Raw genomic sequence first — 115343 nt, forward strand, 5'->3', positions numbered from 1 at the left:
GCCCCTCAAACGCGCCCAACACCGCAACTGGCCACCACCCCAACCAGCCACCGTCACGATCACCAAGCGAGACACGAATTAAGTCACCGGCATTGCGGCTAGGGCTTGTCCGGGCGATCATGTGCGGAGCCAGATGGCGAGGGCTGCTGCGGTGACGGTGCCGAGGTAGGCGTAGCCGCGTTTGTCGGGTTGTGACCGCTCTGGCGTGCTTGAACCGGATGCCGCGTCTGCGCAGGTAGGCGCGACACGGCCCGTTGCTGTAGGCCTTGTCGGCGGCCAGGCTGTCGGGCTTCTTGCGGGGCCGGCCCGGACCGGTCCGCGGGATCCGGACCGCGCACCGCGCAGAACGGTGTACTCGGACCGGCGTCGCCGCCGCAAGGCTGCGTGACCACCATTGGTCTACTCCAATCTGTCCTGAATACGTCGTCACAGCGGGCGCCGGTCTGCCGTTCACTGTTTCTTCCGAGCCGCCGGGTCACTGCCCCGCGACCGGTCGATGTGGGAGTCGTGATGCGAAGATCCGTGCGCTTTCTGATCGTTGGGGTTACTGCCGTGCTCGCTGCCGGTGTGGTGGTGGCCGTGCACATCGATGGCCGGGTGCCGCTCGTGCCCGCCCTGTGTGTGGACGGGTTCGTCGGGGTCGGCTGGCTGTCGCTCGCCGCCCTGGCCTTCCCGCGGCGACGGCCTCCGGTCGCCCCGGTGGACGACGGCGTGGGGCCACTGTTCCTCGCCGACCTCCCCTACCGGCCGGAGGGCGAGCCTCGCGCCACCGCGCCCTGGAGAGGCCGCCGCTGGCCCTGACCCCGACGTTCGGAACCGGCCGAGATCACTCCGCACCCTTTCCGCGGCGGGGGGCTCCTGTCACGATGACACGGGACCCCAGAAACGAGGGAGAGTTACGGTGTCGACGGTGCGCGTGAGTTCGGCGGTCATGACCCACCCGGTACGCCTGGTCCAGGCCCGCGAGCTGGCCGAGCGGCTCGGGCTGGACGGCCTGGCGCTCGATCCGGAGCCGGACGGTCCGCCCTCGGCCCTCCGGACGGCCCAGGTCGCCTGGGCGGCGGCGGACTCCGGGGGGAGCCACCACCTCGTCGTCCAGGACGACGTGTCCGCCCCGGAGAACCTGGTGGCGCTCGTCGGCCGCGCGGCCGCCCGGTTCCCCGACGAGGCCCTGGTGTTCTACACGAACTGGCACGCGCGCAACGGCGGCGCCTCCCGGCTCGCCGCGCTCGCCGGCGCCGCCTGGGTGCGGGCCGTGCCCGACGAGTTCACGCCGTCCCTCGCCGTCTGTCTGCCGCTCGACACGGCGGACGGCTTCCGCCGGTTCAGCACCGGCAGCGCCGAGCGCCACGACGACGAGCTCTTCTCCGTCTTCTTCCGCGCCCGCGGCCGGATGAGTCTGATCGCCGTGCCCAACGTGGTGGAGCACATCGGCACCAGCAGCATCAACGGCCATGCCACCCAGGGGATCCGGCTCGCCGTCTGCCCCATGGACGCCGCCGACGCCGAGCCGCTCCTGGAGCACGGCCGCGTCCTGGAGGAGCCGGGGTGGATCCCGTACATGCGGTACGGCGAGGGCTACATCCGGCTCGTGGGCCAGGAGAACGGCCCGGACGGCGGGCGCGGCCATCACCGTTGGCTCGACGCCCTGCCGATGACCGGCCTCACCGAGCGCGCGGTGCGCGACGCGGTGGCCGACGGCATGCCGGCGGACCTGGCGTCGGAGGTGGCCGGGCGGTTCGGCCGGAGCTTCGCCGAGGAGCTGTGGATCCACTGCCTGCTGCTCGGCCGGCAGGCGGCCGAGGCCGCCCGTCGGCTGGGCGGCGACCCCGGCGGCGTCCCGCCGGCCGCCCTCGCCCGGCTGCGGGACGCGGCGGTGTCCACCGCCGGTCCCGCCGGCCTGCCGCCCGAGCGTCGCCCGGAGGCCGGGCCGGACGAGGTGCGGCTCATGTCCGCCTTCGCGTGGACCGCCGTCAGGGCCGGGCAGCAGTGGCCTCCGGCGTGACCTCCCCGGTGACCGGGTGGGTGATCCACACCGCGGGCTCCCAGTACCCGCCGAGATCCCGTGCGTGCTCGATCCGCAGGGTGGCGAGGCCGCCGGGGAACACGTAGTCGCCGTCCTCCGGGAAGGCGAGACCGGTCCAGCGCTCCCATTCGGCCACCGTGCCGGTGATCCGTGACGAGCGCTCCGAGGCGCCGGCGATCGCACCGCCGGCGCCCACCTGGGTGCGGATCCACGGGTCGAGCGGAGCCCCGTCCGCGCGCCGCCAGGTCGCGTACCGCTCGATCGGCACCAGCGGGTACCGGTCCTTCCAGGTGGGCCGCACGGGCACCAGCACCGTCTCCAGGCCGGCCCGCCGCGCCACCTGGCGCATGCCGTCGAGAAGCACGCTGGAGAAGCCCTTGCGCTGGTAGTCCTCAGCGACCTCGATGCCCAGCGCGCACAGGGCGCCGGCGGTCCGGCCCGCGGTGCGGTCCGCGAACGCCCGGGCGATGGAGTCGTCCAGTCCGGGGCCCAGGTCGGCGGCCGTGCCGTCCCAGGTCCGCGGCAGCGAGCGTCCGGCGCCCGCCACCACCTCGCGCTCGTCGTCGTACAGGACGAACTGGTAGTCGGGGAAATCCGCGAACAGCCGGTCCCAGTAGCCATCGTTGACATCGCCGTGCAGGTTGTACTCGGGCACGATGCCGGCGAACCGTTCCGGCATGCGGTCCCACAGTTCGGGTTTCTCCGCGTGGGTCACCACGATCAGGGCCATCGGGCCGTCCTCCTCTTCTTGTGGGTCTAAGCGGGGACTTCGACGTCCCAGACGATGACGATCGGCAGCCCGTCCCAGGCCGCGCGGGCGGCGTCCGCGATGAACTCCTCGTAACCCCCGGGCGCGAGACTGCCGTTGAAGAGCGGCTCGTGACAGGCCCGCACCCGCAGCCCGGCTCCCGTGAACGCCTCCAGGTACCGCCCGGGCAGATGGACGTGGTTGCGGACGAACGCGAGCTGCTCGGAGTCGTGCACGAAGACGCACTGCCCCTGGAGGGCGATGACGAACGGGTGCAGGTCCGAGACGATGATCCGCCCACCCGGACGGACCACCCGGGCCAGCTCCGCCACGCCCGCCGCCAGGTCCGGAAGATGGGTCATGGCCAGCGAACAGACGGCGAGATCGACCGAGTCGTCCTCCAGCGGCAGGCTCTCCAGGCGCCCGACCCGGAACTCGGCCTGCGGAGCGCGCTCACGGGCCTTGGCCAGCATCTCGGGCGACTGGTCCACGCCGATGGTCCGGTGCCCGCGGGAGACCAGGGCGCCGGTCTGCCGCCCGGTACCGCAGGCGGCGTCCAGGGCGGTGCCCGCGGGAAGGGTGTCGAGGATCCCGTGCAGCACGGGCTCCTCGACCTCGATGTACGAGCTGGGCAGCGAGTCGTACACCGCCGACCAGGAGGCGTAGCCCTCGGCCAGGTCGAGTTCGCTGACGTCGGTGCCCCCGTCCGGCAGCTCCCCGTCGCCCGACACGAAGCGCCGGATGTCCTCGACGCGTGCCTTGAGGAACTCCTCCTCGCCGTCCAGGGCGTGGCGCAGCAGCGCCAGGCCCTGGATTCCCAGGACGAGTTCCCTCACTCGAAATTCATTGCTCATGCGAATGCCTCGTTCTTGACCGGAGGTGACGGATGTGCGGTAGCCGGTCGGCTTCGGCTGAATTCCAGCTACCCGGCCCGGCGGTAGAGGACTCTCCCCATCCGGTTCGCTGTCCGAAAGGCGGCCTTGAATGACCGGTTTCGCGGCATCGTTGCCCGGAATTCCCGGAACCCCCTACGATGGCGGGCCGAAGCGGCCGAACACCTATTCGCCGGCCGTTCGCTCTGCTGGGAGGCGGAATGATAGAGGGATATCTCGGCCGGGAAAGCGTCACCGCCGGGGAGGAGCTGACCGTGCACGTCTCCACCGACGCCGCCCGGTTCCGGCTGAGGTTCTACCGGTTGGGAGCGGAGCTGGACCTGGTGGCGGAGACCGGCCGGCGCCCCGGTTCGCTCCACCTGCCGCCCGCGCACCCCGACGGCGTCCCCGGCCGGGCCTCGCCCGCCGACGGCTGGGACTGGCCGCCGCTCACCGTGCCCGTGCCGGAGGACTGGACGCCCGGCATGCACCTCGTCCAGTTCGTCGAGGACGGCGACGACCCGCCGCTCCTGGACGCCGCGAGCATCGAGGGCCCCGCTCGCGAGTTCTTCGTCGTGCGGCCCCGGCGGGCCGGCAGCCGGTCCGGCATCCTCTACAAGAAGTCGACCTTCACCCGGCATGCCTACAACCGCTCCGACCGGCCGGACGCGGAGCGCGCCGTCAGCCTCTACGACCACCCCGTGTACCTGCCGAACGACAATCCCCGCGGGCACAAGGTGAGCCTGCACCGGCCCGGCGGAATCATCGACCTCGCCTACTGGGACGCCCCTTTCATCGCCTGGCTGGAGCGCAACGACTATCCGGTCGAATTCTGCACGGATCTCGATCTGCACGAGGATCCGGATCTACTGTCCTCGTATGATCTGCTGCTCAGCGTCGGCCATGACGAGTACTGGAGCGAGGCGATGCGCAGCCATGCCGAGCGATTCGTCCGGGACGGCGGGAACATTGCTTTCCTCAGTGCCAACACGTGTTGGTGGCGCATTCATCCGACCGACCGGAACACCGCCTTCGTCTCGGACACCGACCACCACGTCGGGGACGAGTACCCGCACCTTCCCGCGACCGACCAGTGGTGGCCGGCGGCGCCCGACGGCGTGGGCCGCCCCGAGAACTCCCTCACCGGGGTGAGTTTCCGCAACGGCGGCATGTGGGCGGGCACCGAATGGCCAGGGGACCGTCCGCGCGAGGGGTACACCGTGCAGCACGCCGACCACTGGGTCTTCGCCGGCACCGGGCTGCGCGACGGCTCCGACGGCGGTGAGCCCGACCGGCTCGGCGCGGGCACCCCGCTCATCGGGTACGAGTGCGACGGCGCCGCCTACGTCCGGGACGACCACGGCGTCGCCCGCGCCAGCGGCGAGGACGGCACTCCCACCTCCTTCCTCATCCTCGGCATCCACGTCCTCGAACCCGTCCACGAGGACTTCCACCACTTCAAGTGGGGCCACTGGAACGGCCCGGCCCGGGAGCCGGGCATCACCAGCCCCCGGGCCGCGACCATGGGTGTCTTCACCGCCGGCGGCACCGTGTTCTCCGCCGGTACCACCGACTGGCCGGTGGTCTGCGGGAAGGATCAGGACGCCGGTGTCGTCCAGGTCACCCGCAATCTCCTGGACCGGCTGCGGCACCGCTCGTCACGAGCCTGAGCAGTTCCCCCAGCCCGCGGATCCGGGCCGCCCCGTCCGGCAGGGGCGGCTCGGATCCGAGCACCGCCGGGTCCGGCCGGCACAGGTGGACGGACCGCATCCCGGCCGAGAGCGGGCCGAGCACGTCCGGCGCCCACATGTCCCCGACGAACAGCACGTGTTCGGGCGGCAGTCGGCACCGCTCCAGCAGCGTCCGGTAGATCAGCGGGTGCGGCTTGCGCGCGCCCGCCCGGGCGGAGCCCACCACGACGTCGACCGACCCACCGAGGCCGACGTCCTCCACGCAATCCTCCAGGTTCCAGAACCAGTTGGAACAGACGCCGACCAGCAGCCCCTGCGCGCGGAGCTCTTCGAGGACGGGGCGGGCGTCCTCGAAGAGCTCCAGCCGGAGGGCCTTCATGGCGCGGTCGATCTCCTCGACCAGGCCGTCCAGCTCGTGTTCCGGCACCCCGCAGTCGAGAGCCCTGCGCCGAAGCCGGTCCAACTCCCAGCGGTGGTAGTCGTTCTCCGCGGCGGAGTGGACCGCATGCTCCTCGCCCTCGCCGGGGCCCACCGCCCACTGGTCGCCCCAGCGGGCGCCCTGGGCGGCCAGGCCCCGGCGGTCGAAGATCGCGCGGTGGTCGGGCGGCAGCGGCTCGACCATCCGCACCAGCGTCCCGTAGAAGTCGAAGACGACGGCACGGACCTCCGGTGGCAGCACGTACGGCACGGGCCCGGCCTCAGTACCGGCCGTGCCGGCGCGGGAAGTAGTCCTGCAGGTCGCCGTCCCGTTCGATGTCGACGGTCGCGCAGTGCAGCCCGCCGCCGAACGGCCCGACCGCCCGGAACGGCACCGGGACGATCTCGAATCCGTACGAGGACAGCTGCTCCGAGAGCCGGACCTCCTTCTCCTCGATGCACAGGGTGTTCTCGTCGAGGTTCAGCATGTTGCCTGCGAGCCACGGGCTGCAGAACGACAGCTTCGGCGGGTGGTCCCAGCTCGCGGGCTGCACCGCCTCGATGATCTCCCAGTCGTTGAGCCGGAAGAACTCCATCAGCTCGGCGTCCGCGAGCCGCTCGCCGCAGTGCAGCACGAGCCCGGGGCGCAGCGGCACCCAGGTCGCGTCGATGTGCAGCGGGTGGGTGTTGGTGGAGGTGACCGCGTGCACCCGGTGGTCGGGGAAGTGGCGCTTGAGCCACTGGTAGCCGCTGCGGTTGGTGACGAAGGACAGCTGGACGAAGAGGTCCTTGCCGAAGCGGGCGACGTCGGCCGCGTCGAACAGCGGCTCGGCCTCGGTCAGCACCAGGTCGTAGTCGCGGACCCGGGCCAGCTGCTCCTCGGTCGGCAGGTCGTTGTAGGTGTCCCAGAACTTGGTGTTGAAGGAAGCGTCGGTGAGCCGCGGCTTCGGTGCGGCCTCCCAGCGCATGTTCTCGTCGGCGTCGAACAGGCCCTGCAGAACGGGCCGGTAGCACAGGTACTCGTGCCAGCGGCTGCGGTAGGACATGGTCGCTTCCAGGACCTCGTTGCCGACGGTCAGCAGCAGGTCCCGGGGCGGCATGCAGCCGAACATGGAGTCCTGCGTCCAGTCGGGCGTGCTGACCTGCTGGGTGAAGTCGACGGGGGTGGGGCGGTCCACCCTGATGCCGCGGCGGCGCAGCATCTCGGCGAAGTCGTCGAGTTGCTCCTCGGCCTCGGCGACCATGTCCTCGGGCATCGGGCCGTAGGTGCCCAGGGGGAAGCCGTCCTCGGGGTAGTCCCGGCGCACCGCGTGCTCGGGAGCCTGGACCACGGTGCCCTCGGCCCGCCCGACGATCACGTGGCGCAGCGGGTCCCAGCCGTTCCAGGCGTTGACCCGGAGCGGCCTGGCGGAGGCGTCGGGAGTCTCGTCGGACGAAGTCGTCATCTGCTCGGTCACGTAACAAGCCCTTCGTATCGGGATCACGTGGTGCAGAGGCCTAACCTGCGGGTACCGCCCCGGAGGAGTCAAGCGTTGGGCCCTCTGCGGGACACTGAACGTCATCTTCCGGCCGAATGTTCGCGCCTCTGCGACGCGGAGTGATCAGACGGGTAGTCAGGAGGTTGCCCCCATAGTGAACTTGGAGACCTCATGGCCATTCGCATGTCCTACCGCCCCCTTGTCCTCACGTTTCTCCTGTCTCTCGCGGCCACCGGATGCAGTTCCGGGTCGGGGAGCGGGTCCGAGGCGAGCGGCAAACTGACGGTGTGGCTGGCCGTGGACGCGCAGGAGAGTTGGCCGCAATTGGTCCAGTCCACCAACGACCGGTTCACCAAGGCCCACCCCGGAATCCAGGTCGACGTCCAGTACCAGCAGTGGACGACGAAGAACCAGAAGCTGGACGCCGTCCTCGCCGGGAAGAACGTTCCCGACGTGGTCGAGATGGGCAACAGCGAGACCACCAACTACATCGTCAACGGCGCCTTCGCCGCCGTCGACCCGGCGCGCTTCGACCAGTCGGACGCCTGGCTGCCGGCGCTCGCCGACGCCTGTCGTGCCGACGGCAAGACGTACTGCGTGCCGTACTACGTCGGAGCCCGGGTCGCGATCTACCGCACCGACCAGTTCTCCGGCGCGGGTGTCGCCGGCGCCCCGAAGACCTACCCCGAACTGCTCTCCGCGCTGGACAAGCTGAAGGGCACCTACAGCGCCGGGGACCCCAACTACTCGGCGCTCTACATGCCCGGCCGCTACTGGTACGCGGCCATGGCCTTCGTGAAGGACGCGGGCGGCGAGATCGCCGTGAAGGACGGCGGCAAGTGGAAGAGCTCGCTGTCCTCGCCGCAGTCGGTGGCCGGGCTCACCGAGTGGAAGCGGCTGATCGACACGTACTACGTCGGTGACCGGGCCAAGGACAACAGCGACCAGCCGGCCGTCATCGGGCAGGGCCGCGTGGGCGTCTTCTACGGCAACACCTGGGAGGCCGACGCCGCCGCCGACGAACGCTCCGGCGGGGACCCGAAGCTGAAGGACAAGTTCGGCACCTTCCCCTTCCCCGGCCCGTCCGGCAAGCTCCTGCCGCCGTTCCTCGGCGGATCCACCCTGGCGGTGCCGGCCAAGTCGACCCGCAAGGACCTGGCCGCCGACTGGATCAAGATGTTCACCGACCGGGAGTCGCAGAAGACCCTGATCGAGGTGAACACCCTGCCCAACAACACCACTCAGCTGGCCGAGGTCGCCGGCGGCGGCATCAACGGCCCGGCGGCCCAGGCCGCCGCGACCGGAGGCTGGATGACCCCGTTCGCGCCCGGCTGGACGTCGGTGGAGAAGTCCAACATCCTGCCCGAGATGCTGGAGCGCATCGCCAACGGCAAGCAGTCCGTGCAGGACGCCACCCGTGAGGCGGACCAGCGGATCAACGAAGTGATCAATGAGCGCTGACCGGGGCCGGCGGCGGCGTCCGAAGCTGCTGCCGTACCTGCTGATCGGTCCCACCGTCCTCGCGATGGTCCTCGTGCTCGGCTACCCGCTCGTGGACATGGTCGTGCTCGCCTTCCAGGACATGACCCGCGAACAGCTCTTCAGCGGCGCCGCACCGCCGTGGGCCGGACTGGACCAGTTCAGGAAGATCCTCGGTGACGGCTTCTTCTGGACCGTGGTGGGCCGCACGGTGCTCTTCACCGCGGTGACCGTCGTGCTCACCGTGCTCTGCGGGCTGTTCACGGCGCAGCTGATGCACCGGGTCTCGCCCTGGGTGCGCGCCGTCATCTCCGGTGTGCTGGTCACCGTGTGGGCGATGCCCGCGATGGTCGCGGCGTCGATCTTCCGCTGGCTCTTCGACACCGACTACGGCGTCACGAACTGGGTGCTCTCCGAACTGCCGGGGGTCGACATGATCCACCACAACTGGTTCATCGACCCCTGGCAGGGGTTCACCATCATCGTCGCCGTCGTGGTGTGGGGCTCACTGCCGTTCGCCGCCATCACCCTGCGGGCCGCGCTGGCGCAGGTCCCGCACGAACTGGAGGAGTCCGCGGTGCTGGACGGTGCCCGGCCGTTCCAGGTCTTCCGGCACGTCACCCTCCCGGTGATAAGACCGGTCCTCCTCATGGTCACCACGCTGAACGCGATCTGGAACTTCGGTGTCTTCAACCAGATCTGGCTCATGCGCGGCGGCCAGCCCGAGCGGGAGTACTACCTGCTGGGCGTCTACTCCTTCATCGAGTCCTTCGCGGTGAACCGGTACAGCACCGGGGCCGCGATCGCGCTCGTGACCGTCGTGCTGCTGCTCGCCGGATCGGTCGTCTACCTGCGTCAGATGCTCAGGACGGGAGAGCTCGAATGAGACGACGACGGTCGCTGGGCCACGACCTCCTCGGGCTGCTCGTCGCCGCGGTGATCGGCTTCCCCGTCTACTGGATGGTGCTCACCGCGTTCCGGCCGGCCAACGAGATCCTGAGCCTTCCGCCGAAGTTCTGGCCGGGCCGGCTCTCGTTGGACAACTTCGCCCGGGCCCTGGGCTCGGAGACCTTCTGGGCCAACGTCCGCTCCAGCGTCATCATCGGCCTCGGCACCGTCGTGGTGTCGCTGGTCGTCGGCACGCTCGCCGCGTTCGCCCTCGCCCGCTTCCGCTTCACGGGCCGCAAGACCTTCGTCGTGGTGATCCTCATCGTCCAGATGGTGCCGCTGACGGCCCTGATCATCCCGCTGTACCTGCTGCTGAACGACGCCGGGCTGACCGACAGCCTCACCGGGGTGATCCTCACCTATCTGGTGTTCACCCTGCCGTTCACGGTGTGGATGCTGCGCGGATTCATCAACGGGGTACCCGTGGAGCTGGAGGAGGCGGCCATGGTCGACGGCTGCGGCCGCCTCGGCGCGTTCCGCCGGGTGGTGCTGCCACTGCTCGCACCCGGCATCGTCGCCACCTCGGTCTTCGCGCTCGTCCAGGCCTGGAACGAATACGTCCTCGTCTACATCCTGTTGTCCACTCCCGAGAAGCAGACCGTCAGCATCTGGCTGGTCTCCTTCACGACCAGCCGAGGCACCGACTACGGCGGCCTCATGGCGGGTGCCACACTCACCGCCCTGCCCGTCGTGGTCTTCTTCCTCATCATCCAGCGCCGGATCGCCTCCGGCCTGGCCGCCGGCGCCGTCAAGGGCTGACCCCGCACACCGAAAACCCGGCTCCCCCGGTCGCACCCCGTTCACGTCCACAGGAGGACTCCGTGACGCACGACCGTCTCGATCTCGTCTCCAAGCTGTACCAGCCATCAGGCTGGCCCCGCGTCCTGCAAGCGGCCGAAGGAGCCGCGTCGGACGCCCCGCTCGTCGTGGATCTCGATCCGACGACCTTCTGCGATCTGGCCTGCCCCGAGTGCATCAGCGGAAAGCTGCTCAACCAGGGCCGCTTCACCCCCGAGCGGCTGGCCGCGCTCGCGGAGGAACTGGTCTCCATGTCCGTCCGGGCCGTGGTGCTCATCGGGGGCGGCGAACCGCTCGCCCACCGGGGCACCCGTAAGGTCCTGCGCATCCTCGGCGAGGCCGGCCTGGCCGTCGGGGTCGTCACCAACGGCACCATGATCGACAAGAACCTCGACGAACTCGCCCGCTACGCCTCCTGGGTCCGCGTCTCCATGGACGCCGGCACCGCCGGAACGTACGGCCTCTTCCGCCCCGACCGAAAGGGCCGCAGCGTCTTCGACAAGGTCGTCGCGAACATGCGGCTGCTCGCCGAGGCGAAGACCGGCGCCCTCGGCTACTCCTTCCTCGTCATGACCCGCCAGGAGCCGGACGGCCGGGTCGTCAGCAACCACACGGAGGTCCTGCAAGCAGCCGAGCTCGCCCACGACATCGGCTGCGACTACTTCGAGACCAAGGCGATGTTCGACGATGAGCACCACGTCATCCAGGTCTCCCAGGACCTCCTCGCATCGGTCGACAGTCAGCTCGCCGAGGCCGCCCGGCTGGAGAGCGACACCTTCCAGCTCATCAACTCCTCCACGCTCACCTCGCTGCGCCGGCACACCGGGCCGGTCCAGCCCAAGGAGTACCACCACTGCCGGGTCGCCGAGCTGCGCACCCTGATCACCCCGTCCGGGGTGTACATCTGCTCCTACCACCGGGGCAACCCGCTGGCCCGGATCGGCGACGCCGTCACCGACAGCCTGCCCGACATCTGGAAGACGTCGGACCGCGGCATCGTCGACCCGAGCCGGGACTGCCGCTTCCACTGCGCGCGGCACCGGTCCAACCTGGAACTGGAGCGAATAGCGGAAGGAACGGGCGCAGTCCCCCCGGGAGAGGACTACGACCCGTTCCTGTGACCGTCACCCGGCGCTGACGCCGACCCTGGTCCCCGCCCGGGCACTCCGGCTCCCCGGAGCCGCCCGGGTGGGGATCACCCGTGCCCCGGGGAACGGGCCGCGCAGCGCGTCGGCCAGCCGCGCCACCACCCCGGGCGTGTCGGCCGCGGGGCACACACCCACCAGCGAACCGCCGCCGCCGGCCCCGCTGAGCTTCAACGGCAGGCCGGCGGCGCGCAGCGCCAGCGTCCGCAGCTCCTCCAGGACCGGGGTCGACATGCCCTGGAAGTCGCGCATCGCCTCGTGCGCCCGGGTCATCGCCTCCCCCAGCGCCTGGTGGTCGCGCCGGCGCAGCGCCGCCCATGCGGCGCCCGACGCCCGGTCGGCCTCGGCCCGGTACGCCGCCAGGGCCGGATCGCCGGCCGCCAGCTGCGCCCGCACCGTGCGGATGTGGTCGGCGGTGTTCTTCCGGGTGCCCGAATCCACCACGACCACCCGCCAGTCCTCCGGGAACTCCAGCCGTTCCCGGACCACCGGCAGGCCGCGCTCCCGGCCGTCGATCAGCAGCGCACCGCCCTCGGCGACGGCGAGGTGGTCCATGCCCCCGCCGTTGAACCGGGCGAACTCGAACTCGTACGCCCACTGGACGATCGAGGCGTCCGGCACCGGCACGCCGTCCGGTGCCCCGGCCGCCTCGGCGTACGCCCGGAACAGCGCCACGATCAGCGCCGTGGACGAGGACAGCCCGCTCGCGGAGGGCGCCTCGCTGCTCACCCGCACGGCCGGCGCCGGGCCGGCCGCGCCGGGGAGCCGCTCGCCCAGGAACGTCCACACCTGCGCCGACCAGTCGGCCTCCACCGGCTGCTCCGCCCCGGACGGTCCGCCGGGCACGACCTCGACCGTGGTCCGCAGGTCGAGGGCGAGGCTGACCGAGCGGCCGTCGCCCAGCCAGTCCAGGTCCTCCCCCGACAAACACGCCCGGCACGGCACCGCGACGCGGATCGATTGCTCCTCGCTCACCTTGCCCGGAACCTCCCGTCCGTGAGAAACGCGCGGTACATCTCCAGCACGACCCGCGTGGGCGGGTGCAGCGGCGCCGGCGGGTCGTCGAGGGGCCGGAACTCCGCCCGGCGCACCTCGTCCGCCCCCGGGGAGAGCTCCCCCGACCAGTTCCGGGCCACGAAGCACAGCGCGAAGCAGTGGTTGACGTCCCCGTTCGGGTAGGTCACGGTGTGCACGGCCGGATCGGACAGCGAGCCGAAGGCGACCAGGTCGTCCTTCCCGACCCGCAGCCCGGTCTCCTCCGCCACCTCCCGGACGGCGGCGTCGGCGAAGCCCCCGTCCTCCTCGCAGGCTCCCGCGGGAAGCTCCCACACACCGTTGTCCACCCGCTGCTGGAACAGCCCCCGGCCCGCCTCGTCGATCAGCAGGACCTGGGCACCCGGAACCAACAGCCGCCGGTCGCCCACCTTCTGACGCAGCGACCAGACGTACGATCCGACATAGCCCATGCTCGTACCACCCCCTCCGACGTGCGCCCGACGCCGGGCGGTCACGGGGGCACAGACTGTCACGCGCCGTCCTCGCTGAGCCAGCGCGGCACCGCTTCGGGCGTCTTCTCCAGCCAGCGCACATAGCGGTCGACGCCCTCCGCGACGTCGATCCGGGCCTGCCAGCGCAGCAGTTCCCGGGCCCGCTCCGTGGAGGCGTACCCCCCGAGCGGATCGCCCTCGGGGCGCGGGGTGACGATCCGCCGCGCCTCGGGGAAGTAGGGCATCAGCAGGTCCGCGACGTCCCGGATCGCCGTCGGACGCCCGGTCCCCACGTTCACCGTCCGGCCCGCCATCCCCTCCTCGACGAGCGCGAGCGCCGTCGCCTCGGCCACGTCCTGGACGTGGACCATGTCGCGCACCTGGACGCCACCCCCGTTCAGGCGCATCGGGCGGCCGAGCTTGGCCTGCAGGGACAGCCAGGGAACCATCCAGGAGTGGCTGCCCGGCTTCGGGATCTGCGGATCGCCGTAGACGGAGAAGTAGCGCACGATCGCGTACTCGGCCCCCGACGACGCCCCGAGCATCAGCCGGGTCTGGTGCTCCGCCCACAACTTGCCGTTCGCGTACACCGACAGCGGGAACAGCGCCTGATCCTCGTGGAACATGTGCGGGCCGGGCGAGTCGGTGGGGCCGTCGCCGTACACGGACGCGGAGGAGACCAGCACCAGACGGCGCACCCCCGTCCGGGCCAGCTCCTCCAGGACGACCTGGGTGCCCTGCACATTGGCCCGGAAGGCGATGTCGGGGTTCCGGGTGCAGGCGGCCACGTCCGCGTAGGCGGCGGCGTGGACCACGAAGTCGGCATCCCGGAGCAGGCCGGCGACCACCTCGCGGTCACAGATGTCGCCGACGACGAGCCTGGCCCCGGACTTCTCGGTCCCGAATATGGTGTGGCCGTTCTCGGGGTAGGCGTCCATCCGGTCCAGGACGACCACGTCGGCACCGGCCCGGCGCAGCAAGGCGGTGAGCCGGCTGCCGACCAGGCCCCCGCCTCCCGTCACGACGACGCGGGCATCGCGGAGCTTCTCCAACCGGGACTCGACGCTCTCACCGTCGTCGCTCCCGGCCTCGTTCAACGGCGTGTGCGATTCAGCGGACATAGGGGGTTCCCTCCGTGAAGACGGCGAACTCTCGAATACGCGCTCAAACACAGCCACATGCTTCACACGGAAGGTGGCGTGCCCATCCAGCATCCTTGGGACACCAACCGTGACACCAGTGCGAATTCGGCACTCTTGCCAGCCTCCGGCTCTATCCGTACTGTCCGGAATCGATGGCACCCGCAGTAGCCGATTACGACACGAGTGCCACCAAGTCCCCCACACCCCATCAGAAAGAGGGAAACCACGTGACACGCCATCAGCTCAGCGGTGTGGTCATGACCCACCCCAAGCGCCGGCGGGCCGCCGAGCAGATGGCCCTGACCGCGCCTCCGGGCGCGCTGCGCGTCGTCATGGACCCGGACCCGACCGGCACTCCGTCGGTCCTGCGCACGGCCCTCGCCGCCTGGGAGGCCATCGAGGACGGCGCCACCCACCAACTGGTGGTCCAGGACGACATGCTGTTGTCCGAATCGTTCTTCGAACGGGTCAACCTCGCCATCGACGCGATGCCGGACGCGGCGCTGGCGCTGTTCGCCCTGTGGGACTCCCGCAACGGGGCCGCGGTCCGCTTCGGCGCCATGGCAGGCGCCCGCTGGGTCGGCGCGGTCAACGAGTACTTCCCGTGCGTCGCGATCGTACTGCCCCGGTCCGTCGCCGAAGGATTCGTCCGCTACGGCCGCGAGCGCCTCGGCGGCTGGCCCGACGACATTCTGATGCACCGTTATCTGAACGACAGCGGTGTCCCCCGCTACGTCTCCGTCCCCAACCTCGCCGAACACCAGGACCGCGGCTCGATCTCGGGCAACGCCTTCCGGGGGCCGCGCCGCTCGGTCGGCTTCCTGCCCGGCGACCGGCCCGGCGACGAGGAGCGCCGGCTGACCGGCCTGACGGTCCTGCCGTTCTTCAAGTACGGCGTCGCGCGCTGCGCGGTGCGGGTCACCGGACCGGGCCCCGAGCGCTGGCTGCACATGGACTGCGAACAGTACCTTCGCGGCCTTGAGCTGCCCCGCTCGCTGTTCACGCCGCCCGGGCCGGAGTCGGACGCACCGGACGTCCGGGGGACCTGGCTCACGGCCCTCGCCATGGGTCACGAGGCCGCCCGCCTCGGCCTGGACGTCGACGCCACCGGACCGGCCGAACGAACCGCGGTGCACGCGGAGGCGATCGCGACGATCGGGCCGGGCGGCATCAGCAACGCCAGCACCGAGGAACGGATCGCCGAACGCCGCGAGGCCCTGGCAGCCGTGGCCCGCCGGGCGCTGGCCGCCGGGCACGAGGCCGCCGACCGGCCGGCCCCCCGCCGGCCCCGGCGGCCCGCCGGCCTCGCCGTACGCGGCGGCGCCACACCGCTCGGCGAGCACCTCGTGGGGAGGCTGACCGACCTGACCGGCGACGGGGCACCCGACGCCGTCCTCGACCTGACCGGCCTGCGCGAGGGAGCCCCGGCCCGGGAGCTGAGGATCCAACTGCCCGACGACCCACGGCCGTACACCCTGGCCGTCGGCGAGGTGTACGGCCCCGGCTGCTCCCGGGACACCCTCATCGGGCGCATGGTGTGGGACGCCCTGCGCAGCCGGCCGGTGACCGTCCAGGGGAGCCCCGACGCCGAGACGCACCCCGTGTACACGGACGACCTGGCCGATGCCATCCTGGCGGTGCTCCGCACCCGCCCTACGGCCCACACCCTGACCGTCGCGGCCGAAAAACCCACCACGATCGGCGAGTTGGCGCACGCCGTGCACGCGGCCGTCCGGCCCGTACCGGTGCGGGCCGAGCCATCTCCACCCGGACCGCCCTCCCCCCGAACCGAGTTCGCGACCAACCCCCGCCCGCCCGCGTGGACACCGGCCACGGGATACGCGAAGGGACTGCACGCGTTCGCGCAGTGGCTGGCGTACGAGGGAACGCTGCTCACCGTCGTCTGACACCGCCCGGCGAGCCGCCCGCCACGGGAATACCGTCGTCGAGCGGGAACACGACGCCCCCGCGCGCCCCCGCGCGCCGGGGCGTGGCCGGGGTGTGTCCACTCGTCCGGTGGCGGAGATTTTGCATCGGCGCACGTCGTGTGATCGGCTGATGGCCCGATCTGCCCACATGGGCATTGCCGACGAGGAGAGTGACCCATGGCGGGCTTCGGCTGGAAGCTGCACGGCGACGGAAGGAGCCCCGCGCCCGGTGCGGTCGTCAAGCCGGACGAGCGGCTGAGCTGGGGGCGCACCGTCGGGCTCGGCGCCCAGCACGTGGTGGCGATGTTCGGTGCGACCTTCGTGGCACCGGTCCTGATGGGGCTCGATCCCAACCTGGCCGTGATGGTCTCCGGGGTCGCGACCATCTTCTTCCTGCTGGTCACCGGCGGGCGCATCCCCAGCTACCTCGGCAGCAGCCTCTCCTTCGTCGGCGTGGCCGCGGTGATCAAGACCCAGGGCGGTGACGCCGCGACACTGACGGGCGCCATGCTGGTGGTCGGGGCGGTGCTCGTGGCCTGTGGCGCGGCGGTCCGGGCGGCGGGCGCGCGGGTGATCCACGCCGTGCTGCCGCCGGTCGTGACCGGTGCCGTGGTGATGCTGATCGGCTTCAACCTGGCACCGGTCACCGCCGGGACGTACTGGCCGCAGGACCAGTGGACCGCACTGCTCACCATGGTGTTCACCGGCCTCGCCCTGGTGGTGCTGCGCGGCTTCTGGTCACGGATCGCGATCTTCCTCGGCCTGGTCTTCGGGTACGCGATCTCCTGGGTCCTCGACCGGGTCTTCGGGCAGATCCACGCCGCCAACGGGGCCGGAGTGGTGACGGACCACTGGCGGCTCGACCTCTCCGGCGTGGGCAAGGCCGAGTGGCTCGGCCTGCCCAGCCTGCACGCCCCGAGCTTCTCCGCCTCCGCCGTGCTGGTCGCGCTGCCCGTCGTGGTCGCGCTGATCGCCGAGAACGCCGGACACGTCAAGGCCGTGGGCGAGATGACGGGTGACCCGCTGGACGACCGGATGGGCGCGGCGATCATGGCGGACGGCGCCGCCACCATGATCTCCACCAGCGTCGGCGGCCCGGCCACCACCACCTACGCCGAGAACATCGGTGTGATGGCCGCGACCCGGGTCTACTCCACCGCCGCGTACTGGTGCGCCGCCGGGTTCGCGATCCTCTTCGGTCTCTGCCCGAAGTTCGGCGCGGTGATCGCCGCGATCCCGGGCGGCGTGCTCGGCGGGATCACCGTCGTCCTGTACGGCATGATCGGCCTCCTCGGCGCCCAGATCTGGGTGCACAACCGGGTGGACCTGACCAACCCGCTGCACCTCGTCCCGGTGGCGGCCGGTGTCATCATCGGCATCGGCAACGTGTCCCTGAAGTTCACCGACAACTTCTCGCTCAGCGGCATCGCCCTGGGCACCCTGGTCGTGCTGATCGGCTACCACCTGCTGCGCCTGATGGCCCCCGCCCACATGAAACAGCAGCAGCAGTCCCCGCTGCTGGACGCGGGAACCAGCGAGTACGACAGCGGCGCCCCGGAGCGCTGACCCCAACTCCACGCACGGACGGCGGCCCGGTGTTCAACACCGGGCCGCCGTCCGGTTCCAGGGCCCTGAAACCATCGTGAAACCGCGCTGAATGCGCCCTGCCGCAAGCTCTGCGGCATGACGACAGCGACATCGCACTCACTCGCCATCGCGGCCAAGGGGCTGCGCAAGGCCTACGGGGACAAGACGGTCCTCGACGGCATCGACCTGGCGGTGCCGACCGGCACGGTCTTCTCCCTGCTCGGCCCGAACGGCGCCGGCAAGACCACCGCCGTCAAGATCCTCTCCACCCTCGTCACCGCCGACGCCGGCGACCTGCACGTCGGCGGCCACGACCTGGCCGCCGACCCGCAGGCCGTGCGGGCCGCGATCGGCGTCACCGGGCAGTTCTCCGCCGTCGACGGCCTGATCACCGGCGAGGAGAACATGCTCCTCATGGCGGACCTGCACCACCTCTCGCGCCGCGAGGGCCGCCGCACCGCCGCCGAGCTCCTCGGGCGCCTCGACCTGGTGGAGGCGGCCGGGAAGCCCGTCTCCACCTACTCCGGCGGCATGAAGCGCCGCCTCGACATCGCCATGACGCTGGTCGGCGACCCGCGGATCATCTTCCTCGACGAACCGACCACCGGCCTCGACCCGCGCAGCCGCCACAACATGTGGGGGATCATCCGCGAGCTGGTCTCCGGCGGCGTCACCGTCTTCCTCACCACCCAGTACCTGGACGAGGCCGACGAACTCGCCGACCGCATCGCGGTGCTGAGCGACGGCAGGATCGCCGCCGAGGGGAGCGCCGACGAGCTGAAGCGGCTCGTCCCGGGCGGGCACGTGCGGCTGCGGTTCTCCGACCCGTCCGCGTACCGGTCCGCCGCCGTCGCCCTGCGCGAGGTCACCAGGGACGACGAGGCGCTGTCACTGCAGATCCCCGGCGACGGCAGCCAGCGCGAACTGCGCTCCATCCTCGACCGGCTGGACTCGGCCGGCGTCGAGGCGGACGAGCTGACCGTGCACACCCCTGACCTCGACGACGTGTTCTTCGCCCTGACCAGCGGCACCGACGCCCCCGACCAGCCCCAGGAGACCGTCCGATGAGCGCCCTCTCCCTCGCCGTCCGCGACTCGACCACGATGCTGCGCCGCAACCTGCTGCACGCGCGGCGCTACCCGTCCCTCACCCTGAACCTGCTGCTCACGCCGGTCATGCTGCTGCTGCTCTTCGTCTACATCTTCGGAGACGTGATGAGCGCGGGTATCGGTGGCGGCGGCGCCGACCGCTCCGAGTACATCGCCTACATCGTCCCGGGCATCCTGATGATGACCATCGGCAGCACCGTGATCGGGGCCGCGGTGTCCGTCTCCACCGACATGGCCGAGGGCCTCATCGCCCGCTTCCGCACGATGGCGATCCACCGCGGCTCCGTGATCATCGGGCACGTCGTCGGCAGCGTGCTGCAGGTGCTCGCCAGCCTGGTCCTCGTCGGTGCCGTCGCCGTGGCCATCGGTTTCAGGTCCACGCACGCCACGGCCCTGGACTGGCTGGCGGCGTTCGGGCTGCTCGCGCTGTTCGCCCTGGCGCTCACCTGGATCGCGGTCGGGATCGGCATGGCCAGCCCGAACGCCGAGGCGGCCGGCAACAGTGCGATGCCGCTGATCCTCCTCCCGCTCATCTCGAGTGCCTTCATCCCGGCCGACACGATGCCCGGCTGGTTCCAGCCGATCGCCGAGTACCAGCCGTTCACGCCGGCCATCGAGACCCTGCGCGGCCTGCTGCTCGGCACCGGGATCGGCGACAACTGGTGGATCGCGGTCCTCTGGTGCGTCGGCCTGTCCGCGCTCGGCTACCGCTGGTCGACGGCGTTGTTCAACCGCGACCCGAAATGAGCGCGCGGGCTGCCTCCCGCAGCTCGTCCCGCCCCAGGGCGGCGTACTCCGACACCGCGTCGGCGTACGCCGCCCGGTCGGCGTCCTCGGCCGCCCTCCGGGCGCGGTCCGCCGACATCGTCGGCTGGAAGTCGCGCAGCACCAGCAGCCGTTCGGCCAGCGCGATCATCCGTACGGTACCGGCGTCGCCGGACGCGAGCCCCGCCAGGCCGAGCGCGTGCAGCACCGTCCCGAACACCGGGAGCTCCATGGGCAGGCGGGACGGGCCGGAGAGCAGCGTCCGCAGCCGCTGCCGCAGCCGGTCGACCGGCTCCGCGACCAGTGCGATACGGCCGGCGTGCGCGTGCGCCGTCACCGACGCCGACTGGATCTGAAGCGCCCACGGGTCGAGCCGGGCGTCGTCGCCGTGCATCGAACCGGCCGCGAGCATGCGCTCCACGGCGCCGCGCCACAGGCCGAGCCCGGTCTCCGTCAGTCCGCGGGCGAGCGCGATCTCGGCGCGCCCGCCGAGGTCGGGCCGGTAGAAGGCGTCCCGCTGCGGGGTGTCGTCGCTCTCCGTCTGCCGCAGCCAGTGCTCGGCCTCGTCGGGGTCGTCGCGCTGCAGGCAGGCGAGGACGAGGAGCGAGCGGATGCCGATGTGGTCGTGGCCGTCGCCGAGCCGCGGCAGCACCCGGAGCGACGCCTTGAGGTGCTCGTACGCTTCCTCCCCCTGCCCCGTCCGCAAGCACAGCTCGCTCAGCCGGGAATGCACCATGAGCCGCACGGAAGGATTGTCGACCGGTGCCAGTGCGACGACCGTCCGGCGGGCCGAGGCGAGCGCGCGGTCGATCTCGTGCTCGTGCTCCCAGACGTAGGAGGCGATGCACTCGGCGACGCCGGCGACCAGCGGTTGCTCGCTGTCGCAGAGCTCGCGCAGCACGTCGTAGTCGGGAGGCAGCATTCCGGGGACCGCGCTCAGCACGAACGCGGTGGCGCGCAGCAGCGTGTCCGGCGGGGCCGGGGGCAGCCTCCGGAGGGTGACGAGCTGGCGTACGGCGCGCGGGCCGTGGCCCATGAACAGGCTCGCCGCGCACAACACCGCGGCGGTTCGGGCGACTTCGACGTGTTCGGGCCCGGGGTGGTAGTGCGACAGCGGCGGGCCGGTCTCCGCGGCGAGGGCGGCGAGGCGGGGAAAGCTGGAGTCGGTGGACCACAGAGCGGCGAGCACGGCGGTGAGGGCGGCGATGCTGGGGCCGTCGGTACGGGCCAGGGCGTGCCGCAGGGCCGGCACGAGGTTGTCCTGCTCGGCCTTGATCCGCTCCCAGGCGGCCGTCGACTCCGAGGCGAAGAGCGCGTCGTGGTACGCGACCCCGAAGTCCCGTGCCCAGGCGAGGAGCCGGCCGACGGCCTCGTCCTCCTCGCCCGCCGCCGTGCGCCGGGCGGCGCTGAACTCCCGTACGGTCTCCAGCATCCCGAACCGCACGCCGGCCGGGGTGTCGGCGACGGTGAGCAGCGACTGATCGGCCAACTGCTCCAGAAGAGCCGGCGCGTCCTCGCCGAGCACCTGCTCCGCCGCTTCGCCCAGGAAGCCGCCGGGGAAGACGGAAAGCGTGCGCAGCGCCGCCCGGGCGTCCTCGGCGAGCAGGTTCCAGCTCCACTCCACGACCGCGTGCAGCGTGCGGTGGCGCTCCGGCATGTCCCGCGCCCCGCCCCGCAGCAGCGCGAACCGGTCGCCGAGACGGCGGGCGATCTCCGGCACCGACAGCACCCGCACCCGCGCCGCGGCCAGCTCCACGGCGAGCGGCAGCCCGTCGAGGTGGCGGCACAGCTCGGCCACCGCGTCCGGCGGCAGCCCCACGCCGGGCCGGGCGGCCCGGGCCCGCTGGGTGAACAGCTCGACCGAGGTGTCGAGACCGAGCTCCGGCAGTGCGTACACCGCCTCCGATGTGAGGCCCAGCGGGGCCCGGCTGGTGGCGAGCACCCGCAGGTCCTTCGAGGACGAGACCAGGGCCTGTACGAGGTCGGCGGCGCCCCGGACGACCTGCTCGCAGTTGTCCAGCACCAGCAGCGCGGACCCGGAGCCGAGCACGCCGAGGATGCCGGACACCGGGTCGGCCGAGGCGTGGCCGCTCACCGCGCCGGGCCGCCCCTCGCCCGCGCCGAGCGCGGAGGCCACCTCCGCGGCCACGTCCTCGTCCGCGGTGACGCCGGCGAGCGGCACGAAATACACCACGCGCTGCTCGGCCCGGCGGCTGACGGCGTGCGCGAGCCGGGTCTTGCCGAGGCCGCCGGGGCCGACGACGGTGACGGCGCGGGAGGCGCGCAGCAGCCGTTCCACCGCCGCGATGTCCTCGTCCCGCCCGAGCAGCGGGTTCGGCTCGTGCGGCACGCCGTGCCTGACCACGGGCGCCTCGCCGCGCAGCAGCTCCCGCTGTACGGCCTTGAGCCCGGCGCCCGGATCCGTGCCGAGTCCGTCGCGCAGCTCACGGCGGTACGCCTCGTACCGCGTCAGCGCGGCGGACGGGCCCGCCGTCGCCGCCTCGCCGCGCAGCAGCTCGGCGAGCACCTCCTCGTCGCGCGGATGCGCCGAGGCGGCGACGGCCAGTGGCCCGGCCGCCTCCGCGTGCCGACCCAGCCGGGCGAGCGCGAGCGCCCGCGCGCGTACGAGCGTGCCGCGGACGGGGGCGCGCTCGGTGCGCAACGCGGCTATGGGGTCGCCGGTGTCGCCGGCCGCGTCGGGGGTGCCCTTCCACAGCGCGAGCCCGGCCTCGGCCGCGGCCAGCGACCCCGCGTGGTCCCCGGCCCTGGCCCGGTCCGCGCTCGCGGCGGCGTGCAGCAGCAGGGCGGAGCTGTCGATCTGGTCCTCGCCGAGGGTGAGCCGGTATCCGGTCGGCGTGCTGACGATGACGCCGGCGCCCAGCTGCGCCCGGGCCCTGGACACGAGGACCTGCAGCGCCTTTCCCGGCCGCTCCGGCAACGCGTCCGGCCACAGCCCCGCCACCAGCCGCTCGGTGCCGCAGCCCGTGCGCAAGTCGCCCGCGAGCAGCGCGAGGAGGGCACGGAGCCGGGGCGCGGTGACCTCCTGTCCGCGATAGGCGACACGCGGCAGCAGGGTCAGGTCGGTGGTCACCTGGGTAGATTAGCCAAGGCGTCGGCCACCGGAACTCCCGCTGCGCGGGCCCCGCACTCCCACCGGCCGAACTCCCGCTGCGCGGGCGGCCCTTGCCCAACGCGCTTCCGCCCACACGAAACCCTGATCGGCAGGACGATTCCCGTGCGGGGGGCCGGAGTCGGCCGACGAGGTCAGCAACGGCCGCCCCGGGTCAGTCGCGTCCTCGGTGTGATGCCCACCAGGTGAGCGGGGCCGGCGGGAGGCAGACCGTCAGGTAGATCGCCACCGCCGGCAGCACCGGCTCGCCCAGGCGGTGCTGGTCGGCCGCGAGCAGTCCCAGGAAGAGCACCAGCACGCCGTAGACCGGCCGCGGGGCGCGCTTGGTGATCCTCATGCCGCACTCCTTGGTCGGGCGGGCTGGGCGTTCTCCAGGTCTCCGCTGCGGCTGATCGTGGATGTCCGGTTCGCCGGCGGGCCGGCGGGTGGGCGGGTCAGCGCCGGATCGCGGGGGCGGCGGACGCGCCGTAGGCCCGCAGCCGTCTCTCCCGGCCCTGGGGCCGGACCCACCCCAGGTCCGTTCCACAGACGCCGAGGACCGTGCCGAGGGCGTGGCTCATCGCCGCGTGGACGGCGGACCGGGCAGCCGTCGCCGACCCGGCGGCGGGGGAACGGCTGTCGGCGAGATCGGAGAGCCGGCGGGCCGGGTTCCAGCCGAGGTCCACGACACCGGCGGTGTCGTCCTCGTCGCCGGAGGGAGGGCACGGTCCGAGCGTGACACCGGGAGCGCCGAGGTGGCCGGCGACGGGCAGCCCGGCGAGAGCGGCGCTGCGCCGGACGGCCCCGACGGCCTCGGGGCCCAGCCCGAGTTCGGCCGGGGTCCGCCCGGGCGGACGCCGCACCAGGACATCCGGCGGAACGTGCACCCCGCTGCCGCGCGTACCGCCGACCCGCAGTTCCCAGCCGAGACGGTCCCGGCGGGCGTCGAGGCCGAAGGCCGGGAGGAACTCGGCGAGCGCGGTCTCCATGCTCGCGGTGACGGTCTGCCGGGCCGCGAAGGCCGGCTGCTGGGGCCGTTCCATGGCGGCCGCGTCGGACAGCCGGCGGGAGGACCGCCAGTGGAGGGCTATCAGCCCGTCGCACCGGTCGTCATCGTCGAGCGGATCCGCGGGGCACAGGTGCACCCCGGGGCCCTGGCCGCCGAAGGCGACCGGCAGGCCGGAGAGCAGGACGGCCTCGGTGATGCGGTCGGCCAGCAGCGGATCGACCTGCCTCGGCAGGTGCGCGAACCGCCCGCGGATCCCGTCCAAGAACACCCCCCGTTCGACCGGTCGGGCCGCCGGCGAGCACCCGCCGCGAGGTTACCGGCGCACCCGGGCGGGCCGCCCGCGAATCCGGAATCTGACCGGATTCCGCCGGTCGGCGGCGCCGAGTACCGCTGCCGGCCGCAGGGTTCGCGGCTCTGCCCTTACGGGCAGTACCGACCGGCGGACGGGCCAGGTTCGCGGAACCACCTTGACATGGCGTCGGCGGGGCGATGAGGTCCGTCGGCGTGCTCGCCGAGGCCCTCGTCTCCGGTCGGCGCCAGATCGCCACCGAGCTGCGGGCGGGCGACCGTCAGTGACGGCTGCCGGCCGCTCCCCGGGTGGGGAGCGGCCGGCAGGCGGTGCCGCGGCCGGGCCGCCGGGCCGCCGGGCTCAGGAGGCCGGGTTGCCGACCAGCTGGAGCGGGCCGTTCAGGGTGTTCGGAGTGCAGCCCGGACCGGCCAGGGTCAGCTGGTCACGGGTGTTCACCACGCTCAGCGGGCCGGTCAGGGTGGTGCCGCAGAACCGCACCGTGCCGGCGCCCACCGCCTGGACCGGGCCGGTGAGGTCCGATCCCGTGACGACCAGGCTCGCCCCGGCGCGGACCACGACCGGGCCGGTCTGCTGGGCGTCGGTCAGGCAGGTGGTGCCGGTGCCGACCACGAGCGGGCCGGTGTGGCGGCCGGTGACGGTGCTGGTGCAGGCCGGGCCGGTCGCGACCTTGGCGCGGAAGTCCAGGGCGTAGGCGAGCTTGCCGGGCTTGGCATCGGTGATCGGCGCGCTCAGCTTGCCGAACTCGCCGCCGGTGGGCTTCTTTCCGGCGTTCCACGGGGTCAGCCGGCCCAGCTGGTCGGCGGTGCGGCCCTCGGCTATCACGATGTCCCCGGGCGCGGCCGACATGGCCTGGGAGGCCGTTCGGACCGCCGCCAGGTAGGAGGCGGAGTCGGCCGGGTCGTAGGAACCGGGCAGGCCGATGCCCTGGCCCCGCAGCCAGTCGCCCCAGAGGAACTCCAGGTACTCGGCCGCGTCGTCCGGGACCGAGTAGCCGATGTCGCGGGTGAAGTAGACGAGGCTGCGGTACGGGTCGTCGTGGAAGTACGCCAGACCCAGGTGCTGCGGCAACTGCTCGACGGTGAGCGGCTGGTTCCTCTCGTCGACCAGGCGGACCCAGTCGCGGGCCCGCATGGCCTGCCAGAAGGCGGCCGGCGACAGGTCGCTGAAGTCGGCCCGGACGATCAGGCGGATGTGCAGCTGCGGACCGCCGTCCGGGGCCTCCAGGAAGGAGGTCAGGGTGTGGTGACCGTCGGTCAGGTAGAGCGCGCCGCCCGGTCCCACCACGACGGTCTTCATCCCGGCGCGGCTGGCGGCGGTCTCCTGGCCCGGCGCGAGGGCGCAGGTGAAGGTCGACGGGTCGGCGAGCCGGGCGCCCGGCCGCACCGTCACGGCCTCGCCCTGACCGTTGGTCTCGCACCAGTCGTTGAAGCGCTTGTTGACGGACCCGTTCAGCTCGTCCTTGGGCGAGGTGTAGCGGCCGAGCTTGTAGTAGACCTCGTCGTAGCCGATCGAGGACTGGGTGGGGCGCAGCTGGTCCAGGCTCACGTCCAGCAGGTCGCCGGGCTGGGCCCGCAGGGCCGCACCCGCGGCGGGCGCGGTGGCCGCACCGGCCGGGGCGGCGAGTCCCGCCAGGCCACCCAGTGCGAGCGCGCCGGCCGCCGCGGCGGCGAGCAGCCCGCGGCCCGGGCGACGACGCCGCGACAACGGTGCGGGGGTGGGGCCGGTGTTCATGGTTCTCCTGCGGGTCGACGGCTGACGGCAATGCGGTGCTGGCGCATATCCATCCATCACCTGCGGCTCGACCGATAGCCGCAGGGCGGCATCGGGGTGACGGGAGCGTGAACTCTGTTCGTCACGGCGGCCGGCGGGCCCGCACCGGCCACCGCAGGACCGCCGGATCCCCGCCCCTGTCATGCACGCACGACCGGCGGTCCGCCCGGGTGGAGCAACCCGTTCACCTGACCGCAGCAGCACGGGTATTCGTCGCACGACCGGTCAGTTCGTCCACTGCTAGCGTCGCGTTCGGCGAATGCGCCATGCTCGCCGTCCCCCGCTCCTTCCGAAAAGGAAGAAGAAATGGCCACTACGGCTCCTGACATCATCACTCTCAAGATCGAGAAGATTTTCAATGCCCTCGACACCGACCACAACGGGTACGTCGAGTGGAGCGACTTCCAGCAGCTCGTCGACCGGCTCCTGACCGAGTACCGGCTGGACCGCGGTGACCGCCGGGCCACGGCCCTCCACGCCGGGTACGCCATGTTCTGGCAGGAGCTCGCCCGCCACGCGGACGCCAACGGCGACCAGCGGATCTCCAAGGACGAGTACATCGCGGCGGCCCGCGCCTCGATCCTCGACAACAGCCGCTTCGACTCGGTCGACGGCCTGAGCAATGTGCTGTTCGACGTCATCGACGTCAATGGCGACAACGAGATCGACAAGAGCGAGTTCGCCCGGTTCCTGGGGAACGTCTGGGGTGTTCCGGCGCCCGACACCGCAAAGGCGTTCGCGGCCCTGGACACGGACGGCGACGGACGGATCTCCCGTTCCGAGTTCGTCCGGGCCGCGCGTGAGTTCTTCATGTCCAACGACCCGGCGGCGCCCGGCGGTCGGCTGTTCGGAGCCGTCTGACGCCTTCTCGATCAGTCGGTTCGCGGCCGGGCCCGGTCGCACGGCGCGCAGCCGTGCGGCCGGGCCCGGCCATGTGTCACCCGGCCGACGGCCGGATCCGTGGCCGGTGGTTGGGCCGGTGGAGTGAACCGCTTCGAGGTGGCCCGGTATCTGTCCGCGGTTCACCGTCCACGGCAGTAGGTTCCGGCAGCGGGCAGGCAGGCGTGGTGCGGAAGAGGTGCGCGTGATGACAGGGGTGCTCGACTGCCGGGGTGTCACGGCCGACGGCCTGATGCGGGTCGATGACGCGGACTGCGGGCCCGAGTGGCTCAGGGCGGCTCTCCAACTCGCGGTCCTGCTGGAGCTCGCCACGATTCCCGTCTACTCGTGCGGCCTCTGGTCGATCAAGGACCCGCACGCCGACGACGCCGTTCACACGGCGCTTCGCGACATCGTCTTCGACGAGATGACCCACCTCGCCCTGGCGGCCAACATCCTCCGCGCCACGGGCTCCGCGCCGGTCCTGACCGACCCGCGCACCGTGCCGGCGTATCCGGGGCCGCTGCCCGGGGGCCTTCGGCCCGGTCTGACGGTCCACCTCACCGGGCTCGACCGGCAGGCCGCCGACATGTACGCGCGCATCGAGCTGCCCGACCGCCCGCTCGCCGCCGACGCCGGTGCCAGTACCGGTGCCGGCGGCACCATGGGCGCGTTCTACGCCAAGGTGAGGACGGCCGTCGCGCACAACCGGCACCTGTTCGACGCGGACCCGGGCCCGCAACTGGACGTCGACCTCTCCAAGCGGTACGCCGGCGGCAGCGCCATCACCCCCATCCGCGGCTGGCAGGCCGCGGACACCGCCATCGGCGTCATCATGGAGCAGAGCGAAGGCACCGGAGACCGCCCGGACAACCCCTACCCCGCCGGCCCGGGCGAGCCGGCCCACTACTACGTCTTCCGTGAGATCGCCCGCGGCCGCAAGCTCGCCAGAACCGGCGAGGACGGCGAACCCGGCGTCCCGGCCTGGGACTTCACCGGCCCTCCGGTCCCGATGCCGGCGACCCACCCCATGGGGCGCGTGCCCGGCGGGGGCTGGGCGAACGACCCGGTCAACAGGCCCACCGGCGGCGTCGAGGTCGTCCTCGACGACTTCAACGCCCACTACAGCTCCATGCTGCGGGCCCTGGAGTCCGTGTGGCGGGCGACGTCGAAGGCCGCCCAGTACGCCGAGCTCAGCAACGCGATCAGGTCCATGGGGCACATGCGGGCCCTCGCGCGCGTCCTGGTCCGCATCCCCCTGCCGGACGGCCAGGGGGCCACCTACGGACCGGAGTTCCGCTACGTCGACCGGGAACCCTGACCGCGCCTCCGCCGCCCCGCCGGGCGGGATCCGTACCGCCGAACCCCCAAACGAGAGGAGAACCGGTGACGCCCCCCGCGTACACCCTGGCCAGTGCCCCCGGTGCGCTGCCCCTGCTCGGCCACACGCTCGCGCTGGTACGCAGGCCGCTGGAGCTCGTGGCGTCCCTGCCCGCCCATGGCGACCTGGTGCGTATCCGCATGGGCCCGCACCGGGCGTACGTGGTCTGCCATCCCGACCTCGTCCACCGCGTCCTGACCGAGGACCGCACCTTCGACAAGGGCGGCCCGTTCTACGACAAGTTCCGTGAGGCCGCCGGCGACGGGATCTCCAGCTGTCCGGCCTCCGCCCACCGCCGGCAGCGCAGGCTCGTCCAGCCCGCGTTCCACCACACACGGCTGCCGGGCTACGCGGCGACGATGACGCGGGAGATCGCCGCCCTCACCCGGCACTGGCACCACGGCCAGGTCCTGGACGTGCCCACCGAGATGAGCCGGCTCTCCGCCGCCGTCACCGCCGGATGCCTGTTCACGCTCGACAGCACCGCCCTGCCCGGGGTGTTCGACAGCGTCACCGCGATCAGCACCTCCGTCGCCCGGCGCGTGATGCTCGCGCTGCCGATGGCCGACCGGATCCCCACCCCCGCCAACCGGCGCTTCGCCCGGGCCCGCGCACACCTGCGCGAGCTCACCGAGGTGCTGATCGCCGACCGCCGCGCCACCGGCGTCCACCAGGACGACCTGCTGTCCACCCTGCTGACCGCCCGGGACCAGGACGGCCGGGGCCTGACCGACACCGAGATCCACGACCAGCTGGTCACGTTCGTCATCGCGGGGGTGGAGACCACCGCCTGTACGCTGTCGTGGGCCTGGCACCTGCTCGGCACGCGCCCGGACATCCGGGCCCGGGTCCAGGCCGAGGCCGATGCCGCCCTCGGCGGCCGCACCGCCCGCTACGAGGACCTGCCCGCGCTCGGCCTCACCCGCCGGGTCGTCGCCGAGACCCTGCGCCTGTACCCGCCGGGCTGGCTCATCACCCGGAGGACCACCGCCGACACCGAACTCGGCGGCCACCACCTGCCCACCGGCACCACCGTCGTCTACAGCTCCTACCAGCTCCACCACCGCGCCGACCTCCACCCCGACCCGGAGTCCTTCGAGCCCGACCGCCCGCACCGGGGCCCGAAGCCCGCGCACGGCAGCCTGGTGCCGTTCGGCGGCGGCGCCCGCAAGTGCCTCGGCGAGACCTTCGCCCTCACCGAGACGGTCCTCGCCCTCGCCTCCATCGCCGCCCACTGGCAGCTGCGGCCCGTTCCCGGACCGCGCGTCCGCCCCTCTCGCCGCGCCACCCTCGGCCCCCACCGGCTCACCATGCGCCTGCACCGCCGCCACGCGACCGGCGCCCTGGCCGGCTGAACCCGGGCACGGCAACGAGCCACCACCAAGGAGACACCCAGTGCCCAGGACCAGCGTCGCGGTGATCGGCTCGGGAGTGGGCGGGCTGACCGCCGCCCACCTCCTCCAGCGCTCGTACGACGTCACCCTGTACGAGGCCGCGCCCAGGATCGGCGGCCACGCCGAGACCCACACCGTGCCCGACGGGGCGGGCGGGAGCGTCGCGGTCGACACCGCCGTGATGATGGTCCACGCCCGGGGCAATCCGCACCTGATGCGCCTGTTCGACGAACTCGGCGTCACCACCAGGCCGTTGGGAGAAATCACGCTGAGTGTCGTCTGCGAGGAATGCGGATTCGCGAACCCGGACGCCCACGACCTGCGCAGGCCCCCGCCCCAGCCGCAGGCGGTGCCCGCGGCCGCGTGGCAGCGCGTCACCGAGCAGACGAAGCGGTTCTCCGACGACCTGACGGCCGCACTGGGCGCCACCGCGGCCGACCGCACCCTCCACGAGCTGATCGACGCCGGGGAGTACGGCGACTACGTCGTCGAGCACGTCATCATGCCGGTCATGGTCACCATGGGACTCGTCCCCGCCGACCACGTCCGGCGTTTCCCGCTCGGCCACCTCTTCGAGACGCTGGACCACAACGGTGTCCTGGCCGGTGACAACGGCTGGCGCTCCGTCGTCGGCGGCACCGCCTCCTACGTCGAACGCATCGCCGCACGGCTGACCACCGTCCTGCGGTCGACCCCGGTCCGCTCCGTGCGCCGAACCGCCCGCACCATCGACGTCCGCGACGCCACCGGCACCGTCCGCTCCTTCGACAAGGCCGTCATCGCCACCCACCCCCGGCACGCACTGGACCTGCTGGCCGACCCGTCCGGGCTCGAAACGCGAATCCTCGGCGTCTTCGACTACGTGGCCAACCCCGGTGTCCTGCACACCGACGCCTCCGTACTCCCCACCGCACCGGGCATGCGCCGCACGCACAACTACCGCCAGAGGTCGTGCCGCCCCGTGAACGCGGCACCCTCGCTGAGCATCGACCTGAACCGGCTCCAGGGCATCGCCTCGGCCGCCCACCACATCGCGTCCTACAACGACGAGGCCCGGCGGGCCTCCCCCGCCACCGTCATCGCCCCGCTCAGCTACGAACACCCCGCCTGGACCCCCGAGAGCGCCGCCGCGCAGCGGCTCCTGCCGCTCGTCTCCGACCACCGGCTGGCCTTCGCCGGCGCCTACCACCACGCGGGCGGCTACCACGAGGACGGCTGCCTGTCCGGAGTGCGCGCCGCGGCATCGCTCGGCGTCCCCTGGTGACAGACGGCTCCCCCGGCACGGCGCAGCGGCCGCGCCGGGAGCGCCCTCCGCCACCGGGCCCGTCACCCGCCGCGTACGGCCCGTCCGCGCGGCCCGGGCACCACCGCGTTCCCGCCCGTCACAACGAGGAAGCGTTCCAGCCCGGGCGTGTACGTACTCACCGTCGACACGCCGTTGGAAGCCCGGTGCAGCACGCACGCGAACGGCCGGAACCCGCGCGCGCCGAGCATCGCGACCAGGTCGTCCAGGTGCCCCCGGGCCGTGGCCGGTGCGGCGGTCTCCCGGAACGGCACCTCCACCGCGCCCGCGAGGTGCGGCCCGAAATCCGCCCGCCCGGCGGCCAGCAGCCGCGGCCGGCGCCTCAGCGCCCCGAAATCGCGCGGCACCCACAACGCCCGCTCCGCGGGCGCGGAGATCTGCAGCAGCTCGCGCAGCGCGCGCCGCACCGCATGGGCCGCCGACAGCGAAGCCCCGTACCCCTGGAACCTGAACCCGCCGTCCGGCGCGGCATGGGCGCAGTAGGCGGGCACCCCCAGATCGGTCGTCATCTCGATCAGCCGGACCCGCCGCCCCACCCGCCGCTCGGCGTACCCGAGCAGAGCGGCGAGGGCGTCCGGCAGGGTGCCGGGGTCGACCAGCCGCAGCCGCGCCGGAGACGCCACGAGGAAGGTGTCGACGAGCAGGAGCGAGAAGGCGTCGCGCTCGACCGTCTCGGCCAGCGCGTGCACCACCGCTTCGGTGGTCGAGGCACCGCTCGCGGTACCGCTGTTGTTGCTGTAGCGCGAGGCCGACGCGTACGCGAACGTGTCACCGGCCAGGCCCCGCAGCCGAGCGCCCTCCGCGCTGCTCACGTACGAGGGACAGGTGAGCAGGAGCGGAACGTCGAGCGTCCCCGTGCCGCACAGCGCGGTATGACGGCGGCAGGCCACCCCTGCGGCGGGGCTCCGTGCCAGCAGGGGGACCCCCGGTTCGTCGGCCAGTTCGCCGGCGGCGAGGTCGCCCGCGCGGTGCCGGACCAGGTCCTCGGGGCGCACCCGGGCAGCGTGACTGTGGTAGTGCTCAAGTGCCTCGAACAGCGCGCCCACCCGTGCCGCGGCCGGGTCGCCCTTGCCCGATCCGGTGGCGCCGGGCGGCCGGGAGCCGTCCGTGCGCAGCAGGTCACAGCGCCACGCGTCGCCACGGTCCGACAGCCGTGCCACCAGGCCGGCTTCGGCCGCGGCGTCCTGCCCGCGGCTCCACGCCTCGACCAGGTCCAGTTCCCGCTCCCCTGCCTGGACCGGGGTGGTGGTGGTTCGGGGTGATGTCGTCATGGTCCGGCCCGGCCCGGGGCCGGGCGCTCCTTCCTACGGCGTGGTCGGTGCTGCGGACACACGCCGGGTGGGCGCCGGCCCGATGCCGTACGCCCACCCGGATGTGAGCCCCGGAGGTCAGTTCGCGTCGCCGGCGCTGTTCTCGATCTCGTCGAGCTGGCGCTCCTCCGCCGGGGTCAGGTCCTCCCCTTCCGGCGACGCGTCGTTCAGGCACCAGGCTGCATCCGCACCCATGACATCTCTCCCTTCGGTGAAATCGAGTAGCCGATCGGCTACGGCAGGGGGCGTTCCCCGGGGCGTCGGTGGCGAGCACCTGCGGTGGCCGGAACACCGGGACAGCGCAACGCTTTCACCCGCGCGGGGCAGCCGGCGCCCGTCGCTCGGCCATCCGGCGGACCGGGCCGACCGGGCCGGGCCGCCGGGGCGGGGCGGGGTGGACGATGGAGTGAGTGGCGAGTCGCGCTCCGCCGACCGTCCTGGCCGGGCCCAGGAACCGGGTGGAGGGTGCCGCGAGGAAGGAGCCGGAGATGGCAGCGTCCGCTGGAGGCCTCGTCCGCACGGTGGCGTGGGTGGTGGAACGTCCGGGCCCGATGGCGTCGGGCCCGTTGAGACGCGTGGAGCGAACGGTCTCCGAACCCGGTCCGTGGGAGCTGCTGGTCGAGGTGGCCGCCTGCGGTGTGTGCAGAACGGACCTCCACCTCGCCGAGGGCGACCTCGGGCCGCACACCCCGCGGTGCACGCCGGGCCACGAGGTCGTGGGCCGCGTCCTTCACCGCGGCCATGAGGTGCGGGACTTCTCCCCCGGTGACCGCGTGGGTGCGGCCTGGCTGGCGGGTACCTGCGGCGTGTGCCGGTACTGCCGGGCCGGCCGCGAGAACCTCTGCCCGGACTCGCGGTACACCGGCTGGGACATCCACGGCGGCTACGCCCGGTACGCGGTGGTCGACGCCCGCTTCGCCTACCGGCTGCCGGAAGGGCCTCCCGACGAGGAACTGGCGCCGTTGCTGTGTGCCGGGATCATCGGCTACCGGGCCCTGGAGCGGGCCGAACTGCCGGCGGGCGGCAGGCTGGGGATCTACGGGTTCGGCGCCTCCGCGCACCTGACGGCGCAGCTCGCCCTCGTCCGGGGTGCCACCGTGCACGTCCTGACGCGCGCCGAGGAGGCCCGGCGGCTGGCGCTGGAGCTGGGCGCGGCGTCCGCCCGGGGCGCGTACGAGGCACCGCCGGAGCCGCTCGACGCGGCGATTCTCTTCGCGCCGGTCGGCGACCTGGTACCGGTGGCCCTGTCCGCCCTGGACCGCGGCGGAACGCTGGCGGTGGCCGGCATCCACCTCAGCGACATCCCCGTGCTCGACTACCAGCGGCATCTCTTCCAGGAGCGGACGCTTCGCAGCGTCACCGCCAACACCCGCGAGGACGGCCGCGCCTACCTGGCCGAGGCCGCCCTCCACCACCCGACCGTCCGCGTTCGGCGGTACAGCATGGACCGGGCCGACCGGGCGCTGGCGGACCTGGCGGCCGACCGGGTCACCGGCGTCGCCGTCCTGCTCGCGGACTGACAGCGCGCGGGAGAACCCGGACGTGGCATTTCGCGACGGCGGCCGGCTTCGACCGGGCTGCTCTCGTCAGGACGCCGGGTGGATCCGGGGGAACCGGGGCAGGGCAGCTCAGCGGATGCCGCGTTCTCGCAGGCAGCGGCTCGGCGTGGTACCGAGGGTGCGGCGGAACGCGGTGTGGAAGGCGCCCGCGGTGGCGTAGCCGACCGCGTGGGCGCGGCCGTCGACGGGGGTGGGGGCCTCGACGGGCAGGGCCGGGAGCGGTCGCAGGAGGTCGAGGACCACCGCCGCGGCCCGGTCACCGGCCCCGGCCGGCCCAGGGCCGAGATCGCCTTCCGGGCCGTCAAGGCCGGGCGGACCGGGCGTCTCCGCGCCCGGCGGCGGAGGAACCCGGTCGCCGGGAGGGGTCAGGCCGACGGTCCGAGCAGGAATCCCAGCAGGTCGAACTCGCCCGGCGAGGGCAGCGCCTTGCGGTGCAGGCCGGCGAGCATGGCGGCCACCGCGGTGGTGACCGGGGCGGTGCGGGTCCGCTGCTCGGCCCAGCGCCAGTCGCCGTCCGGGTTGACCTCCAGGAAGACCGGCGTGCCGTCGCTGATCAGGAAGTCGAACGCGCCGTAGCGCAGCGACATCGCGGCGGCCAGGGTCCTGGTGGCGGAGGCCACCGCCGGCGGCGGCGGCACGGGGCGGATCTCCATCCGGTCGGGTGCGGTCCAGGGGTCGGCGGGTGAGGCCTTGCCGACCTGGAACGTGTGGAGCCGCCCGGCCACGTAGTAGACGCGCAGCTCCGCCTCGTGCTCGACGTACTCCTGCACGATCACGGGCGGCCCGGGGCACGGACCGGCGGGCAGGCCGTGCGGGCCGTCCCGCTCGACGACCGTGGGGAAGACCCCGGTCAGCCGCCCCGGCGCCGGTTCGACGAAGTGGTGGTGTGCCGCCTTGACGACCAGCCGCGGGCAGTCGAACTCGTCCCGGGCGTGGGACGGGTCGGTGGTCAGCATCGTGCGCGGCACCGCGATCCGGTGCCGCCGGGCGAGCCGCAGCTGGGAGAGGATCCCCGGCCGGCCCGGGCGGATCGTCGTCCCGGAGACCGCCGCCAGCTGGCCGGCCGCGGCCTGCCAGGACTCCCGTACGAACACGGTGTGGGCCGGATCCCGCGTGCTCTCGATCGCGGACACCGAGAAGTGCCTGATCCAGGTCACCGTGGGGGTCAGCCAGCGGCCGTTCAGCCGGACCGCACGCCCGTCCGGGGCGACGAGCAGGTCGGTGGCGACGAGTTCCTCGGCGTTCAGCCGGGCCGACCGGATCCCCGCGGCACCGAGCAGGTTCTGTACCGCGTCCAGGTCGCCGTCGCACGCGCGGCTGAGCAGCAGCACAGCCGGGACGGGCCGGGGCCGGACGTCGACGACCCGGGCGGGTTGCCCGAGCTGGGCGAGAAAGGCCGGGTGACCGTCAGCCATCGCCGGTCAGCCGTCGCCGTCGGGCGGCAGGTCGTCGGGCGGCAGGTCGTCGGCCAGCAGCTCGTCGGCCATCACCAGGAGCTTGGCCACCGTCGCGCCCACCTGCTCGGATGCCGTGGGCAGCCGCTCCGCCACCCGTTGCAGCAGGGCCGTGTCGAGCCGCGGGAGCCGGGCCTTCCCGGCCCGCGCGCCGTGCTCGGCGTCCCTCGACCGGAGCTGGAGGAGCAGCTCCAGCACCGTCGCCATCTCGGTCGCCAGCAGCCCGAGGGAGGCCATGTCGCCGAGGTCGCAGCGCTGCCGGCTGTCGCGGTCCAGCACCTCCAGCACCCCGACGCAGTCGCCCGCGCAGATGAGCGGCGCGGCCATGATGCTGCGCGGCACATAGCCGGTGAACTCCGCCGCCTTGCGGGCGAACCGGGGGTTCTCCGACACGTCGTCGATCACCAGCGGCTGGCCGGACACCATCGCCCAGCCGGCGATCCCGGTGCCGCCCGGAAACCTCGTCCCCAGCAGATGGTGCTCGCCCTCGCCGGCGACCGCCTCGAAGACCAGGTCCCCGTTCTCCTCGTCCACCAGGAGAACGGAGGCGGCGGCCGCGCCGAAGACGCTGCGGGCGACCTCCACGATCGACTGGAGCAGTCTGCGCTGCGGGATCTCGGCACTCTCCAGCGGGTCAGTCGCCACGTGGGCCTCCATCGGGTACGGCTACGTTCTCGGCGGCCAGGTAGAGGACGGACTTGAGCTGGAACGGCGTGAGCGAGCGGTGCTTGCTGAGGATGAGCGCGCAGATGCCCGCGATGTGCGGGGTCGCGAAGCTGTTGCCGGTGCTGAGCAGCTGCCGGTGGCCGGGGCCGGCCACCGGCACCCGGACACCCCGTGCGTAGAACTCGACCGGCGGTGACGGGTTGTAGTAGTAGGTCATCGGGTTGGGGACATCGTGGCTGGCGACCGAGATGACCGAGGCGAACGGCCACGGGTAGCTGCGCACCGGCATGTTGTGGGCCGACGCGACGATGACACAGCGCCGGAAGTAGGCGGAGTCCGACAGGTCGCGCAGGCCGTCGCGGAAGTCGGTCTTCGTCGTCGAGAGGCTCATGTTGATGACGTCGAAGCCCTCCTCGATGGCCCAGGTCAGTCCGGCCAGCAGGGCGGCGCCGCTGCCGTGCCTGCCGCTGGACAGGACGCGCACCGAGGTGAGCGACACCGCGGGGGCGATGGACCGGATCACGCTCGCGCAGGCCGTGCCGTGCCCCGCCGCGTCGCCGGGTTCCGTGGGCGTGACGGTGAGGTCGCCGTCCTCTCCCCTGGTCACGTCCATGGCCCGGTCGAGCCCGCCGACCAGCGGGTGGTCGGCGTCCACGCCGCTGTCGAGCACGCAGACCCGGACCCCGGAGCCGTCCGCGTCCCCCCAGGCCCACTCCGGGGTGACCGGGCCGAGCGGGCTGACGTCGAAGGGCTCCTGCGGCATCACGGACGCGGGCATGCTCCACGCGGGCACGCCCGGGAAGTGGTCGCGCGGTGGCCTGCGCCAGGGCGGGAGGTCATTCACCGGTACCACCCGGCCCCGGTTCGCCGGCATCGAGCCACGCGCGGACCCGGGCGGCCGGCAGCGTGGCGCCCTTGGCCTCGAACCTCCGCAACGCCTCGGTCCCTTCGGCCGTCGCCCGTCCGGTCGTCCCGGCCGCTCTGAGCACGATCGCCAGGTCGAAGAGGGCCTCCCCGGTCAGGCACAGGTCGTCGGAGCCGGCGGCCAGGGACCGGGCCGCCATGGCTTCGGCGACCGCCTCCTCGTGGCGCCCCCGGGCGGAGGCGATCCGGCCGCGCAGTGCGGCCGAGCCGAGCCGCGCCCGCAGGCCCGCCGTCCCGGCGTCCCGGTCGATCCGGTCCAGCGCCGACGCGGCGACGGCCACCCGGCCCTGGGCGAAGAGCTCCCTGGCGATCGCGACCTCGGTGCTCCGGGTGTCCGGGGCGTGCTCCGCGGCGCGCAGCACGCCCAGGCTCTGGCGGTATCGCGCTTCGGCCGCCTCGTGTGCCCCGGCCAGCGACTCCACGAAGCCTGAGGCGTCCAGCACCACCGCGTCGGCCAGGTCGAGGTGCACGTCGCGGGAGTACGTCAGCGCGTCGGCCAGGGTGCGTCGTGCGCCGTCGAGGTCGCCGCCGAGCGCCTCCAGGTGCGCCCGGGTCACCAGCACCGGGATGAGCAGGGTGCGGCCGGCCGCGAACCGGTGGCCGAGCATGGCGCACAGCTCCAGCCCGGTGGCCACCGGCGTCGGCGCCCACTGCGCCAGCTCGCAGACGGCGCAGAGCAGCCGGTCCTCCTCGTAACGGTCGTTCATGGCCCGCGCCCGCGCCAGCGCGTGCCCCAGCGAGGCTTCGGCGGACGCCGCGCGCTCCGCGGCGAGTTCGAGGTAGGCCCGCAGCTGGTGCAGCCGGCACCAGCTGAGTTCGTCCCCGGGGTCGTGCTCCAGCTCCGCCGCGATCCCGGCCGCGGCCGCCGCCACGGATTCGGGCGGCGCCAGGCCGAGCCGGAGCTCGACGATCCCGCGCTGGACCGCGCAGGTGGCCGCGGACCTGCGGTCGCCGGGCAGCGCGGCCTCGGCGGCGGCGAGCGCGCCGCGGCACCGCTCCTCGTCCTGCAGCCAGAGCCCGGCGTCGCAGAGGTGCAGTGCGAGCGCCGTCTGGCGGGGATCCCCGCCCGGCAGCAGCTCCCGCCCGCGCTCCAGCAGCTGGACCGCCGCGGGCAGGTCCTTGCGGGCCAGGGCGTTCATGCCCTCCGCGATCAGGGTGTTCGCCGCCGGCCCGGCCAGCACGGGCAGTCGCGGGTCACCCGGCCGCAGCTGCCGGCGCAGTCGGCAGGTGGCCTCGACGTGGTACGCCACGGCCATCGCGTCCTGCGGCTGCTCCCGGGAGAACCATTCGGCCAGGAAGTCGTGCCAGCGCTCGCGGCGGGTCTTCGGGGTGAACTCGTAGGCGGTGTCGCGCAGCAGTGCCTGGGCGAAGCGGAAGGTGCCGGCCGGGCCGCGTTCGAAGACGCGCCGCCGGGCCAGTCCGGCCATCGCCGCGTCGGCCGCGGCGGCGCCGGTGCCGTCCGCTTCGGCCATCACCCGCAGCAGCTCCCGGGTGAACTCGCGCCCGATCACCGCGGCGAGCTCCAGCAGGCCGCGTTCGGTTCCGGGCAGCTGGTCCAGCCGGGCGCCCAGCATCGCCTGGATGGTGGGCGGGATCTGGGTGCCGGGGGCGGTCTCGGCGAAGACGTCCATGAGCTGCTCGGCGAACAGCGGATTGCCGTCGCAGAGTGCGGCGACCCGGCTGTTCACCTCCTGGTAGCCCTGCGGATAGACGTCGTTGCGCAGCGTCAGCTGCCCGACCAGTTCGGCGGTCTGATCGGTGGTCATCGGTCCGAGCTCCAGCGTCGTCGCGCAGGGCTTCCCGCCGCCCCAGGCGCTGCGGATGTCCAGCAGTTCGGGGCGGGCGACGCACAGCAGCAGCACGGGGACGCCGTGCAGCCAGGTCGCGACCTCGTCGATGAGGTCCAGCAGGGTCTCCTCCGACCAGTGCAGGTCGTCCCAGACCATGATCACGGACCGTGACCGGCCGAGGGTTTCCAGGAGGGACCGCACCGCCCAGGCGATGTCCTCGACACCGACCTGGCCGGGGCCCCCGTTCTGGTCCACGACCGTGCCGAGGGTGTGCGCCACCAGGCCGTGGGCCGGCGTTCCGCCCGCCGGGTCGGTGTCCTCCGCCAGGAGCCGGGTGAGCGCCGGCCAGCCGCCGGGGAGCGAGCCGAGCATCTCGGCCAGCGGCCGGTAGGTGATCCCCCGGCCGTAGGACGAGCAGCGTCCGGACAGCACGGTCACCTCACCGTCCGGCAGGGTGGCGAGGAACTCCCGTACCAGACGCGACTTTCCGATCCCGGGCGCGCCGATCACCGTGGCCAGGCACACCTGTCGCCGCCGCCGGACCCTCCGGAAGCTGTGCTCCAGTTCCTCCAGTTCGTCGGCCCGGCCGATGAACGGGGTGGTCGGCGGGGCGTCGGCGACCAGCACCGGAGCGGTGACCCGCCAGGCCGGCACGGGGTGGGCCTTGCCCTTCAGCCGCAGCGGGGCGACGGGCTCGATGCCGACCTGCGAGCGCACCATGGCGGCGGTGTCGGCGCAGAGCAGCACCTCGCCCGGCCGGGCGGCCGTCTGCAGCCTGCTGGCCGTGTTGACCGAGTCGCCGATGACCCGGAAGTCGTCCCCCGCCCTGGTGATCACCACGACGTCACCCGTGCAGACGCCGGCCCGTGCCTCCAGCTTCACCTGGTACTCGGCGTCGAGTGCGGCGGCGAGGCCGGCGAGCGCGGCGAGCGCCCCGGCGGCGGCGCGCACCGCGCGCACCGCGTCGTCCTCGTGGACCACGGTGGCGCCGAAGGCGGCGAGGATGGCGTCGCCGATGAACTTCTCCACCACCCCGCCGTGTTCGGCGATGCAGGCTTCGCAGCTCGCGAAGTACCGGTCCATGACCTGCCGCAGCGGCTCCGGGTCCAGCCGTTCCGCGAGCGCGGTCGAGCCGACGAGGTCCAGGAACAGCATGGACACCTTCCTGCGCGTCTCGCGCTGTGCGGCGCCGGCCGCCAGCGGCGCGCCGCAGCCGGCGCAGAACCTGTCCGAGTCGGCGGCGCTCCGTCCGCACGCGGGGCAGTTCACTGTGCGCCCTTCTCCAGGGCGGGTTCGGACGGCTCGGGTTCGGACGCGGCCGGGTCGGACGGCGCAGGGTCGGACGGCGCTGGGTCGGACGCGGCGGCCGGCGCGGTGTCCGTGACGGGGAGGGCGATCCGGGCGTAGACGCCGGAGAGGACGATGACGACTCCGGCCGTCGTGAGGATCGTGTCGATCGGGCCGAACCGCAGGCCCGCCACCGAGCCCGAGAAGTCCCGCAGGCCGTTGCTGGCGAGCCAGCCGGAGACCACCGCGGCCAGCATCGACGCCAGTTGGGTGGCCGGATAGAACACCGCGACCACCCGGCCCCGGAACTCCCGGGGGGCCGCGGCGAGCAGCAGCGGTGACATCGCGGTGTTCAGCATGGTGAGCGGAACGGCGAAGACGAAGAGCAGCGCCACCGCGGCGGGGAAGACGACCTGCCGGGAGTACAGGACCAGCAGGGTGCCGCTCACCAGCAGGCCCATCCAGGTGGTTCTCCGGGCACCGATCCACTGCACCACCCGGCCCGAACCCAGCGCGCCGAGGATCCCGCCGATCCCCATCGCCATGCCGAGGTAGCCGTACAACCGGGCGGACACGTCCAGGTTCCTGGTGGCGAAGAAGACGTTCAGGGTGCCCAGGGCGCCGATGCCGAACTGGCCGATCACGGCGAGCAGCAACAGCGCCACCAGGAACCGGCTGCCCGCGAAGAAGCGCACGCCCGCCGTGAACTCCTTGACCAGCCCGGGCCGTTCGGCGCCCGGCCGGTCCCGGCCCGCGGCCGGTGCGGGCCGGGCGTCCACCGAGCGGATGGCGATGTACGACACCAGGTAGGAAACCGCGTTGAACAGCAGCGCCCACTGCAGGCCGACCGTGAACAGCAGCGGCGCGGCGAGCGGCGGTCCGATGATCCAGGCGGTCTGACCGGTCGCCTGGGCGATCCCGGCGGCTCGCGCGCGGTCGGCCTCCCCCGTGACGAGCTCCGCGATGACCGAGAACCGCGCCGGTGCGAAGAACTGGCTGGCCGCGTTGAGCACCAGCACCGTCCCATAGATCAGGCCGAGCCACACCCCGATCGGGAGGTCGCCGGCCGGCAGGAAGGAGACGGCGGCCAGCACGGCCACCAGCCCGCCGCGGACCACCTCGGTGCGGAGCATCGTGGCACGTTTGTCCCAGCGGTCGACGAACACGCCCGCGACCGGGCCGACGCACAGCACGGCTATGCCGGTCGCCAGCACGACACCGCTGACCGCCTGCGGTGCCCACGGCTTCCCCTTGACCAGCACGGTCGCCACCCACAGGACCAGGGTGGTGCTGAAGACGGCGTCTCCGACGGACGAGACCGCCTGCCCGAACCACAGGCGGGTGTAGTCGCGGTTGATGAGGGTCAGCCGAAGCCTCATGAGGCTCGCGCCGATGAGACGGCCAGCGACATGAGGGCGGTCACCAGGGTCGTGTGATAGGCCTTCTCGAAGAACGCTCCGGCCGGTTCCGCCGCCGTGGCCCTGGTACTCGCCGACCGTCCGGGAATCGCGCCGTCGGGCCGCTGGGCCCGGGCCAGGCACTCGACGGCGGCGACGCCCAAGGGCGTGCGGAGCGGATCCGCTCCCAGGCAGGCCTGGGTCATGACGAGTTCCGCGACCAGATCCCACCAGTCGTGCCGGACGCAGTACTCCAGCGTCCGGCGGACCAGTTCCGTCGCGCCGGCCACCGCGTCGTCGGACAGCGCCGGGCCGGTCCGGCCGAAGTCGCTGAAGTAGAAGGCGGAGTGGGTGATGCCGTACGCCTCCGCGATGGTGACCGGCGGCGCGTCGTCCGAAGCCGTGCTGTCCGGCGGCGCGTCACCCGGCGCCGGCTGGTCCGCCTGGTCCGGCCGGTCCGTTCCCGGCGCCGCGGCGGCCAGTGTGACGAGCACGTTCTGCCCGGCGAGCTCCTCGTAGGGTTCGATCGTGTGGCGGACCCCCGCCTTGTCCGCGTAGTACCGGAACTCCAGTCGCTGGTAGGGCGACTTCCCGCGCGGTGACAGGTCGTCGTCGGTCAGCCGCGCCAGCCCGGCCCGGCACTGCGTGTCATCGATCCCGTCGGGTGCCAGCGCGGCGTAGACCAGCGCGTACTGGGCGGCGTACCTGGGACTGCCGGTGATGAGCCGCGGGAAGTCCGGGTGCTGCCAGACCGTGCGGACCACGGCGGTCGCCTTGCCCAGCCGGGCGTCGTCCTCGTCGCCCAGCCGCGCCCAGCAGTGGCAGAGCAGCGCCAGCTCCAGCGCGGCCTTCGCCTTCCCGTGCTCCAGGGGCCGGGCGCTCGCCGAGTACGGATCGAAGTAGTCCAGGTTCCGGACCAGCCAGCCGAGCGCGCCGGCCGACAGCCGGTCGAGATCTGATGACATGTCTACAGTCGCCCCGTCTCATCCAGGTAGTCGAGCAGGGCCGCGTCCACGGTGTCGTGGAAGGCCGCCAGCGTCCGCTCGTCCTCGCCGTGCCGGTACAGGTCCTCGCACCCGACCCACCGCTCCCGGGTCTGTGCGCCGGGCAGGTATCCGCCGGTGACCGTGCCGACCTCCCAGTCGGGCCTGCCCGCGGTCTCCCAGCAGCTCGACAGCGTCCCGTCCGCGCTCACCACCGCGCCGTAGCGGCCGTCGCCGTAACCGCAGGTGGAACACGGCTGATGGGACTGCGGGCGGCTCACGCCGAACCCGAGGTCGAGCGCCCGGCGCTGCCACCTGGTGAAGCGGGCCGACAGCTCTCCGCCGTGCAGCAGGTCGTTCCCGTAGCCGACGCCCACGTCCCCCACCTGGGCGAAGTACAGGGTGCACCGGTCGGGGTCGAGCGCCGCGGCGAGCCGGTCGATCAGCGCGTCGACCCCCTGGAAGGTCTCCTGGGAGACGTTCACCCGCAGGATCCACCGGACCGGGGCCGCCTCGGACGCCCGGACGATGTTGCGGACGATCGTGTCGAAGGTCCCGCTGCCGTGCGACCTCCGGACCCGGATCCGGTCGTGGTCGGGGCGGTCGCCGTCGAAGGTGACCTGGATGGACTCCAGCCCGAGCGCGGCCAGTCGGCCGGTCAGCGCCGGGGTGAGCAAGGTGGCGTTGGAGATCATCCAGGCGGACACCAGCCCGTGGTCCGCCGCTCGCTCCAGCAGTTCCAGGCAGCCGCGCGGGTTGAGCAGGGGCTCCCCGCCGAACAGCAGGATCCTGAGCCGCTCCAGGCCGGCCGCGGCCATCTGCCGCTCGGTGAAGTCGAGGATGGAGGTGATGGTCTCCGAGGTCAGACGGGTCTGGGCGATCCGCGGCGGGCGGCTGCCGCCGGCCGGATCCTGCTCGGTGTTCTGGAAGCAGTAGCCGCAGCCCAGATTGCAGTGCGTGCTCGTCAGCACCGTCAGCGCGTAGGTGCGCGGCGGCGCGGCGGGCAGCAGTCCGTGCTCGCGGAGCCGGCGTTCGGTGCCCGGCCGCAGTGCTCCGTCGGCGGTCAGCTGCCCGGGACGCAGGCGGGCCACCCCGCCGCCCGGGCCCAGGAACCACCAGTTCCGCTTGCCCTGGAGGATGCGCACGCCGTCGACGCGGTCGGCCTGTGCCCGGCTCACAACGCCTCCCGCACGGCCGGTGACCGCTCCTCGGTGACCACGCCGCCGGCCGGCCGGCCGGCGGCGTGTCCGCGCGAGACGATCACTGCGGCCAGCGCCGTCACCAGGGTCGCCTGGTACGCCACCCGGAAGAACTCCACGGCGGTCGCGGCCGCGTCGGCCCGGTCGGTGGCGGACCGTCCGGGGATCGCGCCGCCGGACGACTGGACCTCGGCGAGCATCGACAGACCGGCCGCCCCCGCAGGGGTCCGCAGCGGATCGATGCCGAGGCAGTACTGCGCGAGCACGAGCTTTCCGACGAGGTCCCAGTCCCCGCGGTCCACGCGGTGGTCGGTGAGCCGGCACACCGTGCGGCGGGCCCGCTCCAGGTCCTCGCCGGTCAGTCCGGGATCACGGAAGCCGAAGTCGCTGAGGTAGAAGACGGTGTGGGTCACGTCGCACACGTCCAGGCCGGCCACCGACCGCCCGTCACCGTGCCGGGCCAGCAGGCTGGCTTCGTACAGCTCCCGGTAGGAGTGCAACCGGTGCCCGACGCCCGCGAGATCGGCGTAGTACCTGGTCTCCAGATGGAGGTACGGCGACTTCCCGCGCGGCGTCAGAAAGCCGTCGTCCTCGACCCGGGCGAGCGCGGCCCGGTGCGGCCCTCCGGCGAGCCCGGCGGGTGCCAGCGCGCCGTATATCAGCTGGAACGCCCGTGCGTAGCGCGGGTCGAGGGTGAGCAGGCGCGCGTGGTCCGGGCTCTGCCAGACCCGTTCGACGGTCGCGGCCACCTGGCCCAGGCCCGGGTCCGACGGCGCGGCCTTCTCCCAGCAGCGGTACAGCAGGGCGAGTTGCAGCAGCGCCTTCACCCGAGGGGTCACCGGCAGCTCGGCACGGCCTGACGCAGAGTCAAGATAGGCCGAGTGCAGCCGTATCCACCGTAGCGCTCCCTCCGACAGCCTCTCCACGGCCGCCTTGTCCAGGCCGGTGGACCGAGTACCCATGCTTCTCCCTAGTCCTGGAGGTCGCGGACCGCTGAGCCGCCCGCTCGATGACATCGGCCGCGCGGACCGGGTTGTTCGCCGCGGCGAGCCGGTGGCCGAGTTCGCGGGCGCGTTCCCGCAACAGGTCGTTCTGCCAAGCCGATTCGAGCGGACCGGAGGGGTCCGGCGTCACCGCTCTCGGGATGTGCGCGGCGACACCGGCCCGCAGACAGGCCCCGGAGAGCAGCGGCTGCTCGGCGCCGTTGGGCGAGACCCCGAGGACCCGGCCGCGCACCAGTGCGGCCAGCACCGGGGCGGACGTGCCGTTGGTCAGCACCAGTCCGGCCAGATCGATGAGCGGCCCCATCCACGGCTTGCGCACGAGCAGGATGTCGGCGCCGGGCGCGGGCCGCGGATCCGTCGACCGCCCCTGCTCGACCACGGCCTGGAACCGGCCGTCGGTGAAGGTGGCGTTGAGGCGGGGCCACGGGGTGCCACCCCCGAAGAAGCGGCCCAGATGCACATAGACGACGGGCTTGCCGGACAGCTCCACCTGGGCCCTGACCGCCGCGAGCTCGGCCTGGTCGGCGGCCGGCTCCCACGCCAGCGGCCCGACGTGGTGCACCCGTTCGGGCAGCACCGCTCCCGGACACTCCAGCACGGGGTCGCCGCGGAGCAGCAGCGCGTCGCCCAGCAGCGGGCTCTCCGGCCACCGGGGACGCCGCCCGGCCAGACCGGCCTGCTCCCGGGTGGCGGTGTACAGCTCCAGGCACGCGTGGGTCCGGTTCTTCCTGGTCCGGCCCAGCTGCGGCTCATCGTCCCCGCCGGCCCGGTAGTTCCACAGGTGGACCGAGAGCCCGATCACCACCACCGGAATGTCCAGCGCCTCGGCGGCGAGCAGGGCGCCGTTGCACAGCACCGAGGTGACCAGCAGGTCGGCCCCGGCCTGCCGGGCGGCGCGCACGGTCGCCCGGTACTGGGCCGGCCCGGTGGTGCCCCAGCAGGCGGCGGAGAAGGCCCGCCGCCCGCCGAAGTCCTCGGCCGCCGCGAACGGCAGGCCGGCCTCGGCCGCGACGGGCGCGGCGGCGGACCGGCCGAGCACGCCGACCTGGTGACCCCGGCGCCGCAGCTCACGCCCGGCCGCGATCGCGGGGTAGAGGTAGCCGCCGTCACTGAGCGGGCAGAGCAGGATGTTCACGGCGCCTCCGGGGCGGTCGGGCGTCGAGCGGGCCACCCGGCCTCCGGCAGCCTGTGCCGGAGGCCGGGCGGCCCGCTCAGTCCTCACGACTCGACGTGTCGGGTCAGAGCGCCGAGCTGTTGTTGACGATGCAGCCGGCGGTGTCGTCGTGCGCACCGTGCGCGACGACGTCGACGTCCTCCTCCTCGGCCTCGACCTCGGTCGGCTCCGGGTTGATGTCCTCGGACATGCTGTCCTCCTCTGCGATGGCGGCGTCCGCTACGCCGGTTCAAGAGAAACCTTGCGGATCTCCGGTTTGACGGCGACTGGCCAGCGGTTTGATATCGGTATGACGATTGGTCAGCGGCTCGACACCGTCCCGCACAACCCGCCCGGCAGGGCCCGGGGATCGACGTGTCGGGTCAGAGCGACGCGGTCAAGTTGACGATGCAGCAGGCGTCGTCGTCGTGCGCACCGTGCGCGACGACGTCGACGTCCTCCTCCTCGGCCTCGACCTCGGTCGGCTCCGGGTTGACGGACTCGGGCATGCTGTCCTCCTCTGCGATGGCGGCGTCCGCTACGCCGGCTCGGGAGACACCGTGCGGGCCCCCGGTATGACGACGGCTGGCCGGCGGTTCGACAGCGGCATGACGATCAGTCAGTGACTCGACGCCGGTACACGGTCGGCCGCGCGGGCCGCCAGCTCCCGCGCGTAGGCGTAGGGCAGCGCCGGCATCTCGTACTGCACCGTGTGTGCGAGCACCTCCACGTTCGGGACGGTGAGCAGGCTGGCCTCCAGCAGGTGCTCCAGCACCCGCACCGCCGTGTCCGGGTCGGAATCCAGCACGGCGGCGGCCTGCTCCAGCGTGAACACCGGCTCCGCGAGCCTGCCGAGCCGCAGGACCGCCCAGTGCGCGGCCTCGGGCAGGTCCTCGATCGACTCGGCCAGCCGGGCGCGCACCGCCGAGTCGCCCCCGCACAACTCGTCCAGCAGAGCCCTGGTGCCCGCCATCCGCGCGCCGTACTCCCGCAAGGGCACATGGCGCAGGAAGGCCAGCCGGTCGGCCACCAGCCGGACGCCGAGGGGCAGCAACCCGGCCGCCCTGACGATCCGCCCGGCGGACTCGCGGTCCGCGTCGACCCGGTCCATGCCGATCACCCGGCCCAGGAACTCCACCGCCTCCTCCGCCGCGAAGGGCGAGAGCCAGAGCCGGTGGGCGCCCTCCAGACCGATCAGCCGGGGCCGGGCCGTCACCACGACGGCGCTCTCCCCGGCCTCCGGCAGCAGCGGCCGCACCTCGCACTCCCGCCGGGCGTCGTCGACGACGACCAGGGCCCGGCGCCCGGTCAGCCAGAGTTGCCAGGCCCACCGCGGGTCCGGCGGGCCCGGCTGTTCCGGCCGGCCGGGCGAGGCCGCGGCCAGCAGCTGGCGCAGCACGTCCTCCAGCGGCCGCAGTCTGCCGTCCTCGCCACGAAGCCGCACGAACAGGCGGCCGTCCGGGAAGTGGTCGCCGAGCCGGTGCGCGACGTGGACCGCCAGCGCGGTCTTGCCCGCGCCGAGCGGGCCGGTCACCACGGCCAGCCGGTTGCCGCCCCGGACCAGCCCGTCCGTCAGGTGCCGGGTGGCCGACACCCGCCCCGTGAAGGCCGGCGGATCGCAGGGCAGCAGGTTCGGCGGGACCTCCCGACGCGGGCGCGGAGCGGCCGGCCGCGGTTCGGCGGGCACCTGCTCGCACAGCAGCGAACGGTAGAACCGGGCCAGCGCCGGGCTGGGCGGCAGCCCGAGCTCGTAGGCCAGCGACTGACGCAGCTCGTCGTAGACCGCCAGGGCCTCGGAGCGCCGCCCCGCCTGGCACAGCGCGGTCATCTGCAGCATGCGCAGCCGCTCCCGGAACGGGTGCTGCTGAGCGATCTCGGTGACGCGCTCGATCGCGGCGGGCCCGCCGCCGGCCGCGATCTCCGCCTCCGTCCAGTCCTCGAAGACCCCGAGGAAGCGCCGGTCCAGCCGTTGAGCGGCGGCGTTGATCAGTGGTACGTCCCGGAACCCGTCCAGGGCCGAGCCGCGCCACAGCGCCAGGGCCTCGGCCAGTTCGCCGGCCCGGGCCCGCTGCTCGAAGCAGAGCGAGTCGAGCTCCCCGACCGCCGCGTGGAGCACGTACCCGCCGGCCTGGTGGCTGATCCGCGAGCCGGACTCCGCGCCGACCAGCCGGCGCAGCGCGGATATGTACACCTGAATGTTCTTGCGGGCCGTTCGCGGCGGCGCGTCGTCCCACAGCGCCTCGACCAGGGCGTCGAACGACACCCGTGAATTCGCCTGGCACAACAGCGCGACCAGGAGAATCTGCTGTTTCCGCGTTCCAGGGTCCACTGAACGGCCGTCGTCCAGCACTCGGAGAGGGCCGAGAATCCCGAAACCAACGGCCATGTCACGCCAACTTGATAGCGGTGGAATGCCCTTCTACCTCGGCGTCCGAAACAGCGTCCAGCCGCTCTTTGACGGAGTTGAGGACCGCCACCTCGTCCTCGGTGAGCCGGGAGAGAACGTCCTGCTGCTCCGGCGTCAGCAGATCGACCGGGTTCCCCGCTTGCCGAAGGGCGGCGAGGGCGTCAAAGGTCATATTCCCCTCCTGTGTCGTGTCCCAGAACGTCATCGTCCTCGGCCCGGGCGACGCCCATGGGACCTCTGGCCACAGGGCGCCACCGGCCGGAGCCGATGCGACAACCAGCGCGAAGAGTCCGGCCTGAAACCTGGACTGAAGTCTCAGTTCCGCCGGCCGCGCTGCCCTCATGCTGACGCCAGTGCCCGGCACCGGCAAGAGGGCGTACCAGCCCTGATCGTGCCAACATATCTGTGAGGCAAAGGGTTTGGGACGTGACCGGACATCCGGAAGGGCCCCTGGACCAAGGCGCGGAGGCCCGCCGGAATCGATCGCGGCTCGTCGGCCGTTCCACACCGGTCGGTGGCGACGAGGGGGGTCAGAAAATGACCTCCCGGCCGGCCCGATCGCCGACTACGGTGCGGTCATGCGCACGCAGCCCCCGGGCGGCGGACCCTCGACGCCCCCGCCGGGCCTGCTCGCGGTCCACGCCCGTCCTGACGCCCCGCACCGGTACGGCCGACCCGCCCGGCCACTTCGCCGGAGGGTGGCCCGGCGGGTGGCCGGACGGGTGGCCCGACGGGTGGAGGCGGTCGGGCATCCCGGCGCCCCCTCGGCCGTTTCACCCGCTCCTTTCCCCCGCGGCCAGAACATGAGGAAAACTCATGTTCGTGATTCGCCGCCGGAACACCGGATGCGGCACAGTGGCCCCATGAGCGCGGACACGAGGAGCCACCAGGCGGCCGGGCGGACCGGGCCTGCCCGGCGGCGGCCGGTGCAACAGCGCAGCCAGGAACGCTACGAGCGGATCCTGGACGCCTGCGCCGGGCTGCTCGACGAGGCCGGCGCCACCGCGCTCACCACCAAGGAGGTCGCGCACCGCGCCCAGGTGCCGATCGGCACGCTCTACCAGTTCTTCTCCGGCAAGGAGGACCTGCTGGCCGCGCTGGCCCACCGCAACCTCGACCACTACCTCCAGCGCCTCGACCGCCGGCTGTCCGCCGGGGCCCCCGCCGGACCGGCCGGGTTCACCGACCTCGCGGTGGACGAGTTCGTCGCGATGAAGCGGGACGTCCCCGGCTTCGGCCAGGTGGACTTCGGCCTGGCCGGCACGAGTGGCCCGACCGGTTTCCGGGGCGACCGGCACCTGCTGGACACCGATCTGGACAACAACGCGGCCGTCGCGCTGCGGCTGCAGGCCCTCGGCGGCGAAGTGTTCGCGGCGGCCGACCCGGTGGCCCTCACCATCGGCCTGCGGGTCGCGCTGGAGGCGGCCGACGCGGTGCTCAATCTCGCCTTCCGGAGCGATCCGGACGGCGACCCGGTGCTGATCGCCGAATGCAAGCGGTTGGTCCGCTGCTACCTTGCGGAGCAGCTGGGACACGATTGAGCCGAGGCGTTGCGAGCCCGCTCCCGCCGCCGCACAGTGGAAGCAGAACGGCCGCCGAGGCGGCCACCGCGACCCGAGGAGCAGACCATGCACGCAGCGGTAGGTGACCAGCTCCACATCCACAGTCGGTCGGTGGGCATGGTGGACCAGAAGGGCGAGATCATCGAGATCCGCGGCACCGAGGGCGAACCGCCGTACGTGGTCCGCTTCGAGGACGGCCACACGGGCCTGATCTACCCAGGCCCCGACTGCGTCGTCGAGACCCGCCAGGCAAGTCACTGACGCGCCCGCCCGCCGGCCGCCGCCCGGTACCACGGAGGCGGCCGGGGGCGGCGGCGTGCGGCAAAGCGGCCGACGCCCGGCGTCAGCGCAGCGGGAACACCTCGAACGGCACGGCGAACCGCACCCCGAGCCGGCAGCCCGCGCCCCGGCCGAAGCCCTCCAGGAACTCCCGCGGGTCGCCCATGGCGCCGCCCAGCCCGGCCAGATAGGCCCGGTGCTCCTCCAGCGAGGCCACCCCCCGGTCGAAGTACCCGGTGGTGTCCACCGCGTGCCGCGCCAGCGGCGAGGCGACCGCCCAGATCTCCCGCACCCCGTTCCAGGGCTCGTGGCCCTCGGCGGTCAGCTCGCGGAACACCCACCGGTTGCCGGCGTCCCTCACCGCGTCCAGGGTGGCCCGGCCGACCGCGATGTGGTCGGCCTGGTTGAGGAGCGTCCCGCCGTACGTCTCGCGGAAGTTGCTGGTGATCACGATGTCCGGGCGGTGGCGGCGCACCGCGCGGGCGATGTCGCGGCGCAGCGGCAGACCGTACTCCAGCGCACCGTCCGGGTAACCGAGGAACTCGACGGTGTCGACGCCGACCACGGCGGCGGAGGCGATCTGTTCGGCCTCGCGCAGCGGGCCGCACTCCTCCGGGCTCAGCGAGTCGATCCCGGCCTCGCCGCTGGTGACCATGACATAGACGACCTTCTTGCCCTGGGCCGTCCAGCGGGCGACGGCGGCGGCCCCGCCGTACTCCATGTCGTCCGGGTGGGCGACGACCGCCAGCGCGGTCTGCCAGTTCTCGGTGACGGGCTCGAACGGCTCGGGTGCCTGCTCGCTCATGGTGGTGCTGCCTTTCCGGGCGGGTGCGGTCGCGCGGTCGTACGGCCTTTCCTTCGGACGGTCGTACCGCAGGTGACTCTAGAAGATCACCGTCCGGTCGGCCGCCGGACACCGCTGCCACCCCGGTGGGCCTGCCCCTGACGCACGGGTCAGGGATTGCGTCCCGGCACCCGCAGCGACCGGCCGCGCTGAACGCCGAGATCGAGCGGCTCACCCGGCTGCGCGACGGCCTCGCCCGCCACGCCGCTACGGGCGGGGCGGGCGAGGCCGACGGGGCCGGCCGAGTGGTCGGGGCGGAACCCTAGGAGGCGTCCGGGGCCAGCCGGTCGGCCAGGGCCAGGTCGTCGCCCTGCGTGCCCGCGTCCTTCTCCAGCGACGGCCAGCGGATCTGGGTGGCGCACAGGGAGACGACGACCGCCGAGGCGGCGACCGCGCCCATGCCCCAGACCAGGCTGGTGGCGTTCGCGATGAAGCCGATCACCGCGGGGCCGGCCAGCAGACCGGTCGTCCCCATCGCGGCGACCAGGGCCAGCGCCTCGGAGCCCTGGCGGGCCGCGGCCACGTAGACGCACGGGGTCACGGCCGCGACGCCCAGGCCGACGCAGGCGAACCCGAGCAGCGTCGGCACCACGCCGCCGACCAGCAGGGCGAGCGCCAGCCCGGTACCGGCCAGCACGCTGCCGAACCGGACGATCCGGCCGTCACCGAAGCGGCTGCGCCAGCCGTCGGCGAAGATCCGGGCCAGCACCATCATCACCGAGACGACCGCGATGCCCATCGGGGCCAGCGACGGCGCCGCGTGGACGACGTCCTTGATGTAGAGCGCCGACCAGTCGTTCATGGCGCCCTCGGTGACGGTGCCGAACACCATGGCGGCGCCCATCCAGATCGTCACCCGGGACGGCAGGCTGAGCTTGCGGCGCTCCTTCTTCTCCGCCTTCTCCGCCTTATCGGCCACCTCGCCGGGCCGCTGGTCCTCCGCCAGGAGCCCGGGCCGGGCCAGGCCGAGGAGCAGCACCAGGAGCACGGCCGCCACCGCGAAGTGCACCATCAGGGTGGTGGTGAACGCGTTGACCGCGGAGGCGAGCAGCGCGGCGAGCAGCGAGCCGGCGCTGAACGTCGCGTGCAGCTTGGACATCGCGGTCCGCTGGAACCTCACCTCCAGCGCGGCGCCCTGCGCGTTCATGGCGACGTTCAGACAGCCGACGGCCATGCCGTCGGCGCAGAGGACCAGCAGGGCGACCGGGTAGTTCGGCACCACGGCGAGGGCCGGCAGCAGCAGACCCAGGCAGAGCGCCGACAGCCCGGCCAGGCGCCGGGAGCCCAGCCGCTTCATCAGGACCGCCACGAGCGGGAAGGAGACGGCCGCACCGACGCCGCAGGCCATCAGCAGCAGGCCGATCTCGGCCTCGCTCAGGTCGAGCCGGGTCTTGAGCGCGGGCAGCCGCGACACCCAGGTCGCGTACTGAAAGCCAAGCAGGCAGAACAGTGCTGCGATGGCCAGTAGTGCTCGGTGGAATTCATCGCGAACACGGAACATGTGAATCAGCCCACTTCGTCTTTCGGTGGTGACCCGTACAACGGATCGCTGGTGTGCTTCGAGGGCTCGGCCGGGGCCGCCCCCAGGGCCATGGACATGTAGACCGCGTGGGCGCCGTAGCTCTCCGGGAACGCGACCTCGGGGTGCGCGCTGTACCCCAGCGGGGACCAGAGCACCTCGGTGCCGCCGACCGCCACCATGGAGAGCCGCTCGTACCCCTGCGCCCGGGCGGTCCGGGCGAGGTGGTTCAGCAGCCGCGGGGCCAGCCCCCGGCCGCGCAACTCCTCGGCGATCACCACGTCGTGCACGTGCAGATTGCTCGACCGGAAGCCGGCCCGCTCCTCCCGGGCCAGGTCCGGGCAGTGGAACAGCGGGTAGGGCAGGGACAGCAGATAGCCGCCCAGCCGCCCCCGGCGCTCCACCGCGAAGCAGGTGGTGGGCGAGGAGCGTCCCCGGGACTCCAGCGCGGCCCGCCCCTCGGAGAGACCGCTCGCGCTGTAGGCGCCGGCCTCCAGCGCCGCGACGCCCTCCCAGTCGTCGTCGGCCAGCCGCCGGATGCGGATGTCGTCGTCCATCTACTCAGAACCTCCCGGGGAGTCGCCGGCACCGCGGACGCAGGTGTACGGAAGCGGGTGGAAGCCGTTGAAACCCTGGGTCGCGTAGCTGGTGGCGTAGGCACCGCAGGAGTGGATCCAGACCGGATCACCCGAGGCGGCGGCCTCGGGGACCGGGACCAGGTCGCCCTCGTGGGCGTAGGCGTCGTCGCTGTCGCAGGTGGGGCCCGCGACCACGGCCGGCACCGACGTCCCGCCGGGGTGGGTGGGGAACTCCAGCCGGTACCGCAACTCGTCCATCTCGTACAGGCCGTTGAACTTCCCGCAGCTCAGGTAGAGCCAGTGCTGCCGCTCACCGGTGAGCTGCTGACGGGACGACAGCCGGGACACGTGGGCCCGGATGGCGCCGTGGTCGGCGACCAGGTGCCGCCCCGGCTCCATGAGGAACTCCAGGGGCGACTCCGACACCTCCCGCAGGCGCTGCATGCCCTCCCGGAGCACGGCGAACATCTTGTCCAGCGGCGGGTCCAGCAGCCGGCCCCGCTTGTCGAGACAGCCGAGCGCGGGCAGGCCGCCGCCGAGGTTGACGTGGTCCAGCAGGATCCCGCGCCGGTTCAGCGTCACCAGGACGTCGGCCAGCGAGTCCAGGGCGCTCTGCCAGGCCTCGGAGGTCATCTGCTGCGAGCCGACATGGACCGAGAGGCCGGACGGTGTCAGGCCCGCCGCCCGCGCGGCCTCCAGCACCCGGACGGCGTCGTCGGCCGAGCAGCCGAACTTCTGGCTCAGGCCCCAGAGCGCCCCCTCCCCGGTGGTGGCGAGGCGGCAGAACACCCGGGCGCCGGGGGCGTGGGCGGCGATCGCCGCCACGTCCTCCAGACTGTCGGTGGCGAAGTCCCTGACTCCGAGCCGGTACGCCTCGGCGATGTTCCGGTCGGACTTGATGGTGTTGCCGTAGTGGATCCGGTCGACGGGTACGCCGGTCCGGAGGGCCTGCTCGATCTCGTGCGGGCTGGCCGCGTCGAAGCCGGCGCCCCGCCCCGCGAGGCAGGCCAGGACCTCGTCGACCGGGCACGCCTTCATGGCGAAGCGCACCGCGATACCGGGCAGTTCACGCAGCAGTGCCGCGTACTGGCCCTCGATCCCGGTGAGGTCGAAGACGAGCAGGTCGTCGGTGGCGGCCGCCAGGGCCGCGCGGATGGATGTGTTCTGATGCATGTCGATGCTCCGGGTACGGCTACCGGAGTAGCTGGTCGGTGCCGACGGCCTTGCTCGCCTGCACCAGCGGGCCCCACGCGTCGATCAGCAGCGCGAAGTACTCGATGTCCGCCTGGGCCTCGTCGAGCAGGCGCTCGCGCAGGGGCCGCAGGTGGTCGGCGAACTCGGCGTACTTGCCGCCCAGTTGACGGTAGGAACGGTCAAGGACGTCCAGTCGTCGGATGTTCTCCGCCCGGTCCGCCCCGGCGCTGCGCCGGACCGAGCCGGCGATCGCGGCGACCCGCACATGGTGCTGCTCGTCGAGCAGCAGCCCGCCGGCCGCCTCCATGTCGTGGTAGACGGGGTAGAAGTAGAGCATCGACAGCAGGAACTTGGTGAACCGCAGCTGATAGGCGGTGAATCCGGGACCGGTCCGCCGCTCGGGGGTGTAGTGGTTCACGATGTTGCGGTTGTGCACGACCCCCGGCAGGGCGGCGTCACGGATCAGGTGCAGCAGGAAGTAGTCGCTGCCGATGGTGGCGGTGGCCGGCGGCAGCGGGACGCGCTCGTAGACCTCGTGGTCGAAGCCGATGTTGCACATGTCCAGCCGCCAGATGTCGGGGCTGCCCAGCGTCGACCGGTCCGCACTGAACGGCTCGGTGCCGGAGCCGACGAACGAGTCGTCGACCAGCTCCCGGCGCTCCTCCTCCGAGGCACCGGCATCGGCCCAGAGGCCGACCACCTCGTAGTAGACGGCGGGGTCCAGCTCCCTGATCTCGCCGATGTCCACCGACAGTTCACCGATGAAGGAACTGCCCACCAGCGACACCGGCCGCTCGGCGAGCGCCGGCTCCAGCTCGACGTCCGTAACGCCCGGCACCGCGTCGGCCGCCCGCTTGCCGAGCGACAGCAGTTCGTGGTGGAGCGGGAAGACCGGTTCGCCGTCGAGGACCTGGTAGTCGCTGTCGGAGTCCCGGCGGAGGACGGCCTGGCAGCCGAGCGCGCCGGCGATCAGGAACGCCCGGTTGGTGCAGGCGCCGTAGGAGACGGCGTCCGGCAGCATCAGGTCCAGCACCAGCTCCGGCTCGGCGGCCCCGGACCGCTGGATCACCTGCCGCAGGAACGCGCGCTGCCGCTCCTCGTCGACGTGGTGCACGACCACGTTCGCCGCCGCGGGCAACCCGGCGACGGCCTTGGCGTGCAGGGCGAAGGTGGCCTCGTCCGAGGAGTCCAGGATCAGCAGATGCACCTCGACGTCGAAGGTCTCCGCGCCGTACACCGCCTCACCGTGGACGGCCGGGATCGTCGCGACGCACTCCCGGTTGGTCGGAAGAGTCAGGCAGACTCTGCGCATTCCGGCTCCCCCGTCGCCTCGTCGAACTCCTGGCCGCGCCACGACTTCAGCCCCAGCAGCTTCTCGCCGAGCCCGTTCAGCGCGGCGGTGCCGTAGCGGAGGGACTCGTGCCTGGTCGCGTCGCCGACCAGCGTCGCGTTCCAGTCCGGCGTGCTGAGGTGGCGCCAGGAGTCCACCCGGGAGCGGCGCAGCTTCTCGGCCTCCTCCAGGGCGGGCATCATGGACAGGTACTGGACCGAACGGACGCCGCTCTCCGAGGTGTTGCGGGCCACCCCGTGCGCGAGCAGGCCGTTCCAGATCAGCAGGTCGCCGGCCTGGAGCTCGGGCCGCACCACCGGGAACTCGTCCCAGTCGACGGCGGGCCGGATCGGGTCCCGGTCGGCCGGCTGGGAGATCTTCCACGGCTCGAACCGCCGGAACAGCTCGGGCGAGCACTGGAAGCCGCCGTGGTCCGGCTTGGTGTCGTTGAGCGCGATGATGCCCTGCACCCGCTGCGGCAGCACGCCGAGCGTGGTGTCCACGTCCCAGTGCAGCTCGATGTCGAAACCGGTGTCGGTGGGCGCGATCAGCTTGCGGTCGCGGTTCCGGACGTTCGGCGGGTTCAGGTTGAGCCGGTCCAGCGTCACCCACAGCTCTTCGCAGTCCCAGACGTCGACGAACGCGTCGTAGACGCGCCGCGCCTGGCGGCTGTCCCAGACGAGCTGGTGGTGGTAGGCCTCGACGAAGCCGTAGACGTACAGGTCCCGGTCCAGATCGTCGCGGAACTCCCGTTCGGTGTACCAGTCTTCCGGCCGGGTCGGGTCGAGCCCCTGGAAGTCCCAGGTGAACTCCAGCAGGCGGGCCGCCGCCTCGGCGGGGATCGCCTCCTTCACCACGACGTAGCCGTAGGTCTGCCAGAACTCGAAGTCCTCTTCGGAGAGCACGCGGAGCGGCCGCGACTTCCGGATGTCCCGCAGCTGCGTCTGCGCCAGGTAGGTCTCGCCGTCCGCGCTGAAGTACGGGACGTCCGAGGCTGCTCGGTGCAGATATCCGTCAGGCGTCGACATGCAATCACTCCAAAGCTAGAAATTTCTGCGGCCGGACAGCGCGGACCGCTCCCACGAGCGGTACGCGAACGGCCTCGGCACGGCCTTCACCACCAGGCCCGCCGGAAGTACGGTGTTCGAGAGGACGGCTGACACGAGATCACCTGTCGCGAAGGGGAATCAGCCGGCCGGGCGCGATCTCATCCGCACACGTTGAAGCAAGGCCCGCCCGAGGGCGGAAAAGGACGGAAACCGACCTGCGGTGGCATATCGCGCCAAGTGGATCGGGCCCAGGGACAACGGAATTGCTGGGCACCTCCGGCCGCTTCGGCCGACTGCCCGGTGGAGGTGGCGGTTTTCCGCGCGAAAACAGCCGGAATTCCTACCTCCTCGTACTCGGCGCCCCTCACGGGACGCGGACACCCACAGCAAACTTCGCGAAGCTGGTCGGCCAACTCGCGGATCGGGCAAGGGTCTCGTTCCGTCTTCACCTTGCCGAACTTACGTTCCACTACGGTGGACTAGACCAACTTCCGGTGTCAACCCTCGACCTGGGGAGACTCGGTGACGGGACACCAGAAATCCGGAAACGCACCGCCCCTCATGAACGAACCACGCCCGTCCGCCTTTTGTTCCGTCAAACGACATACACCGGAAGCGGATCGCTCCACTCGACCGGAACCGGGCGGCTCGTCTTTTGTTCCGTTAATCGACATTCATCGAAGACGGGTATGCCATTCACCGCCCATAAGCGGCGAGGCCCGCGTCGCATGCCGCGCGCCGCGCGCCGCGTGCCGACCGGACGGGCGGAGCGGACGGCCTCACCGAACACGCGAAGGCTTCCGCCCCGACGACCGCCACCGCAGGCTCCTCCTCCACAGAGACACCTCTGCAGAGACCTCTATGCAGAGAGTCCTCTGCATCATAGGATGCCGACATGACCGAGCAACCGGAACAGTCGCCCCCGCCCGCTAGCGCCCACCGCCGGATCGACGCCCGCAGCCTGCGCGGGCTCGCCCATCCGCTGCGGATGCAGATCTTCGAACTGCTCAACCTGGACGGCCCCTCCACCGCCACCCGGCTCGCCGAACGCCTCGGCGAGAACACCGGCACCGTCAGCTGGCACCTGCGCCACCTCGCCGAGCACGGCTTCATCGAGGAGGAGACCGGCCGGGGCACCAGGCGCGAGCGCTGGTGGCGGCGGGTGCCCGTCGCCACCCAGCTGAACAGCGCCGACTTCCACGACGACCCCGACAGCCGGGGCGCCCTCTCGCTCTACCTGCACGAGCTGGTGCAGCAGTACTTCACCCGGGTCTCCTCCTACATCAGCGAGGACTGGGAGGACGACTGGCACAACGTCGGCACCATCTCGGACTGGAGCCACCTGCGACTGACGCCCCAACAACTCAAGGACCTCAACGAGGACTTGGCAGCCGTCATCGCCCGCCACACCCCCGGGCCGGGCACCGAGCCCGAGGCCGGCGCGCTGCCGATCGTGGTCCAGCTCCAGTCCTTCCCGCGCAAGCCGCGTGACACCGCATGAGCGCCGACGCACGCGGCGGACTGCTCCGCCGCCACCGGGACTTCCGGCTGCTCTGGTGCGGCGAGACCGCGGGGAGGTTCGGCGCCTCCGTCTCCGGGGTCGCGATGCCGCTGATCGCCGTCACCGACCTGCACGCGAGCACCTTCGAGATCGGCCTGCTGTTCGCCGCCTCCTGGGCCCCCTGGCTGGTCATCGGCCTGCCGGCCGGCGTCTGGGTGGACCGCTTACCGCGCCGCCCGATCATGCTGGCCACGGCCGCGCTCTCGCTCGGGCTGTTCGCCACCGTCCCGGTGGCCTCCTGGCTCGGTGTGCTCAGCACCGGCCTGCTACTGGCCGTCGCGCTGCTCAGCGGCACCGCCGCCGTCTTCTTCCAGACCGCCTACACCGCCTACCTCCCCAGCCTGCTCGACCCCGCCGACCAGCCCGAGGGCAACGCCAAGCTGCACGGCAGCGCCTCCGCCGCGCAGATCGCCGGCCTCGGCTCCGGCGGCCTGATCGCGCAACTGGCCGGAGCGGTGAACGGCATGCTCACCAACGCCGCGACCTTCCTGGTCTCCCTCGTCTGTCTGAGCCGCATCCGGCACCGGGAGGCGCCGCCCGCCCGGCCGGACCGGCCCAGGGCGCTCGGCCGCGAGATCGGCGAGGGTCTGCGGCTGGTCGCCGGGGACCGCTGGCTGAGAGCGCTGACACTGTTCGGCGCCGCCTCCAACCTGTCCCTGATGGGGTTTCAGTCCATCCAGGTGGCCTTCCTGGTCCGCGAGGTCGGGCTCGCCCCGGGCACCGTCGGCGGGCTGATCGCGGCCGGGGCGAGCGGCGGCGTCGCCGGGGCCTTCGCCGCCCGCCGGGTCGCCGCCCGGATCGGCACCGCCCGCGCGATGATCCTCTTCGAACTGTGCCTGCCCGTCCTGGCCCTGCTCATCCCGCTCACCACCAAGGGCACGGGCGTACTCGTCTACGTGGCGGGCGGGTTCGGCGTCTCCGCGGGCGTCGTGGCCGGCAATGTGATCAAGTCCGGCTTCCAGCAGCGTTACTGCCCGTCCGACCTGCTGGGCCGCATCACGGCCAGCACCGCCGTCCTCAACTACGGCACCATCCCGCTCGGCGCCCTCCTCGCCGGCGTCCTCGGCACCGCCCTCGGGCTGCGCCCCGCGATGTGGATCACCACCGCCGGAGTCCCGCTCGCCGCGCTCGTCCTGCTCTTCTCCCCGATCGGCCGCACTCGCGACCTCCCGACCTCCCGCACCGGCGAAGCCGCGGCCCCCACCGGCCGGGAAGCGCCCTCGCAGCCGGCGGCCTCGAAGTGATCCGCCCCCGGGACCGGCGTCCGGGCCGCCCCGGGGTCACTTCGGAAGCCACCCCGGGCGGCCGTCGGCCGGGGCGGGGCGCGTAGGCTCGGCGGATGTCCCTGCTCAGCCTGCACGACCGGGCGGCGCTGACCGACCGGTTCCGCGGTGATCCCGGCCTGCATCTCTTCGAACTCGGCGACCTCGACGACCTGTTGTGGCCGCACACCGCCTGGTACACGGTGTCGGACGACGGGCCGGTGGCGCTGCTCTACGCCGTGGGCGAGATCCCGACCCTGCTCGGGTTCGCGCCCGAGGAGCGGTGGCGGTCGCTGGAGGAGCTGCTTCGGGCCATGCTGCCGGTGCTGCCACGGCGGTTCCTGGCCCATCTGTCCGGCCGGGCGGAGGAGGCCCTCACCCCGGTCTACCGCGTGGAGCGGCGGGCGGCGCTGCTGAGAATGACGCTGTCGGACCGGTCGTGCCTCGCACCGCACCTCGACGGCCCGTGGGCCCCGGCTCCGCTGGGGCGGGCCGATCTGCCCGAGTTGCGCGCCCTCTTCTCGGTGGCCTACCCGGGCAACTGGTTCGACGAGCGGATGCTGGACACCGGCCAGTACGTCGGTGTGCGCGAGGGCGGCGCCCTGGTGGCGGTCGCCGGGGTGCACGTCCACTCCCCCGCCCACCGGGTGGCCGCGATCGGCAACGTCGCCACCCACCCGGCGGTGCGCGGCCGGGGCGCGGCCGGCGCCTGTGTCGCGGAGCTGTGCCGCCGCCTGACCGGCACCACCGACCACATCGGGCTCAACGTCCGGGCCGACAACCCGGGCGCCGCCGGCCTCTACCGGCGGCTGGGGTTCACGGTCGTGGCGGAGTTCAACGAGTCGCTGCTCAGCGCCCGTTGACCCCGGTTCCGCCGGGGTGCGGCGGACCCGGGGTCAACGGCAGGTGCTGCGGGGTGGCGCGGGAATCAGGCGAAGGCGGTCAGGGGAGGGTGATCAGGCGAAGGTGTTGGTGCTCCAGATCGCACCGCCGACGCCCTCGCCGCCCTCCTTCTTGTAGATCACGAGGTTGCCGTCGTCCTGGAGCTTCATGAAGGCTCCGGCGCTCCAGAAGGTGCCGGAGCTCCAGACCGAACCGACGCCGTTGCCCTGGCCCGCCGGGTAGACGACCGCGTTGCCGTCGGCCTGCATGACGAAGTAGCCGAAGGTGCTGGTGTAGGTGCCGGTCGACCAGAGGTGGGCGCCGTCGCTCTTGCGGTACAGGGCGAAGTTGCCGTCCCGCTGCATGATCAGCACGGTGGACTTGGACTCGGTCCACTGGGCGGACCAGACCGGCTGGCCGGAGCCGATGGTGCTGCCGATCCGGGTCGAGCCGGCACCCCAGGCCGCGCCGCCCGAGAGCGGGCCGCCGCCCTTCTTGTAGACGACGATGTTGCCGTCGTCCTGGAGGCTCAGGTAACCGCCCGGGGAGCTCCAGGTGGCGGTGTTCCAGATCGGGTGCTTGTCGGCCGTGTAGACGACGAAGTTGCCGTCGGGCTGCATCTCGGCGTAGGCGCCGGCGTTCCCGCCGGTGCCGGTGGCCCAGATGATGCCGTTGGGGGCGTTCTTGTGGGTCAGCGTGAGGTTGCCGTCGGCCCGCATGGTCAGCCGCAGGTCGCGGCCGGCGAGCGTCTGGCCGGAGGCGAGCCGCGCGCCGGGGCCGAGCAGGGCCTGGTCGACCGAGGAGCTGTCGAGGATCCACTGGCGGATGTCGTCGACCCGGCTCTCGACCGCGTCGGTGCGGGTCTCGGTGGAGCCGAAGCAGCCGCCCTGCCAGGAGAGGCTGTGGATGCCGGCCAGGACCGCGGTCGCGCCGTTCTCGCGGAAGGTCGGGCCGCCGGTGTCGCCCTTGCAGATCGCGCCGGTGGCCGGGGCCTTGGCGGCGATGCCGACGGTGGTCGCCGCGGTCGACTTGACCGTGACGGCCGCGCCGTGGAGGCGGTTCGGCACCCACTCGTCCTGGGTGCGCCCGTAGCCGGTGGCGCGCAGGGTGTCGCCCACCGCCGGGGCGGTGTCGGCGAGGGTCACCGGGGTGACGCCGAAGACCGGGCCGGCCAGGCGGGCGACGACGAGGTCCCGGTCGGCGTGCGGCTTGAGGTCGATCACGTCGACGGAGACACCGGTCTGGCTGCCCAGGTCGGTACGGCCGACGGTGACGACGGCGTGGTCCTTGGGCTTCCCGGCGGTCACCGTCGAGGGGTCGGCCGGGTCGGCGGCGAAACAGCTGGCGGCGGTGATCACCCAGGTCGGGTTGATCAGGGCCGCCGAGCAGGAGCGCTTGCCGTCGCCGATGTCGAGCCTGGCCGTGAAGGCGTAGCCGCCGTCGGCCACCGGATCGCCGACGACCGCGTTGGCGGGGACCGTACCGAGGGCACAGACGCCGGCGACGGCGGTGGCGAGAACGCTGGTCATCCACGCGGCGCGTGGACGCTTGAACTGCATCTGTCGATCACCTTCGGGTCGTGGTGGAGGAGCAGGGCTACTGGCATGCGCCTGCCAGACCGGCACTCGGACCGGGGTTCGGACCGGGGAACGGATCAGGCGGGCGGGACCTGCTCGTGAAGGCGGCCCGGGGCGCTTCGGAGCGCGCTCGGGCGGCGGGGGAACGGAAACGGGCCTACTGCCCCGCGTCCGGCTTTCAGAGAGGGGCGGGCACGGTGGCACGCGTCCGGTCCGGCGACAACCCGGTGTCCGGCGGCCGACCGCCGATATGTGCGTCCATCACGCCACAACCCCCGTTTTCTGGCATGCCGATCAGTGGTGTGGGAGAGCGACGCCCCCATCACCGGATCGATCTTCATACTGATATCACCCATGACCTGCCCAGCGGCAGATGATCACACGAAATCCATCACCGGCCGGGCGAAAATCGTCCGGTACGTGATCTCCGTTCAGATGGGCTCCACACCCGGGCGACTGACCGTTCATCACACTGCGGACGGCCCGGACGCGCGGGGAACCGGCCGGTTCAGGCCACCCGCCGGGCGCTCCACAGCGGCAGGCCCTCGAAGAAGGCCACCGCCTCCGCGCGCCAGTACGGGCGCCAGCCGGCGGCCTCGGCGCGGGCGGCCTCGGCGTAACGGCGCAGGTCCGCGCGGAGGCGCTCGTCCACACCCCGCTGCCGGGCGATGGCGCGGACGCGCTCGACCGTCCCGGGCGGGCAGTGCGGATCGCCGAGCGCGGACTCCACGACGGCCCGCTCCGCCCCGGCGGTGGCGGCCAGGAGGGCGGTGACGGCGTAACTGCGGCGCCCCGCGCGGAGGTCGGCGCCGGTGGACTTCCCGGTGGCGGCCTCGTCGCCGAACAGGTCGAGGTAGTCGTCGCACAGCTGACCGCCGATGCCGACCAGGGTCGCGTAGCGGCGCAGCCGCCCGTCGTGGGCGGCCAGGTCCTCGCCGGCGGCCAGCAGCCCGAGCCGCAGCGGCGCGAGGACCGAGTACCGGGTGGACTTGTACTCGCAGACGGTGTGCAGCAGTTCCTCGTCCGGCAGGGCGTGGGAGTCGCGCTCCAGGTCGACGATCTGGCCCACGACCGTCTCCGCGCCCGCGCTCAGCTGCACCTCCAGCATGGCGTGCCGCAGCCGCGCCGGCACCTCCGCGTCGAGCAGGACCCGCATGGCCAGGAAGGCCGCGAGGTCCCCGGCCAGCACGGCCAGGCCCAGCGCCGTCCGCTCCCCGGCCGGGAACTCCCCGCGGTAGGCGTAGTACGTCGACGGGCCGCCGCGCCGGACGGGCGCGTCGTCGATGATGTCGTCGTGGACGAGCCCGTGCGTCTGGAGCAGTTCGATGCTCAGCGCGGCCTCCGCCAGCCCGGGCACCGGCTCGGCGGTCACCAGCCGGGCCGCCTCGTACAGCAGGGCGACCCGCAGCCGCTTGCCGCCGCGCAGCGAGAGCTCCCGCAGGAGCTCCAGGCAGCGGGGGGTGAAGCGGCTGAGCGCCGGGGTGTCCAGGTGCTCCGGCAGGGCCGCGAAGTACGCCGCGAAGCGGGCGTCGAAGCGGCGCCGGTGGGCGGCGGCCCGTTCGTGGGCGGCGGCCCGTTCGTGGGCGGCGGCCATGATCGTCTCGTCCATGGGCCCACCCTTCCAGCCGGACGGACCGGACCGGCAGCGGGGGCGGGCCCCGGCCGGATGTGTGCCCGGCCGGGGCCCGTCGCGACTACCGCACCATGGCGGCGAGCACGCTGCGCCAGTCCTCGCCGGGCTCCGGGCGGAGCAGGTCCGCCAGCGCCTCGGCCCGGTAGTGCCAGGGTCGCCGCAGCTCCGGTTCGGCGTCCGCCCGCAGCTCGACGGCGCTGGGCGAGCCGAGCAGCCGCACCAGCTCGGCCGCCAGCTCGGCCCAGGCCACCTGGCCGGTGACGGCGTTGACCGTCCGCCCGGACGCCCGGCCGGTCCCGTCGGCGCAGCCGACGACGGCCCGGGCGAGGGCGGCGGAGTGCACCCAGGAGGCGCCGTACCAGCCGTGGCCGTCCGCCGCCGGGGTGGGCAGCACGATCGGCCGGCCGGCCAGCGCGGCCTGGTAGAGCGCGCCGGTGGAGCCCCAGCGGAGCTGGTCGCGCAGCCGCCGGTGCGGGCCCCAGACGATCGGGGAACGCACCACCGTGCCCGCGCCGCGCCCGCCCGTCCCGGCGGCGGCCAGCAGGATCCGCTCGCAGTCCAGCTTGGTCTGCCCGTAGGGGCTGACCGGGGCCTCGGCCGGGGCGCCCTCGGGGACGTCGGCGGCGGCCGGTCGGCCGTAGGCGTCGACGCTGCTGACGAAGACGAACTCGCCGCCCCGCCAGCCGTCCACCAGGGTCCGCATGGCGGCGAGGTCGGTCCGGTGCTCGGTGAAGGTGCACGCGGCGTGGATGACGGCGTCGACGCCCTCGACCGCGCGGCGCAGGCTGTCGTGGTCGGCCAGGTCCCCCTCGGCGGCCTCGGCCCCGTTCGCCGCCACCAGGTGCGCCGACTCGGGCCGGACCAGCGCCCGGACCGGGCGGCCCTGGGCGATCAGCTCCTGCAGGACGGCGGCGCCGACCCCGCCGGTGGCGCCGGTGAGCAGCACGGTGCCCGCCCGGGTGGTGCGGTGACGGGCGGCCGGCCGGGCGTGGCCGGTCGGCCGGGCGGCGGTGGCGGCGCGGCGCTCGGCGGCGCGGGTGTCGAGCAGCCCGGCCAGGGCGCGCGGGGTGCGCTGCTCCAGGACGTCGAGCCCGGTCAGCGGGAGGCCGGTGCGGGCCCGCAGCCGCTCCGCCAGCTGAACCGCCATCAGTGAGTGGCCGCCCAGGTGGAAGAAGTCCGCGTCCGCCGTCGGCCGGCCGCTCAGCAGTTCGCCGAAGACGGTCCGCACCGCCGCCAGCGCCTCGGACTCGCGGGCGGCGGGCGCGCCGGGCAGCCGGGCCCGGTCGACCGTGCCGTCGGGGTGCCGGGGCAGCGCGTCGACCAGGGTGACGGCGGCGGGGAGCCGGTCGGCCGGGAGGCGGTGGCGCAGGGCGGCGCGCAGCTCGGTGCCGCTCGGCGAGGCGGGGCCGCGGACCACCGCGTACGCGAGGGCCGGCCGGCCCTCGGCGGCCACCACGGCGGCCTCGACGATCCGGGGGTCGGCCAGCAGCGCGCCGACGGCGGGGTGGTCGGGCCCGGCCGCCGGTCCGCCTGTGCGGTCAGGACCGGACCAGGGACCAGGGGCGGCGGGCAGGCCGGCGAGGGGGCGGTCCGCGTCGGCCGCGACGGCCGTCAGCAGGTCGGCGAACCCGGTGAGCAGCCGGCCCGCGGCGGCCTCGTCGAGCGCCGCGACGTCGTGCTGGACGAGGCAGCGCGGCCGTGGGCCGTCCTCGACCAGCAGGGCGAGGCCGAACTTGGCGAGCCCGAGGTCGATGTCGACGGCCTCCGCCGCCAGGCCGGGCAGCGCGAGGGCCCCGGCCGGCCGGACGAGGTCGCAGCTGACGGCGAGCAGCGGATGGCCGCCCTCGCCCCGGGCGGCGGCCCCGAGCCGTTCGACGACCAGGTCGAACGGGACGTCGCGCCGTTCCTGCGCGTCGAGCAGGGCGCTCCGGACCCGGGTCAGTGCCTCGGTGAAGGTCGGCTCCCCGGAGAGGTCGGCCCGGACCGGCAGGGTGTTGACGCTCAGGCCGACCGTCCGGCGCAGCTCGGGCCGGGCGCGGTGGCCGCTGGCGCAGCCGACGGTGAGGTCGGGCTCGCCGGTGGCGAGGCGCAGGGTGGCGAAGGCCGCCGCCAGCACGACGGTGAACAGGGTGGCGCCGTGCCGGGTGCCGAGCCGCCGCAGGCCGTCCAGGGTCTCCGGAGTGAGCGGCGCGGTGTGCAGGGCGGCCGGCCGGGCACCCGGGCCGGGGGGGACGGGGCGCAGCAGCGGTACCGGCCGGGCACCGGTGAGCCGGGCGGCCCAGGTGCCGGCGGCGGCGGCGAGTTCGGCGTCGCGGGACCGCTCCCAGCGGGCGTAGTCGGCGTACTGCGGCCCGGCCGGGGGCAGGTCGGCGGGCTGCCCGGTGAGCGCGGCCCGGTACAGGGCGGCGAGGTCGGCGGCGAGCACGGGCAGTGAGCCGCCGTCGACGGCGATGTGGTGCAGCGTCAGCAGCAGGGTGTGGTCGTCCTGGCCGTGCCGCAGGAGCAGGGCCCGCAGGACCGGGCCGGCGGCGAGGTCGAACGGGCGCCCGGCCTCGGTGCGCAGCAGGGCGGGGGCGGCCTCGGGGGTGGCGGGCAGCACCGGGACGGGTACCGGGGTGGCCGGTGCGGCCTCCTGGTAGGGGTGGTCGCCCCGCTGCCCGTAGCGGGTGCGCAGGACGGCGTGGCGGGCGGTGAGCGCGGTGAGGGCGGCGGCCAGCGCCTCGGTGTCGAGCGGGCCGCGCAGGCGGGTGGCGAGCGGTACGTGGTAGCCGGCGCCGCCCTGGCCGAGGCGGTCCATCAGCCACATCCGCTGCTGGGCGTGCGAGAGCGGGGCGGGGCCCTCGGCGGTCTGCCCGGCCGGAACGGAACCGGTGCGGGCGGAACCAGCTGGGGCGGAACCGGTCCGGGCGGGGGCGGTCCGGGCGGGACCGGCGCCGGCCCGTCGGCGGGCGAGCCGCAGCAGGTCGGCCTGCCGGGCGGCCTGGTCGGTGGCGGTCATCGGGCCGACTCCCCGTGCTCCCCGTGCTGCACGTGCTGCACGGGGCCGGCGGCGGCCGCCTCGCCGTGGGCGGCGAGGAGGGCGCGTTCGATCAGGGCGGCCTGGGCGGCGACGGTGGGGTGGTCGAGGAACTCGGCGAGCGAGAGCTCCACGCCGAGGTCCTCCCGGAGGTCGTCGACCACCCACATGGCCAGCAGCGAGTGGCCGCCCTCGGCGAGGAAGTCGGCGTCCGGCGCGGTCACCGGGCGCTCCAGGGCCCGTGACCAGGCCTCGGCGACGGCCTGCTGGATGGGCGTCAGTGGGGCGGTGGCGGCCGGGCCGGTCCCGGCCGGCGGCTCGTCCGCGGCGAGCGCGCGGCGGTCGACCTTGCCGGTGCCGGTGAACGGCAGGGCGTCCAGCACGGTCCAGGCGGTGGGTACCAGGTGGGCCGGCAGCCGGTCGGCCAGCCGGCGGCGGAGCGTCTCGGCCACCGGCCGCGTGCCCTCGGCGGGGACGACGTACGCGGCGAGCACGGCGTCCTCCTGACCGGGGCGGCGGACCACGACCGCCGCCTCGGCGACCTCGGGGTCCTGCCGCAGGACGTGCTCGATCTCTCCGGGTTCGATCCGGAAGCCGCGGACCTTGACCTGGTCGTCGAGCCGGCCGTGGAACTCCAGGGTGCCGTCCGGGCGCTCCGAGACCAGGTCGCCGCTGCGGTAGGCCCGCCCGAGGCCGGGGATGTCCCGGAAGCGCTCCGCCGTCAGGTCCGGCCGGCCGAGGTAGCCGAGGGCCAGCCGGGCGCCGCCGATCCACAGCTCACCGCGGGTGCCGGGGGGCACCGGGGCCTGCCGCTCGTCCAGGACGACGGTGCGGGCCCCGCCGAACGGGCGGCCGATCGGCACCTGCCCGGTGCGGTCGGCCGGGCCGATCCGGTGCAGGGTGGTGATGGTGGTGGACTCGGTCGGCCCGTAGGCGTTGACCAGGTCGAGCCAGGGGAACGCCCGCAGCACGGTGGCCGCGTGCCCGGGCGACAGGGCCTCGCCGCCGACGAGCAGCGTGCGCAGCACCCCGAAGATCCGCGACTCGCGGGCGGCCAGCCGGTGGAAGAGGGCGGTGGTGAACAGGGCGGTGGTGACGCCGAACCGCTCGATGTCGCGGGCGAGTTCCTCGGCGGTGGGCCGCTCGGCGGGCGAGACCGCGACGGCGGCGCCGCGCACCAGCGGGGCCCAGAGCTCGAAGGTCGAGGCGTCGAAGGTGGCGGGCGAGTGGAAGAGCACGCGGTCGCCTGGGCCGAGCGCGATCGCGTCGGGGGCGGCGACCAGGTCGGCGACCGCGCCGTGCGGTACCTGGACGCCCTTGGGGCGGCCGGTGGAACCGGAGGTGTAGATCACCAGGGCGACCGCCACCGGGCCGGTCACGGCCGGCGCCTCCGGGCTCTCGGGAGCCTCGAAGGCATCAGGGGAATCGAAGGCGTCAGGGGCGTCGGTGAGCCCGGCGGCGGCCAGCACGAGGACCTGGCCGGCCGGCAGACCGGCCTCCGCGAGCAGCGCCTTGTCGCCGAGGGTGAGCCGGACCCCGGCGTCCTCGATCATCGCGGCGGTGCGCGGACGCGGGTACGCCGGGTCCAGCGGCACGACGTGGCCGCCCGCCCACCAGACGGCGAGCTGGGCGACGACCAGGCGGGTGGAACGGGCGCAGAGCAGGCCGACGGCGCTGCCGGGGACGATCCCGCGCGCGGCCAGTTCACCGGCCAGCTGTCGCGCGGAAGTGATCAGTTGACGATACGTCAGGACAGTGGAGCCGTCCGTCACGGCGAGCGCCCGCGGACATCGGTCGGCCTGCCGGGCGATCAGGACGGGGACGGAGTCGGCCCCGGCAACGGAGCCGCCCGGCGCGGACAGGGCCGCGGGCCTGGCGGGTGCGGGCATGGTGGCTGAGGGCATGGTGGGTGCGGACATGGTGGTTCCCTTCCGGGCGCCCCGGCTTCGCGCCGGGGCGCCCTGCTACGGCGTGTGGTCAGGAGGCGGCGACGGCGCTCGGGCGTTTCTCCTCGACCAGCCGCCCGACGCCGCGCAGGTCGGGCTGGCGCAGCACCTGGGGGGCGCGCAGCCGGACCTCGTACTCCTCCTCCAGAGCCGCCAGCAGACGGGCGGCGGCGAGCGAATTGCCGCCCGCGTCGAGGAAGTTGTCCAGCGGACCGAGGTCGGGGCGGCCCAGCAGCTCCCGGCAGAGCCGCAGCACGGTCCGCTCGGTGGGCGTGGCACCCTCCTCGGCGGCCCCGGCGCCGCGGGTCTCCTCCTCGGCCGCGAGCAGGGCGGCCCGGTCGACCTTGCCGTTGGCGTCCAGCGGGAATGCGTCGACCACCCGGACGACGGCCGGCACGGCCTGCTCCGGCAGCCAGGCCCGGACCTCCGGCAGCAGCTCGGCACCGGTCGGGCCGCCGGTGCCCAGACCGCCGTCACCCGGCGCCGGCTGGACGAAGGCGACCAGCTGGACCCCGCCCGCCCGGTCCTGCCTGGCCGCGACGACGGCCCGGCGGACCCTGGCATCACGCTCGAACGCCGCCTCGACCTCGGCGGGTTCGATCCGGACGCCGCTGACCTTGACCTGGTCGTCGAGGCGGCCCAGGAACTCCAGCACGCCGTCCGGCCGCATCAGCACCCGGTCGCCGGTGCGGTAGACGCGGTCGGCGCCCTCCACCCCGTCCGGCGCGGGGACGAAGCGGCGGGCGGTGAGCTCCTCGTCCAGGTAGCCGAGGGAGAGGCAGCGGCCGCCGATCCACAGTTCACCGGAGTGTCCGCGCGGCACCGGCCGGCCCGCCCCGTCGGCGACCAGCAGCACCGCGCCGGGCACCGGCCGGCCGATCGGCGGCGCGCCGGTGCCGTGGTCGGCGCCGGGCGCCATGGTGTGCGTGGTGGTGACCACGGTGGCCTCGGCCGGCCCGTACATGTTGTGCACGGTGGCGGTGACGTCCGGGCCGGGGGCGCGGCGCAGCCGGTCGCCGCCGATGCCGAGGTGGCGCAGCGCCAGCCCGGTGGGCCAGGGCCGGTCGAGCACGGGTTCGGCCAGCGGGGTGGGCAGCACGCTGACGGTGATCCCCGCCGAGCGCCACCAGTCGGTGAGCGCGCCCCGGTCCCAGCGGACGGCTTCGGGGGCGACGACGAGGGCGGCGCCGGAGGTGAGGGTGGCCCAGAGCTCCTTCACGTGCGGGTCGAAGGCGACGCCGATCAGCAGGCTGTGCCGGTCGCCGGGGCCCAGGCCGGTGAGCTCGCGGTACCAGTGCAGCAGGGAGCCGAGGGAGGGCTCCCCGACGGCGACCGCCTTGGGGGTGCCGGTGGAGCCGGAGGTGAGGACGGCGTAGTGGGTGCCGGCCGGGGCGCCGACCGCGCCGGCCGGGGCCGGGGCGAAGGCGGCGACCACGGTGGGGTCGGCGACCGCCCCGGCGAGCGGGGCGGAGAGCGGGAGGTGCTCGCCCCCGGCGTGGGCGGGCGGCAGCAGCGCCGGGTCGCCGACCAGGCAGGCCAGTCGCAGGTTGCGGGCGACGGCCTGGAGCCGGCGTTCGCCGGGGCGCGGGCCGAGCGGCAGGTGGACGGCGCCGAGCCGGGCGACCGCCAGGGTGACGGCGACCAGCCCCGCCGAGTGGTCCAGGCAGACGCCGACCAGGTCGCCGGGACGCACCCGGTCGCGCAGGGAGTCGGCCAGCGTGTCGGCGAGGCGGTCGAGTTCGGCGTAGCTCCAGGTGCGCGCACCGTCGACGAGCGCCGGGGCGTCCGGGGTCCGGCGGACCCAGTCGGTGAAGAGGCCGAGCACGGCGCCGTCCTGGTGCGGGCGGCCGTACGCGACGCTGGAATCAACCTGATTGTTCGTCATATCGCGCCCTCCGGGCGGGTGGTGGTCGGCCGGCCCAGACCCATGGCCTGCGCGACGATCACCTTCTGGACCTCGGAGGTCCCCTCGATGATCGTCATCATCCGGACGTAGCGGTACAGGAACTCCAGCGGGTGCCCGCGCACCCAGCCGGTGGCGCCGTGCACCTGGAGCGAGCGGTCCACCGCGCGGACGGCGGTCTCGGAGGCGGTGAGCTTGGCGAGCGCCGCGTTCTCGGGCGCCTCGGTACCGTCGTCGACCAGCCGGGCGCAGGCCAGGGTGAGCAGCTTGGCGGCCTCCACCTCGGCCCGGGTGCTCACCAGGTGCTCCTGGACGTGCTGGTAGCTCCCGATCCGCTCGCCGAAGGCCTGCCGTTCCCGGGCGTACTCGACGCCGAGCCGCAGCGCGTACTCGGCGACGCCGTTGCACATCGCGGCGACCACCAGGCGGCCCCGGGAGAGGCTCTCCATGGCGAGGGCCGTGGCGGCGCCGACACCCTCGGCTCCGCCGATCACCGCGTCCATCGGCACCCGGACCCGGTCGAGCGTCAGCTCGAACAGCGGCTCGCCGGACATGCCCTCGTACCGCTGGCCGATCCGCAGTCCCGGCTGGTCCATCGGGAGGGCGAAGGCGGTGGCTCCGGCGGTCGGGCCGGCGCCCCGCCCGAGGTCGGTGGCGGTGACGACGAGGGCGAGGTCGGCGCGGTCGGCGTTGCTGACGAAGGTCTTGCGGCCGTCGATCACCCAGCCGTCGCCGTCGCCGTCGCGGACGGCGGTGGTGGTGAGCCGGAACGCGTCGGATCCGGCGTGCGGTTCGGTGAGGGCCAGGCAGCGGGCCGCCTCACCCCGCACCAGCGGCAGCAGCCAGCGCTCGATCTGCTCGGGCGTGCCGTGCCGCAGCAGCGGGCTCGGGCCGTCCGAACCGGCCAGCGCGTACGGCGCCAGCGGGCAGCCGCTGCGGCCCGCCGCGTGGTGCAGCAGCACCACGGCCGTGAACGGCATGCCGGAGCCGCCGAGTTCCTCCGGGTAGTCGCCGGCGTAGAAGCCGAGCGCGGCCGAGCGCTTGCGAACGTACGCGCGCAGCTCGGCGGGCGGCTGGTCGGCGGTCTCGGGCAGTTCGGCGGCCAGCGGGACGAGTTCGCGGCGGACGAAGCTCTCGAACGCGTCGACCAGTTCGCGGTGGTCGCGTTCCAGGACGGCGGAGGGTGCGGCGTTCACCGGGCGCCTCCGGTCAGGACGCGGGCCTGGTCGGCGAGGACGGGGTGCTGGAACAGCGTGCGCAGCGCCGGTCGGCCGCCCAGGTGCGGCTCCAGCCAGGCGGCCAGCCGGGCGGCGAGCAGCGAGTGGCCGCCGACCTCGAAGAAGTGCGAGTCGGCGGTGAAGCGGTCGTGGCCGAGCACCTCGCGCCAGGCCTCGGCGACCAGGTGCTGGCCGGGGTCGGCGAAGGCGGTGGCCGTCGGCGCGGTCCGCTCGCCGGGGGCGGGCAGTTCGGCGGCGATCCGGGCGAGGGCGGCCCGGTCGGGCTTGCCGCCGGGCAGGGTCGGCATGGTGTCCAGCGCCGTCCAGACGGCCGGGACGAGCCCGCCGGGCAGCCGCAGCGCGAGGGCGGCGTGCAGCGCGGCCTGGTCGGGCTGTCCGGTGCCCTCCAGGAACCCGAGCAGACGGGGGCCGACGTCCTGCCCCTGCCCCTGACTCTGCTCCCGGTCCCGGTCCTGGTCCTGGTCCTGGTCCTGGTGCAGCACCACCGCGCAGGACCGGCCGCCGAGTTCGGCCGAGGCGGCCGCCTCGATCTCCTCCAGCTCGATCCGGTGACCGCGGAGCTTGACCTGGTTGTCCCGGCGGCCGAGGAACCAGAGCCGGCCGGTCAGGTCGCGGTACCCGCGGTCGCCGGTGCGGTACACCCGCTCGCCGCCGAGCGCCGGCACCGCGACGAACCGGGCGTCCGTGAGATCGGGGAGGCCGAGGTAGCCGTCGGCCAGCGCGGCGCCGCCGACCGCCAGCTCGCCGACGCACCCGGCGGGCAGCGGCTGGAGCCCCTCGTCCACGACGTGCACCCGCACGCCCGGCAGCTCGACGCCGAGCGGGATCTCGGCATCCCCGGCCAGGTCGGCCGCGGTGACCTCGTGCACGGTGGAGGTGACGGTCGCCTCGGTGACGCCGTAGGCGTTCAGCACCGTGGTGGCGGTGCCGTCGGTCAGACCGCGCAGCGCCCGGGCGGGCAGCCGCTCACCGCCCAGCACAAGCAGCCGCGGGGACCACCGCCCGTCCGCCAGCGCCTCCCGCAGGTCCTCCCGGACGGCCAGGAAGTAACTGGTCGGCAGGTTGGCGACGGTGACGCCGCGGGCGGCCAGCACCGCGACCAGCTCCGGCCCGGTCGGCACCTCGCGCTGCGGCAGGACGAGGGTGGCGCCGGCCGCCAGCGAGGGCAGCACCTCCTCCAGCGCCACGTCGAAGGAGGGCCGGGCGAACAGCAGCACCCGGTCGGCGGGGCTCAGCCCGTACCGGCGGGCGAGGGCGGCGACCCAGCCGGCCAGCGCGTCCCGGCCGACCAGCACCGGCTTGGGCACACCGGTCGAGCCCGAGGTGTGGATCAGGTACGCGGCGCCGTCGAGCACCGCGGCCGGCTCCGCCTTCGGGAACGCCGGACCGTCCAGCAGCGCCGGGGTGACGCCCTCGGCGGGCAGGGCGAGCGCGCTCTGCCGGGTGGCCAGGACGAGGGCGGGGCTCAGCCGTTCCAGCAGCAGGCCGAGGCGGGCCGCCGGGTCCTCGGCGGACAGCGGGGCGTACACCGCGCCGTGGCGCAGACAGGCGAGCAGGGCGACCACGCTGTCCACCCCGCGCGGCAGCACGGCGGCCACCGGCTGGCCGGGGGTCACTCCGGCGGCGCTCAGCCGGTCGGCGAGCGCGCCGACCCGGCGGTCGAGGTCGCCGTAGGTGAGCCGCTCGGCGCCGGCGACCAGGGCGAGCGCGGCCGGGTCCTGCGCGGCGGCCGGGTCGAGGACGACGGGGGCGGCGGCCTCGACCACGGGCCCGGCGGCGGGGACGGGCCCGGCCGCCAGCTCGGCCAGGGCCGCCTGCGGCCGGTCGAGGTAGCAGCGCAGCAGCTCCAGCAGGCGTTCGGCCAGCAGCCCGGCGGTCTCCTCGCCGAAGAGGTCCGCGTCGTAGTCCCAGACCAGGGTCATCCCGGCGGCGCCGTGCTTCTCGCCGACCACCCGGCGGTCGTCCGGCAGCAGCACCAGGTCCAGGTCGAAGCGGGTGGTGCCGGTGTTGAAGCCCTCGTACAGCGAGACCTCCAGGCCCGGCGCCTGGACGTCGGGCAGCGCCGCGTCGTGCGCGCTGAACATCACGCTGAACAGCGGGTTGTCCGCCCCGGTGGTGTGCAGCCCGAGCAGCCGCGTCAACTCCTGGACCGGCACGTCCTGGTGGGGCAGGGCGCGGAGCAGGACGTCGGTCGCCTCGTCCACCGCCTCGGTACCGGGCGCGGCCGGGTCCAGCCGCAGCCGCAGCGGCACCGTGTTGACGAACATGCCGACGGTGCCCTCGAAGCCGGGCGGCCGGTTGCCGACGGCGGTGCCGACCACCAGCTCCCGGTGGCCGCTGTGGCGGCGCAGCAGCTCGGCGAAGAGGGTGAGGAGGGTGCTGAACGGCGTGTGGCCGTCCTGCCGGCCGCGGTCGCGCAGCCGCTCGGCCAGGTCGGCGCCGATCGACTGGCGCAGCTGGCCGCCCCGGTGGCGGCGGACCGCCCCCGGGCGGGCCAGCCCGGGCAGGGTCAGGGCGAGCGGGGCGTCCGTCAGCTCGCGGCGCCAGAACTCCAGGCCGCGGGCGCGGTCCCCGTCCCGGGAGCCGTCGGTGCCGGTCCGGACGTGCTCCTCGTAGGAGGGGGCGGCGGGCAGTTCGGCCGGCTCGCCAAGGACGTGCCCGCGGTAGACCGTGAACAGGTCGCGCAGCAGGATCGCGAACGAGTGCCCGTCGTGGACCAGGTGGTGTTCGACGTGGATCAGCCGGTGGTGGTCCTCGCCGAGCCGGACGAGGTGCCAGCGCAGCAGGGGCGCCTGCGTGGTGTCCAGCGGCTCCTCGGCCTCGGCGGCGAGCAGCGCGCGGAAGGCGCCTTCGGGGTCGGCCTCGCCGGAGAGGTCGCTGGTGCGCAGCCGCGGTTCGGTCCGGGCGCCGACCCGCTGGCCGGGCACGCCCTCCGGCCGGGCGACGAGCTCCAGCCGGAGGCCGGGGTGGTGGGCGAGCACGGCGGTGAGCCCGGCGCGCAGCGCGTCGGGGTCGAGCGCGCCCCAGAGGTCGAGGGCGGCGGTGAAGTTGTAGGCGCGGCTGCCCGGCAGCATCTGCTCGTGCAGCCAGACGATCTCCTGCGAGGAGGAGAGAGCGAACATGGACGGTCCCTTGGCTGTGGCGGGTGGGTGTTCGTTCGGGATCGGACGGCGGGCGGGCGTGGTGGACCCGCCCCTCGGGTCGGTGCGGGCGCCGGGGGTGGTGGCGCCGGACACCGGTGGTTCGGGCGGACGGTGGTCGCGGGCGGACGGAGGGTCGGAGGGAGGCGGGCGCGCCCGGGTGGGATCAGGCGGCGCCCAGGTGGTGGCGGAGCGTGGACAGCAGCGCCTCGAACGCGGCCTCGGCGGCGGCGTCCGGGCAGCGGTCGCGGTCCCAGGCGAGGCGGACCAGCAGGTCGTCCCCGTGCGAGGCCGAGACCGCGAGCGGGGCGGCGAGCGGCCGCCCGGCCAGGTGGGTCTCCCGGCCCGCCGTCCCGGCGAGCACCAGCGGCGGGCGCCGGTCCAGGTCCTCGAAGGTCAGCGCCGCGTCCAGGGCTCCCGTCCAGGGCGCCCCGGCGGACCGGGCGGCGCGCACCAGCTCGTCGAACGGGGTGTCGGCGTGGTCGAGGTCGTCCCACCAGGCGGCGCCGAGCGCGCCGAGGTCGCCGGCCGTTCCGGCGGCGGCCGGGTGCACCAGGGTGTTCAGGAAGCAGCCGAGGACCGGCGGCGCACCGGGCGGACGGCCGCCCCACGGGTAGCCGAGCGCGAGCGCGCGGTCCGGGCGGAACGCCCGGTGCGCGGCGACCGAGACGGCGTCCAGCAGGGCGGGGAAGAGCGCGGCGCGGGCCGCGCCGGTCACGGCGGGCAGCCGGTGGACGACCATGCCGGTGGGGCGCGGCGCCGCGCCGGAGGGCGCCGGGCCGCCGCTCAGTCCGCCGAGCCGGGCGGCCCAGTGGGCATGCGCGGCGGGGCTCGCGGCGGCGGCCTCTGCGGCCAGCTGGAGCTCCACCGCCTCCCGGTAGGCGGCCAGGCCGTCGGCGGCCGGCCCCGGCCCGGACAGCCGCCCGTCCTCCGCGGTCTCCGTGGCCGCTGCGACCGCCGCGCCGTCCGCCGTGTAGGCCGCGCCGAGTTCCGCCGTGGCGAGGCCGAGCGACTGCTCGTCACAGACCGCGTGGTCCAGCGCGAGCGCCAGCAGTTCCTCGTCGTCGTCCGGCCCGGCCGCGAGCAGCAGGCGCAGCGCCGGCCCGTCGGCCGGCCAGTCGAGCAGGGCACGGCGCAGTGCCTCCCGCGCCGTGTCGCCGGGCCCGACCGTCACCCGGGCCACCTCGACGGACGGTTCGCCGAGCCGCAGCACGGGTGTGCCGCGGACGGTCGCGAAGCCGCCGCGAAGCGCCGGGTGGCGGGACGCCAGCCGGGTGGCGGCACGGCGCAGCCGGGGCAGGTCCACGGCGCCGCGCGGATAGCCGAAGAACAGCGGCACGACGTCCGGGCGGCCCTGCGGGTCGAGCCGGCGGGAGATCAGGAAGCGGCGCTGGGCTCCGGTGAGCGGAAGCAGGCCGGCCGGCCCGCCGGAGGCGGCGACGGACCGGTACCGGGTGAGGTAGGCGGCGGTGATGCTGGGCTGCACGGAAGGGTGCCCGCTTTCGGTTCGAGGCGTGTCGGGGCGTGTAAAGGCGTGTCGGGGCGGCCACCGGGCCGTCCGGCGGCACGCGGCCGGTCGGAGTCGGCGGGCGGGCGGGTCAGCGGATGTGGCCGGTGAACGTGGTCAGTGGGCAGGTCCCGCCCCGTCGGCGCCGGTCGCCGGCCCGGCCACGGTCTCGGGCCCGGCCGCCCCGGAATCCGCCGGCCCCGCCCCGTCCGCCCCACCGGTCGGCAGCTCCCGCAGGCCGCGCAGCGGCGACAGCAGCAGCGGCACCGGGACGGCCAGGAACCCGACGGCGCAGACCCAGAGGGCCGTCCGCGGTCCGGCCGCGGCGGCGACGGCGCCCCCGGCCAGGGCGCCCAGCGGCAGGGTGCCCCAGACCAGGAAGCGCATGGTGGCGTTCATCCGGCCGAGCAGCTCGGGCGGGCAGACGCTCTGGCGGAAGCTCACCTGGGCGACGTTGTAGACCACCGCGCCGAACAGCACCACCCCCGAGCCCAGCCCGAACAGCACCGCCCCCGCTCCCCCGCCGGACAGCGGCCAGAGCATCGCGAACGGCGCCGTGGCAACCGCCGAGAGCCAGATCAGCCGGGCCTGGCCGACCCGCCCGGCCAGCCACCCCGCGCACAGCGCGCCGGCCAGGCCGCCGACGGCCGAGACCGAGAGCAGCGCGCCGATGGCGGCGGGCGAGAGCTCCAGCACCCTGACCCAGAAGACGGTCTGAACGGCCATCAGCACGGCGCCGAAGAGGTTGGAGACGGCGGTGGCGGTGGCGATCGCCCGCAGCAGCGGGTGCCGCAGCACGAACCGGACGCCTTCGGCGACCTCCGCGCGCAGCGACCGCCCGGGCACCGGCCGGGGCGCGGGTTCCTCGGTCCGGATACCGGACAGCAGCACCGCCGAGGCCAGGTAGCCGACCGCGTCCGCGGCGATCGCGAGCGGCGCGCCGAGCAGCTGGACCAGCCCGCCGCCCAGTCCTGGGCCGGCCACCTGGGCGGAGGAGCGGACGGTCTCGATCGCCCCGTTGCCGCCGACCAGGTGCTCGCGCGGGAGCAGCGCGGGCAGGAAGGACTGGTGGGCCACGTCGAAGAAGACCGTGGCCACCCCGGTGACCAGGGCCACCAGGTAGAGCTGGGTCATCGTCAGCACGCCGAGCGCGGCGGCCGCCGGGATCGACCCGACGGCGAGGCAGCGCACCACGTCCGCGCGGATCAGTACGGGCCGTTTGCGCGTCCGGTCGAGCCAGGCGCCCGCGGGCAGGCCGACCAGCAGGAAGGCGGCGGTCTCGGCGGCGGTCAGCAGACCGACCTGGAACGGTGTGGCGTCCAGCTCCAGGACCGCGGCCAGCGGGAGCGCGACCAGGGTCACCTGGCTGCCCACCTGGGCGGCGGCGGCGCCGGAGAGCAGGAGGCGGAAGTCGCGGTGGCCCAGCAGGCGGTCCCGTGCCGGACGACGAGGAATGTCGTTCATCAGTACGACTCTCGGTGACGGATCCGATACGGAGCAACCGGCGGGAATGTTTCCGGACGCCTCCCGGAACGGCCGGATCGCGCCACCGTCCCCAGCTGCCCCAGGGGTCGCCTCCGCCCCAGCCGCCCCACCGGGGCCGTCCGCGCCGCCGGGACCAGCAAGGTCATGACTTGGCAAAGGAAACGGCCCGACGCCCAACAGCGGGTCCGATATTCGGACATGCGTGTTCACGCCACCGGACACACTCCCGCAACTTGGCCGGATCCGGTGAATCCCTGACGGAGCATCACCCTCCGTTGGCGCTGCCGTGATACCGGCGCACGCCCGCGCGAGCGCCCCCGGCCGCATCCCGAACGTGCGGCTGTCTGGCCGTCAACTGCCTCCCCGACCTACCATGTTGGTGGTCGGAGGAGGTGGCGCCGGTGGCACGCGGAGACGGGGAGCCCGGACGGCGACTGGAGGCCGCGATCGCCTGGGCGCTCAGGAACTCGGACGGTGTGATCGCCTTCTGCGGCGCCCTGGTCGTCGGACTCCTCGACATGCTCGGGGGCGCCATCGACGACAACGTCGTCTCCGGGGCCACCCTGCTGGTGCTGGCGGCGGTGGTCTACGGATCGCTGGCCGAGCGCAAGCGGCGGATCACCGACATCCGGGAGGCGACGGCCGGCGCCAGGCAGGCGCTGGACAGTCTGGCCTCGGTGCGCGAGCTGGCCGGCGTGGACCTCGAACGGGCCCTGGAGCTGGCGCGACAGGACACCGACCGCTGGGTGTTCAAGGGCGGCACCGGCACCTACCTGCGGGCCGTCACCCTGCCCGAGTGCGTGCGCGAGGCGCAGCGCAGGCGCCGTTCCCTCACCGTCAAGATCGACATCGTGCACCCCGGAGACGAGCGGGCCTGCGCCTCCTACGCGCGGTTCCGGCAGACCTTCGGCCACCGGCCGGAGGTCCTGCCCGCCGACGGCTGGAGCGTGGAGCGCACCCGCAAGGAGTCGTACGCCACGGTGTTCGCCGCGTGCTGGTACCGGCAGCGGCTCGACACCCTGGAGATCGACGTCCACCTCTCCGCCGTCGTCCCGACGCTGCGCTTCGACCTCTCCGCCTCGTGCCTGATCATCACCCAGGACGATCCGCGCCGGGTCAGCCTGTACGTGGAGCGCGGCCGTCCCCTGTACGACTACTACCTCACCGAGCTGCACCACTACCGGGAGCAGGCCGTCAAGCTCGACCTGCGGGACACCGAGCCGCTCAGCGACGACCCGACCGTCGACGAGGCCCGGCGCCTCTTCGAGCAGCTCCGGCTCCCGCTCCCCGCGGCCTTCGCCGACCGGGACGTCAGCGACATCATCGACCGGGCGCTGCGCGCGGAGAACCCCTACCGCAGGTAGGGCTTGTCTGACAATTCCCGCCGCGCCGCGAACTGTCGGACAAGCCCTAGCCCTCGAAGGCAGGAGACGATGGAGGACCTCTTCACCACGCTCGACCGGGCCACCGGCCGCGACCGGGCGGCCCCCGGACTGGAGGGGCTGGTCCGCGGGATCCTGGCGGACGTCGCCTCGGGGGCGCTGGCCCTGCGCGCGGTGGCCCACCCGCTCGGGTTCTACTGCCTGCCGGTCCTGCGCGAGGGGGCGCACGGGGTGTGCGTACACGTCTTCGGCCGCGCCCCGCAGGACCCGCGCCGGGCCGCCGACCCCCAGCAGATCCACTGCCACAGCTGGGAGTTGACGAGCAGCGTGCTCTACGGCCGGGTCGGCAACCTGCGGATCGGGGTGTTCGACGAGCCGCGGCGGCCGACGCACCGCGCGTTCGAGGTGCACAGCGCGGCGGGGACGGACGAGATCCGGCCCACCCCCCGGCTGGTGCGCTGGGAGCCCGGCGAGGAGCGGACCAGCGCGCGCGGCGAGACGTACACGCTGCCGGCGGGTGACTTCCACGCGACCCTGTTGCCGGGCGGCGCACCGGCCGCCACCCTGCTCCTGGGGCGGTCCGTGCCCGGGCCGGTGGACATCGTCCTGGGGCCGGTCGACGGCCCCGCCCACCGGGTGGTGCGCCGGCTCTGCAGCGTCGCCCAGACGGTTCGAATCGCCGGCGAGACAGCCAGGAGGATCAGTGAACACGCTCCGGCCGAATGACCCCGCACCCGATCTCTCGTTCGAGTGCCGGATCGCGGTGAAGGCCGCCGAAGAGGCCGGCACGCTGCTGCGGCGCCGCTTCCGGCGGGACTTCGGCGTCCGGCCGAAGGGCGCGGACGGCGATGTGGTCACCGAACTCGACCTGCTGGCCGAGGCCCTGGTCACCCGGCGGCTCGCCGAGTCCTTCCCCGACGACCTGATCGTCGCCGAGGAGGGCGGCCGGACCGACGGACGGAAGGAAGGCCCGCCCTCCGGCCGGACCTGGCTGGTGGACCCGCTCGACGGGAGCAACAACGTGGTGATCGGCCTGCCCGCCTATGTGGTGGGCATCGCGCTCTGCGTCGACGACCTGCCCGTCCTCGGCGTCGTCCACGACCCGGTGGCCGGTCGGACCTGGCGGGCGGTGCGCGGCGGCGGCGCGTTCGGCCCGGGCGGGCCGCTGCGGCCGGCGGCCGGTCCGGTCGCCGCGCCCAGACCGCTGCTCGGCTGGACCCAGGGGCACGGGGTGCCGGCCGGCGATCCGGTGGTCCGGTCGCTGAAGGCGGAGCTGGAGACGGGCTCGCGGCGGCTGCTCCAGCTCTGGGCACCGCTCCTCACCTGGTCGATGCTGGCCCGCGGGGACATCGACGGTTTCGTCGGCTACCGGGCGGAGGAGATCGACCTGCCCGCCGGATACCTGCTCGCGGCGGAGGCCGGCCTGGTGGTCCTGGGGCTGGACGGCACCGGGTTCAGCCCCCGGATCGGGCAGCCGGAGACCGCGCGCAGCTTCGTCGCGGGGCGGCCCGAGGTGATCCCGTACCTGCTGGACCTGGTGGCCCGCACGGCCGCCCCGGACCAGAACTGACCGGACCAGGGCTGACCGGAGCCGCCGGGCCGCGAGGTCAGTTGGCGACGGCGAGAGCGCCGGTCGCCAGCAGCACCGCGCCGGCCGCCAGCACGGCGCCGGTCCCGGCCACGCTCCGCAGCGGCACCCGCAGGCCGTGCGCGCGGCACCGCTCGTACCAGAGCAGGGTCGCGAGGGAGGCCCACGGCGCCACCAGCGGACCGACGTTGGTCCCGATCAGCAGCGCCAGCAGCTGCTGGTGGTTGCCGGCCGGGACGGCGGCCTCCCCGGCCAGGTACACCGGCAGGTTGTTGAGCAGGTTGGCCAGGCCCGCGCCGACCGCCGAGGCCCGGAACATCCCGACCACCCCGCCGTCCGTCCCGATCGCCCCGGCCAGCACCCGGTGCAGCCCGTGCGCGTCCACCGTCTGCACCACCAGGAACATCCCCGGCACCATCACCAGCAGCCGCCACGGCACCAGGGAGGTCCGCAGCGCCGCCGGCCGCCGCACCGCGAAGGCCAGCACCGCGACGGCCGCGGCCACCCCCGAGGCCGCCCAGAGCGGGAGGTCGGCCAGCAGGGTCGACAGCAGGAAGCCCGCGCAGGCCAGCCCGCAGATCCCGAACAGCACCCGGTCCGCCGGCCGGTGGGCCGGCGGCGGCAGGTAGTCGGCCGCGCCCCGGCGGCCGCGCCGCCAGTAGAACAGCCAGAGACAGACCATGGTGACCAGGACGGAGGCCAGTTGCGGCGCCCACATCACCCGGGCCAGCCCGGACGGCGACAGCGCGACCCGCTCGGCCGCCAGCAGGTTGGTCAGGTTCGACACCGGCAGCAGCAGGCTCGCGGTGTTGGCCAGCCAGACCGTGGTCATCGCCAGGGGCAGCGGCGCGATCCCCACCCGGGACGCCAGGGCCAGCATCACCGGGGTCAGCAGGACGGCCGTGGTGTCCAGGTTGAGGGTGACGGTGGTGACGGCGGCGAAGGCCACACAGAGCAGGAACAGCAGCGGGTAGCTGCCCCGGCCGGCCCACGCCACGCCCGCCGCCACGACGTCGAACACCTCGGCGGCACTGGTGAGTTCGGCGAGCACGATGACCGTGCCGAGAAAGGCCAGCAGCGGCGCGATCCGGGAGAGCGCCGACCCGGCCGCCGCGGTCGGGAGCAGGCCGGTGGCGAGGCAGAGCAACCCGCAGGCGAGCAGCCCCGCGGCCACCCAGTCCAGCGGATGAAGGCGTCTGACGGCAACGGGGTAGGCGAACACGGGGGTCAGGGTCGCACACGAGCGGACATTGGTCGAGAGCGCCGAACCTGGTGTAAGGGCGGCCGATTGGTCATAGTCTGTGCCCATGGCGGCTCTTGACGCGATCCCGGGTGAACCCGGACCGATGGACTTCTTCATCAGCTACTCGCCGGCCGACGAACGCTGGGCGGCCTGGATCGCCTGGACGCTGGAGGAGGCCGGCTACCGGGCCTTCCTCCAGGCGTGGGACTTCGTCCCCGGGACCAACTTCGTCGACTTCATGGACCGGGGCGTCACCGAGTCCGCCGCCGTCATCGCCCTGCTCTCGCGCAACTACGAACGCTCGCGCTACGGCCGGATGGAGTGGCAGGCCGCCCTGCGCGCCGACCCCGACGCGCCGGAGCGCAGGCTGCTGACCGTCCGGATCGAGGACATCCCGGTGGACGGTCTGCTCGCCACCCTCACCTACATCGACCTGGTGGGCGTCACCGAACCCGCGCGCGCCCGGCAGCTGCTGCTCACCAGGGTCACCCAGACGCTGGACGGCCGGGCCCGCCCGGAGCTGCGGCCGGGTTACCCGGGCGGCGGCGCCCCCGGCGGCCCGTCACCCGCCGCGCTGCCGCCGCTCAGACCGGTCGGCGGTACCGGCTGGGCCGGCCGGCGCAGGCCCTCCGTCCAGCCCGAGTACCCGATCGCGGCCGCCGGCGCGGGCGGGCGCGAGGCGGTCACCGTCCTCCATGTGGCCGGTCCCTCGTTCGGCCGCGGCCACGACCCGGTGGACCTCCAGGCCGCCATCTGGGGCGACCTGGTGGAGCTCGCCGACGCCGGCGCCCCGGCCCCCGAACTGGTCGTCGTCACCGGCGATCTGACCGCCTCCGGCAGCCCCCGCGAGTGCGAGCAGGCGCTCGCCTTCCTGACCGGCCTGCGCGCCCTGCTCGGCCTGGAACCCCACCGGGTGGCGATCGTGCCCGGCGGCCAGGACGTCAGCCAGGCGGCCTCGCGCGCCTACTTCAGCACCTGCGAGGCCGACGAACTGCGGCCCACCCCGCCCTACTGGCCCAAGTGGCGCCACTACGCCCGGCTGTTCCAGGAGTTCTACCAGGGCCTGGACGTCGTCTTCGACAGCGCCCAGCCGTGGACGCTCTTCCCCGTCCCCGAACTCGGCACGGTGATCGCGGGCCTGAACTCCTCGATGGCCTGCAGCCACCGGGCCGACGACCGGTACGGCTGGCTCGGCCCCGAGCAGGCGGCCTGGTTCGCGCAGGCGCTGCGCCCGTACGAGGCGGAGGGCTGGCTGCGGATCGGCGCGGTGCGCCACCCGGTCCTCACCCGGCCCGCGGCCGCCCGCCCGGGCCGCGGCGGACAGGACCTCGAACCGCTCAGGGACCTCGACCGCTTCACCCGGCTGACCGCGCCCCGGCTGCATCTGCTGCTGCACGGCCCGGCCGCCGGACGGACGGCGCTCCAGAGCCTGCCCACCTCCGTCGGCGAGGTGCGCGTGGCCGGCGCCGCCGCCCCCGGCACGCACCAGTTGCTCCGGCTCACCCGCGACGGCCTCACCCACTGGGCGGCCCCGGACGCCGGACCCCAGCGGCTGACCGCCGACTGGCACCGGGCCCACCGTGCCTTCCCGCAGCCGCCCGACCCGGCCGGGACCGCCGCCCCGCCGCAGCCGCCGGACGGCGCCGGACCACCCGCCGAGGCGGAACCCGAGCCCCGGCGGCTGGCCTCCGCGCTCGACGCCCTGCTGGCCCGGGTCGCCGAGGTCTGCCGGACCCGCCACGAGGGCGCCCAGCTGCGCACCGTCCCCGGCTCGCCGCCCCAACTGCTCGTCACCTGGACTGAGTCGGGGTTCGTCCGGCAGCAGCGGGTCGCCGTCTGCGCGCACACCCCCACGGTCGAGGACGTCGACCGCTTCGTCGACGAGGTGCACGCCGCCGGCACCGACCCGGACGCCGAACTCGTCCACGACGGCCCGCCGCCCGCGCGCGAGCTGCGCGACCGGGCCCGGCGCCGCGGCGTCCGGCTGCGCAGCTTCACCGAGTTCCAGGGCCTGCTCGACCTGCGCGGCTACGTGGCCGCCCAGACCGAGCGGCTGCGCGCCGACGGCCAGTACCCGCCCGGCCTCTATCTGCCGCAGCGCTACCGCGAGGCCGAGCGCCCCGGCGGCGAGGAACGCGACGGCCTGGTCGACGAGATGCTGCGGCTGCTCGACTCCGACCACGGCCGGTTCCTGCTCCTGCTGGGCGACTTCGGGCACGGCAAGACCTTCGCCCTGCACGAGCTGGCCCGCCGCATCCCGGCCGAACTCCCCCATCTGACACCACTGTTCATCAACCTCAGCACCCTGGACCGGGCACACTCCTTCGACGGTCTGGTGGCGGCCCACCTGACCGCCCACGGCATCGACACCATCGATCTGCGGGCCTTCCGCTACATGCTCAGGCAGGGCCGGATCGTCCTGCTGTTCGACGGCTTCGACGAGTTGCTGAACCGCGTCAGCTACGAACGGGCCGCCGACCACCTCCAGGTGCTCCTGGACGCCGCCGTGGACAGCGCCAAGATCGTGGTCAGCAGCCGCACCCAGCACTTCAGCTCCCAGGAGCAGGTGCTCACCGCGCTCGGCGAGCGGGTCGGCCTGCTCCCGCAGCGCCGGCTGCTCGCCGTCCAGGACTTCACCACCGGTCAGATCCGCAGCTATCTGGCCAACCGCTACGGCGACGGGACCGCCGCCGACCGCCGGCTTCGGCTGCTCCAGGCCATCCCCGACCTGCTCGCCCTCTGCCGCAACCCCCGGTTGCTGAGCTTCGTCGCCGACCTCGACCACGACCGGCTGCGGGCCGTCGCGGGAGCCGGCCGGGCGCTCAGCGCCGCCGGCCTCTACCAGGAGGTCTTCACCGCCTGGCTGCGGTTCGAGGAGCAGCGCGGCCACGGCGGCCCGGGCGCCGCGCCCGGACTCGACCTCGACCAGCTGTGGGAGGCGGTCACCGCGCTCGCGCTGCGCCTGTGGGAGAGCGGCCGCAACGCCATGCCGTACGACGAACTGCTCGACGTCTCAAGCGTGCTGACCGGCCTGGCGGAGAGCAGGCTGCCCGCCCCGCAGGCCGCGCACGCGGTCGGCTCGGGCTCCCTGCTGGTCCGGACCGACGACGGCGTGTTCCAGTTCATCCACGGCTCGGTGGTGGAGTGGCTGGTGGCCCGCGCGGCGGCGGCCGGCCTCGGGCGGGGCGAACCCGACCTGCTCACCCGGCGGCCGCTCAGCCGGCTGGCGGTGGAGTTCCTCTGCGACCTCGCCGACCACCGGGTCTGCCAGCAGTGGGCGCAGGACGTCCTGGACGGCACCGCCCCCGCCGACGAGACCGCGCGGCTCAACGCCGTGAAGGTGCTGGCCCGGCTCAGGGTGCCCGCCCACACCGACCTGCGCGGGGCCGGCCTGGCCGGCGAGGACCTCTCCCACCGGGACCTCTCCGGCGTCGACCTCGGCCGGGCCGACCTCACCGACGCCCGGCTGATCGGCGCCAACCTCGCCGGGGCCTCGCTGCGCGGCGCCCGGCTGTCCGGCGCCCGGCTGGACGCGGCCGACCTCACCGGCGCCGACCTGCGCGACGCCGACCTGCGCGGCGCCCGGCTGATCCGCACCGACCTGCGCGGCGCCCGCCTCCAGGGCAGCCACTGGCAGCGGGCCGCCCTGATCTCCGCCGTCACCGACCCGGCGGTGCTGGCCGCCCCCGAGCTGCGCGCGGCGGCGATCGCGCCCGGGCTGCCGGTCGAGGCCGGCTTCCGGCCGTCGGAGGTCGGCGTCCCCTACGGCTTCGACGTCCGCACCACCCGGCTGCCCGAGCCGGTCGCCTTCAGCGCCGACGGCCAGCTGCTCGCCGTGGGCAGCGACGACGGCAGCGTGCTGGTCTGCGACGCCGTCACGGGCGTCGCCCTGCGCACGCTCAAGGACCACATCGGCCGGGTCTACGCGGTGAAGTTCGCCGGGCCGGTGCTCGCCACCGGCAGCGCCGACGGCACCGTACGGCTCTGGGACCCGGTGTCCGGGGAGTGCCGGCACCGCCTCGACGTCCACCCCGGCGGGGTCTGGCCGGTCTCGCTCGGGCCGGCGGGCGCGCTGCTCGCCACCGGCGACGCCGAGGGCACCGTCACCCTCTGGTCCACGGAGACCGGCCGGCCGCTGCACCGGCTGCCCGGCCACGCCGCGCCGGTCTACACCGCGGTGTTCAGCCCGGACGGCTCCCTGCTGGTCACCGGCGACCGGGCCGGCGGCGTCCGGCTCTGGGACACCGGCCGCGGGCAGCGCGTCGCCGAGCTGGCCGGCCATCAGAGCACCGTGTTCCGCGCCCAATTCAGCCCGGACGGTACCCTGCTGGCCACCGGCGACGCGGGCGCCGACGGCGGCCCGGGCGGGACGGTCCGGATCTGGGACGTCGCCGGCCGGCGGCTGCGGCACGCCCTCAGCGGCCACGGCGGCCGGGTCTACACGCTGGCCTTCCACCCCGACGGCACCCTGCTCGCCAGCGGTGACACCACCGGGCGGATCAGTCTCTGGAACCCCCTCGACGGCACCCCGGCCGGCCGGCTGGAGGGCTGCACCGGCGCGGTGTACCAGGTCGCCTTCGCGCCCGACGGCACCCGGCTCGCGGCCGGCGACAGCGACGGCGTGGTCCGGGTCTGGCGGGTCGGCCCCGCGACCGCCGGCGGACACGAGGTGACGGCCCTGCGCCGCCAGCCCCCCGAGCACCGGGGCTCGGTGTGGGCCTGCCGGTTCCGGCCCGCCGGCGATCCGGCCGCCCCGGGCGGCGCCGAGGCCGACGCGCTGCTGGTGACCGGCGGCAACGACGGCGCGGTCCGCCTCTGGGACCCTTCCTCCGGCCGCGGCCGGCACCTGCTGCGCGGCCACGGCCGGCGGATCGGCTCGCTGTCGTTCAGCGGCGACGGCACCATGCTGGCGGCCGGCGGCAACGACGGCGTGGTCCGGATGTGGGAGCCCGCCACCGGCCGCCGGACCAGGGAGCTCTCCGGCCGGAGCAGCCGGCTGGTCTCCGCGCGGTTCAGCCCGGCCGGACCGGTCCTCGCCACCGCCAGCAACGACGGCGACCTGTACCTGTGGAACGCCCTGACCGGCGAGTACCTGCGGGAGATGGACGTCGAGACGGAACACGTCTGGGCGGAGGCGTTCAGCGCCGACGGCGTCTTCGTGGCCACCGCGAACGACGACGACACGGTCCGCATCTGGTACCGGAGCACCGGCGCGCACCTCACCACCCTGCGGGAGCACCGCGGCCGGGTGCGCTCGATCGCGTTCAGCTCGGACGGGCGCCGGCTGGCCACCGGCTGCGACGACAGCGGGGTCCGGATCTGGGACATCGCGGCCGGCCGGGTCGAGTCCCAGCTCACCGCGCACGGCGACCGGGTGTACACGGTGGCGTACGCCCCCGACGACTCCTGGCTGGCCAGCGTCTCCTGGGACGGCCGGGCCGTGGTCTGGGCCGACGGCGCCGCCCGGCACGTGCTGCACGGCCACGCCGGCCGGCTCTGGACCGCCGCCGCCCACCCCCGGCGGCCGCTGCTCGCCACCGCCGGGGACGACCGCGTCGTCCGGCTCTGGGATCCGCTCACCGGGCAGGGCCTCGGCGAGCTGCGCGGCCATACCGGCCGGATCCTGGCGGTGACGTTCAGCCCGGACGGCTCGCTGCTGGCCAGCGGCGGCGAGGACGGCACCGTACGCCTGTGGAACGTGCCGGACGCCGGCCCGCCCACCGCGCGGGCCATCCTGCTCGGGGCCCCGGCCGGCTGGGCGGCCCTTCTGCCGTCCGGCGCCTACAAGTACGAGGGCGACGTCGTCGGCGAGTTCTGGCACGCCGTCGGGATGTGCCGCTTCGAGCCGGGTGAACTCGACACCCACCTCCCGGGCGTCCGCCGGCTGCCGCCGGAGGCGGAGCTGTGACACCGGGCACCGGGCTCCGCGGCTGAGGCCTGTCTGGCAAGCCCTGGTACAGCCAGGACTTCGCGTGCCCGGCGGGGAGCGCCGGGCACGCGCTGCCGTCCGGGGGCCGAGGTGCGGCCTCCCCCGGTCCGTCCGGCCGTCCGCCGGGGTGATCCAACTGCCGGTGTTGTGCCGAGAGTTCTGCCGCTGCTGAGCGGCCCCGCCACCTATCGTTGACGACCAGTGGGGCGTCGGCGGGCCGTGCCGTCCTGATGGCCCGAGGCCGTCGGACCCTGCGTGCGCGGGTGCTCCGGGCGGACTCGTGCGCCCTGTCGCGCTTGGCGAGAAAGGGGTTTCGGTGATGACGGATCCGCTGGACGGCGCACCAGTGCACCAGGGTGGAGAGCTTCCTCCGGACGAGGCCGACGTCCCGTCCGCGTTCCCCTTCGGCGGTTCGTGCTCCCGGCGGAACTGCGGGACGCTGCGGCGGTCGAGCCGGCTGACCGCCGACCTTGCGGCGGCGCTCGGCGACCGGGCGGACGAGGCCGTCCTCGCGGCGCTGCTGATCCTCGCCCGGAAGTACAGCGACGGCACCGCGTTCCGGATCGGCGTCCGGCGGGCCTCCTGGCCGGCTCAGGAGCCCACCGCGTCGCTGGTCGGCTCGATGCCGTCCGCCCTGACGGCGGCCCGGCACCGCCGGACGGTGGTGGCCGGGCTCGCCGGGCTCACCGCCGCCCCGCGCCCGGCGGACGCCGTACCGCCGAAGCTGCTCTGCGTCCTGGACGGGCCCGCCGACGGCAGGTACGGAGCCGACCTGGTGGTCTCCGGCGAGATCACGGCCGACGGGATCACGCTGCACGCCGACTGCCACGACCACGTCCACGACGCGGCCTTCGCCGACCGGCTGCTCGGTCATCTGGCCCACCTGCTGCGGCAGACCGCCGACCGGCCGGACACGCCCATCGGCGACCTGCGGCTGCTGACCGGGGCCGAACGCGAGCAGCTCGCCGGGTTCAACGACACGCGCCGCCACTATCCGCGGGACGCCCCGGTCTTCCCGCTCTTCGCCGCCCAGGCGGCCGCCCACCCCGACCGGATCGCGGTCAGCCACGCGGACGAATCCCTGACGTATCGTCAACTGGAGGAGCGAGCAGCGGATCTGGCCGCCCGGCTGCACCGCCGGGGCGTCGGCCGGCACAGCCGGGTCGCGTTCCTGCTGGAGAGGTCCCCCCGGCTGGTGGTGGCGGCGCTGGCCATCCTCCGGCTCGGCGCCGCGTACGTGCCCCTCGACCCGGACGTTCCGGCCGCCCGCCGGGACTTCCTGCTCGCGGACAGCGGCGCCGCCCTGCTGCTGACCGAGGACGCGGCGGTGACGGCGGACATCGCCGTCCTCGACCTCTCACAGCCCCATGACGCACCGCGCGAAACCCCGCCGCCCGCCGTCGCCGCCTCGCCGTCGGACGCCGCCTACGTGATGTACACCTCGGGCACCACGGGCCGGCCGAAGGGCGTGCTCGTCAACCAGCGCGCGGTCGTCCGGCTGGTCCTCGGCACCGACTACGTGGACCTCTCGCCCGAGACCAGGATCCTGCAGACCGGCGCGATCGCCTTCGACGCCACCACGTTCGAGTTCTGGGGCGCGCTGCTCAACGGCGGCACCCTCGTACTGGTGCCGGACGGCACCGTCCTGAGCGCGGCCGGCCTCGGCGCCGCGATCTCACGGTACCGGGTCAACACCATGTTCCTGACCTCCTCACTGTTCAACCAGATCGTCGAGCAGGACCCTTCGGTACTCGCCGGCTGCCAGGTGCTGGTCGGCGGCGAGGCGGTGTCCGCGCGGCACGTCGCCGAGGCGATGGACGCCTGTCCGGACAGCGTCTTCGTCAACGCCTACGGCCCGACGGAGAACACCACCTTCTCCGTCGCCCATCGCATCACCCGCCGCTACGCCGGACGGGTTCCGATCGGCCGCCCGATCGCCAACTCCACGGCCTGGGTGCTGGACCGCGATGGCCATCCGCAACCGATCGGCGTACCGGGCGAGTTGTGCGTGGGCGGCGACGGGCTGACCGACGGATACCTCAACCGACCCGATCTGAACGCCGGTTCGTTCTTCCTGAGCGGCTCCGGGCCGACGGCCGAACGACTCTACCGCACCGGCGACCGCGCCCGCTGGACCGCCGAGGGGCTGCTGGACTGCCTCGGCCGCGCGGACACCCAGGTCAAGATCCGGGGCTTCCGGGTCGAGCTGGCGGAGGTGGAGAGCCGGCTGGCCCGACTGCCCTCGGTACGGGAGTCCGTCGTGCTGCTGTGCCGGCGCCCGGGCGGGCTGTCCGTCCTCTGCGCCTACGTCACCGCCGACGCGGCACTGAACGGCGCGGACCTCCGCACGGCGCTGCTGGAGCTGCTTCCGGACTACATGGTCCCGTCCTCGTTCCGGCAGCTCGACACGATGCCGCGCACCCGGAACGGGAAGGTCGACCGGGCCGCGCTGGCGGCACTCGAACCGGTCGGCCCCACGGCGTCCGACCGGCCGCGACGGGCGCCGCGAACGCCGCTGGAGACGACCGTGGCCGCGGTCTTCGCGGAGGTGCTGGGCCTGCCCTCGGTCTCGGTCGACGACGACTTCTTCGACCTGGGCGGGCACTCGCTGCGCGTGATGCGGCTGTGGAACCGGATCCGGGCGGTCACCGGCACGGCCGTCGAACTGAAGCAGATCCTCGACGCCCCGACGGTGGCCGGCGTGGTGGCCGCCCTGGAACGGGGGCCGGCCTCCGCCGTCACCCGCCCGAAGCTGGTCCGCCGGTCGTGACGGCTCACGGGACGGCTCACGGGACAACTCATGGGACGACCCGGGTGGCACCGGTCCCGACCGCGGTCGTGGTGCGTCCGGTTGCCAAGGATGGTGAGGAGTGAACGTGTTCCCGTTGTCGTTCGCCCAACAGGGTCTCTGGTTCCTGGACCGGCTGGAGGGCCCGGGCTCGACGTACAACGTGCCGGTGATCGTACGGCTGGCCGGCCCACTGGACGCTCCGGCCCTGGAGGCGGCGCTGAACGATGTCGTCGGGCGGCACGAGAGCCTGCGGACGGTGTTCGGCGAGCGCGACGGAGAGCCCTACCAGCGGGTGCTGCCCGCGGCGGCCACCGGCCCGCTCCTGACCGTGCTGGACCGCACCCGGAACCACCTCGACGAGGCCCTCGACGAGGTGATCCGGCGGCCGTTCGACCTCGGCGCCGATCTGCCGCTGCGGGCCTGGCTGATCCGCCTGGCCGCCGACGAGCACGTGCTGGTGCTGGTCGCGCACCACGTGGTCTGCGACGGCTGGTCGCTGACCCCGCTGCTGCGCGACCTGAGCGCCGCCTACACCACCCGGCGCAGCGGTCTCGAACCGGCCTGGGAGCCGCTGCCGGTCCAGTACTCCGACTACACCCTGTGGCAGCGCGAGCTGCTGGGCGGCGAGGACGACCCCGGGAGCCTGGTCAGCGAGCAACTGCGGTACTGGCGCGAGGCCCTGGCGGGACTGCCCGAGGAGCTGGCCCTCCCCTACGACCGGGCGCGTCCGGTGGCGGACGGCCAAACCTGCACCGACCGGACCGGCGACGGCCGGGGCGGCACCGTCGATCTCCTCGTCGAACCGCGGCTGCACGCCCGACTGCTCACGGTGGCGCGGCAGCACGGGTGCACGCTGTTCATGCTGCTCCAGGCCGCAGTCGCGACGGTGCTGACCCGGTGCGGGGCCGGTCCGGACATCCCGCTCGGCACCCCGGTGACCGGCCGCGCCGACGAGGCGCTGGACGACCTGGTCGGACTCTTCGTCAACACCCTGGTACTGCGCACCGACACCTCCGGCAACCCCACCTTCGGGGAGCTGCTGCGCCGCGTCCGCCGTACGAACCTGGAGACCTACGCCCACCAGGACGTGCCGTTCGACCGGGTCGTCGAGGCGGTCAATCCCCGGCGGTCGCCGTCCCGGCACCCGCTGTTCCAGGTGATGATCGCGCTGGCCGAGGGACGTCCGGGCGACGGACTGAACCTGCCCGGCCTGCGGGCCTCCCTCCTGCGCCGGACGACGGACACCGCCAAGTTCGACCTCTCCGTCGACTTCGAGGACCGGCGCGACGGCCACGGCGAGCCGGTGGGGCTGCGCACCGCCCTCGAGTACGCCACCGGGCTCTTCGACGAGGCCACCGTCCGGAGCATCGGCGACCGGCTGGTCCGGCTGCTCGGGGCGGTCGCCGGGGATCCGGCGCTGCGCATCCGTGAGCTGCCGGTGCTGTCGGCGGCCGAGCGGCACCAGCAGCTGGTGCGGTGGAACGGTCCCGACCGGGCGGAGGCCGCGGTGGATCTCGGCCGGCAGGTCCGCCGGTGGGCGGCGGAGCGGCCGGACGCCGTCGCCGTCTCCGACGACGGCGTCCGCTACACCTACCGGGATCTCGCCGAGGCCGCCGACCGGGTCGGCCGCGCGCTGTCCGCGGCGGGCGGCGGACCGGACGTGCTCACCGCGGTCCTCTCCGACCGCAGCGCCTGGTTCGTCGCCACCGCGCTCGGTGTGCTCCGGTCCGGGGGCGGATACCTGGCCCTGGACGGCACGCTGCCGGCGGACCGGGCCCGCCGGATGCTGGCCGACAGCTCCACCCGCTTCCTGGTGGCCGCGCCGGAACTGCGCGAGCGGGCGGCGTCGATCACCACCGGCGGGCCCGCCGGCCTGACCCTGCTCCCGCTCGACCCGGCCCCGGGCCAGGCAGGCCACGGGGCGCCCGACCAGGCGCGGGCCTGGGATCCGCCGGAGCCCGGCGCCCGCCCCGACCGGCTCGCGTACGCCGTCTTCACCTCCGGCTCGACCGGCCGGCCCAAGGGCGTCCTGATTCCGCACCGCGGCCTGTCGAACCACCTGCTCGCGGTGGCCGAGCTGTACGGCCTGGACGAGCGCGACACGATGGCCTTCAACGCGCCCCTGACCTTCGACGTCTCGGTGTGGCAGGCCCTGACCATGTCGCTCGTCGGCGGCCGGGTGCACGTCCTCGGCGAGGACACCACCCGCGATCCGCTGGCGCTCGCCCGGTGCGTCGCCGAACAGGGCATCACCGTCCTGCAGATCGTGCCGCAGGTGCTCCGCGCGGTCCTGGACATGTGGGACCTCGACGACGCCTCGGTGCACCTGCTCAAGGGGCTCCGGTGGATGCTGGTGCACGGCGAGGAGCTCCCGCCCGACCTCGTCGACCGGTGGTTCGCGAGGCACCCCCGAATACCGCTCGCCAACGTGTACGGCCCGGCCGAGTGCTCGGACGACGTGTCGGTCTCGGTCATCACCGCGGGCGACGGGTTCCGGCGCGGCCGGGCCGCGATCGGCCGGCTGCTGCGCAACACGCGGGCGTACGTGCTGGACGAGTTCCTGCAGCTGCTGCCGGCCGGCGCGGTGGGCGAGCTGTACGTCGGGGGCGCCGGCCTGGCCCGCGGATACGCGGGCCGGCCGGACCTGACCGCCCAGCGGTTCGTGGCGAATCCGTTCGGCGCCGCCGGTGAACGGATGTACCGCACGGGCGATCTGGTGCGCTGGAACGCCGGCGGCGAGCTGGAGTTCCTCGGCCGGGTCGACCACCAGGTGAAGATCCGCGGCTTCCGGATCGAGCCGGGCGAGGTCCAGGCGGTCGTCGAGCAGGATCCGCAGGTGCGTCAGGCCTTCGTGGTCGCCCGGGAGGACCGTCCGGGCGACAAACGGCTGGTGGCCTATGTGGTGCCGGCGGGGGCCCCGGCGCTGGACGAGGCCGGGGTGCGGCGGCGGGTGGCCCGGGTGCTGCCGGAGTACATGGTCCCGTCGTTCTTCGTGGCGCTGGACGAGCTGCCGGTGACGGCCAACGGCAAGCTGGACCGCCGGGCGCTGCCGGCCCCCGACCTGTCGTCGGCCGTCGCGGGCCTGCCCCCGCGCACCCCGCGTGAGCAGGTCCTGTGCGGGCTGTTCGCCGAGGTGCTGGGCCTGCCCCGGGTCGGTGTCGAGGACGGCTTCTTCGACCTGGGCGGACACTCGATGCTCGCGATGCGGCTGCTGAGCCGGATCCGCGCGGAGCTGGGCCTGGAGGTCGGCGTCCGCGCGCTGATCGCGGCGCCCACCGTCGCCGGGCTCCTGGACGCCGCCCGGCAGCAGGGCGCGCCCGACGACTACGACGTACTGCTGCCCTTGCGCACCGGCACCAGCACCGGCACCGGCCCGCGCCCGCTGTTCTGCGTGCACCCCGCGACCGGGCTCGCCTGGAGCTATGCCGCGCTGGCGGAGCGACTGCCCGCGGAGGTCGCCGTGTACGGCCTCCAGGCCCCCGGGCTGGCGGCGGGTACGGAGCTCCCGAAGGACCTGGACGAGATGCTCGACCGGATGCTCGCGGAGATCCGCCGGGTCCAGCCCGCCGGACCGTACCGCCTGCTCGGCTGGTCGCTCGGGGGCACCATCGCCCACGCGCTGGCCGGCCGGCTGCAGGCCGACGGGGCCGGGACCGAGCTGCTCTGCCTCGTCGACGCGTACCCGAACGAGGTGTGGCCGTACCCGTCGTTCGCGACGCCCGAGCAGTGGGACGAGTTCAGCCTGCTGGCCACCCTGGCGCCCGGGGCGGTCGGCCGGGAGGAGGTGGAGCGCGACATCCGCGCGGCGCTGACGGAGCTGCGCCGCGCCGCGCGGGAGCGGCTCGGCCTCGACCCCGCCACCATGGCCAGGCTGGTCGCCGTGGGCGTCAACAGCAGCCGCCTGGTCGCGCGGCACCGGCCCCGCCGCGTCCGCGGCCGGACCGTCTTCTTCACCGCGGCGCTGGAACGCGGCGCGGCCCGCCCGTCTCCGCTGACCTGGTCGCCCTACCTCGACGGGTTCGAGAACCACGACCTCCCGTGCCGGCACGAAGAGGCGATGGACGCCGAACACCGAGGACGCATCGCCGAGATCATCACCGCCGAGCTGCTCCGCCGCTGACGGCCGAGCCCCACCGACAGACCGGAAGGCGAAGACCTCCATGACTGACCTGCTGGGCCCGGTGCACCGGGAATCCGCCGAATCCTCCCTCCGCCGGCGGTTCGAGGGCCGGCTCGTCGGACCGGACGACCCGGCGTACGACGAGGTCCGTGCGGTGTGGAACGGCATGCACGAGCGCCGGCCGAGCCTCGTCGCCCGCTGCTCGAACGCCGCGGACGTCGGTGCCGCACTGCGGTACGCCGCCGCGACCGGCCGCGCGGTGACCGTGCGCGGCGGCGGTCACAACGTCGCCGGCACCGCGGTCGCCGACGGCGCCGTCATGATCGACCTGTCGCTCATGCGCGGGGTCGACGTCGACCCGGGGGCCCGGATCGCCCGGGCGCAGGGCGGCTGCCTGCTGCGCGACCTCGACGCCGCCACGCTGGCCCACGGCCTGGCCTGTCCGGCGGGCGTGGTCTCGCACACCGGGCTGGGCGGTCTGGCCCTGGGCGGAGGGTACGGCTGGCTGGGCCGCAAGTGGGGCCTGACCTGCGATCATCTGCTGGCCGCCGAGGTGGTGCTCGCCGACGGCACGGTCGTCGAGGCCACCGAGGAGGAGCATCCCGAACTGCTCTGGGGCCTGCGCGGCGGCGGCGGGAACCTCGGCATCGTCACCCGCTTCACCCTTCGCCTGCGGCCGGTCGGCCCGGTGTCCTACCGGACGGGTGTCTTCCCGCTGAGCGAGGCGGCGGCGGCGCTCGCCGACTACCGGGCATTCGCCGAGGCCCAGGGCCCCGATCTGCATGCCGTCGGGGCGCTCAAGCACGCCGGCCGGCAGGACTGGATCCCGGCCGAACTGCGGGGCGCGCCCGCGCTGTTCCTCACCGCCGCCTGGTTCGGCGCCGAGGAGCTCGGTCCGGCGCGCACCGCGCCGCTGTTCGCGCGGGCCGCGCCCGGCGCCACCGCGTCCCGGGTGATGTCGTACGCGCAGCTGCAGGCGCTGGGCGACCACGGTGAACCGCACGGCAACCGCTACTTCACCAAGTCCTGCTACCTCACCGGCCTGTCCGCCGGTCCGGTCGGCCAACTGATCGGATCCGCGAGGGAGATGCCCTCACCCCGGTCCTCCGTCGACTTCGAGTACCTGCGCGGGGCGATCTGCGACGTGCCGGACGCGGACTCCGCCTTCCCGCGCCGGGACGCGCCCTACATCTGCACGGTGTCGGCCCAGTGGACCGATCCGGCCGAGGACGCGGCGAACGCGGCGTGGAGCCGGCGCGGCGTCGAACGGCTCGCCGACTGGCAGTTCGGCGGCGCCTACGTCAACTACCTGCAGGACGAGAAGCCCGGCAAGGTCGCCGAGGTCTACGGCGCGGCCCGCTACGAGCGGCTGGCGGCCGTCAAGCGCCGTTACGACCCGGACAACGTCCTGGCCGGCAACCAGAACATCCCTCCCGCGGCACACCCGCACGCCTAGAGAGAGGACCACCATGTCGCAGCTCGTCTCCGCCCAGCCGACCGTCACCGCTCCGGCCACCTTCGCACGCAACGAGCCGGGCGCCTTCCTGGCCGCCCTGCGCTCCCCCTGGTACGCGCTCATCGCCGACCTGCAGGACACGGTACTGACGACGACGGTCGCGTACGCGAAGTCACGCGGCCTCAAGGCGCTCTACCTGCCGCTGACCACGCGGACCATCACCTGCCCGTCGGGGCTGGGCAGCGACACCAGTCCGGTCCCCGTGACGGTCAACGGGGTCGACACGTATCTACCCGACTCCCTGCAGTTCCTCTTGGAGTACGGAAGCCAGATCGCCACCGAGGGCGGGTACACCATCATGCCCTCGTTCCGGAACGAGATACCGGACAAGACCCATCTCGGCCAGTTCACGCACAGCGAGGCGGAGTTCCCGGGCGGGCTCGACGATCTGATCGACTACGTCGAGGGCTACGTCAAGGCCCTGGCCGGCGCCGTCCTGGACCAGCACGGCGGCCGGCTCGCCGGGGCGCGCGGCGACATCTCGCACCTGGAACGCATGGTGACGGCCGGTCACTTCGCGCGGCTCACCTTCGACGAGGCCGCCCGGCTGCTGGCCGACGAGCCCGGCTGCGTCGAAGACGAGGGCGAAGGGCGCAGCCTCACCCGCAAGGGCGAGCACCAACTGATGTCCAGGGTCGGCGAGTTCCTGTGGGTGACGCACTTCGACCACCTGACCGTCCCGTTCTACCAGGCCTTCGGGGACAGTGAGGGCAGGACGGCCCGCAACGCCGACCTGCTCTTCGGCATGGGAGAGGTCGTCGGCTCGGGCGAACGGCACACCGGGGGCGAGGAGGTGCGCAAGGCGCTGGCCATGCACAACGTTCCGGAACACGACTACGCCTGGTACGTGGACATGAAGGAGCAGATGCCGCTGCGGACGTCCGGCTTCGGCATGGGCGTCGAGCGGTTCCTCATGTGGGTCCTGAACCACGACGACATCCGCGACATCCCGCTGGTCTCCCGGGTCAACGAGCCCGGCGCGTGGCCCGACGCCGTCATCCGGCCGTAGCCGGCGCCCCTCTCCCCGACCACCGCCCGCTCCGCCCCGTTCCGCCCCGCGCCGCGCCTCCGCGCGGCCACCCCACCGGCGGTGCGGCACGACAACGAAATCAGGTGTGCCATGGCCCCAGAGCCCCTCTCCCTCCTGTGCCTGCCGCATGCCGGTGCGGGCGCCGGCTTCTTCTGGAAGTGGCGGCAGCAGGCGCCGCCCGGTCTGCGGCTGGTGCCGCTGCAACTGCCCGGTCGCGAGGAGCGGACCGACGAGGAGCCGCACCGCGAAGTGGCCGACGCGGTGCGCGCCCTGCTGCCCGAGGCGACCGCCGCCGTCGCGGGCAGCCCTCGGATCGCCCTGTTCGGGCACAGCCTGGGCGCCGTCCTCGCCTACGAGCTGGGGCGGGCACTGGAGGAGCGGACCGAACTGCCGGTCGCCCACGTCTTCGTGAGCGGATCTCCCGCGCCGGACCGGGGGCGCGCCCGGCAGGCGGCCGCGCTGGACGACGACGAGTTCCTCGCGCGGGTGGAGGAGCTGGCCGGCTACCGCCATCCGGCCTTCGAGTCCGCCGAGTTCCGGGAGCTGCTGCTGCCGACGCTGCGCGCGGACGTGGCGATGCACGAGGCGTACCGGCCGCCGTCCGACGCTCCGATCCAGGCTCCGATCACCTGCCTGCGCGGCGACGGCGACGCGCTGGTCCCGGAGCGGGACGCGCTGCGGTGGGACGCGGCCACCCACGGTCCCTTCAGCTACGCCGAGTTGCCGGGCGGACACATGTACCTCGCCGACTCCGCCGCCCCGGTCGTCGGCCTGATCGCGGAAACCCTCGGCTGCGACCGGCGGCAGCCCGCCGCAGCCGGGCCCGGGACGGGGGCCGGTGACACATGCGGCTAGCGGGCAAGACCGTCGTGATCACCGGTGCCGGGCGCGGACTGGGCCGGATGTGCGCGGTGCGCTTCGCCGGGCAGGGGGCGGACCTCGTGCTGGTGGACACCGGCGGGGACATCCCGGGCGTGCCCTACCCCCTGGCCACCGAGGACCAGTTGGAGCGCACCGCCCAGCTCTGCCGGCAGGCGGGCGCCGGCACCCTGAGCGTGCTCGCCGACGTGCGCGACACCGCCGCCGTCACGGCGGCCGTCGATGCCGCCCTGCGCCGCTTCGGCCGGATCGACGTCCTGGTCAACAACGCCGGCATCGCCGCGCCCTCCGGCAAGCCCGTCCACGCCATCGCGGACGACGAGTGGCAGCTGATGCTGGACGTCGACCTCTCCGGCGCGTGGCGGATGATCCGGGCGGTCGCCCCCGGCATGGTGCGGCAGCGCGGCGGCAGCATCGTCAACATCGCGTCCACCGCCGGTCTGGTGGGGTACCGGCACTTCGCGGCCTATGTCGCCGCGAAGCACGCGCTGGTCGGCCTCACCAAGGCCGCCGCGCTGGACCTGGCCCCGATGCGGGTCCGGGTCAACGCCGTCTGCCCCGGATCGGTGCGGGACGCGACGCACGTCGAGGGCCGGATGCTGTCCGAGATCGCCCGCTGCCTCGACGTCGGTCCCGACGAGTACGAGCAGGCCTTCGTCACGGCGCAGCCCATGAACGCGCTCGTGGAGCCGGAGGACGTGGCGGACGCCGCCCTCTGGCTGGCCGGTGACGAGTCCCGGCAGGTGACGGGCACCACCGTCGCCGTGGACGGCGGATTCTCCGCGCGATGAGCGAGACCTGGACACGGCCGATTCGGATGGAGACATGACTGATCAGCCTGGACCCCGGAGCGGGGTCGACACCGTCCTCGGCGACGACGCCGGACACGGCATCGTGCTGCGGCTCACCGACGCCGGGCGGATCGGCGCGGCGCAGGCCGCCGTCGACCGGGCCAACACGCCGGCCGCGGCGCGGGACGCGGGCAGCTTCTGGGTCCAGTGGGCCGGGGCCGGATCCGCGTCCCCGCTCGCCGCCCGGCTGCGGCAGCGGGAGGCGGACCGTCCGCTGAGCCCCGACGACCCCGGGCTCCGGGTGGTGCTGATCCGCTACCCCGACGGCGCCGCCGACCTCGTCGTGGTGGCCCGCCGCGGTGTGCTCGACCACGCGGGCCTGCGGGTCCTCGCGTACGCGCTGACGACGGCGGGCTGCGACGCGGTGGCGCTCGCGGGCAGGTTGCGGCGGTCGTCCGCGCCCGGCGCGACCGGCTGGTCGCCCGCGCCCGCACCGCCGTGGGGTCTGGCCGACGACCCGACCGGAGGGCCGGAGCAGGCCCTGCCGACGGGTGTGTTCGCCCCGGAGGTGGTGGTGGCCGCGACCGCCGTGGCGCTCTCCCGGTACGAGCGCGGCTCCACGGTGCGCCTCGCGGTGGTGTCCACCGAGCCGGCCGGGCTGAAGCCCGGCGCCAGGGTGATCCGGCTGACCCTCGGTGACGACCTGCCGCTGACCGGGCTGCTCGACCAGGTCCGGGCGGCGCTGGACGGCCCGGGCGAGCCGGCGGTGGGCGAGTTCCCGCCGGTCTGCCTCGTCCTGACCGGTCCGGACCCGGACGAGCGGTACGTCCCCCTCCCGCCGGACGCCGCGCCCCTCGTCCAGATCTGGCAGAGCCGTGCGGATCTGCTGTCCCTGTCGGGGCAGACCCACGACGCCCGGATCCACCCGGCCGTCGCGGACGCCTTCGCCCGGCACACGGCACGGCTGGCCGCGCAGGTGACCGCGGCATCGGCCGCCCGGCCGGCCGGCGGTCCGCCCGGGCGGACCGTCGGTGATCTCGCCCTGCTGGACGCTGCCGACACGGCCCTCGCCCTGGATCTCGGCCGCGGCCCGCGCCGCACCCCGCCCCCCGGTGCCGCCGTCCACCAGGTGGTCGAACGGCTCGCCCGGGAACAACCCGACGCGGTCGCGGTCGGCGACGGCACCCGGAGCCTCACCTACCGGGAGCTCGACGAACTGGCGACCGCGTGGGCGCGCGTCCTCGTGGACCGCGGCGCGGGCCCCGGGCGGTTCGTCGGCGTGTGCCTGAAGCGCACCGTCGATCTGGTGACGGCGCTGCTCGCCGTCCTCAAGTCCGGTGCGGCCTATGTGCCGTTGGATCCGCAGTCCCCCGACGAACGCCTCCGCCACATCGCCGGGGACGCGGAACTCGCGCTGGTCGTCACCACTCTGTCGGGCTTTCCGGCCGGCGACGGCACCCCGGTGCTCGGGCCCGGGGCGCTCACCGCGGCGGCCCCGGCCTCCTCGGGCACCGAGCTGCCCGAGGTCGGGTCCGGCGACCAGGCCTACGCCGTCTACACCTCGGGGACGACCGGACGGCCGAAGGGGGTGGTGGTCGCCCACGGCAGCGTCCTGGCGCTGCTGGACGCGACCGCCGAGGACCTCTCCCTCGGCCCCGACGACGTGTGGACCTTCTTCCACTCCGCCGCCTTCGACTTCTCCGTGTGGGAGATCTGGGGCTGCCTGCTCACCGGGGGGCGCCTGGTCGTCGTGCCGTACCTGGTGTCCCGGTCCCCGGAGGAGTTCCACGCCCTGCTGCTGCGCGAGGGCGTCACGGTGCTGAGCCAGACGCCGTCGGCGTTCGCCGGGCTGCTCGACGCGGACGCGCGGGCCGCCGGTCCCGCCCCCCGGCTGATCGTGTTCGGCGGGGAGGCGTTCGACCCCCGCCTGGTGCGCGGCTGGTTCGGCCGGCACCCCGACAGCCGGTGCCGCCTGGTCAACATGTACGGGATCACCGAGACGACGGTGCACGTCACCGCCCGGACCGTACGGTCCTGGGACCTGCACACCCGGACCCAGCGCGTCGGCCGGCCGATCGCCGGCTGGTCGGTGTCGGTCCGGGACGACCGGGGGCGGCCGCTGCCTCCGGGCGCCGTCGGCGAGATCTTCGTCGGTGGCGCGGGGCTCGCGCTGCGCTACCTCAACCGGCCGGAGCTGACCGGGGAACGGTTCCCCCTGGACCGTTTCAGCGGCGAGCGGGTCTACCGCAGTGGCGACCTGGGGCGGCTCCGGCTCGACGGCTCGCTGGACTGTGTGGGCCGGCTCGACGAGCAGGTCAAGATCCGCGGCTTCCGGATCGAGCTGGGCGAGGTCCGCTCGGTCCTGCTCGACGACGCCGGGGTGGTGGACGCCGCGGTGCTCGTCGAGGGGCAGGACGACGGGCCGGCGCACCTGCGCCTGGTGGGTTACCTGGTGCTCGCGGCGGGTGCGACGACGGCCGAGGTACGCCGGCGGATCACCACGATCCTCCCGGACTACATGGTGCCGGCCGAGCTGCTCGCTCTTCCGTCACTGCCGCTGACCCTGAACGGCAAGCTGGACCGGTCCGCCCTGCCGCGCGCCCGCGGCCCGCTGCCGGGGTGGTCCGGCGGGGGCCCCCCCCCCCCCCCCCCCCCCCCCGCCCCCCGCCCCGGGGGGGGGGGGGCCCCGGGGGGCCCCCCCCCGCCCCCCCCCGGCCCCGCGGACCCGGCTGCGGCGATGCTGGCCGTCTGGCGCACGGTGATCGGCTCCGACCTCGGCCCGGACGACCACTTCTTCGAGGTCGGCGGCAACTCGCTGCTCGCCGTGCGGCTGCTCACGGCGGTGCGGGACGCGGGCTTCGGCTCGGTGAGCCTGCGGGAGTTGTACGCGCACCCCAGTCCGGCGGCCCTCGCCGCCGGTCTGAGCGCCCCGGCCACCCCGTCGGCCGCGTCCGGCCCCGCCGCCCGCGGGTGAGAACCGGTTCCGGCCCCGCCGCGCGTGCGGCGGGGCCGGACGGTTCCTCGGCAGGTCCCGTCAGCGGTGCCCGGACCGGGGGCCGGGCTCCCAGAGCGTGGCGAGGTAGTCGATACCGGCCTTCACGCTCTCGTTCCGGGTCTCGAAGGCGATGATGCCCTTCCAGTCCCGCGCCCGGATGGTGTCCGTGATCGCCCGCATCGACAGGGTGCCCTCGTCGAGGGCGAGATGCGCGTCCTGGTCCCCGCTGTTGTTGCTCAGCGACAGGGCCGCTATCGACGACGCGAACTGCTCGAACGCCGGCACCGCGAGCGACTGGTTGACGTTCGCATGGCCGACATCCAGGATGAATCTGATCCCGGGAATCGCGGCGAGGGCCGCGGCGAAATCGGACTCCCTGGTGAAGACGTACGAGAACGGACGGTATTTCGGGTAGTAGGAGAGGTTCTCCAGCCAGACCGTGACGCCGCGTTCGCCCGCTTCCCGGACGACCACGGAAAGCAGGGAGAGGAACCGCTCCAGTGCGGCATCGCGCTGTGCCTTCGTCGGCCGGGGCTCGACGAAGGCGCCCCCGTGCACGATCAGCGCGGTGGCCTCCAGGCGCGCCGCCAGGTCGATCTCGCGTCGCAGGTACTGCAGGCTCGCCGCCTGGATCTCCGGGATCTCCGAGGCCAGCGGTGCCCGGAAGTTTCCGTGCAGGAGGGGCGCGAGCCCGTGCTCCGCGGCGGCCGCCACCAGGTTCCGGGCACGGCTCTCGGACCAGTTGTGCGGCATGTCCGACAGCAGACTCGCATCGATGTACCAGTGGCTGCACCCCTCCTCGTGTGCCGCCGTCAGTCCGTCCTCGGCGGCCAGGTAGCGCTGGACGGCGACGCCGGCGACAAAGGGCAGGGACCGCGTTTCATGCGAGCTTTTCACATTGCACCCACCTCGGGAGAATCTGGCTTTTCTTGCGGGGCCACCCATTTCACATGCCCGGCCACCAACAAATGCGGCAGGAATGGGGAAAAACCGTGCCAGCAGTCTAAGCACGCCGATCGCCGGGAAGGCGGCACAACCAGCGGCAGATGAGGGGAAGTTCACCGCACCGCACCGCACCGCCCCGCCCCGCCCCGCACCGCCCCGCCCCGCCACCGCCGGGCCACCGGGCCTGCCCCAACGGGCCGCCCGCCACCGACCGGTAGCCACCCGGACGATCAACTCCCAAGCCACCAAAGGAAAATACGTCGCTCACTCCCGCCACGACGGGCTACGGTGTAGCCTCCGACCACCAGGTGATCTCCGGTCTTCGCACACGGACGACACACGGCGGGGGCCGCCGAACCACTCAAACGGGGGAGGGGTATTGGTTCCGCACGACGACGGGTTCATCGAGCACGGCCACAGCCCGGCCGGCCCGACGGCAGACCGCGGCCTACGCCTGCGCCTGCGCAGAGCGACGGCGGTCCGAAGAACGAGAGCGGCCCGGGCCTGCGCCCCGCGCGCGTGAGCGACCGCCGCGAACCCCCACCGGGCCGGCCCCAACACCCCCTCCCGGCCCCGGGATCCCGCTCGGCGCAGACCTCCCGCTCCCCCGTACCGACACGGCGCGGCGCCTCCCCGACCGGGAGCCCGCGCTCCGCCCGGGGCACACCGGCCCCAGCGGCCTCCCCACCTCCTGCACCCGGCGTTGGCACGTCAGGCGCCACCCGGCCGTCATCCACGACCATGACGGCCGGCCGACCAGAGAAGGACCCCCTGATGGAGCGATCGCGATCCGGCGTCGGTGGTGAGGACTTCGGACAACAGCTCCGGAAGTACCGTCAACGCTCCCGGCTCACCCAGACCGCGCTGTCCAACCTCTCCGCCGTCAGCGTGCGCGCCCTGCGCAATCTGGAGCAGAGTCAGGTGGCACTGCCACGCCCGGACACCGTGCGTCTGCTGGCGGACGCTCTGCGGCTGACCGCCCAGGAGCGCGTCTCGTTCGAGCTGGCGGCCGGCTGCGAAGCGGGCGGAGCGCTGTTCGAGGCGCTCGTCATGCCGGCCATCGCCAACGCGCGGCCGCTCCACGGGCGGGAGTGGGAGGTGAACACGATCGTCCGGCGGGTGCTGAGCGAGCACGAGCGCATCACCGCCGTGACCGGCTTCGGCGGCGTCGGCAAGACGCACCTGGCCGTGGCCGCGGCCCAGGCCCTCCACGCGCAGGCGGCCATGCCCACCGTCTGGGTGCCGCTGCGGCAGACGCCCGGCGGCCTCTCCGCGGGGGCGGCGACCCACCGCCGGGCCGGCAGTCCGCACCGGGCCCGGTCCCTCCGGGTGGAAGGGATGCTGACACGCGACGGCGAGAACCTCGACCAGCTCGTCCGGCTGGTCGAGGACCGGTCCGTCCTGCTGGTCCTCGACGGGAACGACGTGGGCCAGGTCCCGCGCGACACCCTGCGGACGCTGATGTGCGAATGTCCGAGACTGCAGATCCTGGAGACCGCGCGGACCCCGCAGGGATCGCCCGAGGAGTACCAGCTCGCACTGCGCCCGCTCACCCTCGCGGCGGCCACCGCACGCCCGGAGGAGATCACCACCGCGCCGGCCATGGCGCTGCTGCTCGAACTGATCACCGATCTCCAGCCCGGCTTCGACCCCGACACCACCATTCTGCGGATGCTCACCGAGATCTGCCACCGGCTGGACGGCCTGCCGAGAGCCCTGGAGGCGGCCGCCTCCTGGTTCACGATCGTCTCGGCGGACGAACTCCTCGGCATGGCCCGCAACGAGCCGCTGCTGCTCGCCACGCATCCCGGGGACCGCGCCGACGCGGTGGCGATGGTGCGGGACGCCGTGCTGGCGCAGCCGCTGCCCTACCGCAACCTCCTCACCCGCCTCTCGAACCGGCCCTGCCCGTGGACGGTCGAGACGGTGGTCGCGTACCTCGGCATGCCACGGGCACAGGCCGCACGCGCGGTCTACGCTCTGCTGCAGTGCGGGCTCATCACCAGAGTGACGTCACCCGTCGAACAGCGGGTGGGCTTCACCGTGCTCAACGCCGTCCGGGCCTATCTGCGGAGCATGCGCGAAACCGCCGGCCAGGCCACGGCGGGGCAGCGCAGATGGCCCCGGTCCAAGGACTGCTCGACGGCGAAAGCCCTGCCGCGGCTCCCGGACCGGCAGTTGAGCGGCAGTTCACCCGCGCCCGTCGAGGACCGACCCAGACAGCTGGCACTGTAGACCGCGAGCCCGGACAGGTGCCACCCGAACAAGGCAGGACGAATCAGTGACCCAGCCGGCAACACCGCAGGCCGTCATGGCAAGGCCGAAGGACTCGCTCTGGCGGAACAAGAACTTCATGCTGCTGTGGTTCGGGCAGGGAGCGGGAACACTCGGTCCACGGATCGCGATCATCGCCCTGCCTCTCCTGGCGCTCGACGTCCTGCATGCCAGCACCTTCCAGGTCTCCCTGCTGACGTCGCTGAGCTGGCTTCCCTTCGCGCTGTTCTCGTTGCCGGCCGGCGTGATCGCGGAGCGGCTGGACCAGCGGAAGATCATGATCTTCTGCGATGTCGCCCGCATGCTGCTGATCCTCTCGGTCCCCCTGGTCGCCCTGGCCGACCGGCTGAGCCTGTTCTACCTGTACGCCGTCACCAGCGTGTCCGGCGTGCTGACCGTCCTGTTCACGGTCGCCTACCGCACCCAGCTGCCGAAACTGGTGAAGAGCACCCAACTGGTCGACGGCAACGGCAAGCTCGGCATGTGCGAGTCCCTCGCGGAGCTGATCGGGCCCGGCCTGGGCGGCACGCTGGTCGGGCTGGTCGGCGCCTCGCGCACGCTGTTCGCCAACGTCCTGACGTACGCCCTCAGCGCCCTGACCCTGGGCATGATCCGCGTCCCGAAGTCCGCGTCCGACGCACCGGGCGGTTCGAACCGCGTGTCCTTCAAGTCGGCCATGGGCGAGGGGCTCACGTTCGTCCGCCGGGAGCCCGTCCTCCGCAGGCTGCTGATCTGCACCAGTGTGACCAACTTCTTCGTGACGGCGACGTACTCGATCGCGGTCACCTTCATGCTGCGCGGCCTGGACGCGTCCCCGGCCGCCGTCGGTCTGGTGTTCACCCTGGGTTCCGTCGGCGGCCTGCTCACCGGCGCCTTCGCCCGGCAGATCTCCGACCGGGTGGGCTCCGCGCGCATCATCTGGGTCGCCATGCTGGTACCCGGCCCGCTGTACCTGCTGATGCCGCTGGCGATGGCGGGCTGGGGCATCGTGCTGTACGCCGTCGGCCTGGCCGCCCTGTCGGCCAACTCCACCCTGTTCAACACCGCGTCGATCTCCTACCGGCAACTGGTCTGCCCGCCCGACCTGCTGAGCCGGGTGAGCGCGGTCTACCTCTGGATCGCCTACGGTGTCATCCCGCTCGGCTCCCTGTTCGGCGGGGCGCTCGGCGCCTCGATCGGGCTCCGGCCGACCCTGCTGGTCTGTGTTCTGGGGATGTGGAGCGCCTCGCTGTTCGTGGTGTTCTCGCCCCTTCGCACCATGCGTGACGTGCCGGTTCCCGTCACCGCGCTCAGCTAGCCACCGATCCTTCGGCCACGCTCCCGCCGCCGTTCCCCGTGGCATGACGCAGGCCGACTACCGAAGGGACATGACGGGCATGGCGGAACCGCCGAAGGACCTCGTCCGCACACCGCCGGCCGACTTCCCCGCGGCCGACTCCCCCGCGGCCGGACCGGTCGACCCGGCGGACCCGGCCGACATCCTGCTGGCCGTGTTCAAGGAGCATCTCGCCGTCGAGCAGATCGACCGGGACAGCAGGTTCTACGCCCTCGGCGGGGACTCGCTGATCGCGGTGCGTGTGGTCAACGCCGCGCGCGCCCGGGGAATCCCGGTCTCGCTACGGGATCTGATGGTCCATCAGACCGTTCGGGGCGTGATCGGCTCGCCCGCCGTGGTCGAGGCGCTGGCCGCCGGCGGCGGCGCCGACCGGAGCACCGCGGCGGAGACCGCCTTCTCCCTCCTCGACCCGGCGGACCGCTCCCTGGTCCCGGCGGGCGTGGTGGACGCCCTGCCCGCCTCGGCCCTCCAGGTCGGCATGCTCTATCTCTGCGAGACCAGCCAGGATCCGCTGCTCTACCACATCATGCACGGCTGGGAGGTGTGCGCGCCCTTCGACGAGAGCTGCTTCCGGACCGCCCTCGCGGAGCTCGGCCGCCGCCACCCGGCCCTGCGGACCTCCTTCGACCTCGGCGAACTCTCGGAACCGGCACAGCTGGTGTGGGAGCGGGCCGAACCGGCCCTGAGCGTCGACCGGGCCGCGGACGCCGGGAAGGCCGAGGCGCTGGTCCGCGACTGGCGTGACCGCCGGGCCGACACACCGCTCGACTGGCAGTCCCCGCCGCTGTTCCACTGCCAGGTGGTGGCCCTGCCGGCGTCCTTTCACGTCGCGCTCGCGGCACACCACGCCATTCTGGACGGCTGGAGTTTCAGCCGGCTGGCCGTGGAGCTGATGACCCTCTACCACCTCGGGCTCGGCGGTCAGGGCGTCGAACTGCCCGGGCTCGCACCGGACGTGCAGCGCGACTTCATCGCCGCCGAGCGCGCGACGGCGGGCTCGGCGGCGGCGGCCGACCACTGGTTCGGACAGGCGAACGTTCCCGCGCTGCTGTTCGGCGCGGCGGCCTCCGGCCGGGTCCCCGATCCGCGGGAGCGCTGCGAGACCGCCCTCGACCCGGAGCTCGTGGGCGCCCTGTCCGCCGTGGCCCGGATGCTCGGCGTCCCGGTGAAGTCCGTCGCGCTCGCCGCCCACGCCCGGGCCCTGGGGAGCTGGACCGGACGCGAGCACGACGTCGTCACCGGTGTCGTGTTCAACACCCGCCCGGAGAGCGCCGGTTCGGATCTGGCGGCCGGGCTCTTCCTCAACACCCTGCCGATCCGCTTCACGACGGTGGACGACACCTGGACGGGTCTCATCAGCGCGGCGGCCACCGCCGAGCGGGAGGGCGCCCCGTACCAGGCCTACCCCCAGGCCAGGGTCGTGGAGCGGCTCGGCCGCCCGGCCTTCGACGTCACCTTCAACTTCATGAACTTCCACGCCTACCAGGAGCTCGACCGCCTGGCGTCGCTGCCCACCCGCGGCTGGTGGCGCCGGGGCAAGCCCAGCTTCCCGTTCCACGTCAATGTCGAGATCACCGGCACCGACGGCCAGATACGGATCGGCTTCGACCCGGCCTTCGTGCCGCGGACCGCCGCGGAGGCCTACGCGGACCTCCTGCGGCAGTCACTGTCCGCGCTGGTGGCGAACCCGGTCAGCCCGGCCGCCCCGCCCGGGCCACCCAGGCCATCGGCGCCATCAGCGCCGTCTGCACCGCCCGCACCGAACGATCGGGGGATATGAGCGATGGCCGACGCCTCTCGGACCCGCTTCGCCGTGCTGTACGACGCGGGCGCGGTTCCCGCCGGGGAGATCGGTGCGGGCCTGGCCGACCTGGGCGACATCGTCTTCCTGGTGCCGCCGGAGTCCGCGCACGTGGACCAGCTCCGGCCGGTGATGGACCTGCTGGGCGAGGTCCGCACGCTCACCGGGGACACCGCGGCGGACACGGAGCTCGTACGGGAGATCGCTCCGGACGCGATCCTCACCTTCTGCGAGGAGATGATCCGCCCGGCCGCCGAACTCGCCGCCGCCGCAGGGCTTCCCGGTCAGTCGGTACGGACCGCCCGGCTCTTCACCGACAAGGGCGGGCAACGCCGCGCCCTGAGGGAAGCGGGCGTCGACACCACACGCACCCACGTGGTGGAGGACCTCGCGGACTGGCCCACCGCCCTCGGGGCGGTGGGCCTGCCCGCGATCGTCAAACCGGTGACCGGTTCGCGGAGCCGGGACGCCTACGCCATGTGGTCACCGCAGGACGCCCGCACCGTCCGGTCCCGGCTCGCGGACCTCGCCGCCGGCGGGTCGTGGTCCCCCTTCATCATCGAGGAGTTCCTCCCGGGCCGGCCCAGCGAGCCGTTCGGCGACTACGTGTCGGTCGAGAGCGTCTGCACCTCCTCGGGCATCACCCACCTGGTCCTCACCGGCAAGACCCCGGTCATGCCACCGTTCCGGGGGACGGGGCGGATCTGGCCCAGCCACCTGCCGGGCACCGAGGAACAGGAGATCTTCGACCTCGTCACCCGGGCACTGGAGGCCGTGGGATCCGACTTCGGCTTCGCCCACACCGAGCTGAAGCTCACCCCCGAGGGGCCGCGCATCATCGAGCTCAACGGGCGGATCTCCGGCCATGTGAACATGATGGCCCGCGAGTCCTGCGGGCTGGATCTGGTGCGCGTCGGGGCGCTGCTGGCACTCGGCGAGAAGCCCTGGCTGCCGACCTTCGACTTCGGCGGCAGGGTCCACTTCCAGTACAACAACCTCGCACCGCTGCTCCCCTGCCGGCTGGACGCCGTCCACGGAGCCGAGACCGTCCGGGGGCTGCGGGGGGTGACCGCCTACCGCAACTTCGTCCGTCCGGGCGACCGACTGCCCGGCGGCTCGGCGACGCTGACCCTGGACACCATCTCGGGTGTGGGCGACAGCCATGCGGCGGTGGCGCGCACCATCGACGAAGCCCGCTCGGCGCTCACCTTCGAGTTCCGCTTCGCGGACGGCGTCCGCCGGATCAACGGCCTGGACCTGCCGCGACATTGAGACGGGCCGGGCACCGGGCGCTACTCCACGGTCACGCTCTTCGCCAGGTTGCGCGGCTTGTCGACGTCCCGCTTCAGCGCCACCGCCGCGTGGTACGCGAGCAGTTGGAGCGGGATGTTGAGGAGCAGCGGGTCGAGCTCGGGCTCGCTCCTGGGGACGAGGATGCAGTGGTCGGCGAGCTTCGCCTCGGGCCTGCGGTGGGCGACGGCCAGCACCCGGCCGGAGCGGGCCTTGATCTCACCGAGCGTGGTGAGGTTCTTGTCGAGCAGCTCGTCGTCGGGCACCAGGGCGACGGTCGGCAGCGCGGAGCTGATCAGGGCGAGCGGGCCGTGCTTCAACTCGCTCGCGGGGTACGCCTCGGCGTGGACGTAGGAGATCTCCTTGAGCTTCTGCGCGCCCTCCCGCGCGACGGGGTAGCCGCGGACCCGGCCGATGAACATCATGCCCTCGGACCGCGCGTACTCGGCGGCGAGTTCGGCGATGGCGTCGTTCTGCGTGAGGATCTCCCGGATCTGCCCGGGCAGCGCCTTCAGACCGGCCACGATGCGGCGGCCGTCGGCGGGCGAGAGGTCGTGGATGCGCCCGAAGTGCAGGGCGAGCAGCGCGAAGGCGACCACCGTCGAGGTGAAGGCCTTGGTCGAGGCGACCGAGATCTCCGGGCCCGCGTGCAGGTAGATGCCGCCGTCGCACTCGCGCGCGATGGCGCTGCCGACGGTGTTGACGACGCCCAGCACCCGGCCGCCCTTGCGCTTGATCTCCTGGACGGCGGCCAGCGTGTCGTAGGTCTCGCCGGACTGGCTGACCGCGACGTACAGGGTGTCCGCCTCGATCACCGGGTTGCGGTAGCGGAACTCGGAGGCGGGCTCGCTGTGCGCGGGGATCCGGGCCAGCTCCTCGATCAGCTGGGCGCCCATCTCACCGGCGTAGTAGGCGGAACCGCAGCCGAGGATCTTGACCCGGCGGATCTCGCGCAGCTCGCGGGCGTCCAGGTTGAGGCCGCCGAGGTGGGCGGTGGCGAACCGCTCGTCGAGCCGGCCGCCGAGGGTGCGCTCGACCGAGCCGGGCTGCTCGTGGATCTCCTTGAGCAGGAAGTGCTCGTAGCCGCCGGTGTCGTAGGAGTCGGTCTCCCAGTCCACGGTGGACGGCTGGCGGTGCGTGGTGCGGGCGTCCTCGGTGAAGGTGCGGAAGCCGTCGGCGCGGACGGTGGCCAGCTCGCCGTCCTCCAGGTGGACGACCTGCCGGGTGTAGCGGACCAGCGCCGAGACGTCGGAGGCGGCGAACATCTCCTTCTCGCCGATGCCGAGGACGATCGGGCTGCCGTTGCGGGCGACCACGATGCGGTCGGGCTGGGCGGCGTCGAGCACGGCGATGCCGTAGGTGCCGACCACCCTGCCGAGCGCGGCGCGCACCGCGTCCTCCAGCTCGGCCCCGGCCGCGGCGTGGGCGGCGATCAGGTGGGCGAGCACCTCGGAGTCGGTCTCGGAACGGAAGACGGCGCCGTCGGCGGTGAGCCTGGCGCGCAGCTCGTCGGCGTTCTCGATGATGCCGTTGTGGACGACGGCGATCCGGTCGGCGTTGTCCAGGTGCGGGTGGGCGTTGGCGTCGCTGGGTTCGCCGTGGGTGGCCCAGCGGGTGTGGCCGATCCCGGTGGTGCCCTTGAACCGGGCGGGCACGGCGGCGGCGAGGTCGGCGACCCGGCCCTTGGTCTTGCGGACCTTCAGACCGCCGGTGCGGCCGGTGACGGCGACGCCGGCCGAGTCGTAGCCGCGGTACTCCAGCCGGGCCAGCCCCTCCAGCAGAAAGGGGGTCGCGTCCTTGGGGCCGATGTAGGCCACGATTCCGCACATCTGGGTGGACTCCTTCACGAGGCGGGAAGAGGCGGGGGAAGCGGGCGGCCGGCGGTCAGCCGTAGACCATCCGGCGCAGCTGGCGGGCCGAGAGCCCGGGCGCGGCGACCCGCCTGGCGGGCAGTTCCTCGGCCAGCCGGGCGAAGATCCGCTCGTTGGTCAGGCCGCGCGCCTGCAGCTCACCGTGGCGGCGCCGGACGTACTCCTCGGTCGTCTCGGAGAAGTACGCCAGGACCTCCGCCACGACCCGCGCCGCCTCCCTGGGCCCGAGCGGGCTGGTCCGGGTGAGGTGGGCGAGCAGGTCTTCGTGAGGGTGCGGTGAGCTGGACACGAGCCAGGAGCCTAGGCCGCGACCGGCGGCGAAACCAAAGATCTTGCCCGAATCCGGGCAGATCTCGGGGCTTTCGGCTCAATCGGGACCCGGAGTCGGTTCACCCCCTTCTCGCCCCACCCTTGTAGCGACCCCAGGTGGCGACGTAGCGTGATTCTCCGCATACGGATCGCAGACGCGTATCGGGAGACCGGAGGCTTGCAGATGTGCGGGATCACCGGATGGGTCGCCTTCGACCGCGACCTCACCGCCGAACGTCCGGTACTGGACGCGATGACGGCCACCCAGTTCTGCCGCGGCCCGGACGCCGGCGGAGTCCACCTGGAGCGGCACGCCGCACTGGGCCACCGCCGCCTCGCGGTGATCGACATCGAGGGCGGCACCCAGCCGATGACGGTCGAGCACGACGGCCGGGCCCTGGCCGTGCTCACCTACAGCGGCGAGGTCTACAACCACCGCGAGCTGCGCGCGGAGCTGGAGGCGACCGGGCACCGCTTCCACACCCGCAGCGACACCGAGGTCGTGCTGCACGCCTACCTCGAATGGGGCGAGGGCCTGGCCGAGCGGCTGAACGGCATGTTCGCCTTCGCCGTCTGGGACACCCGCAGCGAGGAGCTGCTGCTGGTCCGCGACCGGATGGGCATCAAGCCGCTGCACTACTGCCCCACCCCGGACGGCGTGATCTTCGGTTCCGAGGCCAAGGCCGTGCTCGCCCACCCGGCGGTCCGGCCGGTGGTGGACCTCGACGGCCTGCGCGAACTGCTCGCCGTCACCAGGACCCCGGGGCGGACGATCTACCGGGGCATCGCCGAGGTCCGGCCGGGCCACGTGGTCCGGATCCGCCGCACCGGGATCTCCGTCCGCCGCTACTGGGCCCTGGAGGCCCGCGAACACACCCACAACCTGGAGACCACCGTCGCGACCGTCCGCGCCCTGCTGGACGACATCGTGCACCGCCAGCTGGAGGCGGACGTACCACTCTGCTCGCTGCTCTCCGGCGGCCTCGACTCCAGCACCGTCACCGCGCTGGCCGCCAGGGCGCTGCGCGAGGCCGGCGCCGGCCCGGTGCGCTCCTTCGCGGTGGACTTCGTCGGCCAGACCGAGCACTTCCAGGCCGACGAGACCCGCCCGACCCCGGACCGGCCGTACGCCCGGCTGCTGGCCGACCACGTCGGCGCCGACCACAGCGTCATCGAACTGGACAGCGCCGCGCTCACCGACCCGGCGCAGCGGGCCGCCGTGCTGCGCGCCCGGGACGCGCCGGGCGGCTTCGGCGACATGGACACCTCCCTGCTGCTGCTCTTCCGCAGCGTGCGCCGGAAGTCGACGGTGGCGCTCTCCGGGGAGTCCGCCGACGAGCTGTTCGGCGGCTACCGCTGGTTCCACGACCCGGGGATCGTCGCCGCCGACGACTTCCCCTGGGCGGCCGCGGCGGTCCAGCTCGGCGGCAGGGGCGCCAGGCCGCGCGAACAGCTGCTGGACGGCGGTCTGCTCGACAGGCTCGATCTGGACGGCTACCGGCGGGCCCGCTACCGCGAGGCGCTGGCCGAGGTCCCGCACCTGCCCGGCGCCGACCCGGTCGAGCGGCGGATGCGGGAGATCTCCTACCTCCACCTCACCCGCTTCGTCTGCATCCTGCTGGACCGCAAGGACCGGATGAGCATGGCCAACGGCCTTGAGGTGCGGGTGCCGTTCTGCGACCACCGGCTGGTGCAGTACGTCTTCAACACCCCCTGGGCGATGAAGACCTTCGACGGCCGGGAGAAGAGCCTGCTGCGTGCCGCCGTCCGGGACGTGCTGCCGCAGGAGGTCGCCGACCGGGTGAAGAGCCCGTACCCGGCCGTGCAGGACCCGCACTACCCGGCGATGCTCCGTGACGAACTGGCCGAGCTCGCCACCGACCCGGCCGCCCCCGTGCTCGCCCTGCTGGACCGGCGGCGGCTCGCCGACGCGCTCGCCCCGGACACCGACCCGCAGACCGTCCGGCTCGGCGTCGATCTGGCGCTGGACCTCAACGCCTGGCTGACGCGGTACCAGGTCTCCCTGGAGCTCTGACCGTTCCCCCGTACGGCGCGGCGGCCCCGCGCCATCCCGCTGCGCCGTACGGGTGGTGACCCCGGGCCATCCCGCGTCGTTGGGCAGGTGGGACGTGCGATAGCGTCGCCGACACCTCCCGAATGGCGGTCGAAAACGCGGAATCCCACCCCCCGTGCCGTCAGGATGGGAAGCGAACCGTCCGCCTCGATCCGCCGGGGGATCTCCGTCATGCAACCGCGAGCATTCGCGATTCTCACCGCTCTTCTGCTGGGGGTCCTGGGCCTGGGATCGGTGGCCGTCACCGACTGGACGCCCGCGCCCGCCGCCGCGGTGGGCGCCCCGGCCGCAGCGGGTGCGGCCGACGCCACCGGCCCGGCGGGCGTCGCGAGCGCCACCCCGACCGGCGACCCGGCGGTGTGGACCCGCTCGACGCTGCGCAACAAACTGATGACCGAGATGCAGGCCACCGACCCCGGGGTCGCGCTGGCCGACCTCGACCGGATCACCAAGCAGCTGCCGTACACCGTCCGGTTCTGCCACCCGATCGCCCACGAGCTCGGGCACGAGGCGGTGAAGCGGTTCAACGCGGACTTCCAGAAGGTCATCTCCTTCCCGCACGAGACCTGCGCGGCCGGCTATCTGCACGGCGCGGTCGAGGAGATGCTGAACGCCTCCCCGCAGCCCGAGGTGGACCTGCTGAAGCTCTGCGCGCCGACCAACATCGGGCCGTGCATCCACGGCGTCGGCCACGGCACCATGTTCGTCGCCAAGCAGGACGTGGCGGCCGCCCGGGCGCTGTGCGACAAGTTCCCCTCCGACCAGAACAAGATCCGGTGCTCGGAGGGGCTGTTCATGCAGCTCTTCGGCCCGGACGAGGAGGACGAGAAGGCGAAGGCCAACCTGCCCGCCGACAAGCTCGCCCAGGACCCGCTGTACCCATGCAAGGACCAGCCGTCGCTGTTCCAGTCCGCCTGCTTCTTCTACGCGCCGACGTTCTACCTCTCGTCGCACGACTACCCGAACCACCCCGAGGTGTACGCCGACGCGCTGAAGTGGTGTCTGAGCGGCAAGGGCGCCGGCGGGGCCGTGGACTGCAGCCGGGGTGTCGGTTCGCGCACCATGAAGTACAACCTGGACCGCGAGGACTGGGCCGCCCAGCAGTGCGCGACGGCCGCCGACGGCTGGCAGCGCAAGGCCTGCGCCGAGGGCCTGGTCAGCTACTACACGGTCAACTACACCGACGGCGGCGCGGCCGGCCGGCTCTGCGCCAAGCTCACCGACAAGGAGATGCAGGGCTACTGCCGCTCGGCGAGCGGGCTCTCCGCCTCGCTCGACTGACGCCCTCCCCGACCGTTCCCCCCGGGGCCCGCGCCGCACGGCGCGGGCCCCTTCCGTAGGATCGGGCCTGATCACAGGTGCGCCGAGGACGCCGCGCCCCAGGCCCCCACCCGCTGGAGCAGCCCTCATGGACGGACCCGAGGACTTCCGCGCCGCCGCGCACGCCACCGCCGAGCTGGTCTCCGACTACCTCGCCGGGCTGCCCGACCGCCCGGTCTGGCAGCCGATGGACGACACCGCCCGGCAGGCCCTGCTGGACGCGCCGCTGCCCGAGGACGGCCGCCCGCTCGCCGAGCTCCTGGCCGCCATCGGCCAGGACGTCCTGCCGTACCCGATGGGCAACGGCAACCCGCGCTTCTTCGGCTGGGTGAACTCCGCCCCCGCCCCCGCCGGGGTGCTCGCCACCCTGGCCGCCGCCGCGATGAACCCCAGCTCGGCCGGCGGCGACCACGCCGACGTCCATCTGGAGCGGGCCGTGGTGCGCT

At 73.7% G+C, this 115343-nt stretch carries 84 protein-coding genes (1 of these 84 running past the window's edge); 39 read left to right on the plus strand and 45 right to left on the minus strand.

The annotated features are described in order from the left end of the window. Positions 1–552: 552 nt before the first annotated feature. Complete coding sequence (locus ACIQIB_RS04620) at positions 553–801, plus strand: hypothetical protein (RefSeq protein WP_363606301.1); 249 nt, start codon at positions 553–555, stop codon at positions 799–801. 100 nt (positions 802–901) lie between these two features. Continuing rightward, positions 902–2005, plus strand: a complete 1104-nt coding sequence (locus ACIQIB_RS04625; RefSeq protein ID WP_400756621.1) for a hypothetical protein — start codon at positions 902–904, stop codon at positions 2003–2005. Here ACIQIB_RS04625 and ACIQIB_RS04630 read toward each other — a convergent pair. Both ACIQIB_RS04630 and ACIQIB_RS04635 read right to left on the minus strand, forming a co-directional pair. Then, on the minus strand, positions 1974–2756 hold the full coding sequence (locus tag ACIQIB_RS04630; RefSeq protein ID WP_400756622.1) for an N-acetyltransferase: 783 nt from the start codon (positions 2754–2756) through the stop codon (positions 1974–1976). The two genes, ACIQIB_RS04625 and ACIQIB_RS04630, sit on opposite strands and share 32 nt — an antisense overlap. 26 nt (positions 2757–2782) lie before the next feature. Continuing rightward, positions 2783–3628 carry a class I SAM-dependent methyltransferase gene (locus ACIQIB_RS04635; RefSeq protein ID WP_400756623.1) on the minus strand — a complete coding sequence of 282 codons (846 nt, stop codon included), beginning with the start codon at positions 3626–3628 and terminating at the stop codon, positions 2783–2785. Between the two features lie 239 nt (positions 3629–3867). Between ACIQIB_RS04635 and ACIQIB_RS04640 the strand changes: the two genes are divergently transcribed. Beyond that, on the plus strand, positions 3868–5316 hold the full coding sequence (locus ACIQIB_RS04640; protein WP_400756626.1) for a N,N-dimethylformamidase beta subunit family domain-containing protein: 1449 nt from the start codon (positions 3868–3870) through the stop codon (positions 5314–5316). On the opposite strand, the gene ACIQIB_RS04645 is transcribed toward ACIQIB_RS04640, so the two are convergent. Beyond that, positions 5267–6025 (minus strand): HAD family hydrolase, encoded by a 759-nt coding sequence (locus tag ACIQIB_RS04645; protein WP_400756629.1) that lies wholly within the window; start codon positions 6023–6025, stop codon positions 5267–5269. The two genes, ACIQIB_RS04640 and ACIQIB_RS04645, sit on opposite strands and share 50 nt — an antisense overlap. Positions 6026–6035: 10 nt before the next feature. Next, on the minus strand, positions 6036–7211 hold the full coding sequence (locus ACIQIB_RS04650) for a serine/threonine protein kinase (RefSeq protein ID WP_363606308.1): 1176 nt from the start codon (positions 7209–7211) through the stop codon (positions 6036–6038). Positions 7212–7403: 192 nt separating this feature from the next. Here ACIQIB_RS04650 and ACIQIB_RS04655 point away from each other — a divergent pair, with 192 nt between their 5' ends. From ACIQIB_RS04655 to ACIQIB_RS04670, 4 genes are all read left to right on the plus strand, one after another. Continuing rightward, positions 7404–8693, plus strand: coding sequence for an extracellular solute-binding protein (locus ACIQIB_RS04655; RefSeq protein ID WP_400756631.1), 1290 nt, complete (start codon positions 7404–7406; stop codon positions 8691–8693). Beyond that, on the plus strand, positions 8683–9597 hold the full coding sequence (locus ACIQIB_RS04660) for a sugar ABC transporter permease (RefSeq protein WP_363606310.1): 915 nt from the start codon (positions 8683–8685) through the stop codon (positions 9595–9597). Before ACIQIB_RS04655 ends, ACIQIB_RS04660 begins: the two co-directional genes overlap by 11 nt. Beyond that, positions 9594–10418, plus strand: coding sequence for a carbohydrate ABC transporter permease (locus ACIQIB_RS04665; RefSeq protein WP_363606311.1), 825 nt, complete (start codon positions 9594–9596; stop codon positions 10416–10418). Before ACIQIB_RS04660 ends, ACIQIB_RS04665 begins: the two co-directional genes overlap by 4 nt. 62 nt (positions 10419–10480) lie before the next feature. Then, positions 10481–11578 (plus strand): radical SAM protein, encoded by a 1098-nt coding sequence (locus ACIQIB_RS04670; protein WP_363606312.1) that lies wholly within the window; start codon positions 10481–10483, stop codon positions 11576–11578. Positions 11579–11581: 3 nt separating this feature from the next. Here the strand turns inward: ACIQIB_RS04670 and ACIQIB_RS04675 are convergent, their stop codons facing one another. From ACIQIB_RS04675 to ACIQIB_RS04685, 3 genes are read right to left on the minus strand one after another with little or no spacing between them, the layout of a single operon-like run. Next, entirely contained in the window at positions 11582–12577 is a 996-nt protein-coding gene (locus tag ACIQIB_RS04675; protein WP_363606313.1) for a galactokinase, read from the minus strand. Further along, entirely contained in the window at positions 12574–13068 is a 495-nt protein-coding gene (locus tag ACIQIB_RS04680) for an NUDIX domain-containing protein (RefSeq protein ID WP_363606314.1), read from the minus strand. The genes ACIQIB_RS04675 and ACIQIB_RS04680 overlap by 4 nt, the downstream gene beginning before the upstream one ends. Before the next feature lie 59 nt (positions 13069–13127). Continuing rightward, positions 13128–14210 (minus strand): NAD-dependent epimerase/dehydratase family protein, encoded by a 1083-nt coding sequence (locus ACIQIB_RS04685; protein ID WP_400756635.1) that lies wholly within the window; start codon positions 14208–14210, stop codon positions 13128–13130. Positions 14211–14458: 248 nt separating this feature from the next. Here ACIQIB_RS04685 and ACIQIB_RS04690 point away from each other — a divergent pair, with 248 nt between their 5' ends. From ACIQIB_RS04690 to ACIQIB_RS04705, 4 genes are all read left to right on the plus strand, one after another. Further along, positions 14459–16138 (plus strand): hypothetical protein, encoded by a 1680-nt coding sequence (locus tag ACIQIB_RS04690; RefSeq protein ID WP_400756636.1) that lies wholly within the window; start codon positions 14459–14461, stop codon positions 16136–16138. 198 nt (positions 16139–16336) lie between these two features. Further along, a complete protein-coding gene (locus ACIQIB_RS04695) occupies positions 16337–17725 on the plus strand; it encodes a uracil-xanthine permease family protein (protein ID WP_400756639.1) in 1389 nt (462 codons plus the stop codon). 117 nt (positions 17726–17842) lie between these two features. Next, positions 17843–18814 (plus strand): ATP-binding cassette domain-containing protein, encoded by a 972-nt coding sequence (locus ACIQIB_RS04700; RefSeq protein WP_400756641.1) that lies wholly within the window; start codon positions 17843–17845, stop codon positions 18812–18814. Continuing rightward, complete coding sequence (locus tag ACIQIB_RS04705) at positions 18811–19602, plus strand: ABC transporter permease (RefSeq protein ID WP_363608107.1); 792 nt, start codon at positions 18811–18813, stop codon at positions 19600–19602. The genes ACIQIB_RS04700 and ACIQIB_RS04705 overlap by 4 nt, the downstream gene beginning before the upstream one ends. Here the strand turns inward: ACIQIB_RS04705 and ACIQIB_RS04710 are convergent. The 4 genes from ACIQIB_RS04710 to ACIQIB_RS04725 form a co-directional block, all read right to left on the minus strand. Next, positions 19583–22711, minus strand: coding sequence for an ATP-binding protein (locus ACIQIB_RS04710; protein ID WP_400756642.1), 3129 nt, complete (start codon positions 22709–22711; stop codon positions 19583–19585). The two genes, ACIQIB_RS04705 and ACIQIB_RS04710, sit on opposite strands and share 20 nt — an antisense overlap. Before the next feature lie 193 nt (positions 22712–22904). Further along, on the minus strand, positions 22905–23087 hold the full coding sequence (locus ACIQIB_RS04715) for a hypothetical protein (protein ID WP_400756645.1): 183 nt from the start codon (positions 23085–23087) through the stop codon (positions 22905–22907). Between the two features lie 97 nt (positions 23088–23184). Next, on the minus strand, positions 23185–24000 hold the full coding sequence (locus tag ACIQIB_RS04720) for a hypothetical protein (protein ID WP_363608110.1): 816 nt from the start codon (positions 23998–24000) through the stop codon (positions 23185–23187). A gap of 387 nt (positions 24001–24387) precedes the next feature. Next, complete coding sequence (locus ACIQIB_RS04725; protein WP_400756648.1) at positions 24388–25779, minus strand: ParB/Srx family N-terminal domain-containing protein; 1392 nt, start codon at positions 25777–25779, stop codon at positions 24388–24390. A gap of 345 nt (positions 25780–26124) precedes the next feature. Here ACIQIB_RS04725 and ACIQIB_RS04730 point away from each other — a divergent pair, with 345 nt between their 5' ends. The 4 genes from ACIQIB_RS04730 (at position 26125) to ACIQIB_RS04745 (ending at position 30736) form a co-directional block, all read left to right on the plus strand. Beyond that, positions 26125–26679 (plus strand): EF-hand domain-containing protein, encoded by a 555-nt coding sequence (locus ACIQIB_RS04730; protein ID WP_400756649.1) that lies wholly within the window; start codon positions 26125–26127, stop codon positions 26677–26679. Positions 26680–26905: 226 nt separating this feature from the next. Then, complete coding sequence (locus ACIQIB_RS04735) at positions 26906–28018, plus strand: ferritin-like protein (protein WP_363608113.1); 1113 nt, start codon at positions 26906–26908, stop codon at positions 28016–28018. 65 nt (positions 28019–28083) lie between these two features. Next, entirely contained in the window at positions 28084–29433 is a 1350-nt protein-coding gene (locus ACIQIB_RS04740; RefSeq protein WP_363608114.1) for a cytochrome P450, read from the plus strand. Positions 29434–29473: 40 nt separating this feature from the next. Further along, entirely contained in the window at positions 29474–30736 is a 1263-nt protein-coding gene (locus tag ACIQIB_RS04745) for an FAD-dependent oxidoreductase (protein ID WP_400756650.1), read from the plus strand. A 62-nt stretch (positions 30737–30798) separates the two neighbouring features. On the opposite strand, the gene ACIQIB_RS04750 is transcribed toward ACIQIB_RS04745, so the two are convergent. Beyond that, entirely contained in the window at positions 30799–32046 is a 1248-nt protein-coding gene (locus ACIQIB_RS04750; RefSeq protein WP_400756652.1) for a YcaO-like family protein, read from the minus strand. A 527-nt stretch (positions 32047–32573) separates the two neighbouring features. On the opposite strand from ACIQIB_RS04750, the gene ACIQIB_RS04755 reads away from it, so the two are divergent. After that, on the plus strand, positions 32574–33605 hold the full coding sequence (locus tag ACIQIB_RS04755) for a zinc-binding alcohol dehydrogenase family protein (RefSeq protein ID WP_363608117.1): 1032 nt from the start codon (positions 32574–32576) through the stop codon (positions 33603–33605). A gap of 108 nt (positions 33606–33713) precedes the next feature. On the opposite strand, the gene ACIQIB_RS04760 is transcribed toward ACIQIB_RS04755, so the two are convergent. The 14 genes from ACIQIB_RS04760 to ACIQIB_RS04825 form a co-directional block, all read right to left on the minus strand. After that, on the minus strand, positions 33714–33887 hold the full coding sequence (locus ACIQIB_RS04760) for a hypothetical protein (protein WP_400756654.1): 174 nt from the start codon (positions 33885–33887) through the stop codon (positions 33714–33716). A gap of 122 nt (positions 33888–34009) precedes the next feature. Next, complete coding sequence (locus ACIQIB_RS04765; protein WP_363608118.1) at positions 34010–35059, minus strand: hypothetical protein; 1050 nt, start codon at positions 35057–35059, stop codon at positions 34010–34012. Between the two features lie 6 nt (positions 35060–35065). After that, positions 35066–35743, minus strand: a complete 678-nt coding sequence (locus tag ACIQIB_RS04770; protein WP_363608119.1) for a GAF domain-containing protein — start codon at positions 35741–35743, stop codon at positions 35066–35068. After that, positions 35733–36608 carry a S8 family serine peptidase gene (locus ACIQIB_RS04775; protein WP_363608120.1) on the minus strand — a complete coding sequence of 292 codons (876 nt, stop codon included), beginning with the start codon at positions 36606–36608 and terminating at the stop codon, positions 35733–35735. Before ACIQIB_RS04775 ends, ACIQIB_RS04770 begins: the two co-directional genes overlap by 11 nt. Next, on the minus strand, positions 36601–39747 hold the full coding sequence (locus ACIQIB_RS04780; RefSeq protein WP_400756658.1) for an AAA family ATPase: 3147 nt from the start codon (positions 39745–39747) through the stop codon (positions 36601–36603). Before ACIQIB_RS04780 ends, ACIQIB_RS04775 begins: the two co-directional genes overlap by 8 nt. After that, the gene (locus ACIQIB_RS04785; RefSeq protein ID WP_400756660.1) at positions 39744–41144 is read right to left on the minus strand and encodes an MFS transporter; all 1401 of its coding nucleotides are present in this window, start codon (positions 41142–41144) and stop codon (positions 39744–39746) included. Before ACIQIB_RS04785 ends, ACIQIB_RS04780 begins: the two co-directional genes overlap by 4 nt. Then, complete coding sequence (locus ACIQIB_RS04790; RefSeq protein WP_400756662.1) at positions 41141–42127, minus strand: DUF6895 family protein; 987 nt, start codon at positions 42125–42127, stop codon at positions 41141–41143. Before ACIQIB_RS04790 ends, ACIQIB_RS04785 begins: the two co-directional genes overlap by 4 nt. A gap of 2 nt (positions 42128–42129) precedes the next feature. After that, positions 42130–43323 (minus strand): radical SAM protein, encoded by a 1194-nt coding sequence (locus ACIQIB_RS04795; protein WP_363608124.1) that lies wholly within the window; start codon positions 43321–43323, stop codon positions 42130–42132. Beyond that, positions 43320–44306: a DUF6895 family protein gene (locus ACIQIB_RS04800; protein ID WP_400756664.1), complete on the minus strand. Its 987-nt coding sequence runs from the start codon at positions 44304–44306 to the stop codon at positions 43320–43322. The genes ACIQIB_RS04795 and ACIQIB_RS04800 overlap by 4 nt, the downstream gene beginning before the upstream one ends. Then, a complete protein-coding gene (locus ACIQIB_RS04805; protein ID WP_400756665.1) occupies positions 44212–45519 on the minus strand; it encodes a glycosyltransferase in 1308 nt (435 codons plus the stop codon). Before ACIQIB_RS04805 ends, ACIQIB_RS04800 begins: the two co-directional genes overlap by 95 nt. Positions 45520–45586: 67 nt before the next feature. Continuing rightward, complete coding sequence (locus tag ACIQIB_RS04810; RefSeq protein ID WP_363608127.1) at positions 45587–45712, minus strand: hypothetical protein; 126 nt, start codon at positions 45710–45712, stop codon at positions 45587–45589. A 172-nt stretch (positions 45713–45884) separates the two neighbouring features. Further along, positions 45885–46010 carry a hypothetical protein gene (locus tag ACIQIB_RS04815; RefSeq protein WP_400756666.1) on the minus strand — a complete coding sequence of 42 codons (126 nt, stop codon included), beginning with the start codon at positions 46008–46010 and terminating at the stop codon, positions 45885–45887. Positions 46011–46120: 110 nt separating this feature from the next. Beyond that, a complete protein-coding gene (locus tag ACIQIB_RS04820; RefSeq protein WP_363608129.1) occupies positions 46121–47887 on the minus strand; it encodes a BTAD domain-containing putative transcriptional regulator in 1767 nt (588 codons plus the stop codon). A gap of 1 nt (position 47888) precedes the next feature. Further along, complete coding sequence (locus ACIQIB_RS04825) at positions 47889–48080, minus strand: aroma-sacti cluster domain-containing protein (protein ID WP_363608130.1); 192 nt, start codon at positions 48078–48080, stop codon at positions 47889–47891. 691 nt (positions 48081–48771) lie between these two features. On the opposite strand from ACIQIB_RS04825, the gene ACIQIB_RS04830 reads away from it, so the two are divergent. Together ACIQIB_RS04830 and ACIQIB_RS04835 are read left to right on the plus strand one after the other, a co-directional pair. Continuing rightward, on the plus strand, positions 48772–49449 hold the full coding sequence (locus ACIQIB_RS04830; RefSeq protein WP_400651497.1) for a TetR family transcriptional regulator: 678 nt from the start codon (positions 48772–48774) through the stop codon (positions 49447–49449). A gap of 87 nt (positions 49450–49536) precedes the next feature. Then, the gene (locus tag ACIQIB_RS04835; protein ID WP_363608132.1) at positions 49537–49731 is read left to right on the plus strand and encodes a DUF1918 domain-containing protein; all 195 of its coding nucleotides are present in this window, start codon (positions 49537–49539) and stop codon (positions 49729–49731) included. Positions 49732–49813: 82 nt separating this feature from the next. On the opposite strand, the gene ACIQIB_RS04840 is transcribed toward ACIQIB_RS04835, so the two are convergent. The 6 genes from ACIQIB_RS04840 to ACIQIB_RS04865 form a co-directional block, all read right to left on the minus strand. Continuing rightward, positions 49814–50554: a PIG-L deacetylase family protein gene (locus ACIQIB_RS04840; RefSeq protein ID WP_363608133.1), complete on the minus strand. Its 741-nt coding sequence runs from the start codon at positions 50552–50554 to the stop codon at positions 49814–49816. Between the two features lie 301 nt (positions 50555–50855). Continuing rightward, positions 50856–52094, minus strand: a complete 1239-nt coding sequence (locus ACIQIB_RS04845; RefSeq protein WP_400756667.1) for an MFS transporter — start codon at positions 52092–52094, stop codon at positions 50856–50858. Positions 52095–52099: 5 nt separating this feature from the next. Beyond that, positions 52100–52669, minus strand: a complete 570-nt coding sequence (locus ACIQIB_RS04850; RefSeq protein WP_400756669.1) for a GNAT family N-acetyltransferase — start codon at positions 52667–52669, stop codon at positions 52100–52102. Then, positions 52670–53863, minus strand: coding sequence for a type III PLP-dependent enzyme (locus ACIQIB_RS04855; RefSeq protein ID WP_400651490.1), 1194 nt, complete (start codon positions 53861–53863; stop codon positions 52670–52672). It lies immediately after the preceding gene. A 19-nt stretch (positions 53864–53882) separates the two neighbouring features. Next, positions 53883–55196, minus strand: coding sequence for a DUF6271 family protein (locus ACIQIB_RS04860; protein ID WP_400756671.1), 1314 nt, complete (start codon positions 55194–55196; stop codon positions 53883–53885). Next, positions 55178–56242 carry a phytanoyl-CoA dioxygenase family protein gene (locus ACIQIB_RS04865; protein WP_400756674.1) on the minus strand — a complete coding sequence of 355 codons (1065 nt, stop codon included), beginning with the start codon at positions 56240–56242 and terminating at the stop codon, positions 55178–55180. Before ACIQIB_RS04865 ends, ACIQIB_RS04860 begins: the two co-directional genes overlap by 19 nt. Positions 56243–57158: 916 nt before the next feature. On the opposite strand from ACIQIB_RS04865, the gene ACIQIB_RS04870 reads away from it, so the two are divergent. The 3 genes from ACIQIB_RS04870 to ACIQIB_RS04880 all read left to right on the plus strand — a co-directional run bounded on the left by ACIQIB_RS04870 (position 57159) and on the right by ACIQIB_RS04880 (position 59949). Then, positions 57159–57764: an ArsR/SmtB family transcription factor gene (locus ACIQIB_RS04870; RefSeq protein WP_400756676.1), complete on the plus strand. Its 606-nt coding sequence runs from the start codon at positions 57159–57161 to the stop codon at positions 57762–57764. Next, positions 57761–59068 (plus strand): MFS transporter, encoded by a 1308-nt coding sequence (locus ACIQIB_RS04875; protein WP_400756679.1) that lies wholly within the window; start codon positions 57761–57763, stop codon positions 59066–59068. Before ACIQIB_RS04870 ends, ACIQIB_RS04875 begins: the two co-directional genes overlap by 4 nt. A 95-nt stretch (positions 59069–59163) precedes the next feature. Continuing rightward, a complete protein-coding gene (locus tag ACIQIB_RS04880; protein WP_363608141.1) occupies positions 59164–59949 on the plus strand; it encodes a GNAT family N-acetyltransferase in 786 nt (261 codons plus the stop codon). A gap of 93 nt (positions 59950–60042) precedes the next feature. Here the strand turns inward: ACIQIB_RS04880 and ACIQIB_RS04885 are convergent, their stop codons facing one another. The 9 genes from ACIQIB_RS04885 to ACIQIB_RS04925 form a co-directional block, all read right to left on the minus strand. Then, positions 60043–61527, minus strand: coding sequence for a trypsin-like serine protease (locus ACIQIB_RS04885; protein ID WP_400756682.1), 1485 nt, complete (start codon positions 61525–61527; stop codon positions 60043–60045). Between the two features lie 526 nt (positions 61528–62053). Further along, complete coding sequence (locus tag ACIQIB_RS04890) at positions 62054–63154, minus strand: polyprenyl synthetase family protein (protein WP_400756684.1); 1101 nt, start codon at positions 63152–63154, stop codon at positions 62054–62056. Between the two features lie 85 nt (positions 63155–63239). Next, positions 63240–66176: a condensation domain-containing protein gene (locus tag ACIQIB_RS04895; protein WP_400756687.1), complete on the minus strand. Its 2937-nt coding sequence runs from the start codon at positions 66174–66176 to the stop codon at positions 63240–63242. Then, on the minus strand, positions 66173–68113 hold the full coding sequence (locus ACIQIB_RS04900; RefSeq protein WP_400756690.1) for an amino acid adenylation domain-containing protein: 1941 nt from the start codon (positions 68111–68113) through the stop codon (positions 66173–66175). Before ACIQIB_RS04900 ends, ACIQIB_RS04895 begins: the two co-directional genes overlap by 4 nt. Before the next feature lie 58 nt (positions 68114–68171). Continuing rightward, positions 68172–70025, minus strand: a complete 1854-nt coding sequence (locus ACIQIB_RS04905; RefSeq protein WP_400756692.1) for an amino acid adenylation domain-containing protein — start codon at positions 70023–70025, stop codon at positions 68172–68174. Further along, positions 70022–71239, minus strand: a complete 1218-nt coding sequence (locus ACIQIB_RS04910; RefSeq protein ID WP_400756693.1) for an acyl-CoA dehydrogenase family protein — start codon at positions 71237–71239, stop codon at positions 70022–70024. Before ACIQIB_RS04910 ends, ACIQIB_RS04905 begins: the two co-directional genes overlap by 4 nt. Next, positions 71236–74403 carry an amino acid adenylation domain-containing protein gene (locus tag ACIQIB_RS04915; RefSeq protein ID WP_400756696.1) on the minus strand — a complete coding sequence of 1056 codons (3168 nt, stop codon included), beginning with the start codon at positions 74401–74403 and terminating at the stop codon, positions 71236–71238. Before ACIQIB_RS04915 ends, ACIQIB_RS04910 begins: the two co-directional genes overlap by 4 nt. 184 nt (positions 74404–74587) lie before the next feature. Beyond that, entirely contained in the window at positions 74588–75907 is a 1320-nt protein-coding gene (locus tag ACIQIB_RS04920; protein ID WP_400756699.1) for a non-ribosomal peptide synthetase, read from the minus strand. A gap of 138 nt (positions 75908–76045) precedes the next feature. Next, a complete protein-coding gene (locus ACIQIB_RS04925; protein WP_400756702.1) occupies positions 76046–77392 on the minus strand; it encodes an MFS transporter in 1347 nt (448 codons plus the stop codon). 422 nt (positions 77393–77814) lie between these two features. Between ACIQIB_RS04925 and ACIQIB_RS04930 the strand changes: the two genes are divergently transcribed. The 3 genes from ACIQIB_RS04930 to ACIQIB_RS04940 all read left to right on the plus strand — a co-directional run bounded on the left by ACIQIB_RS04930 (position 77815) and on the right by ACIQIB_RS04940 (position 80365). After that, complete coding sequence (locus ACIQIB_RS04930) at positions 77815–78777, plus strand: hypothetical protein (protein ID WP_400651452.1); 963 nt, start codon at positions 77815–77817, stop codon at positions 78775–78777. Positions 78778–78846: 69 nt separating this feature from the next. Then, complete coding sequence (locus tag ACIQIB_RS04935; RefSeq protein ID WP_363608152.1) at positions 78847–79521, plus strand: hypothetical protein; 675 nt, start codon at positions 78847–78849, stop codon at positions 79519–79521. Continuing rightward, positions 79499–80365: an inositol monophosphatase family protein gene (locus ACIQIB_RS04940; protein ID WP_400756704.1), complete on the plus strand. Its 867-nt coding sequence runs from the start codon at positions 79499–79501 to the stop codon at positions 80363–80365. Before ACIQIB_RS04935 ends, ACIQIB_RS04940 begins: the two co-directional genes overlap by 23 nt. A gap of 37 nt (positions 80366–80402) precedes the next feature. Here ACIQIB_RS04940 and ACIQIB_RS04945 read toward each other — a convergent pair whose 3' ends face one another. Further along, on the minus strand, positions 80403–81605 hold the full coding sequence (locus ACIQIB_RS04945) for an SLC13 family permease (RefSeq protein WP_400756706.1): 1203 nt from the start codon (positions 81603–81605) through the stop codon (positions 80403–80405). A gap of 85 nt (positions 81606–81690) precedes the next feature. Here ACIQIB_RS04945 and ACIQIB_RS04950 point away from each other — a divergent pair, with 85 nt between their 5' ends. The 8 genes from ACIQIB_RS04950 to ACIQIB_RS04985 all read left to right on the plus strand — a co-directional run bounded on the left by ACIQIB_RS04950 (position 81691) and on the right by ACIQIB_RS04985 (position 101656). Then, a complete protein-coding gene (locus tag ACIQIB_RS04950) occupies positions 81691–87534 on the plus strand; it encodes a TIR domain-containing protein (protein ID WP_400756709.1) in 5844 nt (1947 codons plus the stop codon). A gap of 340 nt (positions 87535–87874) precedes the next feature. Further along, positions 87875–90325, plus strand: coding sequence for an amino acid adenylation domain-containing protein (locus ACIQIB_RS04955; RefSeq protein ID WP_400756712.1), 2451 nt, complete (start codon positions 87875–87877; stop codon positions 90323–90325). A 100-nt stretch (positions 90326–90425) separates the two neighbouring features. Further along, complete coding sequence (locus tag ACIQIB_RS04960; RefSeq protein ID WP_400756715.1) at positions 90426–94466, plus strand: amino acid adenylation domain-containing protein; 4041 nt, start codon at positions 90426–90428, stop codon at positions 94464–94466. Between the two features lie 40 nt (positions 94467–94506). Next, complete coding sequence (locus ACIQIB_RS04965; protein WP_400756717.1) at positions 94507–95922, plus strand: FAD-binding oxidoreductase; 1416 nt, start codon at positions 94507–94509, stop codon at positions 95920–95922. Positions 95923–95935: 13 nt separating this feature from the next. Next, a complete protein-coding gene (locus tag ACIQIB_RS04970) occupies positions 95936–96991 on the plus strand; it encodes an amino acid--tRNA ligase-related protein (RefSeq protein WP_400756720.1) in 1056 nt (351 codons plus the stop codon). Positions 96992–97102: 111 nt separating this feature from the next. After that, a complete protein-coding gene (locus tag ACIQIB_RS04975) occupies positions 97103–97867 on the plus strand; it encodes a thioesterase II family protein (protein WP_400756722.1) in 765 nt (254 codons plus the stop codon). After that, positions 97858–98682: an SDR family oxidoreductase gene (locus tag ACIQIB_RS04980; RefSeq protein ID WP_400756725.1), complete on the plus strand. Its 825-nt coding sequence runs from the start codon at positions 97858–97860 to the stop codon at positions 98680–98682. The genes ACIQIB_RS04975 and ACIQIB_RS04980 overlap by 10 nt, the downstream gene beginning before the upstream one ends. Before the next feature lie 34 nt (positions 98683–98716). Beyond that, the gene (locus ACIQIB_RS04985) at positions 98717–101656 is read left to right on the plus strand and encodes an amino acid adenylation domain-containing protein (RefSeq protein ID WP_400756727.1); all 2940 of its coding nucleotides are present in this window, start codon (positions 98717–98719) and stop codon (positions 101654–101656) included. A gap of 60 nt (positions 101657–101716) precedes the next feature. Here the strand turns inward: ACIQIB_RS04985 and ACIQIB_RS04990 are convergent, their stop codons facing one another. Beyond that, a complete protein-coding gene (locus ACIQIB_RS04990) occupies positions 101717–102574 on the minus strand; it encodes a sugar phosphate isomerase/epimerase family protein (RefSeq protein WP_400756730.1) in 858 nt (285 codons plus the stop codon). Positions 102575–103396: 822 nt separating this feature from the next. Here ACIQIB_RS04990 and ACIQIB_RS04995 point away from each other — a divergent pair. The 4 genes from ACIQIB_RS04995 to ACIQIB_RS05010 all read left to right on the plus strand — a co-directional run bounded on the left by ACIQIB_RS04995 (position 103397) and on the right by ACIQIB_RS05010 (position 109305). Then, positions 103397–104857, plus strand: coding sequence for a helix-turn-helix domain-containing protein (locus ACIQIB_RS04995; protein WP_400756732.1), 1461 nt, complete (start codon positions 103397–103399; stop codon positions 104855–104857). 76 nt (positions 104858–104933) lie between these two features. Further along, on the plus strand, positions 104934–106193 hold the full coding sequence (locus ACIQIB_RS05000; RefSeq protein ID WP_363608165.1) for an MFS transporter: 1260 nt from the start codon (positions 104934–104936) through the stop codon (positions 106191–106193). 79 nt (positions 106194–106272) lie between these two features. Further along, complete coding sequence (locus tag ACIQIB_RS05005) at positions 106273–108012, plus strand: condensation domain-containing protein (protein ID WP_400756734.1); 1740 nt, start codon at positions 106273–106275, stop codon at positions 108010–108012. A 3-nt stretch (positions 108013–108015) separates the two neighbouring features. Then, on the plus strand, positions 108016–109305 hold the full coding sequence (locus tag ACIQIB_RS05010) for an acetyl-CoA carboxylase biotin carboxylase subunit family protein (RefSeq protein ID WP_400756736.1): 1290 nt from the start codon (positions 108016–108018) through the stop codon (positions 109303–109305). A gap of 20 nt (positions 109306–109325) precedes the next feature. Here ACIQIB_RS05010 and glmS read toward each other — a convergent pair whose 3' ends face one another. Together glmS and ACIQIB_RS05020 are read right to left on the minus strand one after the other, a co-directional pair. Next, positions 109326–111152 carry a glutamine--fructose-6-phosphate transaminase (isomerizing) gene (gene glmS, locus ACIQIB_RS05015; RefSeq protein WP_363608168.1) on the minus strand — a complete coding sequence of 609 codons (1827 nt, stop codon included), beginning with the start codon at positions 111150–111152 and terminating at the stop codon, positions 109326–109328. A 55-nt stretch (positions 111153–111207) separates the two neighbouring features. Next, complete coding sequence (locus ACIQIB_RS05020; RefSeq protein WP_363608169.1) at positions 111208–111483, minus strand: hypothetical protein; 276 nt, start codon at positions 111481–111483, stop codon at positions 111208–111210. 204 nt (positions 111484–111687) lie between these two features. Between ACIQIB_RS05020 and asnB the strand changes: the two genes are divergently transcribed. The 3 genes from asnB to ACIQIB_RS05035 all read left to right on the plus strand — a co-directional run. Further along, on the plus strand, positions 111688–113538 hold the full coding sequence (gene asnB, locus ACIQIB_RS05025; protein WP_400651416.1) for an asparagine synthase (glutamine-hydrolyzing): 1851 nt from the start codon (positions 111688–111690) through the stop codon (positions 113536–113538). A gap of 210 nt (positions 113539–113748) precedes the next feature. Then, on the plus strand, positions 113749–114858 hold the full coding sequence (locus ACIQIB_RS05030) for a hypothetical protein (protein ID WP_363608171.1): 1110 nt from the start codon (positions 113749–113751) through the stop codon (positions 114856–114858). Between the two features lie 127 nt (positions 114859–114985). Then, positions 114986–115343, plus strand: the 5' portion of a protein-coding gene (locus tag ACIQIB_RS05035; protein ID WP_400756739.1) for a pyridoxal phosphate-dependent decarboxylase family protein. The gene runs 1082 nt beyond the window's last position; only the first 358 of its 1440 coding nucleotides appear in the window; it begins with the start codon at positions 114986–114988; the stop codon falls past the right edge of the window.

This window comes from Kitasatospora sp. NPDC092286, assembly GCF_044755565.1.
In the GTDB taxonomy this organism is placed as follows: domain Bacteria; phylum Actinomycetota; class Actinomycetes; order Streptomycetales; family Streptomycetaceae; genus Kitasatospora.

Excerpts from the sequence above, each read along its gene's own strand:
- ACIQIB_RS04630 (WP_400756622.1), bottom strand. The coding sequence starts at position 2,756 with ATGGCCCTGATCGTGGTGACCCACGCGGAGAAACCCGAACTGTGGGAC.
- ACIQIB_RS04635 (WP_400756623.1), bottom strand. The coding sequence starts at position 3,628 with ATGAGCAATGAATTTCGAGTGAGGGAACTCGTCCTGGGAATCCAGGGC.
- ACIQIB_RS04640 (WP_400756626.1), top strand. The coding sequence starts at position 3,868 with ATGATAGAGGGATATCTCGGCCGGGAAAGCGTCACCGCCGGGGAGGAG.
- ACIQIB_RS04655 (WP_400756631.1), top strand. The coding sequence starts at position 7,404 with ATGGCCATTCGCATGTCCTACCGCCCCCTTGTCCTCACGTTTCTCCTG.
- ACIQIB_RS04660 (WP_363606310.1), top strand. The coding sequence starts at position 8,683 with ATGAGCGCTGACCGGGGCCGGCGGCGGCGTCCGAAGCTGCTGCCGTAC.
- ACIQIB_RS04665 (WP_363606311.1), top strand. The coding sequence starts at position 9,594 with ATGAGACGACGACGGTCGCTGGGCCACGACCTCCTCGGGCTGCTCGTC.
- ACIQIB_RS04680 (WP_363606314.1), bottom strand. The coding sequence starts at position 13,068 with ATGGGCTATGTCGGATCGTACGTCTGGTCGCTGCGTCAGAAGGTGGGC.
- ACIQIB_RS04685 (WP_400756635.1), bottom strand. The coding sequence starts at position 14,210 with ATGTCCGCTGAATCGCACACGCCGTTGAACGAGGCCGGGAGCGACGAC.
- ACIQIB_RS04695 (WP_400756639.1), top strand. The coding sequence starts at position 16,337 with ATGGCGGGCTTCGGCTGGAAGCTGCACGGCGACGGAAGGAGCCCCGCG.
- ACIQIB_RS04700 (WP_400756641.1), top strand. The coding sequence starts at position 17,843 with ATGACGACAGCGACATCGCACTCACTCGCCATCGCGGCCAAGGGGCTG.
- ACIQIB_RS04705 (WP_363608107.1), top strand. The coding sequence starts at position 18,811 with ATGAGCGCCCTCTCCCTCGCCGTCCGCGACTCGACCACGATGCTGCGC.
- ACIQIB_RS04715 (WP_400756645.1), bottom strand. The coding sequence starts at position 23,087 with ATGAGGATCACCAAGCGCGCCCCGCGGCCGGTCTACGGCGTGCTGGTG.
- ACIQIB_RS04725 (WP_400756648.1), bottom strand. The coding sequence starts at position 25,779 with ATGAACACCGGCCCCACCCCCGCACCGTTGTCGCGGCGTCGTCGCCCG.
- ACIQIB_RS04730 (WP_400756649.1), top strand. The coding sequence starts at position 26,125 with ATGGCCACTACGGCTCCTGACATCATCACTCTCAAGATCGAGAAGATT.
- ACIQIB_RS04735 (WP_363608113.1), top strand. The coding sequence starts at position 26,906 with ATGACAGGGGTGCTCGACTGCCGGGGTGTCACGGCCGACGGCCTGATG.
- ACIQIB_RS04750 (WP_400756652.1), bottom strand. The coding sequence starts at position 32,046 with ATGACGACATCACCCCGAACCACCACCACCCCGGTCCAGGCAGGGGAG.
- ACIQIB_RS04755 (WP_363608117.1), top strand. The coding sequence starts at position 32,574 with ATGGCAGCGTCCGCTGGAGGCCTCGTCCGCACGGTGGCGTGGGTGGTG.
- ACIQIB_RS04765 (WP_363608118.1), bottom strand. The coding sequence starts at position 35,059 with ATGGCTGACGGTCACCCGGCCTTTCTCGCCCAGCTCGGGCAACCCGCC.
- ACIQIB_RS04785 (WP_400756660.1), bottom strand. The coding sequence starts at position 41,144 with ATGAGGCTTCGGCTGACCCTCATCAACCGCGACTACACCCGCCTGTGG.
- ACIQIB_RS04790 (WP_400756662.1), bottom strand. The coding sequence starts at position 42,127 with ATGTCATCAGATCTCGACCGGCTGTCGGCCGGCGCGCTCGGCTGGCTG.
- ACIQIB_RS04800 (WP_400756664.1), bottom strand. The coding sequence starts at position 44,306 with ATGGGTACTCGGTCCACCGGCCTGGACAAGGCGGCCGTGGAGAGGCTG.
- ACIQIB_RS04810 (WP_363608127.1), bottom strand. The coding sequence starts at position 45,712 with ATGTCCGAGGACATCAACCCGGAGCCGACCGAGGTCGAGGCCGAGGAG.
- ACIQIB_RS04815 (WP_400756666.1), bottom strand. The coding sequence starts at position 46,010 with ATGCCCGAGTCCGTCAACCCGGAGCCGACCGAGGTCGAGGCCGAGGAG.
- ACIQIB_RS04820 (WP_363608129.1), bottom strand. The coding sequence starts at position 47,887 with ATGGCCGTTGGTTTCGGGATTCTCGGCCCTCTCCGAGTGCTGGACGAC.
- ACIQIB_RS04825 (WP_363608130.1), bottom strand. The coding sequence starts at position 48,080 with ATGACCTTTGACGCCCTCGCCGCCCTTCGGCAAGCGGGGAACCCGGTC.
- ACIQIB_RS04830 (WP_400651497.1), top strand. The coding sequence starts at position 48,772 with ATGAGCGCGGACACGAGGAGCCACCAGGCGGCCGGGCGGACCGGGCCT.
- ACIQIB_RS04835 (WP_363608132.1), top strand. The coding sequence starts at position 49,537 with ATGCACGCAGCGGTAGGTGACCAGCTCCACATCCACAGTCGGTCGGTG.
- ACIQIB_RS04840 (WP_363608133.1), bottom strand. The coding sequence starts at position 50,554 with ATGAGCGAGCAGGCACCCGAGCCGTTCGAGCCCGTCACCGAGAACTGG.
- ACIQIB_RS04845 (WP_400756667.1), bottom strand. The coding sequence starts at position 52,094 with ATGTTCCGTGTTCGCGATGAATTCCACCGAGCACTACTGGCCATCGCA.
- ACIQIB_RS04850 (WP_400756669.1), bottom strand. The coding sequence starts at position 52,669 with ATGGACGACGACATCCGCATCCGGCGGCTGGCCGACGACGACTGGGAG.
- ACIQIB_RS04855 (WP_400651490.1), bottom strand. The coding sequence starts at position 53,863 with ATGCATCAGAACACATCCATCCGCGCGGCCCTGGCGGCCGCCACCGAC.
- ACIQIB_RS04860 (WP_400756671.1), bottom strand. The coding sequence starts at position 55,196 with ATGCGCAGAGTCTGCCTGACTCTTCCGACCAACCGGGAGTGCGTCGCG.
- ACIQIB_RS04865 (WP_400756674.1), bottom strand. The coding sequence starts at position 56,242 with ATGTCGACGCCTGACGGATATCTGCACCGAGCAGCCTCGGACGTCCCG.
- ACIQIB_RS04870 (WP_400756676.1), top strand. The coding sequence starts at position 57,159 with ATGACCGAGCAACCGGAACAGTCGCCCCCGCCCGCTAGCGCCCACCGC.
- ACIQIB_RS04875 (WP_400756679.1), top strand. The coding sequence starts at position 57,761 with ATGAGCGCCGACGCACGCGGCGGACTGCTCCGCCGCCACCGGGACTTC.
- ACIQIB_RS04880 (WP_363608141.1), top strand. The coding sequence starts at position 59,164 with ATGTCCCTGCTCAGCCTGCACGACCGGGCGGCGCTGACCGACCGGTTC.
- ACIQIB_RS04885 (WP_400756682.1), bottom strand. The coding sequence starts at position 61,527 with ATGCAGTTCAAGCGTCCACGCGCCGCGTGGATGACCAGCGTTCTCGCC.
- ACIQIB_RS04890 (WP_400756684.1), bottom strand. The coding sequence starts at position 63,154 with ATGGACGAGACGATCATGGCCGCCGCCCACGAACGGGCCGCCGCCCAC.
- ACIQIB_RS04895 (WP_400756687.1), bottom strand. The coding sequence starts at position 66,176 with ATGACCGCCACCGACCAGGCCGCCCGGCAGGCCGACCTGCTGCGGCTC.
- ACIQIB_RS04900 (WP_400756690.1), bottom strand. The coding sequence starts at position 68,113 with ATGTCCGCACCCACCATGCCCTCAGCCACCATGCCCGCACCCGCCAGG.
- ACIQIB_RS04905 (WP_400756692.1), bottom strand. The coding sequence starts at position 70,025 with ATGACGAACAATCAGGTTGATTCCAGCGTCGCGTACGGCCGCCCGCAC.
- ACIQIB_RS04915 (WP_400756696.1), bottom strand. The coding sequence starts at position 74,403 with ATGTTCGCTCTCTCCTCCTCGCAGGAGATCGTCTGGCTGCACGAGCAG.
- ACIQIB_RS04925 (WP_400756702.1), bottom strand. The coding sequence starts at position 77,392 with ATGAACGACATTCCTCGTCGTCCGGCACGGGACCGCCTGCTGGGCCAC.
- ACIQIB_RS04935 (WP_363608152.1), top strand. The coding sequence starts at position 78,847 with ATGGAGGACCTCTTCACCACGCTCGACCGGGCCACCGGCCGCGACCGG.
- ACIQIB_RS04950 (WP_400756709.1), top strand. The coding sequence starts at position 81,691 with ATGGCGGCTCTTGACGCGATCCCGGGTGAACCCGGACCGATGGACTTC.
- ACIQIB_RS04955 (WP_400756712.1), top strand. The coding sequence starts at position 87,875 with ATGACGGATCCGCTGGACGGCGCACCAGTGCACCAGGGTGGAGAGCTT.
- ACIQIB_RS04965 (WP_400756717.1), top strand. The coding sequence starts at position 94,507 with ATGACTGACCTGCTGGGCCCGGTGCACCGGGAATCCGCCGAATCCTCC.
- ACIQIB_RS04970 (WP_400756720.1), top strand. The coding sequence starts at position 95,936 with ATGTCGCAGCTCGTCTCCGCCCAGCCGACCGTCACCGCTCCGGCCACC.
- ACIQIB_RS04975 (WP_400756722.1), top strand. The coding sequence starts at position 97,103 with ATGGCCCCAGAGCCCCTCTCCCTCCTGTGCCTGCCGCATGCCGGTGCG.
- ACIQIB_RS04980 (WP_400756725.1), top strand. The coding sequence starts at position 97,858 with ATGCGGCTAGCGGGCAAGACCGTCGTGATCACCGGTGCCGGGCGCGGA.
- ACIQIB_RS04985 (WP_400756727.1), top strand. The coding sequence starts at position 98,717 with ATGACTGATCAGCCTGGACCCCGGAGCGGGGTCGACACCGTCCTCGGC.
- ACIQIB_RS04995 (WP_400756732.1), top strand. The coding sequence starts at position 103,397 with ATGGAGCGATCGCGATCCGGCGTCGGTGGTGAGGACTTCGGACAACAG.
- ACIQIB_RS05000 (WP_363608165.1), top strand. The coding sequence starts at position 104,934 with ATGGCAAGGCCGAAGGACTCGCTCTGGCGGAACAAGAACTTCATGCTG.
- ACIQIB_RS05005 (WP_400756734.1), top strand. The coding sequence starts at position 106,273 with ATGGCGGAACCGCCGAAGGACCTCGTCCGCACACCGCCGGCCGACTTC.
- ACIQIB_RS05010 (WP_400756736.1), top strand. The coding sequence starts at position 108,016 with ATGGCCGACGCCTCTCGGACCCGCTTCGCCGTGCTGTACGACGCGGGC.
- glmS (WP_363608168.1), bottom strand. The coding sequence starts at position 111,152 with ATGTGCGGAATCGTGGCCTACATCGGCCCCAAGGACGCGACCCCCTTT.
- asnB (WP_400651416.1), top strand. The coding sequence starts at position 111,688 with ATGTGCGGGATCACCGGATGGGTCGCCTTCGACCGCGACCTCACCGCC.
- ACIQIB_RS05030 (WP_363608171.1), top strand. The coding sequence starts at position 113,749 with ATGCAACCGCGAGCATTCGCGATTCTCACCGCTCTTCTGCTGGGGGTC.